Below are 115,343 nucleotides of genomic sequence, written 5' to 3'. Positions count from 1 at the left end.
TTCTATGCCATCCATTACCTGAGCAAAAAAGTTGTTGATTCGCTCGGGTATAATCACAGCAATGGTTTTGCTTTTATTTTCTCTTAAACTCCGGGCAAAAGGATTAGCATGGTAATTCATTTTTTCAGCCATGCTGATGACTTTCTTCTTAGTCGCTTCACTGATTTCGTAGCTGTCGTTCAAGGCGCGGGAAACTGTGGAAGGTGCAAGCTTCAACTCTGCGGCCAGTTCTTTTAGACTAATTCCTGAGGCCATTTTCAATATTGGTTAGAATGGGTAAATAAGATTTATGGTAATTCTAAATCGCTTCCAATTTACGATTTTTCCGCTTAAATAAGTTCGAAAACGTTTCCGCATAAACTTCTGTCAAAAACATAATATTCAGGGTATTTTTAATTTTCTAATTAATCCAAACTAACCCTAATCTATATGGCCTATTCAAATCCGCGAGCAGGTTTTCTGACGGACGATTTCCTCCTTCAATCAAAATATGCAAAGATTCTTTACCACGAATTTGCGAAGGAGCAACCCATCATAGATTATCACAATCACCTATCTCCAGCTCAAATCAGCAGCAACCATAAGTTTGAAAATCTTTCCCAAATCTGGTTGGCCGGCGATCATTATAAATGGAGAGCTATGCGGACCTTGGGAATAGACGAACACTACATCACTGGTGGAGCATCCGATGAGGAAAAATTCACCCAATGGGCTAAGGCTGTGCCTTTTACGCTACGAAACCCACTCTATCACTGGAGCCAGCTGGAGCTGAAGCGTTACTTTGGGATAGATGAATTGCTTTGCGAAGCCAATGCGGCAGAGATTTACCAAACGTGCAATGCCCAGCTAAGTCAAGAATCTTTTTCCACGCAGGGCCTTTTGGCACAAATGAAAGTCACCACCGTGTGTACTACAGATGACCCCATTGACAGCCTGGAGCACCACATGGATTTCCATAAAAAAAGCAATGCTAACCTGGAAATGTATCCTGCATTTCGCCCGGACAAGTCCTTCGCTGTAGAGAACCCTCCAGCGTATGTGACCTATCTGGGCAAACTAGGTGAAGCCAGCGGGATTACCATCCGAGATTTTGATACCCTGATTTCAGCTTTAAAAAACCGGGTGGATTACTTTCATCAGCGGGGCTGTAGAGTAGCAGATCACGGATTGGAGCAACTGTATTTCTTCAGCACGGATCCCTATGCTATGGATCAGCTCATCAAAGACCTGATAGCAGGAAAGACCCTGACCACAGAAATGGTGGAGTACTTCAAATTCAAAGTACTTACCGAGCTGTCCAAGATGTACCATTCCAAAGGCTGGGTGCAGCAGTATCACCTGGGAGCGCTACGCAATACTAACCACCGAATGCTGAGTACCTTAGGCCCAGACACTGGGTTTGATTCTATAGGGGATTTTGACCAGGCTATGGCACTTTCCAAGTTCTTAAACCATCTGGACTCCACGGATCAATTGACCAAAACCATACTTTACAACCTCAATCCTCGTGACAATGAAGTCATGGCTACCATGGTTGGCAACTTCAATGACGGAAGCACCAAAGGAAAAATTCAGTTTGGCTCAGGATGGTGGTACCTCGATCAAAAAGATGGAATGGAAAAACAAATCAATACCCTATCCAATATGGGAATGATCAGCTGCTTTATAGGGATGCTGACAGATTCCAGAAGCTTCCTATCCTTTCCACGCCATGAATATTTCAGAAGAATTCTGTGTAATCTTTTTGGTAAGGACGTGGAAAATGGTGAGCTTCCATGGGATGAAAAATGGCTTGGAGACATCATCTCCGGTATTTGCTACGGCAATGCGAATGAATATTTTGACTTTAGTCCGAAAAACTACAATTATTAAATATGAGTAATACTATCTTCTCTTTAGAAGGAAAAAAAATAGCGTTTTCAGGCGCGACAGGTGTGCTTGGAACATCTATGAGCAAGTATCTGGCAGAACAAGGAGCTGAGGTGATCATCTTAGGCAGGACTTCTGCCAAGGTAGAAACTCTGGTCGCAGAAATCACCCAAAACCAAGGCAAGGCCTTTGGGTACATCTGTGATGTCACCGATGAGCAAAGCGTAGTAAATGCTGCCAAAGAAATAGAAAAGGAACATGGGTACCTGGATATACTCATCAATGCCGCAGGTGGCAATATGCCCGGAGCTGTGATACGTCCAGACCAGGAATTGAGCGACTTGGATCTTGACTCATTGAGAAAAGTGATAGACCTCAATTACCTGGGCACTGCTATTCCAAGCAAAATTCTTTTCCCTCTAATGCTCAAAAAAGGCAAAGGCAATATCCTGAACATCAGCTCAATGGCCGCTTCCAGACCTATGACCAGAGTTTTAGGCTATGCATCAGCTAAAGCCGCAATAGACAACTTTACCAAATTTCTCTCGGTAGAGCTCTGCACCAAACATGGCCCAGAATTCCGTGTCAATGCCATTGCTCCGGGATTCTTCCTTACCGAGCAAAACCGTGCTTTGCTCACGGAAGAGGACGGCAGCCTTACTGGCAGGGGAAATCAGATCATTACACATACTCCAATGAACAGATTCGGAAAACCAGAAGATCTACTGGGGGCCCTGCACTGGCTCTGTGCCGATGCTTCTGCTTTTGTGACCGGCACTATAGTTCCGGTAGATGGAGGCTTCAGTGCCTATTCAGGAGTGTAACATCACCCTCCTATCAATTAACTAATACATCCACATAAATTAAGTTTTATGAGCTATAAAATGGAGCAAACCATGCGCTGGTATGGCCCAAATGACCCCGTAAGTTTAAGGGATATTTTACAGTCCGGTGCCACCGGAATCGTCACTGCCCTGCACCACATCCCCAATGGAGAAGTATGGTCTAGAGAAGAGATTAAGAAAAGAAAAGACACCATAGAAGCAGCAGGCTTGACCTGGTCTGTGGTGGAATCTGTGCCTGTGCATGAGGTGATCAAAACCCGCTCGGGCAATTACCAGGAAGTCATAGAGAATTATAAAGAAACCATCAGAAATCTAGCCGAAGAGGGGATTTACACGGTTTGTTATAACTTCATGCCTATCTTGGATTGGACTCGGACGGACCTGTTCAGAGAGCTTCCCAATGGCGTAAAAGCCTTGCATTATGAAAAGAAAGCTGTCCAGGCTTTTGATTTATTCATCTTGAAAAGAGCCGAAGCAGAGCAGGAATATTCCGCAGAAGAAAAAGCAGAAATCCAGGCATATTACGAAGCCTTGAGTCCGGAAAAACACCAGCTGATCATTGATAACATTCTCAAAGGACTACCTGGGTCAGAAATTGGCTATACAATGGAGGAATTTAAGTCCATGCTGAAAACTTATGATGGAATAGACCATGCCAAACTTGCAGATCACCTCAGACTGTTTTTAGATGAAATAGTACCGGTAGCTGAGGAAAACGGCGTGTTCATGGGAATTCATCCAGATGATCCACCATTTTCACTATTTGGACTTCCTAGAATCATGAGTACCGCTGCGGATGCCAGAAGAATCCTTACAGATCAGCCTAGCCCCAATAACGGTTTGACGTTCTGCACAGGTTCTCTGGGAGTACGCGCAGACAATGACCTACCGGCGATGGTTCGTGAGTTTGGTGACCATATCCATTTTATCCATTTGCGAAGCACCAAAAGAGACAGTGAAGGTAATTTCTTTGAAGACAATCACCTGGAAGGAAATGTACCCATGGTGCAGGTAATCGAGGAAATCATTAATCTTCAGGAAAAGCGTGGAAAAAGCCTCCCTATGCGTCCTGACCATGGGCATCAAATGCTGGATGATCTGGGCAAAAAAACCAACCCAGGATATTCTGCCATCGGCAGATTAAAAGGTCTTGCAGAAATCAGAGGTGTGGAAGAAGCTTTGCTTTACATGCGGTCAAAATGACGGAAAAGGAGAAAATGCTTGCGGGAAAATTGTACCAGGCGGGAGATCCCGAACTGGCACAGGAAAGGCTGAAAGCTAGAAAACTCCTCAAATCATTTAACCATTCCGATCCGGAAGAACTTGAACTAAGGTCAGCGCTTTTAACAGAGCTGATTGGCAAAAAGGGTAAGAACTTCTGGATCGAACCTCCTTTTCAGTGTGATTACGGATACAATATAGAAGTAGGTGATGATGTATTCATCAACTTTAACTGCGTAATCTTAGATATCTGCAAGGTCAAGCTGGGCGATCGGGTATTCATCGCACCAAATGTCCAATTTTATGCCGCTACTCACCCACTGGATGCTAAAACCAGAGGTGAGATGTGGGAATATGGAAAGCCTATCACCATAGGCAATGACGTCTGGATAGGAGGAGGAGCTATACTTTGCCCGGGGATTACAATCGGGGATCGCTCAGTGGTGGGTGCAGGGGCAGTGGTGACCAAAAGCTTCCCGTCAGATGTTTTGGTAGCCGGCAATCCTGCAAAGATTATCAAGCACCTCAGCTGAACTCTTCGAGGGATAATCTTATTCCAAGGATAGTTGCACCCTTTGGTTTTTCACTCTCTTGCTAGCTCAAACCCTCGAAGGGTTTGCCTAAAAGCGATTTCCTTAGGATTTAAAATAAGCGCTATGTTTTGAGAAAGTATTGCTTATTTTTGGCCATAAGTGTTAATAATACCTTTGTAAGATTTTGATGAAAAGAATTTTAGTAAGTGGTGGCGGCGGTTTTCTCGGTAGCCACCTATGCGATCGCCTTCTTAAAGAAGGAAATGAAGTACTTTGTGTAGACAATTTTTTCACAGGAAATAGACGAAACATCCACCACCTGCTGGACGATAAGAATTTCGAATTGCTGCGTCATGATGTCACCCATCCCTTGTACGTAGAGGTAGATGAGATTTATAATTTGGCCTGCCCTGCCTCCCCTATTCATTATCAATTTGACCCGGTGCAGACCACCAAAACCTCGGTCATCGGAGCGATGAATATGCTAGGCTTGGCGAAGCGGCTAAAGATCAAGATCCTGCAGGCCAGTACCTCTGAGATCTATGGGGATCCGGAAGTCCACCCCCAGCCAGAATCCTACAAGGGAAGCGTCAATACCCTAGGGCCTAGAGCCTGTTACGACGAGGGAAAGAGATGTGCTGAGACCCTTTTCTTTGACTATCACAGGCAGCATAAAGTCCCTATCAAAGTGATGCGGATTTTCAACACCTATGGCCCCAGGATGCATCCCAATGATGGACGAGTGGTGAGTAATTTCATTGTGCAGGCTTTGAAAGGCAAGGATATCACCATGTACGGAGATGGCAAGCAAACACGCTCCTTCTGCTATGTAGACGATAATATAGAGGGAATGTACAGACTGATGAATTCCAGAGATGGATTTACAGGTCCAGTTAATATTGGTAACCCAGGAGAATTCACCATGCTGGAACTAGCGCAGGAGATTATTGAATTGACCAACAGTAAGAGTAAAATCACCTTTTTGCCGCTTCCTCAGGATGATCCTATGCAGCGTAAGCCGGTCATTGACCTGGCGAAAAAAGAGCTGGACTGGGAGCCAAAAGTGAACTTGAAGGAAGGATTGACCAAAACCATCGCATATTTTGAATCTGTGATTTGAAAAAACAAGAGCCATTTCATAATGGCTCTTGTTTTTTATAACCAGCCTTCTTGATCGCTTCTCTTTCAAAATCCGGGTCAAAGTCCGGGTTTATCTCAGCTGGAATTGGTGCTGAAGTTGCTTTTTGCCAAGCGTTTAACTTTTGGAGTAATTCCTGAGCTTTTTCCGGATACTTTGCTGCAAGGTTCTGAGACTCTGATGGATCATCGTTCAAGTGGTACAATTCAATCCCCCCATCCTCAAAATACTCATGTAGTTTCCAATCTCCAGACCTGATCACTGACCCAGGTCTGGTACGAAACAACAGATCTCTGGCTTGATCTTCTAGTGGCTGATATGCCTCTAGATAGATCGGAAAGTGCCAGAACAGATCCTTCTGCTGCCAGTTTTCACCAGATAGCAAAGGCGAGAAATCATTGCCATCTAAGTCCAGCTTACGCTCGGAGCGAATGAGTGTATGTAGTGTAGGAAATAAATCCAGCTGGCTCACCGGGGCCTCCGAAGTTTTACTTTCTATTGACCCTGTCCATCTTATCAGCAGGGGAACCCGAATTCCTCCCTCATAATAGCTACCCTTTCCCGCACGAAGCGGATCCTGACGACTGGTGGCGCGTACCCCACCATTGTCCGATGTGAAAATAACGATGGTTTCCTCGTCCAGATTTAAGGCAGAAACCTCATGCAGCAACCTCCCCACATTCTCATCCATAGATTCAATCATAGCTGCATAGACCGGGTGATGATGTCTTGGATTTCCGGCTATCCTCTCATATTTAGCCACCAGCTCAGGTTTGCCGATTAAGGGACTGTGAACCGTGTAAAATGGCAGGTATAGAAAAAATGGAGATTGACTATTCTGTTTTAGAAATGAGATGGCTTCATCCGTCAAACGATCCGTCAGGTATTCACCTTTCTGATCGGACTCTATAGGAACCACATAAGGGCTAAAATACCCGTCTTTGCCCGGATTTCCTCGGTGGTTCCCTCCCACATTAACATCAAAACCATATTCCTTGGGATCCTCAGAAACATGCCATTTCCCAAAAATCCCTGTGCGATACCCATGATCCTTGAAAAACTCCCCTAAGGTGTAAATCTCCTCAGGAAGTGATTTAGCGTTTGGAGCAGCATTTAGTCTTCTGCTGCGTTTATCGCCTCTATTGGCAGGATCTACAGTATAAATCCCATGCGTCATTGGATACTTCCCCGTGAGCAGGCTTGCCCGACTGGGTGCACAATTAGATGCTGCTGCATAAGCCTGCATGAAAATAACCGACTGCTGGCTCAGTTTGTCAAGATTGGGGGTCTGATAGTAGCTGGACCCCATAAAACCCAAATCTGCCCAGCCCAAGTCATCTACATTGATTAAGATGACATTGGGTGCTGTGGATTGGTTTTGCTGCGCAAAGGAATTTACAGCGCAAAACCAAAAGCTCAGGAAAATCGAAATTTTGAAAAGGAAATTGGATCTTGTCATTGTTTTCACTTTAGTCACGCGTCACTTTACTTCCCCACCAATCTGCATTTGGTTTCCAGTCCAGGCGAAGCATTTGTAGTCTTGCTTGCTCCAAAGATGGCATTTTCACTGTTCTGGCCTTGTCCAAAACCTGCTGATGCAATTCCTCATCATATTGGGGATCCGGTACAGGTTTATTGGCATTGGTGCTTTCCAGCCAGGAAATCAGTTGTGAAAACAACTTTTGGGAAACCTCAGGATTTAGAGCTGAGCGATCATGCTGCTCAGAAGGGTCTTCAAGTAAATTATAAAGCTCTACCTTTCCATCTTCCCAGTAATAAATCAGTTTCCAATCCCCATCCCGGATGGTAGAACTAGGATCTCCTCCTTGATTGCCGTAATGCGGATAATGCCAAAATAAAGGTCGGGATTCGAAGTGCTGACCATTCATGGCCGGCACCAAACTTTTCCCCTCAACTCCAGATAAATCCACATCATGTACTCCGGCCAAATCTAAAATAGTAGGCAAAAAATCTACTCCACTCGCCGGAACATCCAGGTAGACCAAATCCTTTTGACCTGGCACTTTGATGAAATAAGGGACCCGGATTCCTCCTTCCCATTGATAGCCTTTACCTCCACGCAGCGGCAAGTTAGACGTGGAATAAGCGTCTCCAGAAGCCACTCCCCCATGATCTGAAGTGAATACCACAATAGTATTGTCTTCCAACCCTTGGTTTTTCAGAGTCTCCATGACTTTCCCTACCGCATCGTCCATAGCTTCTACCAAGCCGGCATAAACCGGATTGTCCTGAACTGTACGAATCGGAAGTCTCCTTTCCATCTCATAGCCCTGATCTGCCAGGCCCGCATCTGATGCCTTTTTTCTATACTTTGCCCACTTCGCTTCCGTAGTTTGGATGGGGCCATGCACAGCATAAAAGGAAAGCATCGCAAAAAACGGCTTTTGATGTTCCTTTTCTATAAACTTCGACGTTTCATTTGCCAACCTCATACTCAGATTTTCCCCATCTGGGCCCTGTTCCATTTTCGGATTGTCATAGGGCGCAAAGTAGCCGCCAATAGGACTTCCCTTCTCATAACCGCCTATATTAATATCAAAACCATGGTCTTCGGGATAGGAACCTTCTCCACCTATATGCCATTTTCCGGCAAAAAAAGTCTCATACCCAGCCTCAGAAAGAGCCTCCGGCAAAGTGAGCAAGGAAGACTCCAGCACATGATTGTAAGCTGGAGGCAAAAGTCTGGTATGCCTGCCATAATCTCTCCACTTTTCAGCTTCAGGAGCACCTATCCAATCGGTCACCTTGTGAATGGCAGGAGTCACCCCTGTCATGATGCTTGCCCTAGCTGGACTGCAAACGGGGGAAGCACTGTAGCCTTGGGTAAATTGATAAGAAGAGGAAGCCAATTCATCAATATGGGGAGTTTCATAGAAATCACTACCCGTGACTCCTAAATCATGATACCCCAAATCATCCACTAGGATAAATACTACATTAGGATAATCGGTAGTTTGTCCGAAAAGACTGCTGGCGCAAAGCAGCAGCACGGTAAAAAACAAGAAATTCTTCAGCATAGCGTGAGGTTTTGTTACTTTGAAAAAGTAAGATGTGCAAGATCCGTGGAAATCAAAAAAGTATTGTGATGGCAGGAAGAGGAATTTATATGAAATCAAGCATGATCCGAAGCGACACACAAAGGGATGATTATCTCCCAGGGGAGATTCCATCCCGTTTCCTTCGTCACGGGACAGGTTATGGCCTTAAAAAAAAATTATAATTATACGAAAGACAATTTTACATACCCTGGACGGTCACGAGACCACTTCGGTCTTCGATCTTCCGACCAGAAAAGCAAAGGGTCTAGGGTGACTGGCATCATTGCGGATAGTTATAAATTAGGCCACATTTCGACTTTGCTCAGCTGGGACAAGCGATACTTTTGCGACAGCCGCTATCAAGATGCCAGCTATTCATTTAATTTTTTCCAAATGTGCTTCCTTGATCTTTCTTCTCAGGATTTTGCCCACGTTGGACTTTGGAAGTTCATCTGTGAAGTGTACCTCCTTAGGACATTTGTAATTAGTTAACTCTTGATGGCAATGGGTAATGATCTCCTCCTCGTTGATGGTTTGGTCTTTAGCCACCACATAAGCCACCACTCGCTCAGTGGATCTTGGGTCAGGCACGCCTATCACCCCTACCTCCAACACTCCTGGAAATGAGGCAATCACATCTTCCACTTCATTCGGATAAACATTAAAGCCGGACACCAAAATCATCTCTTTCTTACGGTCTACGATTTTGAAAAATCCATCTTCATCCATAATTCCAATGTCTCCGGATTTGAACCAATCACCTAGCATCACCTCCTCTGTCTCTTTGGGTCTCTTCCAATAGCCCTTCATCACCTGGGGACCTTTGATGCAAATTTCTCCTCGTTCTCCGACTGGCAGCCGGTTGCCCTCCTCATCGATCACCATAAAATCTGTATTAGGCAGGGGAATCCCAATGGTGCCATTTCTTTCCGTCCCGTCTATGGGATTGCAGGAGGCTACGGGAGAGGTTTCGGTAAGTCCATAGCCTTCGGCTAGTGGGGTACCTGTTACGGCTTTCCACTTCTCAGCAGTTGATTTCTGAACGGCCATCCCGCCTCCAACTGATATTTTTAACCCACTAAAATCCAGATTTTTAAAGGACTCTTGATTAAGCAACCCATTAAATAGCGTATTGACTCCAGTGAATACTGAAAATTTATGTTTAGATAGATCTTTGCAAAAAGCAGGCATATCCCTGGGGTTGGTGATCAGAAGATTGTGAGCTCCGATTTTCAACATGGCCAGGCAATTTACCGTCAGGGCAAAAATATGGTATAGCGGTAGCGCTGTCACCACAATTTCCTCTTTCTCCTTCAGCTTAGGCTTCATCCAGGCTGATATCTGCTGCATGTTTGCCACTATGTTTGCATGGGTCAATTCTGCTCCTTTGGAAACCCCAGTGGTGCCTCCGGTGTATTGGAGGAAAGCTGTATCCCATAGCGTGATCTCCGGAGCTATAAACTTGGAGTTGGCCCCCTTCGCCAAAGCTGTCTTGAGGGGCACGGCACTAGGTATGGAAAAGGCAGGAACCATCTTTTTGATGTACTTCACCACAAAATTTACGATAGGGCCTTTCAACCCTCCCAGAAGATCCCCCAATCCTGTAACAATGACATGTTTGGCAGGAATAGCTGCAAGTATCTTTTCCAGCTTATCAGCAAAGTTTTCGACAATGACGATTACCTCTGCACCAGAGTCTTGAAACTGATGCTTCATCTCTGACGAAGTATAGAGTGGATTGGTATTGACCACTATCATTCCAGCCCGTAGTGCACCAAACATGACCACGGGGTATTGGAGTGTATTAGGCATTTGAATGGCAATACGCGTTCCTTGCTTGAGCTTGAGGCTATTTATCAGGTATGAAGCAAAACTTTTACTCAATTCATCCAACTTATTAAACGAAAGCGTTTTACCCATACATTCATAGGCAATACTATCTCCGTATTTCTGGACACTTTCTTCAAAAAGTTCTGTGACACTTTTATAGGCTTCAAAGTCCACTTCATGCGGAACAGATCCTGGATACGCCTTTAGCCAAGGGAACTCCTTCATAGCTGATTATTTTGGGGGGATGATTTGTTTACTTGAATTACCATAAAATCTAGGTTTTCGTCAAAGACTTTCCAAGCTATTTCAAAATTTTTCGGGCTATCAGCTCTTTCATGATTTCATTTGTTCCGGCATAAATCCGCTGAACCCTAGCATCAGCATAGGCTCTGGCCACCCCAAATTCCCACATGTATCCGTAGCCGCCGTGAAGCTGCACGCATTCATCGGCCACTTTGCACTGCAGCTCGGTCATGTTGTACTTAGCCGCTGAGGCCATTGCAGAGTCTAACTGGCCTTCATTGTGAAGGTGTACCAGCTGATCACAGTATATCCTACCCTGCTCCAGGGCGGCGCACATCTCAGCAAGTTTAAACCTGGTATTTTGAAATTCAGAAATCGTCTTATTAAATGCTTTTCTTTCCTTCACATATTGAACTGTAGATTGGAGCATGTACTCTCCCAAAGCCACTGCCGCCAGTGAAACGACCAATCGCTCCTGAGCCAGTTCTGTCATCAGGTACTTGAAGCCTTCCCCTTCTTTGCCAAGCAGGTTTTCCTTCGGGACCTCCACATCTTCAAAAAACAATTCACAGGTATCCTGAGCATGCAAACCTACTTTTGCGAAGGGTTTCCCCTTAGTAAATCCTGGCATATCCTTATCCACAATCATCAAGCTTATGCCCTTTGCCCCTAAGGTGGGATCAGTTTTCACGGCTACAACTACTACATCACAGAGGTAACCATTGGTGATAAAGGTCTTAGAACCATTGACCAGGTAATGGTCGCCACGATCTACCGCTGATGCTCGTATCCCCTGCAAATCACTTCCAGCCCCAGGCTCAGTCATGGCTACAGCACCTATAAATTCACCGCTGACCATCTTAGGAATGTACTTTTCCAAAGCCGAATCCGTCCCATAGTGCAAGATATAGGGCATCACTATATCACTATGCAAAGGATAGCCGATAGCAGGCCCCGAGCAGCCACTCAAGCCTAGTTCCTCTATAAAAATCGCATTGAATCGAAAATCTTGAATGTTCATGCCTCCAAATTTCTCAGGAGCTTGAATTCCTAAAAATCCATTCGCTCCCAGTTTCTGCCAGCTTTCACGGGAAACCATCTTGTTGTTCTCCCATTCGGCATTATTCGGAGTAATCTCTTTGGCGATAAAATCTCTAACGCTATCCCGATAAAGATCATGTTCTGAACTAAAAATAGTTCGGGGAAGTCCGTACATAACAAAGTAATTAAGGGTTTAATTCTGATGTAACTTACGAAAAACAGCTCAAAATGGGTTTTGGAATCTAAGAAGGATATTTATCTTTTCTGATATAGTAGCGGATAATCGTCCACCGACAACATTCCACTGCCCACAGCACGTAATAATAAACTTGAACCCATATTTTCTTTTAGGAGAAAAAGCAACGCTGCCTGTGGTAAAAAGATGTGCTTAGAAAAAGCAGGTCAACGTGTAATATCAGGAAATTAAGAACTCACAAATTGCGTATAACATACTTTAGCTGGTGAAATTCCCAGACAGACGCTATAGTCCCCGCTTTAAACTTTACCTTTAAGAATGATTGATATCACCGAAACAACAGATTTAAAAACACTTCAGCACTTAGCAATTTGGCAAGAGGGTGAAAGGCTCATTTCCGCTGAGCCTGCCGGAGAAGGAAATATGAACCTGGTGTTGCGAGTCTCAACTTCACAACGCTCAATAATCCTCAAGCAGTCAAAGGATTACGTACGTAAGTTTCCTCAAATCCCTGCTCCCATCGAGCGGATTAAGGTGGAGCACAGGTTTTATGAAATCTTGCAGCATCACCCCTGGCTCCAGCACTATTCACCCAAAGTGCTGGGTTATCTCCCGGAACAGCACATTCTAATCACCCAGGATTTAGGCAAGGGATCAGATTTTAGCAGAATGTATAACCCTGATTTCCGATTTAATGAAGATGATTTTGATGCCCTGAGTCACTATTTAAATCACTTGCATTCCATTCAAGGAATTGATTTTCCTGCTAATTCAAGCATGAAAACCCTGAATCATGAGCATCTTTTTCGCTTTCCCTTTGACCCTGAGAACGGAATGGACTTAGATAGCATTCAAGAAGGTCTGCAAGAGCTGAGCCTCAGTTATAAGGCTGATGCGGATTTGAAATCTAAGCTTGAGCAACTTGGAGCTCGGTATCTTTCTAAAGGAGATACGCTTTTGCATGGTGATTTTTATCCCGGATCTTGGCTAAGCACGTCAAATGGACTCAAAATCATCGATCCTGAATTTGGTTTTTTAGGTGATAAAGAATTTGATCTGGGAATTTTGCTAGCCCACTTTGACTTGGCTGCTGCAGATCCCCAATGGAAAAAGCGTTTTTTGGATGCTTATGCCCATGAGTTTGACCGGGATTTGCTGAAAGCCTACCAAGGCATGGAAATCATGAGGAGGCTGATCGGAATTGCTCAGCTACCTGTAAGTTTAGATTTAAAAGAAAAAGAGGCACTTTTGAAAAAGGCGAGAAATTTAATCCTATCCTAATGCGCAATTCCCTGTTGATTCTAATGAGTATGCTCTTGCTGTCTGCATGTAATACCCGCAACGATGAGAGGAGCTATGCATTTACGGAGAAAAAACTGCCCAAAATCAATCTCACTGAAAAGCAGCTGCAGGACAAGATCCTGGGCATGCTGGTAGGCTCTGCCATTGGAGATGCCATGGGTGCACCTACGGAAATGTGGTCCAGAGATGACATCAACTTGCAATATGGCTTTGTCACCACCTTGGATGACATGGTTCGAGAGGTCTCTCCGGAGGGCATTTGGGTACCGAATCTACCAGCTGGAGGTACCACTGATGACACCAGGTGGAAGATTTTGACAGGTGAGTATCTTTTATCCCAAAACCCAGAAGGCCTGAACGCCCGGGATTTTGCCGCCCATATTTCTTACCGATATAGAACCTATATTGAGGAATTCCAATCCATAGAATCCACGGATCCCGAGCCCTTTGAGGAAGTAAGTTTGAAAATGGGATGGCTTCAGGAATGGGCAAAAGTCAGTGAGCCTTTTATCCAGGATAATTTGACAGGATATGCGGATTCTTTGGGGAAATTTTATGGTGGAGAAATGGTCTGTGCAGGGCTGCTTTACGCTCCTTCTATAGGTGCTTTTTTCCCAGGAAATCCTGAGAAAGCTTATCGGGAAAACTATAAATTAACCATCTATGATCTGGGCTATGCCAAAGACATTTCTTCCCTAGCCGCAGCGATGACTGCAGCCGGTATGGGTTCAGAGGCCAACAAGGATAGTTTGCTCGCTTCCCTCAAAATCGACCCTGCACAGTACTTCCAAAGCCGATTGGTGGGTAGAACGGCACACGGCATACTGACACAGGCGCTAAGAATCGGTGCGGAATCTGCTGAACTGGACAGCTTGGGAAACCGATTGAATCCGGAAAGTGCAGCGTTACAGCATGCATTTTCACAGCTGGATCAGCGTCTGCAGGATATGCCCTTTCATGCAGGTGAAATTTGGCTTCAAACCCTCAGCGCTATGATTTATTCTGATTTTGATTTTATGGGAACCTTAACCTTTCTGGTGAATTATGGCCGGGACAATGACACCACAGCAGCAGTAGCCGGTGGGATTTTGGGAGCTTATTACGGATTTAGCAAACTCCCGGAAGTAGAAAGAGCAAGCATTTTGAAAGTCAATAAGGAACTACTGGGGATTGATCTAGAACTGATGGCAAATCAACTGACTGCCCACATGATTGCCACTCAATAAGGTAGAATCGTACATCAAGTTAATGCAGCAATTGAATCTAAACCCAGGTTTTGCATTGGGTTTCGTCATGAGGGCAGTAATTGTAATTTAATCCAGCTGATTGGAGATTGAGCCATCCAGTAGGTATGGGATGGTGAAGCTGCCTGACCAATAGGCAAGGTCGAAAACAGCAAGTTAGTACCTGATTTTGAAGCAATTGCTAGCCGTAAAAGAATTGCTAAAGCATAATGTATGTCAAAGTGCTGTCCATAAAAAAACCCTGAATCTCTCAATTCAGGGTAGTGATGTAAATAGTTGGTCTAGGATTCAAAAATGAATAACTCTGTTTCTACCTTTTACATCAGTGACATCGAAGTACACCTCTTCCGGGCGCACACCGTTTAGCACAAAGTTTTTCTTAAATCCCTCTGGCTGATCTATATATTCTTCATGAACAATATGATCTGAACCCACCGCACGGATTTTGACATCTACTCCGGCTTGTTCCAGTCCCAAAACCGTCAGCCCTATGGTGAAGCTATTCATCTTTTTGCCATAAGCTACCAAAGGAAGTACCTCGGCTTTTGGTTCTACTTTCTCTACTGTCTCCACGGTATACATGACTTCTTCATCATTAGTGGAGATCTTCACGGTGTATTCCCCACAGGGCAAGGAATTCAGGTCATAAGGAACATTCATGTCCTCTTTTGCTTTAACGGTACGTTGATGGAGTTTATTTCCCTCCATGTCATAAATGGCAATCTTGGCTTTGCCTACTCCTTCTTTAAGGTGAACATGAACCTTCTTATAAACGGTATGAGCGCTTGAAAGTGCCATTAAATCCTCAGCTTTGTCTGCTGCAAAAGAACTGGTCGCTAAAAGTCCAGCTAGTGCGAATGTGAATAAGGTTTTCATAATAGTGTTGGTTTAGTGAAGTGTCTTGCCAACACTGTTGCATTCACCGTACCAACCCAGCCCAAAGAGCAATAGAGGCACATTTTTGACCTAGGTCAAATTTGCAAATATTAACAATTCAACCAAATAATCTATCGAAATAGGCCTTCCGCCCATTATAAAAGTGTGTAAAAAGTGTACGATTCCTTAGAATTCTGTCATGAAGCCGAACAGTTTAGGCGTGAATGTCCGCTTTCGCATGTTACAGCTTATTGTGAGTATTAATAAAATTTAATTTTGAAAAAAAATTAAATAGCTGATTTCAAGCGATTTGATAATGAAAAAACCTGTACGCTAGTGTACAGGCCTTGTTCGAATTGACACATATTTTTGATCTAAATCAATTACTTTTTCAGCGCTTGGCTCAGGCTTTTTACCCGATCTTTCACATTCAACCCTTCTATATCCAGGTTGATGGAGGTAGCCTTTAGAAAATCATTGACGGCGCCCTGGTGGTCTGTAGACTTACCTTCAGCCAGGGTCACATAACGCATAGTGGACCATAGCAAGGTTTTCAATTGAGTCTCGGTGTCATCGGTCATGAAATATTCCAGTATGACAGTGTTATGATTGTTCCAAATAATGCGGCTCTTGATCCGAACCCACTCTCCCACCATGGCAGGCTTTACGTAGGAAATATTGTGATTGTAAATCACCCATGCTGCCTGATACTTTTTGATGAAATCCATCATCTCTACTCCATATAATTTGGGAACCTGATCCTCCCTAGCATTGAAAAAGTAATCAAAATACTTGGCATTATTCAGGTGCCGGAGCGGGTCACAATCCTGAAAGCGGATCAACACCCTGCTTTCGGTTTCCTTAGGATAGGTTTTTTCTGAATCGAATTCAAACATCAGTTTTCTATTTCTTTGCTTGTGATAACTTTCACTCCCGCTTGCTTCATTTCCTCCAAAGCCGCCTCTCCATCTCCAGCTGAGAGATTTACGGCCCGACTGGCATCCCGGACCAAATAGGTTTCAAACCCCAAACTTACCGCATCCATCGCAGTAAATTTCACACAATAATCCAACGCCAGTCCTGTTACAAATATCCGCTGGATCTCATGACTTTTCAAGAAAAAACTCAAGCCGGTATCTTCCATTCTGGCATTGTCAAAAAAACCTGAATAAGAATCTACCTCGGGATTTTTCCCCTTCTGAACCGTTTCCTTCCATTTCTTGGTATTTAGGTCGGCGTGAAACTCTGCCCCAAAGGAGCCCTGCACGCAGTGGACCGGCCAGAGCATCTGCTCCAATCCATTTAAGGTGGTCGGCTCTCCAGGCTTTTTGCCCGGATGATTAGCTGCAAAACTCCCGTGATTTTCCGGATGAAAATCCTGTGTGGCTACTATAAAATCGAATTTTTGCTGCAAACTATTAATCACAGGAATGATCTCGTCCCCATTTGCCACTGCTAATGCACCGCCCGGTAGAAAGTCATTCTGTACATCTACAATTAGTAAAGCACTATTTTTCTGGTTGATCTTCATCTTCTGTTTGTTTTGCCTGTAACACCAGGTTCATTCTCAAATTGTGCAGATTCTCCTCTAAGCCTACTGGATAAATATGGGGATTGACCAGGCGCTTATGTGCTTTATCAAAAGCCCCTAGCTGTACTTGAACCCGCTCCCGGATGGCTTCTATGGAGGGTGGAGCATACTGCAATTCACCCCTTCGGAAAATCTCCTTCAGCAGCGTTTCCTCCTGATAAAAGTAAGGCATGAGACGTTTTCGTCTGGTAGGATCATTGGGGTCTATAATTAAGGCCGCTTTGGGGTTGATTTCCTGATCTTCCAGGTAAATCATATCAGCCACAGCTTTGCCTTTAGAATAGTAGCGCTTCACATTGTGAATCCCCGGAATATTGATTTTCATGCTCTGCTGGGAAATTTTGACCTTGGGAACAAAGGTGCCATCTTCTATCCGGATCGCAGAAAGCTTATAAACCCCTCCAAGCGCGGGTTGGTCAAATGCCGTCACCAGTTTCGTACCTACCCCCCAGACGTTGATGGAGGCTTCCTGCCCCTTCAAAGAAGAGATGATATGCTCATCCAGGTCGTTTGAAGCGACGATTTTCGCATCGGGAAAACCTGCCTCATCCAGCATTTCCCTGGCGACATTGCTGAAATAAGCCAAATCACCAGAATCTATCCGTATGCCAAGCATTTCTTTTCCTTTGCTGCGCAAAGCTTTCCCTACTTTAATGGCATTTTTGATCCCATTTACGGTATCGTAAGTATCTACTAAAAAGACCGATTGATCCGGAAAAGCTTCTGCATAAGCCTCAAAAGCTTCCAGCTCCGTCTCAAAGGACATGATCCAACTGTGGGCATGGGTACCTGAAACCGGAATCCCAAAAAGCTTCCCCGCCATGACATTACTGGTAGAGGAACAACCTCCAATATAAGCAGCACGGGAAGCAGCCAGCCCCCCATCTATGCCCTGGGCCCTTCTCAAGCCAAACTCCAAAACCGGTTCACCCAAAGCTGCCAAATTAATCCTCGCCGCTTTGGTGGCTATGAGGCTTTGAAAGTTGATGATATTCAACAGCGGGGTTTCCAACAATTGGCACTGGATCAAAGGCCCCTTCACACGGACCAAAGGGGTATTCGGGAAAACTACCGTACCCTCTTCTACAGCATCTATATCACAGGAAAATCTCATCTCGCTGAGGTAATCCAAAAAGCCTTTGGCAAAAACAGGCTGCCCGTCCTTGCCTTTCATGGCGGCCAGGTAATCAATGTCCTCTTTATTGAATTTAAAGTTTTTGCAGTAGTCTATCACATAGTCCAATCCTGCAGCCACTGTAAAACCACCCTGAAAAGGATGCTTTCGGAAAAACAGATTGAAGACAGCCTCCTGCTCAGCCTTTCCGGATTTCCAGTAGGCATAGGCCATGGTCAGCTGGTAAAAGTCAGTCAGAAGTGCGAGAGAACCCTGGTAAAGGTCTTTGGTGATTTTCATACAAAAGAATTTAACTTGATCAAAAATAACCTGCTTTGGCTTCCAGAACAATCATTTAAGCAACTTGCTTTACACGCATATTCAGTAAAATCCCCAGAAGCACCAGTCCCATTCCTATATAGGCCATAGCATTGAAAGTCTCCCCAAAGAAGAAAAAACCAAATAGCAGGGCATACACGATTCCTATGTAAGTAAGGCTGGAAACCTTGGACACATTTGCATTCTGGTAAGCAATGGTCAGGAAGTACTGGGCGGTTTGGGTACAGATTCCTATAAACAGCAAGATCAACCAATCCCAACCCACCGGATTTACCCAGCCAAAGGCAGCTACCACTGCGGCGAAGGGAAGTGTCACCAGAGGAAAGTAGAAAATGATGACCAGCGGGTGCTCCGTATTCTTGAGTTTTCGGATGACGTTATAAGCCAATCCCGAGAAAATCGCTGAGGTAATTCCCACCATCGCCCAGAAGAAATCAACTCTGGCATCAAAGCCCTGAATCACGATCACGCCTGCAAAGGAAATGGCGAAAAAGAGAAACTGGACAGGTTTGACTCTCTCACGTACTATGAAAATCCCAAAAATAGTCGTGAAGATCGGCGATAAGTATTGAATGGTAACGGCACTGGCCAAGGGGATATTTTGAAGGGTATAAAAGAATGAAATCAAGCCAATAGAACCTACCACTCCACGGATAACCAGCCACTTCTTATTGTTGCCAAAGACATTTACCTTTTGTTTTCTCAGGATCAAATAACTGAAAATCAAGGAAAAGAGAGATCTAAAAACGATGATTTCTATGGCAGGGATATGGGGAATGTATTTGACAGACACATTCATCAAGGCAAAAAATACTCCTGCCAAAAGCATGGCGTGGACACTGGTGATTTTCAAAACGGCAAGGGTTAAGTAATCAATCTGAAAGTAAATAATCCCGTCAAAAGTTCAATTTGACTATAATTAGGCCTTGGCGAAAAAGGCTAAACTATCGGAGATCCGTCTGCAGCCAATACAGGTATAATGCGACTGAGCGAACGTAAATCCTACTTTTGGCTTTCATTGTCAGGGCAGAAATGAACCTTTCTCCTTCCAGAAAGTTTATGAAAGCTATGGCATTGAAAATAGGAAGTACTGCACCGAAGTTTGTATTACCCAGCACAGGGGGGAAAACACTGAATTCTGAGCTTGACCTAAAAGGAAAAGCATTTGTCCTTTACATTTATCCAAAAGACTTTACCAAAGTCTGCACCGCAGAGGCTTGTGAGTTTAGAGATCAATTTGAGGCTTTCCGTGATTTGGACATCCCGGTTTTCGGCATCAGTAAGGATGATATACCTACACATGAAAAGTTCAAGAAGGAGAACAAGCTTCCTTTTGATTTACTTTCTGACCAGGGCGGGAAAGTCTGTAAAGCTTATGATGCGCTGATTCCACTGATCAAAATGCCCAAGCGAATCACCTATCTGATCGATAAGGATCACAAAATTGCCGCGGTGTTCTCTGATATGTTTGAATCAAAGGGACATATACAATCCATGCTAAAGAATCTGGAGAAGTAAGGATTTCTCGTGGCGGCGTGATGGCGCAACGTATTTAAAGCTCCCGCTAAGGCGCAAAGGCGCGGTTTTTTTTCTCGCGGCGACGCTACGGCGCAGCGTTTGATAAATTTTATTCGTCACCCTGATAATGGAGCAACAGTGAATGCCAAAACTAGTTCAAGCCCGCCTGGCGTCGGGCAAGTCTGAAGACTTGGACTTTTGACATGGTGTTTTATAGACTTCAATTAAAAACTTCTTACAAAACAGCAGTCTGAAGACTGCATTTAGCAAGGCACAAGCCTGCCTGGCGTCAGACAGGTCTGAAGACTTACGCCAAATTTTGACTTGTATCAAAAACTCTAATGTCTTAAGTCTAGCTTCTAAAATCTCAAAGAATTAACCCATCCTGCATCACCACTTTCCGATCTGCCATGTTGGCGAGCTCTTCGTTATGAGTAACTATGACAAAGGCTTGTCCAAGCTCCTTTCTCAATGTGAAAAATAATTCATGAAGTCCTTTGGCATTTTGCGTATCCAGGTTGCCGCTGGGTTCATCTGCAAAAACAACCGCCGGACTGTTGATCAAGGATCGGGCAACCGCCACTCGCTGCTGCTCTCCTCCTGAAAGTGTAGCGGGCTTATGTTCCAATCTTCCTGAAATCCCTAAAATCTCTGCCAGTTCGCCTGCTTGTTGCTTTAGCTTGGTTTCAGGCAAATCACCTATCATTCCTGGGATCATGATATTCTCCAGGGCAGTAAACTCTGGAAGCAGGTTATGAAATTGAAAAATAAAACCAATGCTGCTGTTTCTGAATTTTGCCAGCTCCTCACCTTTTAACCTTCTAAGATCCACACCATCCATTTCCAAAGTACCCTGATCTGGCAGGTCCAAAGTGCCCAAAATATGCAAAAGGGTACTTTTCCCAGCCCCGGAACTACCGACTATGGAAACAATTTCAGAAGTTGAAATTTCCAGGTTTACACCTTTCAAAACTTTGAGGCTTCCATAAGATTTGTGGATACCGTTGGCTTTCAGCATGCTATCATTTTTTAGGAGTTCAAAAATAGTGGAAATAGCTCGCGAACCCGTATTTCCATTGTCAAACAAGGGGATTTTTTTCTTAAAAAGGAAAAACTCAGGTTTGATTTATCGGGTCCTAGCCCTTAACTTCGGGCAAAAATTTCCAAAGGATGAAATCGAGCATGACTGAAAAGTCAAAGGGGTATTAAAACCAAGAATGCGAGATTTCTCCCGATAGCTATCGGGATGACATTTGAGCTAAAAAATCATACACATATGAATATTCACGAATATCAGGCTAAAGAAGTATTAAAAGGTTACGGAGTTCGTATTCAGGAAGGCATAGTAGCCGAAAGCCCTGAAGCAGCTCATGAAGCAGCCGTTAAATTGAACGAGCAAACCGGTACTAGCTGGTATGTGATCAAGGCTCAGATCCACGCAGGTGGACGAGGAAAAGGAAAAGTTCAGGAAACTGACTCCAATGGAGTGGTACTTGCCAAGAAATTGGAAGATGTATCTGAAAAGGCTAAAAACATCCTGGGCGGCACTTTGGTAACACACCAAACCGGTCCGGAAGGAAAGAAAGTTAATAAGGTGTTGATCGCTGAGGATGTTTACTACCCTGGTGATTCAGAGCCAAAAGAATATTACCTGTCTATACTATTGGATAGAGCGGCTGGTTGCAATGTAATCATGGCTTCTACCGAAGGAGGAATGGACATTGAGGAAGTCGCTGAAAAGACTCCTGAGAAAATCATCAAAGAATGGATCGACCCGAAAGTTGGGCTTCAAGGATTTCAGGCTAGAAAAGTAGCCTTCAAATTAGGTCTTACTGGCAATGCATTTAAGGAAATGGTGAAATTCATCACAGCACTTTACAATGCATATGAAGGCACTGACTCTTCACAGTTTGAGATCAACCCAGTGTTGAAAACTTCAGATGACAAGATTTTGGCAGTGGATGCTAAGGTGAATATTGATGACAATGCGCTTTACCGTCACAAAGACCTAGGAGCGCTTAGAGATATTGCTGAGGAGGATCCATTGGAAGTGGAAGCTGGCAAGTCTGGTCTAAACTATGTGAAGCTGGACGGAAACGTAGGCTGCATGGTAAACGGAGCAGGTCTGGCAATGGCCACTATGGATATGATCAAGCTAGTAGGTGGTGAGCCTGCAAACTTCCTAGATGTAGGAGGAGGAGCTAATGCAACCACAGTAGAAGCAGGTTTCAGAATCATCCTTCAAGATCCAAATGTGAAAGCTATTCTGATCAACGTATTCGGTGGTATCGTAAGATGCGACAGAATCGCTAGCGGCGTAGTGGAAGCATACAAGTCTATCGGTGATATCCGAGTTCCGATAATCGTCAGACTTCAGGGAACTAACGCTGAAGAAGGTGCTAAAATCATTGACGAATCAGGATTGAAAGTATTTTCTGCAATCACCTTGAAAGAAGCAGCCGACAAAGTACAGTCTGTACTAGAAGGCTAAAATCATAAAGTTCTGGAGCACCCGCTCCAGAGCACTCTGCACTCGTAGTTCAACTGGATAGAATATCGGATTTCGGCTCCGAGGGTTGAGGGTTCGAATCCTTCCGAGTGCACTTCAAGCCCCAGATAATTGTCTGGGGCTTTGTTTTTATCGACTTGAATTTTCAAATTCTTGGACATCCGGCTTGTTAGCAGTAACCAATAACGGGACAGGCTGAAGTATCCTTCATTCTACTATTTTACTTATGCTGCAATGCTTTGGCCTCTTAACTGAAAAAGGAAAAAGGGGGAAGTATCTTTGAACATGCTGGGGACAGTTGACTGTAGTCTCCTCTAGGCGAACCAGTGTGGACGAATATCCGTGACTTTCTGGCGAGATTCTTTGCTTACCGCCGCCATTGTGGATAACCGGACAATTTTATTATCTGCACAGCGTATATTGATAGCTAGAAAATGTCAATATTTCTGACTCCCAATACTTTTTCTGTCATTTTTTCACAAAAATTCTGACAGCACTCCTCTGCAATTCCGCTTGGCACGTCACTTGTTTTTTTGTCTATTGAAGAATCGCGATTCATTCGGTTTTTTTGGTGAGGATATCCCAAGTAGGTACTGGAGAATCTTCTCACCAAATCTGTTTAGTTGTTTAACCATTAAATTGACAAAGCAATGAACACACTGATGAAACGAAATGGCAACACAGTCATTCCTAACCTCTTTGAAGAATTCCCTGGTAAAGGTTTTTTTGATTTCTTGGAGGACATGAGCATAGGAAGAGCATCAAATAACCTCAGCATGCCAAGGGTAAACATCATGGAAACCGGTACAGACTACAAAGTTGAAATGGCTGTTCCGGGAATGAAAAAAGAAGATTTCAAAGTAGAAATCGACAATGGTTCTTTGATCATCCAAGCAGAGAAAAATTCTGAGCAGGAGCGTAATTCAAATGGAAACTGTATTCGTAGGGAATTCAGTTATTCAGCCTTCCGACGCTCCTTTGACCTCCCCAACACCGTAGAAAGTGAAAAAATCGAGGCAACTTATGTGGATGGTATTCTCAAGCTAATCATCCCTAAACGGGAAGAGGCAAGGCAGAAACCCGTTCGCACGATCGAGATTTCTTAACCTTCATCGGCCAGCCTGAGTCTGGGCTGGCCACTTACTTTTCCCCACCTTATTGTTAAGATTTTCAATCAAACAAATAAACAATATGGATATCCGCTTTCTTACCGGTAGCGAGAGAAATTATGGGGTAAGATATCTTTCTACGTGCTGTAGGCAGTGGACTGTTCTCGGTGGACGATTATCAGCTACTATCTAGCCACCTTCTTTAACTACTGGCATCATTGCGGATAATCCGAATAATCAACTGACAGATCCAAAGGGGATACTTGTATGGCCAAGGATCAAAGGCCGTGATGTAAAACCTAAAATTATTTTAACCATGGGAAAAACTAAGTATATAGATTATTACAAAACCATATTGGAAAAGGTCAGCTTTGATAAGCATCTCTTGATGAAAGAGTATAGTAAAGCACTTCAAGTACTTCAAGACCATGAAAAAAGGGAACTCAACAATTGGCTAGTTAGTCAAGGCATCATTCAAAAACCAATATTATTCACCTCTGGTTTGAAAAATAAGACTACAGCCAAGCCTTCATCAATGATCTCAATTTCCAAAACTTCCAAAACCAGCTCAGCAAGAGCGTGAGAGGCTTGATGTAACATAAATTCAAACTCCTTAAAGCTCCTAGCATCACAATCGGGAGCTTTAGGAATATAGTACCCTATAAAAATTTCAGCTCTTACCACCAAAAAAGTGGATCTCTCCCCTAGCGTGAATAAATTTAGCTGAAAAAGCAAAAACCTCTTTCCTACTATTTAAACTAGTCCACCCTCATCCCCTAAGCTGACACCCAAACCTCCAGATCTAACTGCTTGGCTTTGATCATGCTTTTCAGGTTGTTCACCAAAAACAAGGGATTAGCATCTTCTTGTGAAGCGGAGTTTTGAATACCAATCGCCCGTATACTTCTGTGCGCATGGTTGCAGATCAGATTGGTAATCCATTCGAAATCCCCAGGCTGTACCCCTCCTAAGCTGACCTGTTTGCCAAAATACTTACTCAGCGTGGCTGTGAACACAATTCTGTCCGAGAAAATATTGTCTTTATCAGTAGTAATCCCTTGCCTGTCTTGGCTACTTCTCCACAGCTCTACCCATCCAAATGAGTCGCCAAAACTATGTATGTGATGCTCTACAATTTCAGCTAAAGATTTACCAGATGGTTTCAGTGAAAATGAATTCACATAGCAAGGCTGTAATAGAAAATTGTCCCCTAAAACCCTGAACAATTGGTCGTATTCCAAGTCTATGGATTCATCCTGTAAATCTGCGCAGTTAATGCCAATCCGCAGACTTTCCAATCCTTCAGATTTATATTGATTTACACGTTTCTTCAGAGAATGTAGGTCAGTATGGGGAAACCAATGAAGGGATCCAGTTTGCAAATTGGAATCTTGGATAATCTCAGGGGGGAGGGCAGTTAGTGTACTCATATCAGTCAGCTTATTGTTAGAAATATTTTGTTTTCCCCACCCACAGTTCAAAAAGCAATCCATCAAACTAAACATGCCTCAAAACGCATTCTAAAGTAGATATCATTAAATAGCAGGAATTTATTGAGGTATTTTCTTTCTCAAAATGTGGCTAGAATCCACCGTTTTTTTGGGGAGTCTCAAAACCCCAAGAAAAACCTTAACTCAAGACCCTAACCCGGCATTAGCATGTACTTTCAAAAACATTTTGCCCAAAAGGTGGATTTGATTTCCCCCATTTGTCCCTTTCGCCCTATTAAAACCTAGCTCAAAATCCAATTTGAGGCATTTTTAGGGAATGGCACCTGTATTGAAATCAAAACAGAAAATAAGTTTCAACTAAATTCTCGATTAAACATGAGCTCTTTATTATACCTTATCGCGGTAATTTTACTAATCGGCTGGGCTGTAGGCGTATTTGTGTACAGTGTGACAGGACTGATCCACATACTATTGGTTTTGGCCTTGGTCGCCGTAATCTTCAGGTTGATAGGTGGAAGGTGAGCCACATCATAAAGCACCAACTGCCATCAGCTTAAGAAGTGAAATCAAAATTCACTGTAAGATGGGTGGATGGGAAGTTAGAATAGCTTCCTGTCTCCCAATTTCTTGAAAAACTCATCCCTATAGTTCCTGCTGATCGGGTACAAATCCTTCCCAATCAACACCTCATTGGATTGGACTTCATCGATATGCCGCAGATTGATAATGAAGGAGCGATGAATTCGCACAAATTCTCCAGGCAAAGCTTTGGCTATGCTCGTCAGTGACACAAGTGACATCACTTTCCGTGTCGGAGTGATTATCTTGATGTATTCCCGCTGGGCTTCTATGGCCTGCACTTCTGCAAAGAGGAATTTCACGATTCTTGTATCCGTTTTGATAAAGAAGTAATCGGGTTTCTCTCCTGTTTCCTCAGCCACCACTTGCACTGAAAGGTATTCTACCGCCTTGTCAATGGCTTTCTTAAACCGCTCAAAAGAAACCGGCTTCATAAAATAGTCAACTACAGAATGCCTTTTTCATTCAATTAGTGGGAAAAACAAGTTTTGTTCGATGGGGACTTTTTCATTCGTAGATCAAACCTGCTATCTCGGTGAGAGAAGCATGCTGTCTATTGATTTCATCCAAACTGTAGGATTATTTTTCGTCAATTAGTAGTCATAAAGTGGGCTTCTAGGCATTTGAACACACTGCTTAAAAATGTTAAGAGATTCGAAAAATCTATGATTCAGACAGCAACTAAAATACGACTAAAGATTAAAACTGAAGACCCTACAAATACTGCAGCAAACAGGATAAGTGCTGATTTTCTGCAATTATTGGAAAGTCAATTTCCCATTACTGATCTACGGAATACACTTAATCTAAGGTCTGCCTCAGATTTTGCACAGGAACTAAGCATTCATGTAAACCATCTCAACCGAACCGTAAAAGCAATAAACAGCAAATCAACTTCTGTAATCATTCGCGAGCGCATTCTTGCCGAATCCAAACGTCTATTGGAACACAGCGATTGGAATGTGTCAGAAATCGCCTATGCATTGGGATTCACAGAAGTCACTCATTTCAATAACTTTTTCAAAAAAGCTTTGAACATGAACCCATCACAATACAAAAAATCAATCGGCAAAAAATAACAAATAGATAGATTGGGTAACAAGAAAGTCCAGGTCCAAGTGGGCTTGGCTTTTCTTGATTTAAACACTAAATCTTAGCTCAATCGATTGACTTTAATTTGAATTTCGTAAGTAACACTCCTTATAAATAATTAATTTAGAGATAAATACAAATCCAATGGCACAATATAATCTTAAAATCAACGGTAAATCCCTGAGTGTAGATGTGGACCCAAGCACTCCCATGCTATGGGTATTGAGAGATCATCTCGATATGGTCGGAACCAAATTCGGTTGCGGTATAGCTCAATGCGGCGCTTGTACTATACACATGGATGGCAATGCTGTTCGCTCCTGCCAACTTCCGGTATCGGCAGCATCAGATGCTGAAATAACCACTATTGAAGGAATTTCAGAAAATGGAGATCACCCCGTTCAAAAAGCATGGTTAGAACATGATGTGCCTCAATGCGGCTATTGCCAAGCTGGTCAAATCATGTCAGCCGTAGCTTTACTCAAGAATAACCCAAGCCCAAGCGATGCCGATATTGATAATGCGATGAATGGTAACATCTGTCGATGTGGAACTTACACCAGAATCAAAGCTGCCATCAAAACCGCTGCTAAATCAGCCTAAACCTAGAGATCATGACATTAATAGATAAAAAATTAAATAGAAGATCATTTCTAAAGGTTTCTACACTTGCAGGTGGAGGAATGATGCTTAGCTTCAGCTGGTTGGCGGGTTGTAAGCCTACACCAGAGCAAGTATTAACCATGCCAGATGAATGGTTTGAAATCAATAGCTATATCAAGATCGGTGAAAATGGAGCCGTCACCTTATTCAATCCGAACCCAGAATTCGGGTCCAATGTAAAAACCTCCCTTCCAATGCTCCTCGCCGAAGAGTTGGATATAGACTGGAAAAATGTTTTCGTAGAACAGGCAGATTTTTACCCGGAAAGATTTGATCGTCAATTTACCGGAGGAAGTCAGGGGATCAGGCAGGGCTGGATGCCCTTGAGAACTGCCGGTGCCACAGCAAGACAATTAATCATCAATGCTGCAGCGCAAAGCTGGAACGTACCGGCATCTGAAATCACGACCAATACCGGAAATGTAGAACATAAAGGCTCTGGTAAAAAAGCAGGATACGGTGAAATGGCTTCTTTAGCCGGAACCTTAGAAGCACCAGATCCTGAGACTGTTAAATTGAAGGAAATATCTGATTTTAAAATCATAGGAAAGTCCAAAAAGAATGTGGATGGTACTAAAATAGTTACCGGAAAACCCATGTTTGGAATAGACCATAAAGTGGAGGGGATGAAGTATGCAGCCATTGTCCATCCTCCGGCTTTTGGAATGCAGCTTAAATCATTTGATAAAAGTTCGGTCACTTCTATGCCAGGGATTCAAGATGCTTTTGAAGTCAAAATATTTAAGGATGATTATGGCAGAAACTTCTTTGACACGACTACTTTCCCGGTAATTATTGCCATAGTGGGTAATTCTACCTGGGCGGTTTTACAGGCTAAGAAAAATCTGAAAGCTGAATGGGAAAAAGCACCGGAAAGCACCTTCCCTATGGCTGGAAGAGGTGGACAGAACATAGCTATCAAAGTACCTGGTGGTTTGGAAAACTCCAGTTCTCACAAAGCTAAAATGGCGGAATACATCGCCAAGCCAGGTAATGTCTTAAGAAAAGATGGAGATCCAGAGGGTGCATTTAAAAAGGCTACAAAAGTTATGGAGAGAACCTATACAGCTCCTTTTTTGGCACATAATACCATGGAACCTATGAACTGCTTTGCTGATGTTACAGCTGACAAAGCGGTAATTTATGGTCCTACCCAAGCACCTGAATTAATTAAACAAACTATTGCAGCGAGTTTAGGAATGCCTCAGGAAAAAATTCAAATCAATCTAGCAAGAATGGGTGGAGGCTTTGGCAGACGAGCTTACAGTCATCATATGACAGAAGCAGCTTTGATTTCGCAGAAAATTCAAGCTCCTGTGAAAATGGTTTATACCCGTGAAGATGATATGAGTGCAGGAGTTTATAGACCTACCTACTCTGCCACTTATAGAGCTGCTTTGGATGAAGAAAATAATCTTCTGGCACTACACGTAAAAGCTGGCGGTATTCCAGAATCTCCTATCCACGCCAATAGATTCCCAGCAGGAGCTTTAGACAACTATCTGGCTGAGGGATGGCAAATTGAATCCAATATTACCATAGGCGCATTTAGAGCTCCCCGGTCCAACTTTATTGCTGGTGCCGAACAAAGTTTCTTGGATGAACTGGCAGAGGAAATGGGTAAAGATCCTATCGAATTCCGATTGGAATTGCTTAAAAGAGCTGAAACCAATCCTGTAGGAGAAAATAATGATTATGACCCTAAGCGATATGCAGGAGTATTGGAGTTGGTCAGAGAGAAATCCAACTGGTCCAATGTGCCCTCAGGCATTTCAAGAGGAGTTTCTGCTTACTTCTGCCACAATTCCTACGTGGCCGAAGTGATAGATGTGAGCATCAAGGAAAATCAACCGGTCGTTGAAAATGTTTATGCCGCTGTGGATTGTGGTATCGTAGTAAACCCTGATGCTGCAGCTAATATGGGGGAAGGAGCTATTGTAGATGGAATAGGAAATGCTTTTTACGGTGAAATGGCTTTTGAAAATGGGGCTCCTACCAAGAAAAACTTTGATACGTATCGAATGATTCGACATAAAGAAGCACCGAAAAAAATCGAAGTACATTTCGTAGACAGCAAAGAAGATCCTACTGGACTAGGCGAACCACTCTTCCCTCCTGTTTTCGCGGCATTGGGTAACTCACTTTACAAAGCAACAGGGAAACGTCTCTATGAGCAACCCTTCCAGCCTCAACTTCTCGAAATGGAAAATCTGAAGATGTAATATTAATTTAAACTTACACTAGAGCCAGTTACAGAAATGTAGCTGGCTTTTTCATTTACTAGATGAGGTAAACATCCGCTCAAAATATTCTAGCTTAGGGTAATCAAAGAATGTGGAGTTAAATTCCTCCTGTCAAAATCCTATAACCTCAAATAGTAACAAAACTCCGTATTCCAATTCTTGGTTATCTTATACCAAATTGAATTTTTAAACCATTCTATCAATGGAGAAACCTATCAAAAAAGAATATTCCAATGGTGACATAACCATTATCTGGGAACCGCATAAGTGTATCCATTCCAAGAACTGTGTCAACGGTCTTCCGAAGGTTTTTGATTTCAATAGAAGACCTTGGATTGTTGCAGAGGGAACCCATTCAGAAGATATTGCCAAGCAAATAGACAAATGTCCTAGTGGGGCTTTAGGTTACTATTTTCAAGGAAAAGAAACAGATGAACCTACCAAAGCTGCTAATCCTCAACAGGTGGAAATTAGTCCAAATGGGCCATTACTGATTTTCGGAAAGGTAAAAATCAAAACGACAGAAGGAGAAGTAGAAAAAGACTCCAAAGTCACGGCATTTTGTCGATGTGGAAGCAGTCAAAACAAGCCATATTGTGATGGAACGCATCAAAAAATTGACTTTCAAGGGTAAAGTATTCTATTAAATATGAGAAAAATTCTTATCCTTTTTGCTCACCCGAAATTTGAACATTCAGAAGCTAATCAGGCCATGATCGATTCGATCAGTAATTTGGAAAATGTAGAAATCCGGGACTTGTACGAGCTATACCCAGACTTCAATATTTCTATTCAAGAAGAACAAGAAGCCCTTTTTCAAGCCGATGTAGTCATATGGCATCACCCCATTTATTGGTACTCCTGCCCTCCTTTGTTAAAACAATGGATCGATCTGGTTTTGGAATTTGGCTGGGCATACGGTCCGGGAGGAGTGTATTTAAAAGGAAAATATCTATTGAATGCAATAACCTCTGGAGGGTCAGAATTAGCCTACTCTAAAGAAGGAAGGAATCAACATTCCATAACAGATTTTCTACTGCCTTTTGAGCAAACGGGAAAACTTTGCCTTATGGAATACCTGGCTCCTTTTCATTTATCCGGCACATTTAAAATTTCCGATCCAGAATTACAAGAAAAGGCAAAAAGTTATCGAGAGTTTATCCTGCAACTTCGAGATTCAGAGACAATCGATAGGCCATTAAGACCAAGCCCCTCAAAGATATGAATGGATTTTTAGCAAACGCCGTCATTTATATTCTAGCTGCGATCATATGCGTCCCTTTGGCAAAAAGATTGGGAATGGGATCAGTTCTGGGCTATTTACTGGCTGGAATCCTTATTGGTCCTTATTTGCTTGGATTTATTACCAATGAAGGTCAAGGACAAGACATCATGCATGCTACGGAATTTGGAGTTGTAATGATGCTGTTTCTGATCGGCCTGGAATTAGAACCAAAAAACCTTTGGAAAATCAGGGATTTAATCATTCGGATTGGGCTTTCTCAGGTCTTAGTTTCTGCAGCATTGGTTTTTGTTATCGGACTTTTGATTCCCATTCCATGGCAAATTTCATTGGCCATCGCCCTCTCCATGGCTCTTTCATCAACTGCCATTGTGCTCCAATCTCTCAAAGAACGAAACGAAATGAACTCTCCCATTGGGAAAATGTCATTTGGGGTTTTGCTGATGCAGGATATCGCTGTGATTCCTATTTTGGCGATCTTACCCTTATTAGTCATAGCTGTTCCTGAATTAGCTGTTGAGCATACAGACGGCATGCATGGGCTTATAGATAGTCTTCCTGGTTGGGCTCAAACTTTATCAATTTTTGGAGCTATAGGAATCGTGGTTCTTTTGGGAAGGTATGGTTTTGGCCCTCTTTTAAACTTTGTAGCCAAAACCAGATTAAGAGAATTATTCACAGCCTCTGCATTATTGATCGTTGTTGGCATTTCCTACCTAATGGAAATAGTGGGATTGAGCCCAGCTCTTGGTGCTTTTTTAGCAGGTGTGATCTTGGCAAACTCTCCTTATAGACATGCGCTTGAATCCGATTTGGAACCATTCAAAGGGCTATTGCTTGGGCTCTTCTTTATGGCTGTGGGCTCTACCATTAACTTCTCCCTTATTTTCAATGATGCGAGTACCGTGTTTACCTTGACATTGGGTATTATCCTTTTAAAAACACTGGTTTTATTGGTTTTGGGAAAAGTCAAAAAACTCCAGTTCTCCTCAAATTTGAAGTTTGCAATAGGTCTTTCTCAGGTAGGCGAATTCTCTTTTGTAACCTATGCATTTGCGCAACAGCTTGGGATTTTCGACCAGTCTCTTACGGACACTTTGATGGCGGTGACTGCCCTCAGCATGACCATCAGCCCTATTTTAATGTTGGTTTTTGACAAGTTCATTATACCCATGTTGTCCAAGAATACGGACATCGGGGAGGATAAGATGGATAGCTTCCAGGAAAAGAACAAAGTGATTCTCATTGGTTTTGGGCATTTCGGATCTACCTTGGGCAGGTTTCTCCGAGCAAGTGGTGTGGAAGCCACTATCTTGGATTCAGACCCTGAGAGAATAGAATATTTAAGAAAAATGGGTTTCAAAGTCTATTTTGGAGATGGCACCCGAGCGGAATTATTGCAATCAGCGGGAGCCGAAGAAGCGAATATTCTGATTTCAGCCTTAGACAACACCGAATACAGCATAAAACTAGTGGAGCTTTGCAAACAGGAATTCCCTCATTTGGAGGTGATGATCCGTGCTAAAAATAGATATGATGCATTTGAGTTGATGGAAAAAGGAGTTACCAATATTTATAGGGAACATCTAGATACCTCCATCAAAATGGGAGAAGATGTTCTTAAAAAACTAGGATTTAGAGCTCATACTGTACACCGAATGGCAAAGCAATTTCACGATTATGATGAAGAGGCATTAAAAGTTCTGGTCAAATTCAAAAACAATCAAAATGAATATATCACAAAGAGTAAACAGCAGATTGAAATGCAGGAAAGTCTTCTCTCAGGTGAATTGATGCGGAAATTTTCTGTTAATGACCATGCTTGGGACAGCGATGGGATCAAAGAAGCAGAAATCACCGGTCAAGATAAAACTAAGCAATAAGTCCTTTTTAATACATCCCCTTGCTATTCAAAATTTCCTCCTATAATTGATCTAGGTCATCATTTTTAAATGTCTATACAATAAATACACAGACACTGAACTTTTCGGATCGAATAAGGCTTTAGCATCATGTGAATGTCGGAAATTCATTATCACAGCTAAACCAATAAAATTTTAAATTATCATGGCTTTATTAAAAGACTTAGAGTGGAGATACGCCACTAAAAAATACGATCCTAGCAAAAAGGTATCTCAAGAGGATGTAGACAAAATTGTGGAGGCTGCAAGATTGGCCCCAACTTCCTCAGGAATGCAACAGTTTAGAGTTTTCGTAGTGAGTAGCCCTGAGTTAAAAGAGAAACTCGTTCCGATTGCCAATGGACAGCAAATAGTAGCAGAGGCATCACATGTGTTAATTTTCGCTGCCTGGGATCAATACACAGAAGAAAGAATTGACTCTATTTTTAAACTGACTACTCAGGAAAGAGGCTTGCCAAGCGGCAAATTCAATGATTATACAAATAGGCTGAAAGCGGTTTACCTGAAACAAACCCCTGAGGAGAACTTTGTTCATACAGCTAGACAAGCCTATATAGGATTTGGCTTATCAATAGCTCAAGCTGCAGAACTAAAAATCGATGCTACTCCTATGGAAGGGTTTAACAATCAACAGCTGGACGAACTACTTGACTTACGTTCAATTGGTTTGAAATCTGTGCTTATGCTGCCTATAGGCTATAGAGATGAGGAAAATGACTGGCTTTTACCTATGAAAAAAGTGAGAAATCCGAAAGAGGAATTTGCAGTGGAATTGTGAAAACTTAGGTTGAATACCATTAGAAAGTCCGCCTTAGCTGCGGACTTTCTACATTTATAGTCAATTCTTTTTAATCCTACTGAATTAAGTTCAAACTTCAAGGGTTAGAAAGCAGTCTCAGTTAATTTCCTTAATCCCAATGAGCTTCCATTAAGCTTTTATCAGTTGTTTATACACCTACTTAGAATGAGATCTAAGATAGTATTTCACAAAAAAGAGTGGAATCTGTAGCGAAATCTAAAGGCACTACGTCTCGGAAGAGATTAAACTTAAACCAACAAATAAAATATGATTAGTGTAAAAGACTTTGCATTCAAAAAGCTTAGAACCTTTGCAACGTTAGCTTTACTCGGTGGAACCCTCGGATTGACTAGCTGTCTAGATGATAACGACATCGCTCAGGTACCTGATTCAGGGTACATTTCCATATACAATGGAGCGCCTGACAGTCCCGGATTGATCATTTCCACAGATGTAAGAGACGTAAATAATTTCCCGCTGATGTATTCTCAAACCTTGAGCTATAACAGCTATTTCCCTGGTGAAAGACCCTTTTTCTTTTCTGAGCAATATTCTGTGACTACGCTTTTCGAAAAAGAATTTACTGTGAAGGTCGATTCGGTATACTCCATGTACATCATTCAGGATGGTGAAGAATTGGATGCATTCTTGGTAGATGATGACTGGGCTGAACCAAACGAATCAGAGGCACAAATCCGATTTTTGAACTTATCTCCAGATGCAGGAAATGTCACCGTGGTATTCAATGAAAGCGAAACACCACTTTTCTCCTCCACTGGCTTTAAAGGAAACACAAGCTTCGAAAATGTGGATCAGGATCTTTACGACATTGAAGTCCTATCTGAGTCAGGAGAAGTGCTGGTATCTGCCAACGATGTCAGTTTACTTGGAAACAGGGTATTTACGCTGATTCTTAAAGGCTATGCAGAAACCACCGATGCGGACAAAAAGCTTGATTTGCAATTACTGACCAACTATATCAATTATTGATAACTAACCTCAATACCACAATGGAAAATCCCGGTCTGCTTAGATCGGGATTTTTTTTGCTATACAGCAAAAGCAGAGTTTTAACCTCATATCACCTCAATCGTTACTAGTATATTTTCGGATGCATCCTTAAGCCAGGCAATCAACAGCCCTCCAATTGCCCTGCAAATCCTCTTTTCATCAGGCTCTATTTCACTTGTATACTACTCAAAACTGATCTCTTTGGTCTTCAGCTCTTCTACTGACTTTCAATATTTCCTACCAGGAAAATTAAGAACTGTAAAACTTGCGGGAACATGATCTTCCTTGGGGTATATCATTACTTCCCTTCCCCCTGAGATATCTAGCGTAAGAATTTCCCTTTAGCCTTCCGCTAAGTCCAGTACCAACACATCCTGATAGGGTGCTTTCGCTTCAGCAATATCAGCTAATGAAAGGCCACTAAAAGCCTAGGGGTTGCGAAACATTTGCCAGAGGGGACCCCCTTTGAAGTTAGAATCTTGAGATGTTCCCTGTAAATTGGAAAAAGCCTTGATTCCGGCCTCCTCATTCAGAACCAGCCTCTACCTTCTCTATAGCACAGGCTAGCGTTCTCCCTAAAATTTGAAAAGGTTTGCTGCTTGGAAATTTCACCTCACTTTCTATCCATAAAAAAACCTGCTTCCGGAGAAGCAGGTCACTACTAGTATAGATTGGAACAAGAGGAAAAAATCACTTTTCTCCTCCACCGAAATTCAGCTTGAAACTGGCACCAAACAGGCCATAAGTATCTCCATATCCAGAGATTTGTTTGACTTGATAGTTATAGAATGGCATAATCACATAGCTTGCTCCCTTGGTTTCCAGCACCCTCAGATTCACGCCGAGATTTACCGTCGCAAAAGGATAAAATCTACCGTCTTTTGATTCCAGGGCCCTACTTTCTTGCACCACCTTGTTTTGAATAGAAAACGACGAACTTCCCAGCGCATCTGCATTAAAGGAAGGCACAGGTGCATTTGCCGTATATTCCAAATCCGCTTTTTGGTTTAAAGCGAAGAAATTTGAAAACCCAGCCTGAAGCGATATGGAATTGTTTCTCGTGATTGGGTACTGCACGAAAACAGGCATTTCAATCTGCATCTGTCGCACTTCGGTTTTATCAGTTTGGGGATAACTATTTCCATACGCCTGTATAGAGCTTTGGACTTCATTCACTTGATTCAGGTAGTTGAGACCTAGACCAGACCCCACTACCAGTTTACCCGGCAAATCTATGTCCACCAGCATTCCCAAGCCTATGGTAGAAGCCGAAGTAACACTGTTATTGGCCTGTGCGCCACCAAAGCCCGGAGAAACTCCCATGCCCAAATTGACCATGGTTTTATCTTTTTCTATTTCAGGAAAATCAGCTTTTTCCTCCTTGGGCTCAGAGAGGGCTATTTTTGCTATATTTTTCTCTTCACTTTTAGCTGGTGCCAAAGCTAGAGACTGCGAAGGCTTTTCTACCTGCTTTTCCGGCTCAGCACTATTGATTGCTGCTGTAAGATTACCTTCTGCAATTACCTCTTGCTTAAGCGGATTTTCGGGCTTAACTGGCAGCTGAGGTTCAGTTGGATTGCTTGCAAGTTGCCTTTCAGTTAAAACAGCAGCTGGCACTTCTGGTACCGGCTTACTTTCCGTTTTTTTAGAAGCTTGATTTTCGGATTTTTGCGCAGCTAATAGTTCTGAATCAGCTGTATTTTCAGGTTCGCTAGGTTTAAAACTCTCTGGAGATTTTACCTTAGCTTCTTGCTCTGGCTCAATACTACCATCAGCTGGCACAGGAGGGTTTTGTTCAGTGTGACCCTGATCCGCTATTATTTCTTGCGATGCACCTGTTTGGTTTAAATCATCCGAATCCAGCACGTTTCCTACCGCCAGCAGCAATGCCAGTCCAGCAGCAATCCCGCTTACCCAATAAACGATGGCTTTGCGTTGCTTTAGCTTTCTCTTTTTCTGAAAACTTTCCCAAGCGCCAAGTTCATAAGGAACTTCCGCCTCTTCCAACTTCTTTTTCAGGGAAGCAGCGATGAGTTGATCTAGCTTATCTTCCTTCATATTCATTCAAATGTTTTGACACCAACTGCCTCAAATGGGTTTTGGCCCTGGTGAGATAGACTCGGGATGAGCTTTCGGAAAGGCCAAGTTTATCGGCAATCTCCTTATGACTGTATCCTTCGATCTCATAGAGGTTAAAGACCATTTTGTGGTCATCCTGCAGTTGGTTGATCAGGTTTACTATATCTTGAAATGCAAGATCATTCAGCGCATGCACTTCATGTCCTACCTCTCTTTCCTCAGAGATATCTGTTTGGTTTTGATATTTTCTCTGCTTTCTGAAATAATCAATGGCTGTGTTTACGGTGATTCTTCGTAGCCATGATTTGACAGATTGGAAATCTTCCACTTTATGTACCGAGCCGAAGAATTTCATAAATGAATCATTTACAATCTCATCTGCCAGGCTTCTATCTTTTGAATAGGACAGACTGATCCCCATGACATAGCCATAATATTTTTTATAGAATACTTCTTCATATTTGGCTGATTTCCGTTTGCAACCGGCAATCAACTCCTCGTCTGTCCAGTTCAATTCAAACCTTTTATTCTGTGGGTTTTGATTTATTGTAGGGCTTCAGAACGTCCACTTTTCGCTCATCAGAATCTTTTGAGTTCTCGGGTATTTTCTTTTGAAGCGGAAAAGCAAGCAAAGCAGCGTCCCCCTTCATTCTTAGTCTTTTCTCGTTCAACAAGGTAACATCCATTTGCTCTGATAATTCAACCATCGCAAAATTAGACCCTTGGTTGGGATTTACAGAACTAAACCCACAATTCTCTTCACCGGCTTGATGGGAATAGCTGGCAAACAGAAAAAGCAGATAGATCCGAAAAAGCACCTTCATTCTGACAATTTTATACCCAGACGCATCAGTTCCCCTATCCGCTACAAGGCATTGATATTTTTTCTGAAAGCCTTAATATTTACTGCAGTTGAGTACAGGAGAAAATGCTGATTTAGACCTTTCGCTAAATACCTCTTCCATCCCTGCTTGTGAAAAATTTAACTCATCAAGGAGCATCCAGAAATCAACAAAACTGACTTTAGTCAGGAACCCTCCTGCTTTTCACCAGTCTTTGTCGCTTAGGCAATCCATAGGTTTGCACCTGCCTATTGGATCAATATTCACTCAAAAGCTTTGTTTATGTCTTTATCATATTCCCCACACACCTTTCATATTCCAGTCATGGGATTGGGCTATACAGTAGATACTCCATTGAAAGTGGCCAAATTCGGGATTTCGAGCGTGGTATCCATCATGGACGACCATTTGCTGGAAGATATGCGGAGGATTTATTCCAGAAAATTCGTAAAAGCATTCACCCCGATTCCAGAAACGGAAGAAGACTTTCGTGCCAAAAGAATAACTGCATATTTGGACTTAATGGCTGAGTTAGTAGAGGAGCAGTTTTCCAAACTAGTTCATTCAGAATGGGAAAACAATAGGGAGTTCCGGCAATATTTGGATTTACTGCCCGTAAACTCGGCGCTTTCTACTTTGTACCAAAAATACCTGAAGGCCTCAGGTCAAGACCGTGACCTGCTAAAGCATGAACTCCAAACCCTAATGCAGCCGGGAGCTATCGACGTCAACATCATGACCAAGGTAGACAAGCTCAATTATGACAAAAATGGCAAAGAACTTCCCAGAACCTATTCAGATGCCCTAGCAGCACTCAGGGGCTTTGCAAAAAGTAAGGCAAGAGGTTCAGTAGTCTTCTCGGCAGGCATGAACCCGGCATTATTCAGTTACATAGAGCAGTTCCCGGCTTTTTTCCCTGATGCAAACGGACATACCCAGAAAGGAATTATTCTCAAAGTGAGTGATTACCGATCGGCTATGATACAGGGGAAATTTCTGGCCAAAAAAGGAATTTGGGTTTCTGAATTCAGGATAGAATCTGGCTTGAATTGCGGTGGACATGCCTTTGCTACAGATGGACTACTGGTCGGCCCTATCCTGGAAGAGTTTAAAAATCGAAGACAGGAACTTTACCAAACACTTTATGAAACCTGCCAAAAATCACTGGAGGAGAAAGGGTTATACACAGTTATTCATTGCAACAAATTAAAGGTTACCTATCAGGGAGGTTTGGGAAATGCCGCTGAAGACAGCTTTATCCGTGAATATTATGAATTGGATGGTACAGGCTGGGGAAGCCCATTTCTCTTGGTTCCCGAAGCCACTGCAGTTGATGAAGAAACCTTGGGCAGACTTTTCAAAGCCAGGAAATCTGACTTTCACCTGAGCAAGGCCTCACCACTTGGTGTCCCTTTTAACAACCTGCGCAACTCATCTGCTGAGGAACAGCGAAAGTCAAGAATCGCAAAAGACCGCCCTGGAAGTCCCTGTTACAAGAAGTTCCTTTCCAATAATACGGAGTTTACCGATAAGCCTATCTGCACCGCATCCCGGCAATATCAAAACCTCAAAGTGAAGCAATATGAATTTGGTGAGATCGCCAAAGAGGAACTGGAAGATGTGCTAGCCAAGGATTGCCTATGCGAAGGACTAAGCGCCCCCGGCATACTGGCTATGGGTGAAGTACCTCGAAGGAACCTTAATGCTGTCACAATCTGCCCCGGCCCTAACCTTGCCTACTTCAAGGGGACTTTTTCATTGAAACAGATGGTAGATCATATCTATGGTAAGCTACCGCTGAAACTAGACCTGGAAAGGCCACATGTATTTGTGAAGGAACTTCAGCTGTATGCCCAGCATCTCAGGACAGAGTTTGACGCAAAAATCACAGAGAAAGTCGCTAAAAAAGAAGCTTACCTGGAAAAATTCAGGGCAAACCTCCAGCAAGGTATTTCTTATTATCAAGAGCTGATGCACCAGGTCTCTTTTGATTCTGAAGATGTGCTGAATAAAATGCAAAGTCAGTTTAATAGCCTGAGAAAAGAAATAGAGCACTTTAGCCTGGAAAAAGAGACAGTTTTGGCACCGGAGTTAAGCTAATAAACTCCTTGTGCTGAAGGATTTCTTCCTAGGTTGACCGCTGAGTGGGTCTACCGAATTGCAGTAGACTGTCAAAAAAAAGCTGTCTCAAAAGCACAAGTTATCGCATGGAGCAAAGTCAAAATGTATCCTGATTTACAGGAAATGGTCTTCGACTCTACGCTGGCAGACAACTAGAAACCTTCTGAGACAGCCTATTTAAAAGATAAGTAGTTTTACCTTCTATTGTTCAACTATCTTTCTAAGCTCTTCTTTCATTTCAGCTAGAATCTCTGGGTTATCTGCTGAAAGCTCCTTGGTCTCTTTTGGATCCGATTGGATATTGAAGAGTTGATCCTGCTCGGCAAAACCGGTTCTTATGATTGGTCCCCAAGGCACCATTTCAGGTCCTTCATTTCCAGGGATGAACTTGTACCCATCACTTCGGAGATAAGCCAAATTACTAAATAAGGCTTCTTGCACCAGTGCATAGCGTCCGGTCTCTGACTCTCCTATCAAGGTCTCATAGTGATTTTCACTGTCAATTGCCTGACTGGAATCATAGGAAACCTGATTAGCTGCCGCAAAGGAAGCCAGCAAATCCACCTGGCTAAACATTACATCGGAGCTTGTATTTGCCTGGACTTTTGCCGGCCATTTAACAATAAAAGGCACGCGAGTTCCTGCCTCTAAAGCAGAATATTTTCCTCCACTCAGACCTCCATTTTGAGCATGATCTCCTGTCAATTCCCTTGCTTGATCCACATATCCATCATCTAGCACGGGGCCATTATCACTGGAAAAGATGACCAGGGTATTTTCTTCCAGACCTTGCTCCTTTAGCAGCTTCATCAATTCACCTACCTGCCAGTCCAGCTGTACGATCACATCTCCCCTAGGACCAAAGTCCGTAGCGCCTTGAAATTGCTCATGGGCAATCCTAGGCACGTGAATATCGTGGGTGGAAAAATACATAAAGAAGGGTTTCTCAGACTCCGCCTGGATAAAACCAGAAGCTTTGTCTACAAAAGTCTGGGCAAAATCCTCATCTCTCCATAGCGCTGCTTCTCCACCTGCCATGTAGCCGATTCTACTCACTCCATTGACAATAGTATGATTATGCCCATGAGACCACATCATCTTCAATAGCTCCGGATGATCCTTCCCTGTAGGCCGATCACCTACTTTTTCCCGGTAATTCACTTCTATGGGGTCATTTGGATCCAAGCCTACCACATGATGGTCTTCCACAAATACCGTGGGAACCCGATCTCCTGTAGCAGGAATAATAAAGGAGTAATCAAAGCCGATCTCCAACGGGCCGGGATTCAATTCCCCGTTCCAATCTGGCCCATTGTCTCCTCCTAGTCCCAAGTGCCACTTGCCTATTACTGCCGTTCGGTAGCCCGCACGCTGCATCACAGCCGGCAAAGTCTCTACCCCGGGACGAATCAAAGCCGAAGCATCTCCGGGAGCCACTCCCCTGCCTTTGGCTCTCCAGGCATACTCGCCGGTCAACAAAGAATAGCGAGATGGTGTACAGGTAGCCGCTGTGGCATAGGCATTGGTAAATAACAGTCCATCTGCTGCTAGCTGGTCAATATTTGGAGTAGGGATTTTTCCTCCATAAGCTGAGACATCGCCATAGCCCACATCATCGGTATAAATTACCAGCACATTGGGCTGAGTATTTTCAGCTGTTTCAGCAGATTTCTCCGCACAGGAAAAAAGCCCGCAGGCTAATAAAAGAGATAAAATTTTGCTCGGTTTAATCATCATAAGTCTGTATAAACAAAAGAGATAAGGCCAGAATAACTCTGGCCTTATCCTCAGATCAATCATTCAATAAATTAATATCCAGGGTTTTGCGTCAAATTAGGATTATCTGCGATCAAGCTCAAAGATATTGGTAAATAATATCTTTCGGGGCCAAATGTACGCTCTTCACCTTCTGCATTTTTCAAAGTAATGGCATACTTGTCTGCATCCAAATCATAATTGAACACCAAACCTTTGGTACGAACCTTATCCAAATACTGAGGCGCAATTCTCCATCTGATCAAGTCCCAAAATCTATGTCCTTCAAAAGCAAGTTCTACTTGTCTTTCCTGACGGATATTTTCCTCTGTGGCTTCAGTAAGAAGCGGCATCCCTGCGCGGTCTCTCAACTGGTTCAGTGCATCCAAAGCCTCAGCTGTATTTCCAAGATAGTACGCTGCCTCAGCAAAATTCAACAAGGTTTCAGCATATCTGAACACGTAGTAGTCCTGGCCAGATCTACCAGCAATAGGCTCTTGATTAGACTCATCCAGTCTTTTGCGAAGCAATAAAGCAGTATTTCTAGCATTTCTAGGATGACAGGCAGCTGGCCATGCTTCTCCATTTCTATCCAAAGTACCTGAGGAAACTGTAACACGCTCCCCAGCATCATTAGTATAGGTGGTACTACTGTGGAAATATGCCAAATCACCCTGCCAAACAGACTCCGGGTAAAATACAGAAGCTCTGAATCTAGGATCTCTCATTCCAAAGAAATCATCGATATCCCATAGGTTTTCGGAAGTAAGATCATCACGGGAAATATCTGTTCCTTTTCTGCCATCTACGAAATCAAACTGCTCTACGAAATCGTATAAAACGGGGTAGTTCGAATTCCACGTTGACAAAAACCCTGCAGGGGTGGCCAAATTGTCCAGGCCATGTCCTCTGATAATAGGCTCAAACACCTCCGCAAAAATCACCTCTTCATTCCCCTCATCCAAAAACAGCTGAGAGAAATTAGTCATTTTGTCGTCATGCTTGTTATAAAGCGCAAACATGCCGCTCTCTATAATCTCCTTACTTGCATCGTACGACTTCTGGTAGAAAGCCTGTACACTAGAAGGAGAGATACCTACAACACCCTCAGCTTGAACTTCTCCAAAATTTCCTATACTGGCTGCATAAAGAGAAGCCCGGGATAGTAAGGACAAAGCAGCGTATTTATCCGCTCTTCCGCTAGCTCCAGACTTGGCATCTGGCATGGTCACTATAATATCCTCCAGCTCCGCCATCACAAACTCATAAATCTCTTGTTCGGAAGTCCTAGCAGGGAACAACTCTTCATCTGGGTCATCCACTTCCTGTACATTCGTAATCAAAGGCACTCCACCAAATCTTTTAGCCATTTCAAAATAGATAAAGGCTCTCAAAAATCTAGCTTCATTGCTCTTCTGAAGGATGTATTCCTCGCTTAGAGATTCACTATTGACAATATTCTCAAGCAGATAATTGAGATCTCGTATGGCTCCATATTTCCAGTAATTCAATGGCCCTGGTCCTGCTGCAGCTGTGTATGATCTTCTGTAGGTGCTATTTGGTGTCTGCCAGTTGGCAAAATTAATATGCTCCGCACCGGCGGCCGGGATCATCCCCATATTCAGGGTACCTTCTCCTCCGGTATCAATAAACTCCATTCTGTTGTATACACTTGCCAGATATGCCTCTGTGAGACTCTCATCTTCAAAGACCACATCTTCTGAGATAAAATCAGGAGTCTTGGTTAATTGACTTTCACATGATGCAAAAACGGCCAACAAAAGCACCACTATTACTATTCTTGATTTCATGATATTCATGTTTTTTCGTTTATACATTATTAAAATCCAAGTTGAACACCAAAGGACATGGTACGGAGTAATGGCAAGCCAAACCCTCCGTTACTAGAGGCCTCTTCTGGGTCAATGGCATCTTTGTAAATCCCTAGTTTGTTAAATGAAACTAGGTTATCACCTGATAGGTAAACATTAGCATTGCTTAGTCCTACCTTGTCCAGCACCACACTTGGCAATGAATATGACAAGGTTGCGGTCTTCAGTCGGATATAAGTACCATCGTACATCCAGAAATCAGAGTTGATATTGTTCCAAGGTCTGGTACCGTTTCTTTCGAAAGCAGGTAATTGTGCATTTGGATTAGATCCTACTCCTGGGTTACTCGGATCTTGGGTCCAAGTATATTGCTCATGGATTTTCAAAGGAACTTGCTCGTTATTGAATGCCGCTCTGTTCAGACCCGTCATGTTTACACTGAAGTTTGTTCCTCCCTGCCAAAGCATGGCTAGACTAAAACCTTTGTATGATATTCTTGGAGAAATATTATAAGTAATATCAGGGTTATCTCCATAGCCGATCTGGTATCGGTCAGCTCTATTGATCATACCGTCCCCATTGATGTCCACATAACGGATATCGCCTGGTTTTGGAGAGCCATTAATATCTTCTATGGTGTACTGCTCCAGGTATTGATCTACTTCTGCTTGGGTGTTGAACAAGCCGTCTGTTTTATACCCAAAAGAAATGTTTACCCATCTGCCGCTTCTTTGGTCAAACTGTACCTGAATAGGATCCGATGTATCAATGTCTTCCTCGTAGTTTTCATATTTCTGTCTGGCATAAGCCACACCCACATTGATGTCATATCTGAAATCTCCCACAGCACCTTGATTACCTATAGAAAGTTCAAAACCTCTATTACTTCTGGAATCCAGGTTTACCTGAGGTAGTGAAGCTCCAAATGTGGATGGCAGTGACTCTAGGGGAGTTCTCAATAATCCATCTCTATACCTGTAAAACACATCAAGTGTAGAATACAAAGTACCGTTAAACATGGTCAGGTCAACACCGGCATTGTAAAGCGTAGTCTCTTCCCAAGTAATGTCAGGATTCACTAATCCAGTATTATTTATCATAGCGGTGGGGTTTCCATCTAAATAATAAACAGCAGAGCCGGATTGCTCGAATCCAGATAGATAATTGAAAGAGGTGTTACCCACATTGCTATCTACACCCGTCTGGCTATAGGAAAGTCTCAGCTTCAGCTGATCAATAGTGCTGGAGTTTGCTAAGAAATCTTCTTGGGCAATATTCCATCCGGCAGATACAGAAGGGAAATAGCCCCAAGCATTGGAACCAAACTTAGAACTGGCATCTGCACGTAGTGTTGCTTCAAACAAATACTTGCCTGCATAAGCATAATTGAATCTACCCGCAAAACTCACCCGGGTATATTCTATATCTCGACCTGTACCAGAAGTTCTTGTCAATTCATTGGTACCGCCTACCTGCGGAACTTCTGTAGACAATAGATCTACCCGAGTGACTGTCAATGAACGATAGGTATTGTTCTCATTTTCACCGAATAACAAAGCACTGAATTCGTGATCATTGACTTCCTTATTATAAGTGGCATAAAATCTCGAAAGCACTCTGCTGTTCGGGTCATTTGCTCCTCCAAAATAGTTGGATCTACTGAATGAATTTCCCTGAATTGAGCCTTCTAGCGTATACCCATCAAAATCAGAGGTTACTGCATCTGCATCATAAGTATATACTTCATAAGGGGTATTCAATGTAGCATTTTGCAGGTTTCTGGCTCTCACATTGATTTTTCCACCTACTGCCAGTCCTTTTACAAATGGCAAATCATACCTTAACTCAGCCGCGCCTGTCAATGTATGCTTGTCAGTTCTGTCGTAGCCCACAAATCTTTGATGAATTCTAGCTACAGGAGATCTAGCCGAGAAGCCAGAATAAGGAGCTCTGTTTTCATCCGGAAGATTCGGGTTAAAAATCGGCTGAGAAGTACGTAGGTCATTCCAAATTACTGAAGGTGCTTCAGCGGAATAATCTTGATTCTCTTTGATGTATTGCCCATTGATGGTCAAGGTTACATTCTTAAACAAGTCAATGTCCAGGTTATTTGTCAAGGTCAGTTTATTATAATCATAATCGCCTTTGAAAATCCCTGACTGACCTAGGTAACCTACAGAAGAATAATAGCGGATCTTTTCACTACCACCTCTGATACTTAAGTTATGACTCATCAGGGGTGAACCTGAATTTTTCACTACTGCATCTACCCAATTGTAACTTGGCAATTCTCCAGATTGATACAGATTCAAGTTTTCTTCAGTAAACAAGGTACCATAACTGATATCTGCATCTGGATTTGCCGGATCATATTGTCCGTTAAATACCGCATCTCTTCCAAGTTTGATAAATCCAGCTGCATCCACTTGCTCTGCAAAGGTCAATCTTTTCTGGGTAGCGACATATCCATGATAGTTCACGGACATGGATCCTGAAGCACCACGTTTGGTAGTCACCAATATCACTCCATTACCCGCTCTGGCACCATAGATGGCTGCTGAAGCATCTTTAAGTACCGTAATAGTTTCAATATCATTCGGGTCAATTCTATCTAGATTCGATTCTATTCCATCTACAATCACCAATGGATTACCGAAGCCACGAATACTCAAGGAAGCATTATCCTGACCCGGTAAACCTGGATTTTGGTTGGAAATCAAACCTGGAACCTGACCGATCAAAAGACCCTTTACGTTGGTCACTGGTGTTTGAACCAAACGATCAGCTTTCAAGTCCGTAACCGAACCGGTAAGGTTACTCTTCTTCTGAGTACCATATCCTACGACTACAATTTCATCCAAATCACCATAATCATCTTGCATAAATACATCAATGGAGCTTCTGCCGCCCACATCTATGGTCTGAGTGGTGTATCCTATAAATGAAAAAACCAGAGAAGATCCTTCATCCACAGTCAGACTGTACTTTCCGTCCAGATCAGTGACGGTACCGTTGGTGGTTCCTTTTTCTATGACGGTAACTCCAGGGATGGGAAATTCTGTTTCGTCCTTTACCACACCGCTGACTTCAATCTCAGCTGCTTGGGTAGTTTCGGCCAGAGCTTCCTGAACCTGATTCTTACCTACATAGATGCTGCTGTTCACCTGCTTAAACCTCAGTCCGGTTTCTTTAGCAAATTTCACCAAGACATCTTCAACAGTTTTCATTCTTCCTTCTAGCGGTATGCTAGGCAAAGCTGAAACAATATCCTCTGGATATACAAACATATACTCCGTCTTTGACTCGATAAAGTCAAACAGTTCTGAGGCATTCCAAGACTTAACTTCAATCTTAATTTGAGCCTTGTCAATAGGGGTAATTTGTGCGTTGCTTTCTCTGGCCATCAGAGTGGTTAAGCACAAAAATTGGATCAAGACGCCGTATAGGAGGTTTTTCGACAGCGCCTTAATCAGATAAAGTAAATTAATCTTCATAGTGCATTTGGGTTAAGGTGGTGGTTTTTCCACAGGAATTAAGCTTATTCATCCTGCTGCTAATAATATTTCGCATGGGCGGTTTATTTTAGGGTTACTTGATTTTCATTAATAGAATAGTTGAAGTCCAGAGAGAAACTCAGACCTTCCAGAATATTTTCGAGGCTCTCATTATTAAACTCACCGGAAACCCTGCGATTGGTCTGAACGCTTCGATGCACAGTGATTTCCACGCCATACCAATCCTGGAGATTACCGAGAATGTCCTGAAGTCGCTTTCTTTTAAATCGAATTCGTCCTTCTTTCCAGGCTGTGGTTTCCACAGGGTCAAATGCTGCCACTTCGAATTCCTTCCCTTCCGAATCATAGGAAGCCATGGTCCCCGGGTCTAAAAATTTCGCAAGCTGATCGTCCAAGGTTTGGCCCTTATCAAGCAGCTGCACTTTCACCTTTCCTTCGGTGAGGGCTACCTGATGCTTTCCTTTTCTGAAACTCACATTAAAAGCTGTACCCAGTGCAGTGGTCTGCAGCTCGCCGGAGTGTACGATGAACGGGACGTCTTTATTAGATGCCACTTCAAAAAAAGCCTCTCCTTCCAGTGAAATCTTCCGAAGTTCTTTTCCATATTCTGAATCAAAAGTCAATGATGAATTCGAATTCAAAATGACGTAAGACTGATCTGGCAGTCGAATTCTGAGTTTTTCACCTGACTGTGTATTCCTGGTATAAATCTTCAGGTCTTCCTTGATTTCAGTGTCTGGCTGATCACTCCACCTAAACAAAGAAAAAATCAATGAGCAGAATAACACCACTAATGCAGCTACCTTCATAATCATCGAATTCCAGCCTATCCAAGCGGTTTTCTTGGGTGGTTCCAGCTTCGAATGTATGCTGGTATGGATCCTTTCCAGGGCAGCAGTATCATTGCTTTCGGGAGCTGATTCCCAGCTTTCTTCCAGCAACTGATCCAGTTTTGCCCTGGATCCGGGCATGTCCAGCCATTCTACTACTTGCGCAGCCTCTTCAGGAGTACTTACGCCATTTAAAAATCTAATTAGTATTTCTTTATCCACTTGGAGATTCTTTGACTCTAATACACCCAAGGGCTGCAGACTACTTAAAGAATCAAGAAAAAAAATTCAAAAATTCACCATAAAAAATGTAAACGCATGATTTACTGAAAGTTACACTTATGAAAAAATAAAATAGCTAAGGCAATACTACACCAAGGGTGATTGGGTTGAATATCAACTAGGAAGAGTAATAGCTAGGCTTCATGCGCTATGCAAGCAGCATCAAGGTGATTAGGATGGCAAGGGGTGACTTCTCAAACAAGGTGCTTTTGATGTATTTTTTCGCCAGGTAAATATGATGATCCACTGTCCGGACTGATATATCCAGCATTTGAGCGATTTCATGATGGGAATATCCTTCTAACTTACTCAGGGTAAAAACATTGCGTTGAGTAGCCGGCAATTGGTTCAAAAGTTCAAAAGCGACCTGTTTTCTAGACTCATAATAATTATCCTGCCCCAGCGTGGATTCATCAATGATGGCGTCTAGCTCAAAATCCTCTAAAGGGACATTATTCTTTTGATCTCTGAGTTTGTTATAGATTCTGTTCTTTACAGATGTAAATAAAAAACTACTGAAGTTCAAGTCAGGTTTCAGTTTTGACCTCCTCTCCCAGACTTTCAGAAATACTTCCTGAACTACATCCTCTGCCTCAGCTTTTACCTGAAAAAAGGTACTCGAAAAACCCAGAAGCTTAGGCGCATACCTGCTATATAATTCATCAAAAGCCCTGAAATCATCGGACTGCAGCAAAGCCACCAGCTCTTGATCGGACAATACGGTATGTGATTTAATATTAGGCAATTTAGATCAACTATTCATAAAGCTGTGATAAGCAACTTACATTGATTGGGATAAGTATGTGGATCATATATAGAATAAACTATAAGTCACCTTCAAAGCATCCAATCACTTTATGCCTTTAAACATATACCTTTTTATTTTAAAAATTCAACTTTCGGTACAAAACTTATCAAAAAAAATAGGGTAAGCAAGGGGGTGATTTGAATTAATTTTACATTAGTACAGTTTTTCAAAATAATATTTGGACGCATGGCCTAATTATGAAGAATTCTATAATTTGAGCAGACTTGTATAATACCAATACATCTTGTGATATTTTGAGTGCCCGCTCATTTATAGTTTAGTTTTGAATAGGTGAAGCAGGACTTTATGAATGGCTTTAATCCTCATCCAATCTCAAGCTATAGAGCACAATCCCGTCATCCTCAGTTTCCGTCAGGGAAGCATCCTTGGACAGAATCCACGATGGAGAAGGAAAAGTTGGCTTTTTGATTTTGCTAGGAATCTGATTTTTGATTAGTCCAGGAAAAAAAGCAGAACCCGGCAAGTACTGCTAGAGGTATTCTTATTTTTAAAGGCATTCCTTAAGTTTTTATTTCTTGGTCAATTTCAATTTATAAAGCACTATCCCATCATCTTCGGTTTCGGACAATCCTGCAATTTTGGAGACAACCAATTCTCCATCAGCATTGACCACCATAGGGAAATTACTGGCTATAGGAATGGGCACATTACTGGCCAACTGATTAAAGTTCTTGTCGAAAACCGCTGCAAAGTTTGGGTTCATCCGCCTTCTGGACAATCCCCCATCAGTGGGAGAACCTAAAGCTGTTTTTTGTGCTTCAGTAAGTCCTCTGTTGTAGATGGCCAGATAGTACTCCTCGGTCACGAGGATATTCGTAAGGTTACCGGGTACTTTCTTTTGGTTCTCTGCAAAAAACTGCTCGGCCTGATCTAAGGGTACGGAAGTAGTGGGTACCCAATCCGGGATATCCACGGAAACGGTTTGCTCGTATTCAAACTTATCCCCTACCTTATTATACACATAGATCGTAGGCTCAAACCACATGCTCAGCAGCAATTTATCTCCATCCATGGAATAAACCGGAATGGGAAAGCCATTTACTTCATCCTCCAATAGCGGAGAGGACTCAGGTAGCCTTAAGGCTCCCAGCGTGTCGCCGCTCGCTTTATCCTGCGCCTCTATAATCGGCAAATGAAGCAAAGCCTGATAGAATTCCCCTTCCTGCAGATTGACATCTAGTGACTCCGGCCAGGGTTTTGGATAGTAGATTTTATCTCCGGATTCAAACATTCCGAGCTTAGGGTACATCATAAAAACCTGATGAGGATATGGGATGTTCACCTCTCCTACCTTGGTTGAATCCTGAAATCTATAATATCCTTTTGGCGGATTGAAGACCGTGACATCTCCATTGAAATACCCCAACCCTAGCGCTTGCCCAACTGCATTTATACCATCTTCACTGAAACTGTTATGATTGAGGATTTTGCCCTGTTCATCCACTTCTAAGTATTCGTAGTAAGAATTCGTGGCCAACAGATATTTTTCAGCCTTTGGGTCATAATCCAAGAGCATCATCTCACCGAGGTAATCCACCTGAAGTGAATCAGTGATTTCAAAACTAAAACTTTTCTTTTCTGAAGAATCGACCGATGATTGCTTTCCGCAGGAAAATAAAGCGACGGTCAAAGTGAAAGTAAACAAATAAGATAGGTTATGCTTCATAGTAAAAATTTGAGATCAAGGAGATGATGCTGAGATTACTAGCTAAAAAACTAAATCCTTGATCAAGCTACAAATCCTTAAGTATTTTTAACTAATTACTTTTTCGAAGGATCTCATTTACCTGCTCGCGCAAAGCTGGAACCACTGCATCTTCAAACCACGGATTTCGCCTTTGCCACATACGATTGCGGGGGGATGGGTGTACCAAAGGAAAAAATTGCGGTAGGTATTCTTCAAAGGACTCCACAGTTTTTGTCAAAGTGTTCTTTCTAGAAGACCCCAAATAATACTTTTGGGCATATTGCCCGATCAGAAGCGTCAACCGAATGTCTGGCATTTCTGAGCAAAGTTTTTCATGCCAGATCGGCGCACATTCAGGCCGAGGGGGTAGATCTCCTCCCTTGCCCCTACCAGGGTAGCAAAACCCCATGGGCATAATGCCAAATAGCTCCGAATTGTAAAAAGTCTCCTGATCCACATCCATCCAGCGTCTCAATTCGTTCCCGCTTGGGTCATTCCATGGAATCCCAGTTTGATGTACTTTGGTACCAGGAGCTTGGCCAATGATCAGGATTTTACTTTTTGGATGTACAGAAAATACAGGTCTAGGCCCTAAAGGAAGATGGGTTTCACAATATCTACAGGTTCTAGCTTCAGAGATAATACGCTCATAATCACTCATATGGGTATCTTAGGATAAATAGGATTGATTTCTTTGCAAAAACCAAGTATTTTATTGTGAATCAAAGTTATTTATTGGAATTAATAGTAAATTAATAGGCTATATGACTGAATTCCATATATTTAGTTTAAACAATAGTCTGTTAATATTAGTTAAATCCAAGCTTTACGGCTAGTACGTATATAGGACCAAATTTCACTACTTAGACTTTATCAACCATGAAAAACCCTTACCTTCTTTTCGCACTCATCCTGTTTATCTGCGCGGGATGCTTCTCTTCCAAGGACTACGTGACAGAATATGATTACAACTACCAAGCTTCATTTAAGCGATACAAAACATTTGCTTTTGTAGCCCCCACCGAAATCGACACCTCTCTGATCACGCCTGTACTCAGTGCGACTATTGGAGCGAGATTGGGTTCGCAGGGATTCCGGGAAAATGAAGAAAAACCAGACCTGCTGGTGAGCTATAAGATCTTCATGGATTCCATTAAATACAGAGGCTATGTACAGCCAGAATTCAACTACTACCTACAGCGGGTAAGCAATGTGGAAGTAAAAGAAGATGGAGAACTGGACAAAGAACAGGAAAAAGACGAAACCTACAATCATGTCAAATACAGCGAAAATGAAGGAATGCTGGTCATCTACGTGATTGATAGCAAAAGAGGAAACACCATATGGCAGGGATATACTGCCGCAAATTTTAATTCTGAAGACCCGAATTTCCAATCAGACATCACCAGAGCAGCATACCGGGTAATGAATGAATTCAAAGTTTTGAACAATCAAATGGAATGATTCATGAGTATAGGAATAGTCAATATGTGTATGCTTTCCACAGTTTTTCACCCAAGCCCCAATCTTCAGTTGGGGCTTTTCATTTGTAAAAAAAGCAGCACTATCGTGCATATAAGCTGATTCTGAACAATTCTCCCCCTATATTCCCCCCAGTGCCTGTCTTGGCAATTGCTTTGAAATAGTTGATGCAAATACAAAGAAATCAACTATGAAAAAATCACTTATTGTTACAGGTATTTTGAGCGCCACTGTAATGGTCTCTTGTGTTTCGAAAAAGAAATACACTGAATTGGAAAGCAATCTTTTTAAAACCCAAACTGAACTCGCTACCACTGAGCAAGAAAAAGCTGAGCTGGAGGAGCAAATGCGAATCATTGAAAACAGAGTGGCTGAATATAATGCCAGAATTAATTCCCTACGGGACACCAATGACGCATTGACCATTCAAAATGATGGCATGCTCAGCTTAGAAGGAGCTACCCTGATGTCCAATAATTCTAAGGAAAAAATGAAAGCGACCTTGGCCAATGTGGATCCTGAAAAACTTGCGCAAGCGGAAACGCTGGAAGACTCTGTAAATTTGGCGGTGGAATACAACCTTAAGAAAAACATCACTGAGAATTCAGTAGATGGAGAAGAGGACGATGTCAACATAGCTATTGACCAGACGGTGGTCATGATCTCTGTGTCGGATAAGTTGCTATTCAATACGGGCAGCTATAGAATCAACACCAAGGCCGACCCTCTACTCCAAAAACTAGCGGAAGTGATCAATGCAGAGCCAAGTCTCCAGGTAATGATAGAAGGGCATACTGACCCTAGGACTATTTCTACTGGAGTAGTTCAGGACAACTGGGATTTATCTGTGAAGCGAGCTACAAGCATCGTGAGGAAGCTTCAGGAGGACTTCAATGTAGCTCCAGAGAAAATGATCGCAGCTGGTAGGGCCAGTTATATGCCACTGGTAGAAAATGATTCTCCAGAAAACATGGCCATTAATAGAAGAACTCGAATCGTACTGATACCTGATTTGGACATGTTCTTTGCAATGCTTTAAGACGACAATACAGATTAACTATAACCACCAATCCAAAAAGCAGACCTTTCGGTCTGCTTTTTTTGTATAAATCAAATAACCTAATCCACGATCTCCAAAGTACCCAATGCATACTGCATCAACACATCTTGGAAAAACAAGGTGTAGATAGCCTGGGCTTGATCAGCCTGAGCTGCTACCAATTGCTGGTTGGCAGTAGCCAGATCCACAAAATTTGAAATCCCGAGTCGAAAACGCTCCGAAACAGCATTCTTCGCCTCTAAGGCTGCCAATACCTGCACATCGGTATTTTTATGCTTTTTCAATGCCGCCAGGTAATTTTGATGCGCTAGTTTCACATCTTGATAGATTTGCCTATCTACAGATTCCTTTTGCAGAACCTGATTCTTATAAGCCACCTTACTCCTTGTGACTTCTAGCTTATTCTGGAAATTATTGAAGATGGGAATAGAAAGATTAAGCCCAATGGTGTTTTGCGGATAAACCTTCAGTAACTGATCCTGTAGATTTCTATCATCCAGCGAGGTAAAGAAGGTGTTATAATTATAAAAAGCACCGATTCTAGGGTAATACATAGCCTTGATTGCCTTCATATCCTTTTGGAAGGAATCCACTAAAAGCTCCTGCTGCACCCTATCTACGCGATTGCGCTGGGCCAAATCATACAATTCCGGCATTCCCATATCTGAAAACCTCAGGCTTTCACTTCTAGGATCTACCGCTTGTAACAGGGGCATGACCCCCGGTTCGAGCTGAAGGTATTCCGATAGTCTCCAGAGATCATTCTGAAGCTGAAGTTCTGCATCTACCGCTACTGATTCTAATCTAGCCACTTCAGATTGCTGATTGTACTGATCCGAAATGGTGCGTAAGCCTGCCTCTGCAAACCCTTCTATTTGCCGCAATTGCTCCTTTTGGTTCTCCAGATTTTCCTGTGATATCCTCAGCAGCTCCTGATCCAAAAGCACTTGAAGATAGCGTTGAGCCACATCAAATACAATTTGCTGATTAGCCCTTTCAAGTCCTTTTTCCCCGGCTTCTAAAGCCAATTTAGCAGACTGGGTATCCAAAATCCTCCTACCCGAGTTGAAGAGTGGCATATTCATATTCAAGCCCGCATTGACCACTTCGTTTTTCACGTTGGTCACTACTATTTCCCCTTCTATTTGCTGAAACTGCTGCCCGGACTGCTGAGAAAATGAGGAATTAATGTTCGCATTTGGGAAATGTGACAGAAAAGCCGATTTCTTGGCTACTTCCAAAACTTCCAGATTATTGGACTGCAACTGATAATCCACATTGGCTTCCAAAGCCAAATCCACCGCTTGGCGAAAATCCAACCTAAGGGTATCCTGAGCCTGAACTTCTATTGTAAAAAAAGCCGCAATTATACAGCTGAATCCTAAATTTTTAACCATGTTTGATTGCTTCATCTTTCTCAATTTTACCATCCAGCATATCTATCAGCCTGGTGCCAAAGTCTGCGTTTTCCCGAGCATGTGTAGCCTGAATGATGGTAGTTCCTTCTCTGTGCAATTCCTGAAAAATTTCCATGATTTCCTGAGCCTGTCCAGAATGCAAATTGCCCGTAGGCTCGTCTGCTAACAGTAGGCTAGGCTTTCCTGCAATTGCCCTAGCAATGCCTACCAATTGCTGCTGACCTCCAGAAAGCTGAGCAGGAAACAAATCCTTTTTGGCCACCATATTAAATCGATCCAATAGATTCGCGATGATGCTTTTACGCTCACTAGAACCCACCTTTCTGTACAAAAGCGGGGTTTCAATATTTTCATAAACTGTCAGTTCGTCGATCAGGTGGTACGCCTGAAAAATATAGCCAAACTCACTCTTATGAAGCGCGGATCGCTCACGTTCTTTCATTTTACGGATAGATCGCTCCCCAAAAAAGTAATCCCCCTCGTAATCCTCATCCAGCATTCCTAAGATATTGAGCAGAGTGGATTTACCGGCGCCACTGGGTCCCATTAATGTGACAAACTCCCCCTGCTTGATGGTCAGGTTAATGCCTTTGAGTATAAATACCCGCTGAAAACGGGACTCTATGAATTTATCAACTTCTTTAAGTTCTATCATTAATTTATTGGTAGATTATAAGATTGTTTGTTTGGTAGGCTAGCTTCAAAAGCTACCTGACTTCTGAGGACACCTCATTCTTTTCCACTTTTATGCCATAAAAAAATGCCCCTGAATTAACTCCAGAGGCATTTTTTCCTAGTATCAGCTTATGCTTTCTCGAACATTTTTGTTCGCCAGCGGACGAAAACCCTATACAAGATTCTATTCTCAATGGTCCAAGATCTAAGTCAAGGTAGAACCAACCCAGGTTATCAAAACTCAAATTGAAATGATGAGAATGGAATGGTCGCTACTCCGCTAGACCTGAAAACTCTCTTCCTTCCAAAATCCCGGCTTTTGATACTTTGCTCTTGGCTCCTTAATCTTGGCTTGAGGATCTTATCTCCAAAGTCTAAAACTCCCTATACTCACCGTCCAGGTACTGATTAGCTTTTCTCTCTTTAAACTTCGCCTTCTTACTATTCCAGTGCAGGGTTTCATTCGGGAATCTACCTGCAATCACACCAAGAAGAATAGTTTCAGTCAATCGGGAAGCATAAGAGAAAGGTGCAGTAGTTTCGCCCTTACCCAGACAAGCATCTACAAACTGGTGATAGTGCTTCTTACTTTCTGACTCGTAGTCTTTTACCGGTTTTCCTAAGTTAAACTTCTCGATGTCCATCTCTTGGTATTTACCATCTACGATCAGTCTAGGTAGCTGCTGGAAATGTGGTAACAACAAATTTCCTTTTTCCCCATAGAACATGGCTCCCTGATCTGGCAAGGCCTCATTATCAGGCAATAGTAAATCCGGATGCTCAGAAGGAGCTCCTGCCCCGTCATACCACACCCACTTCAATTTCTCTGCTGTATACTGAGTACCAGGGAATTCGTAGGTGACAATATTATGCTCCGGAAATCCAAAACCTGTAGGAAGTCGACATTCATTTAGGATAGTCTCTGGCACATCCAGCTGCAAAGCATTATACGGAGTATCAAAAATATGAACCCCCATATCACCAAGCGTACCGCATCCATAATCCATCACCTTTCTCCAGTTGCCAGGATGGTAATATCCTTTCTTAAATGGACGCTCAGGTGCAGTTCCTTGCCATAAGTTCCAATCCAAATTCGCTGGTACTGGATCCGACCCTTCGGGACCTGGTCCGTCATAGCCCCAGTTTTTTGGAGACCAGGCACGTACCGTATGGACCTTGCCAATGATGCCAGACTGGATCAGAAGAGTAGCCAACTTGTAATCATAAAAAGAGTGTACTTGAATCCCCATCTGAGTCACCAGGTTTTTCTCAGCCGCAAGTTTATTCATAGCTCTAGCTTCGGACACATGATGTGTCAGGGGTTTTTGGCAGTAAACTGGCTTGTTCATTTCCATGGCCATCATAGATGCAGGTGCATGGGTATGGTCTGGCGTGGAAACAATCACTGCGTCGATTTGACCTCCCATTTCTTTCAATAGCACCCGGTAGTCTGCATAGGTTTTTGCAGTAGGATGAAGTGCCTTGGCTTTAGCCATCATGTCAGAATCCACATCACAAAGTGCTACCACATCTACCTGTTCATGGGATGAAATAGCATCCAAATCTGCCATCCCCATCATTCCAAGTCCTATATGCGCTGTTCTCAATCGCTCACCTGCATGTAGCTTAGCGAGAAGAGATGGTGCCAAAGCAGCCCCCAGAAATCCCAGGCCACTTTTCTTGACAAAGTCCCTACGCTCCATATTTTTGATATTCTTACTCATTTTATCGTGAATTTATTACTGGTTTATTGATAATTCTTTGATACTGATGTTTCTGAATCGGACCACATCTCCATGCCCTAAAAAACCAATGTGCCCTTTGCTTTTGGTCAAGCCGGGATGCTCTTTTTGGTCTAAAGTTCCATTTTTACTTGCTTCCAAATAGTCTCCATCCAAGATGGTTTCCCCATTTAGCACAATCTTGATGTGGGGATGCTTGACCATGACTTCCTGGGTGTTCCATTCTCCAACCGGTTTTAGAAAACCTCGTTTGGCCGGAATCACACCGTAAACAGACCCGTGGTATTGATATTCCTGTAGCTGGGCAAATTTCTCCGCGGTGTTATCCAAAATCTGAAGTTCCTTGCCTACATAAGCTGCATCACCTTCCAAAGGGGCATGAATGCCCAATCCATTGTTAGCACCTGGTGTAAGTTGAAACTCAAAACGGAAAATAAAGTCCGCATATTCCTTTTCCGTGAAGAGATTACCTCCCCCGCTGCCTTTTGGGTCAATGACAATCATGCCATTTTCCGCGCGGTAAGAGGTTTTGTTTCCTACCCAGCCGTCTAGATTCTCTCCATTAAAGAGAGAGACGAATCCCTCTTCCACCTTATGTTTCTGAGCACCACAGGAACTGAGTATAGCTGCACAGGCTAGAATTGCTAAGAGCAAAACAGAATTTGATTTGGACATGGAAGGGTTTTAAAATGATTTGTACCGGGCTATCCCTAGTATTAAACTGCAATTTAGGGTTTCATCTCAATTTTGGGAGAAAAAACTTAATTAAAAATTTTATTTACTTGTCCGGTAATTTATTGATTTTTTTGGGAAAGATGATTTAATCAATGAGCTGGGCAAAATGTAAGCTGCAATTTCCACCTTAGGTGAAACATAGCCTCCTCAGGCAGTATGAATTGATTATTTCCAAATAAAACATTCTGATTATCTGCAATGATGCCAGCAGTTAAAGAATGGGACTGGATAGTAGCGGATAATCGTCCACCGACAACAGTCCACTGCCCACAGCACGTAGCATGAAACCTTAACCCATAATTGCTCTCGCTACTGGTAAGAAAGCGGATAATCATATAAAAAATTAAACACACAGGCCAATAATTTCCTAAATATTAGATTTTTCAAATCAAATTTTGGATACTCTGATATTCAACTTATTTTCCCTAGCTGATTGATACTCTTGGCAAATGTCCATGCAGAAGACTTTTAAAATAGACCCTACTTTACGCATCACCCTAATCTATTTGCTTATTGGAGTTTGCTGGATTTTTTTCAGCGATCAGCTGGTCTTATACATATTTGGTGATGACCTGGCTCAAATGTCCAATTTCCAGCTGGGGAAGGGTATTTTCTATGTATTGGTTACAGGACTTTTGCTTTACAGCCTGATCAAAAGACTCCATGATTCTCTGAAAAAAAATCAGCAGGAAATAAGTTTACTTTTTACTAATCCTGATTTGGGTATTGTCAAGCTGAACGAAGGAGGATATTTCACCTATGCAAGTGCAAACATCCTTAAAATCACAGGTTATAAGAGAGAAGAAATTTTAGGGGATCATATTCTGAACTTCACTACCGAAGAGAGAATAGAACAAGATACAGCCGACCTGGAACATCTTCAAAGTATTTCAGCAAATGAGGGATTCATTTTCACCAAACACCTTCGTGGCAAGGATGGAAAGGAAATCGTAATCAAGACTTATGGCATAGTCACCAGTAGTTCTAAATCAAAGGAAAAAACCTACGTGGCTGCATTTCAGAACATCACTGCACAGTATGAGTACCTGCAGGCATTGAAAGCCCAAAACATACAACTACAGGAACTGGCAGCTGACCAATCTCACCTGGTTCGGGCGCCACTGGCGAGGATTATGGGGCTGATCGATTTGTTACAAAACTTTGACATAGACCGGAACGAAAGGTCAGAAATGCTTGCTCATCTGAAAACTTCCAGCGAAGAGCTGGACCAGGCCATCAAGAACATTTCCAAAAAAATGAATCAAGACCTCAGCTCAAATTCCTAAGGGTTTTGGCATGACAAAAATCCCATTTTATAGTTAGCGGAAGAATTTTTCTATATTTACCAGCTCAATAAAGGGGTGCCCCAAAAAATCGGGCTGAGATCATACCCATCGGCATAGCTTGCCGAGCACCTGATCCGGGTAATGCCGGCGTAGGGATTAGCTTACTTGTTCTCCCTTTTTTGAATAATAATTTAACTGTTATTCAAATGGATTTTGTAAATGGATTGCATCTGCTCACGGAGCAGATCAAAGCCACCAGTTTACTAGAATGGTGTGCTGTGGCCTTTGGCGTGACCGAAGTTTTATTAGCCAGAAAAAACAATGTGCTCCTTTATCCTGCCGGGATTATCGGAATACTTTGCTCAGGGTTTCTGCTGGTAGATGCCAAGCTCTATGCGGAGACTTTGCTCCATGCATATTACCTGATCATGAGTATCTATGGCTGGGCCATGTGGAAAAACAGGTCAGCCGATGGAGCTCCCCGGATCACGCGAAGCTCGCAGAATGAACAGCTTATCACTTGGTCAATCGCTCTTTTAGGATGGGGGGTTCTGTACCTGATGCTAGAAAACTTCACTGATTCGGATGTACCGGTAGTAGATGCCTTTGTATCCTCCACAGCATGGGCAGGTATGTGGTTGCTCGCCAAGCGCAAGGTGGAAAACTGGATTTGGTTAAACGTCTCCAACCTGGTGGCCATACCGCTATTATTTCACAAACAACTTATCTTAATCTCTTTACTAACTATTTTCTTATTCGTTGTCGCCATATTTGGATACCTGGACTGGAATAAGCAACTGAAGAAAGACTATGCAAGAAAAAGTGCGATTTGACGATCAGGAGGCAAGAAAAGCCGGAAATCTAGGCCGTCTACCGGAGGATTGGCTACAAGAGGTGTTTCGCCAAAAGTGGTTTAAACTCTTTGTGCCAAAAGAACTGGGAGGCTTGCAATACGACTTGCCCCAGGCTCTGAAGTTAGAAGAAAAACTGGCATCTATGGACGGGAGCCTGGGCTGGACCGTTACGCTTTGCGCTGGAGCAGGGTGGTTTGTGGGCTTTGTAGAAGAGCAAGCGCGAGCGGATATTTTCCGGGATCCTAAATTATGCCTGGCGGGGAGTGGATTTGTAGGCGGCAAAGCCAACCTAGTAGGCTACACTTATGAACTCACCGGAAGGTGGACTTATGCCTCAGGCGCACTTCATGCCAGTCACTTGACTGCAAACTGTGAAATTCTAGAAAATGGACAGCCACTCTTAGATGAGGATCAAAAACCAATTGTCAAAGCTTTTATTCTGGACAAGCAGGATGTGAAAATACTGGATGGCTGGAACTATATGGGGATGATTGCCACAGGAAGCCATGCTTTTGAAGTGAAGGGACTTAAGGTGTCCAGTACAAGGTGTTTCGAGATCATACCTTCAGCGGCTAAGCTTCCCCATCCTATCTATCAATATCCCTTTTTACAGTTTGCGGAGACCACACTTGCTGCCAATATCCTGGGCATAGCTACTCATTTGCAAAGCCTGATTATCCAAAGCTTTTGGAAAAGACATGAGTACCGGAAATATGACGATAAGCACCTCTCCCATTTCAAGGAAAAATATCTAGCAGAAATCCGGAAAATGGAAAAAGCCAAGACTGAATTTTACCGTGCGGTGGAGAAATCCTGGCAAGAACTCCAGAGAGAGGGTAGCATTTCGGAGAAAAAGCTAAAAAATGTCAGTAAGAAAAGCAGAAAACTAACCCAGCGATGCAGATTGTCAAATGCGAAACTATACCCTTTTGCAGGCTTGGAAGCAGCTAAAACCCATAGTGAACTCAACCGGGTCTGGCGAGATTTCAATACAGTGAGCCAGCACGCGCTGTTGATCTTTCCTTTTTAGCCTAGCAAAAGAAGATTCGAAATTAAGGGATGGAAAAGATTTAGAGCCGGAGTTTAATAGCGCTTGATCATCAGAGGGCAACAAACTCCGGCTCTATTATTAATAATATCGTACTTCGCAGTCTGGATTTGACTCTTTAAATCTATCCACCGTCCTGCTGTTTAATCTAGTATTGAAACAGGAAAGTTTCCTGAGATTGGGAAGTCCTTCTATGTGACGCAATGTGCGGAGATTTGTACTGGCCACATCGAGTTCGATGAGTTCCATCAGACCTTCCAGGCCGCTCAAAGTCTTAAGGTTTGTTCCGGAGACGTTCAGAACTTTCAATTGATACAACTCAGCAAGCGGATCCATATCCTCAATACCGGAATTGCTGATGTCCAGCTGCTCCAAATTTTTCAACGCTGCCAATGGCTCAAAACTATTTACAGGCACCTGAGAAATTTTCAGGTTTTGCAAAAGTTTTAATTCTGAAATAGGACTAATATCCTGAAGTGGGGCATCAAAAATCACTAAAGATCTCAAGTTCACAAAAGCCTGAAGCGCCTTCATCTGCGTAACCGATACCCGCTCAAAACTAAGGCTGGACCGCTCGGTAAGCTGATGCAGTTGTTTCGAATCGGGATCTGCGGGTAAATCATATTGTCTTTGGAAAATCTGCTTCCATTCCTCACCTATTTCCTCCCACCATGCATTTAATTCATCACTTCGGTATACGATGATCAATTCCGGCTTTTGAAGCAGCACATGCGGGACCTCATCGGCCATAATCGCTGAATTGTCCACATTCAAATACTGTAGTCGAGGTAGGTCCATAGCAGTGAAAATACTCTCTACCGGACTACCTGCCAAGTCTAACTCAATTAGATTCTCATTGGAATTCAAAGGCGCAATATCTGAGATTTGCGTATTTTTCCCAATGATGACATCCAAGGTTTTGACTTCCGAAAGTGAAATCAGATCGCTTACTGGATTATCCGAAAAATCGATTTTTTTAAGCTTCACAAACCGGGTCACAGGATTGAGGCTTTCAATGCCCGCATCGCTAAGGTCAAGCTCTTCAAGACCAATGGTACTGGTCAGGGTTTCTACTGATGGTCTTTCCCCCACAATGTCCGGATTGGCCTCCTTTAGACTAGCTTTCCAAGCCTCAGAAAGCCCGGCCCACCAGCTTTCCAAATCTTTGACATGGTGAATCAGGAGAACCTTAGGGTTATTGCGAATAAAATTATCAGCAGATTGAACTGATAGTTTGGTCTCATCCGTAAGTACTTTGATCAGTGAAGGTTTATTGTTCAAAGCTGCTATATCCGCGATGGGCGTAGCCGTAAGGTCTACCACTTCGAGGTTCTCCAGAGGTTCGATTGGGCTTAAATCCTGAATGTTGGTATTGGATAAGTTCAGCACCTTCAGGGATTCAAGTTCCTGCAGTGAACTGAAATTGATCAGGTAATTTCTACTGATATCCAGTTGTTCCAGATTTTTCAATGCTTTGATATTCTCAGCATTGTTGAAGCCACTCTGCGAAAGATACAGATTTTTCAAACTATCAAACTCATTGAGTACCGCGAAGCTCATAATCGGAGTTTCTTCTGCTCTCAGCGATCTCAAGGCCTTTAGATTCACCAACTCTCCTATATCCTGAATTTGGGTTTTGGAAATATCAAGGTGCTTGAGGCGGTCTGAATACTTGATAAACTGTATATCGCTGGTCGGCGTATTGGATACATCTAGATACTCTAGAAAAGTCACATTGGATATGGGACCCAACTCAGTGATCTGGGTATTGCTAAGATCCACGTATTTAAGGTCACGCATTGCCTCTAAAGGCGAAAGATCCAAAAGTGAATCGGAACCAGATATATCCAAGGAATCTACTGAAACAAATCGGTACAGCTCATCCACAGTTACCGAGTCAGTGAGGGAGTCAGCGAGCGTAATCCCAAATCTACCCATGAAATACTCCTGCCAGTTTGGGTCCAAAACACTCCACCACTCCTTCAACTCTTCATCACGACTCAGCTTAGTGGTGTAAATACTGACGATTTTCAGTTCCTGGGTTTTATTATCCAAATTAACCTCTACGAATCTGGGTTTGGTATTGTTTATCTTTTCGCCATCTCTGCCCGTAGCTTCTATGGTGCGGTCTAGAGAAGCCAAAAAGTACACTTCTCCATTGTCTTTTTGGGCTGGTTTTACTTCCCGCACTTTGAATTTAAAGTCCACTTCTTCGTAGAAAAACTCAATATCCTTGAGGTAAGCTGTCACATCTTTATTGGTGACCACTTTTCTATCTAGGAGGAGATCATCCTCCACCTGAACCTGTCCGTCACGGAAAATTTTCAGGTAGCTTTCACGAATCACCACATCCTTGTCCCGAGGAGGTGTCTCCGCAGAACCTACCGTATTCAGCAAGTACTCCAGAAACCTCACCTGATCTTCAACCTTGGCCGAATAATCAGAGATCTCATCCTTTGTGTAGCCTTTGATTGTCTGCGCAAACCCAGACTGCCCTATGAGCAAAAAGAGTAAACCGAGATATAAAGTCTTATTCTTGATCATAAATATACTTCTGGATAGTTTCTTTATCCCCTGGATTTAATTTAACCAAATTAGCAATTAACCAGCCAGTATTGAATCCCGGACGATTAAATTGATTGACCTCAAAATACCAGCCTTCAATCTGGAAAAAGTGAAATTTGACATCTGACACTGTTTCAAACCTGAGGTTATTTTGTTTCATTTCGTATAAGAACAGCGTCAAATAGTCTGGTTTAAAGCTAGTTTCGGTGAAGGATTCTGGCTTTTGCGAATCTTGGAATGCGCGTCTCAAATTCATAAAGCCCAGCTCATGGCTTAGTGGGTGAAGGAAATCTTTTTCACCGCCCACAGGTTTATTGAACAGATTTTTAAATGGGGGAAATGACACCTCATCTATGACCCATTCATACCCCAGACCTTCCGGCTGGAGCTTCAGTATGAGTGTGGCAGTTTCTCTTTTTCCCTTGAAAACAAACTCAGCCTGAACCTCTGCCAGCCATCCTTCGCGGTGGAAATTCAGGAATTGGGGAAAATGCTCGGAAAGCACCGTGTCTATAAATGTTTTTTTCAGATCTGGGGAAACAGAACTGGTCTGATTATCAAAAAGTATATCAATAAAGCCCCTTCTAAGCGAACGGCTATGGTAGGAAGAATCACCTGGGTAGTAGCGGATATTACCGTCTGTGGGAGACTCTTCTCCATTAAATCTTCTGAAGAATTGGTTTAGTTGTTTGGTAGAGGCAGCGAACCTGCCATCATCTTGTATTGTCCCGGGGCTGCCGATGCCTTGCCCCGAGACAATAGAGATGCTTGCGATGGAAATCGCAATGAAGAGGAATACTATTCTCATGCGGAGGTTTCTGTCACTCTCACGTCACCTAGCATGACGTCCCAAAATTCGATAGTTCTACCGGCAATCTGGGTTTGTTTTTTCTCAACGTAAATCGTGATATCTTTTTTGGTGGTATCCTTATAGTTCATTCCGGTCTCAATGGAAGTACCTTCAAAACGCTGGAAGATGGTAATCACACCTACAAACCTTCCATCAGGCTGTCTTTCCAGGTCAGAGATATACTGGATATCATACCAAGTGATGTTCACACGGTCATAGTTAAGGGCCATCAGGCGCTCGAAATATCTTCTTACTTTGTAGTAAGCGATTTCATTTGAGTTGATGCTTGAAACTCCCATTTCAGCTCCAGGCGCGAAAAGCTCTTCAGCACGGTCCATCACCCGGTTTGCTTCAGAAAACTGAGTTTCTTTACTGCCGATGATGCTGATGTACTTAGAAAGGTCTTTCACTTTTTCCAAAGCAAGAGAGTCGATTGCCTGCTTTCTAGCTGGGCTGATAGTTTCTGACTGAGCAAAAACGCTTACTGAAGTAGCAAGGAATAAGCCCAGGAAAAGGATCATTTTATTTTTCATTTTGTATCTGTTTTTTTCTATTGGGCGATTATTTTCTTCTAAGCTCAAGCTCAGACACTTTGCCATTAGCATCCATACGGATATCTGAGATATAGTTTAGGTTCTTCTTGGTATCCTTCAGGTATTCCAGATATTTTTTGATGGTAGTAGGCTCATCATAATCTTTGATTCCATTTTCTTCATGGATCACAATCAATACTGGGGTTTCCTGATTGGAAAACATACTCAAGGTCTCTTGAATGGTCTGGTTAGCCATGGATGCATTTCCAGAAGCTGCCACAGAGTTGAAGTAATTTTCCAGTTTTTCAGCTGCCACTTCTTCTGCAGAAGGTGCTGCCGGAGCTGGAGGCGGAGTCTCTTCCACTTGCTCCACCGGAGCTGGGGTAGGTTCCTGTACAGCTTTCTTTTTACTCTTACAAGCACCCATTGCCAGCATGGCAACAGCAGCGATCAGCAAAGAGCGATTTACCGAAATAGAGAACAGTTTTTGCTTCATTTGGGGATTAGATTAATAATTATGAGGTTTTTTTTAATTTAAACAGGGTTAGCCCCCACTACTTAATTTGGCTACAAAGTAAATAAAAACAGCTGATTAACCGGCAAATGCTATTCCAAATCAGAAATGCTTTTTGTTAATAATTTCATATTTGGTCTAAACGGTGACAGAGTCCCGAGAATGGTTGGGTGATTTCTCTGGTCGACGGCCCTGTTTCCATGTTCAGTATCAATTTGTGATCCAATATTCACAAAAATGAAAAAATCTTTTGAAGGTGAATTTAGTATTAATCATCTCGTTCTAAATGTTTGCCACCGAAGGCAATTGCTTGAACCATTTTAGTGCGCCATTTTATCCTTGATCCCGTTCCAAACTATGGATCATAGGATGAAAACCAGAAAAAATACCCTGTACAGGGTATTTTTTCTTCGATAAATCTTCAGAAATTTGCAGCAGTGTTAAGTTTTAACAAGGCGAAAGCCAACTAAAAAAGGCCCAGGGTATCTCCGGGCCTTTTTTCTTAATCTGGTATATTTCACCGAATGAATAACTAAAACTCTACATCATGCATACCATTAAAAGGTTAGTAATACAAAATTAAAATCAGGTTCAGTGTTCTAAACTTGATAAAGTATTTCAATCCGTAACACAGTGCTGCACTAAATCCAACTTAATTCCTCTTTTACCAAGCTTCTGGCCTGCAGAAACTACGTATTGAAAGAAAAAATTGGCACCAACTCTAAAAAAGAAGTCGTTCGTTCCTATTCCTTCCTAATGGCCACATCCATTAAATAAAAATCATCATGACTGTCCACATGATGGAAGCCTGTAATATTTGGTTTAAATGAAGGATAAGCTGATACGATTTTCGTTTCATTATATTCCTCAAGACTTAGTTCTAATATTTGATTGACATTAACTCCGAAACCATATTTTCCTTTAACATTTCTTTGACTTGGTCTAAAATATTCATCATTTTTTTGATAAATTTTCCCTCCATTTCTAGCAATTCTAGCATCAATAATCACTGGATTCAGTAAATGTGGCGTTAATTTCTCCAGTCTCAAGGAGTCTATTTGATAAATATACAGGTCTGAATTCAAATCGTGCCAGAAGCCCTTACTAAAGAAAATCCAAGCTTTCCCCTCAGTATCTCGCATAAAGTTAACGTCGGCAATTTGTTCACCTTCAAAGGCAGTAGAATAAAGCTCCCACTTATAAGGAAAGTCAACTGCCTTATAAACTTCTAACCTCTTTTTAGCGCACGTTTCAGGAATCATGAATATTTCACCTTCATCTTCAAAAACGTTCGGATATGACATATGTGAACCGTCATCAATTACATCTTTGATCCCAGAAACCCTTGCGTTTTCCAATATCCCTACGCTAATACAAGCTGATTGCCTTTCAAATCTGAACCTTTCAAAGAACAAGTATTTGACGCCATCCTTAACAAGCAAAAAAGGATCAGCCCAAAACTCCCCTTCTGGAACAGGAATTTCTTTAGCTCTAAATAGAGGAGCATATATGAACTCACCTTTTCCAAAATATAATTTCCAAAAATTATCTCCCTTTTTGGATAAGAACCTGTGATAAACTAATAAGAAAAATTCTTTGTAAAAATTAGTTAAATAAGCCAATGTGGCAGCTAATCCCGGGCTTCTGTATAGTGGGTAACTATAAGTAAGTGATTTTGACAAATCAAATCTACCATAACTAATTTTCCTGATATTCTTTAAAACAAGCTGTATGGATGAGAATTGGATGAATTGCTGGTTTTTTATAAAAGACCAATTAATGTTATAAAACGCCTTTTCAATAATCAAACCCCCATCTAACTCCGGAGTCAACTTCTGAAGAGTAACCCCTACTACTTCATGTTTCTCTATAATTTCCCAAAAACCTGCTGGTCCTCCCCTATTCACAAAATTATCACCGTGATGAAGACTCCAGACTCCATATTTGGGGATATTCAATATTCCCCCTTTGATAATGTTGAATTCGTGACGAAGTATTACATCAAGATCTAAACCTTTTAGTTTTTCACTTTCCTTTCTATCAAAATAATCCACAAAGCCCTTTCTATCAGGGAGCATACGAACTATAGAAGTTGACAAAAACAGTTGCTTTACTTTATCAGAATTAGTACCGACCGGTTTAAAGATTTTTTTTTCTATTATTTTTTGCCATTTCCACAAAAAATTCCCGGGCCAAAGACTTTTTAGTCCCTTCTTTGGTTCTTGTTCCACTTCAATAGTGCGCCCATCAAGAATTAGGACAGCTATTTCCAAAAAATCAAGATCTAATAATTGATCAAACAATTCAATTTCCCAAGGGTCTAAGTTCTCCAAGGGCTTGGTGAGTAAACCAATTTTCACCTTATATGGGTATTTCATGGATATATTAAAAGCGGATTAATATGAATCATCACTTAGCTTAATTCATATTGATTGGCCAATTTTTGAACTCTTCCGGCTCTACAGTTGGCTTGGATTTGGGAGCGCTCCAGTCATTCAGACGTGGAAGTCCTTTCATAATCTTTAATTTAAGGAAGTGAGGAGTTACCAATTCCAAAACCACTCCAGACCCCAGTACCAAAAGACATACTATTGGAACTACCAGGGCATCTGAAAAATTGCGCATTAGGACAACTCCTAGAAGAATAGAAATTTGTGAAAGTGTAAGAATTGTAACCACTTTTGGCATGTTCATTCCAAATCTCATCAGTAAATGGTGAAGGTGATTTTTATCTGCTTTCATAGGATGTTTGCCACTCGAAACTCTCTTTGCAAAAACACGTCCCATATCAAATGCTGGTATTAACACTAAAGCAAGTGCAAAACTAAAACTTGGGGAGATTCTAAATTCATTTTGAATGGCTAGACTTGAATTTATATTCATAAATGCCACTACTAAAATTGCAAGAGCAAACCCAACGGGCAGAGACCCTGTATCACCCATGAAAATCTTGGCTGGGTGCCAATTGAAAGTTAAAAAAGCAATTATAGCCCCTAAAAGAGCAAAACAAAATATCGAATACCCAATAAATCCAACTGCATCAAACCAAAAACCGAGAATCAATAAAGGAATAAAAGCAATGGTGCCTGCCAAGCCATCTATCCCATCAATCAGGTTATACGCATTAGTAATCGCAAAGAGAATAAACAGAGTGACCAAAAAACTAGCAAATTCAGGAAGTTCATTTAATCCTAGAAATCCATGAAAATTAGTAACTCGAATATCCGCATAGTAATAAATTAAAAGGAGAGCCCCTAACTGCATAAATAGCTTATTTAACGCACTTAGAGGAGAAAGATCATCTCGAACCCCTATAAAAAACATAATAGAAATTGCTAAAACCACAAATCTCATGGTTCCAGGAGACATGTACCATCCCCAAATACCAAATGAAACTAGACTAGCAAAAATAATCGCAATCCCTCCCATCGATGGCGTAACCTTTCGATGAATTTTCCGCCCACCTGGAATGTCACCAATGTTTGCTTTCTTGAGTACTATTATGAGGATTGGCAAAATCAACACTCCCAATCCGAAGGCTGAGACTAAGGCTAAAAATTGATTCATTTAATTTTAGAAAGTAATTTTTTTTTGCAAATAAAACTAAGCGGTTATGGGTTGAACAGGCATTGCAAAATAACGTCAATTTAAGGAAGAAAGCAACAATATGAAGACCGATTCACCAATAATTCCTAATTAATACAGGGTTTCCAAAACATATGCCATTTCTGGATGAATGCTTAATTCCCCATCTAAGTCAACCACTGTCTCTCTAAAAGAGTTATAATGCTGGCTTTGTAATATGCATTTACGAATTTAACTCGGAAGATGGATCGACAATCGTAGAAAAAATATCACAGATTAGGGTCTTAAATCCTCAAATAAACCTGATACAGAAAGCCACGATGCCAATCGTATATTTTATTGATTGAATGATTTTTTAAGAAATATATTTTTCAAGCTCCATTTCAGCCAAATAAGAGATCATAAAACACTGTAAATCATATATATAACCGATCGAAAATTTGTTCATAAGTTTCTAAAATTTTGCTCGGATTTACATCTGTCCACAACCGATTATCGGATCTAGGAAAATCAATGGCTGGAAACTCATTTATTATTTCGGTTAGCCCTATCTCTATTTCCTCTTGATTACTATTGTCGTAGACATAGAATCCTTTCTCGCCCATCAAATAATCTTTAGTCACTCCATTTCTAGGGGAAAGGGCTATAATTGGTTTGCCAAGGGAAGCATAATCTGAAAGCTTGCTTAACATAAGAATCCCTTCCTCGTACTGAGCTTCCAAAATCATCAAATAATCAAACTCCATTAATCGTAAGATCATTTCGGTATATCTTAGTGGATTATGGATGATTATAGCCTTTTCTAGCCCCATTGCCTCAATTTTAGACAGTAGTTTCTGTTGGACTATACCAAAAACATGAAACTCAAAAGATAACCCTTTTTCCCAAATAGATTTAAATGATACAAGTAATAAGTCAAGGTTAATATTATCCAACATGTTACCAGCATGGGCAATTTTAACTATTCCCTGCTGATTGTGATTCAGTTCAAAATCAGGATAAAAGCCAATGTGAGGAACAATTTCTGTAGGCGATGAAATTCCTGAAAGATTAGTTTTAAGATAATGGTCACGGAGTCTTTTAGACGGAAAGGTGTTTAGTGATGCGGATTTAAAAGCTTTTCTAGAAATATATTTGAGGAGTAATGATCTACACTTTGAAACTTTATTTCCAAATGGACGAATATCATCTGTAGGATCATTCCAATTGCAAATTACTGGCACTTTCCAGAGAGCTCCTAACCTCAATCCTAGCATATGAGGAAATAAAGAGGGCATTCTGGTCATGATTACATCAAAGGGTTTATCCTGATGTAACTTGTTTGCAAGGATTTCAGCCTCCAACCCCCATCGTATACCCTCTACCGGCAGCTTATACCTGAGCAAACCTTTAATCGTTTTTAAATGAAATTCCCATTTAGACTTGTTGCTAGAATTTGGGTAATAAACCTGATCACGAAAGGGCTCCCACTCTCCTGACCAGGAATTGGCATAAACTATCGTCGCAGGTCTGGAAACCACATGTACGTCATGTCCCTTGTTCATCAGTGATTTCACTAGTTTAGCATTTACTAAGGCTTCAGAAAATTCGTATGGTGGAAATGCAGTCGTAATAAAAAGAATTCTTATTGATCTCATTGATGTAGTCCTATTATTCGCAAGGCTTTACGCAGGGGTCTAATTAAGAAAATTGGAATCGAAGGGAATTCTTCAAGGATCTTTACCTCTAGCTTAGAAGACCTTAAAGGATCATCTGATTTTGTACCTTGTTCTATAATATTTAAATAAGTAGCCATCATTGCCTCCATAGAAAATTTATCCTTTATGGTTCGAATTGCATTCTCACTAATGCTAAACATCTTAGTTGAGTTTGAATAGTTTGAAAGGATATTTTTTGCGAACTCAGATACATCTCCGGGTTCAGCCATAAAACCGTTTTCCCCATGGGTAATAATTACATCAGTCTGCCCTTTAAGCCTATAGGCAAACGGAACCACTCCGTTTATCATTGCCTCCTTAAGAACTAGGGCGCCACTTTCGAATTTTGAAGGGAAAATCAAATATTTATACTCTGATAAAACCTGATTAACCCTATCAGGGCTTAATTGGCCTTTTAGATGAATTATCTTTTGAAGATTTAACTCACTCACTTTAGCCCTAAATTCTTCTTCTAATTCTCCAGAGCCGTAGATGTCCACATGTAGGTTAGGATTGTACCTGCTAATTATCTTAAAAATTTCGGGTATATCCATGATACCTTTTTCAAAATCATTTAACCTTCCTAAATACACAAATTTATTCCGTCTATTGAGAAAGGATGGGGGATCGTTGACGCTTTCTAGTGAGTTACTGACGACGCAAATCATTTTTTCATCTACATCATACTCCTTTTGCAATCGTTCGGCAAGAATAGAATTGACACAAAGAATATTTTGAATTTGTGTGAGGTTGAAAGATGCATTGTAAAGCATGGATTCTAGGTTGCCATGGACTATTGGAAAAACTCGAGTCGAAGGCGGCAAAAATCCTAAAATGCTATGTACGTATTGAACATCATTTAAAAATAAAATAGGGAAAGCTTCTAATTCCGTTAAAATTCTAAATGCGTGAGCTTTTTTACTCTGCCAAAAATATGGCAGAACCTTTTTCACCCTTAGGCCCATGGACTGAAATTTTCTACTCCATTCACCTATTTTCATCACTTCAAAAACAGTAGGTTCATACCCAGCTCTTTCTAGACCTTGGTACAAGTTTAAAATCACCCTTTCAACACCCCCAATATTCAGTGCATATGTGACTATCCCAACTTTCATATTGTCTGAGCTTGTAAAGATGATTTTCTATAATAGGACCTGTAAACCGAAAATAGAATAACTAAATAGAGCACAAATGCAATCAATCTGGCAATCACTAATCCCATAGATGAATAGGAAAGCAATAAGAAAGTGAAAGCTATAAATGTAACACTCCATGCAGCAAACACCGATAAGCTGGTCCAAAGTCTACCACTTGCTACCAAAACGTTATTTAATACGATGCATAGCGACTGTGGTATGAGGGTAAAGACTGACACAAATATTAATATCCCTACTCCTGTGTATTCTACACCGTAAATTTTGGCAATAGATTCGCCAAACACCAAGAAAATTAAGCTTATCGGAATAAAAATGGCCAGAATTGCAAGTGAAGCATTTTTAACAATACGGTTTACTTTATAAAACTGTTTCTTAGTCCAGAGATCTGCGAAAATCGGCAAAAAACTACTGACCAAGATGTAGGTAATGAAAATGAGCACATTGAACCATTGGTTAGCTACATTGAAATCGGCTAGGTCATCATACCCACCTGCCTTGTTGGTAGCAAGGAGAGACATAGTATACCAATTGGTGGGAAAAATAAGCATCCCAGATAAAAGAGACGGAAGACTGTAGTTGAATAATACTCTGTACTCCTTCAAAGCACCCCTAAAGAGAATTTTTAAGTGTGAGCGTTTAAGAAGCTTTCTAATAAGATAAAATGTTGCTAGGTAGGTAATAAATGGCTCTATGGTCATTCCTAACACTGCGCCAAAAAAACCGAACCAATAGGTTAATGCTATTTTTAAAATCGTGAGCATAATTCCCAGGAAAATTCCAAGAAAAGAATTTTCCTTAAATGCTTCTAATCCATTAATGACACCATATTGAGCACCATTCAATGAACCAAAAAGCATTCCGGTAGCCATCAACCGAAGGCTGCCTTCCAAATGTGGAGCTTCTAAAGAGTTATGCGCTATTAGTCCTGCAGTTAGCTGTACTATCAAGAAAATAAACATTCCCAAAGTAGCTGAAAACAAAAAAGACAAGCCAATTATTCTACCTGCTTTTGGTCTGTTTAAATCCCGAAATTCAGCGATATGTTTAGTGGCAGTTTGAGAGATACTGAAAGTAGTGAACATACCAAACATGGCAATAGTACTATTCAACATCCCGAATTCGCCATATGCTTCTTTACCAATCAGCCTAATAATAACCACAGTTCCAATAAATGAAACTCCTTTGCTAAAAAAATTTAGGATAGCATTCCAAAAAGAGCCCCTAAGAATTCTTTTGAAAATTTCGGAAGAAAAAGCTCTTTGGAGCAACGCATGAAATTTTGGATAAGCTCTAAACTTATCGATCCATTGATAATTCATTTATGGTTTATAGGAGCAGATGAAATTTCTATTAGTATTGATTAGCTGGTGTACAGCTTAAATTCTTAACAGACCAATCCAAAGATTAGTCATTATCGTAATTTTATCTTTAAACAATAGATTAAGTTTGAGAGGAGCTTGACTAATCCTACATGAAGAGTTAGGATGGAGCTGAAAATTTGGAAGATATTAAGTAAAGTAAAAATTTAGGACTGGAAATAAATGTCCTTTTCCAAAGTCTCCTTGGTTCATGAAGTAACCTAGGTAACCATTCTAGTCCTAGATCAATCCAAAATTTACTAGGTCTTTTGATGTTGCCAGAGTAAAAATCAAAGACAGCTCCGATTGAACATATAATATTGACATCTAGTATATCTTTATTTTGGTAAACCCACTTTTCCTGTTTGGGAGCTGTCATACCCACAAATAAAACTTTCGGCTTTACTTCATTAATTATTTGGTGGATGCGTGAGTTATCCTGATCATCCAATACCGGCTTAAAAGGAGGACTGTAACTGTAGAATTGTATAAAAGGATATTCTTTTATTAACCTCTTCCTTATCTTTTCTAAAGTGGAATCTGTTGAGCCCAGATAAAAGACTTTAGCCCTAGTTTGATTGAGCAGGTCTAGGTAATGTAAATGCAAATCATAACCTGCTACTTTAGGGATTTTTATCCCATACAAAAGTCTGCTTGCAAGCACAATTCCCACACCGTCAGGTATAAGAATATCCGAAGTAATTAACGCCTCTTTAAATTCAGGATCCTCTTCTGCAATACAGTATGAGTGTGGATTTATGGTGTTTATTACACATTTTTTTCCTTCAATCCATGAGGTTGGTAATTGGGTCTGTAATATGTAATCTTTAAACCTTATTTCCATTACCTAAACTTGATAGTTTGTTTTTATAATTCTATTAATACTATTCAAAAAATTTTCTTCAAACTTTTCCAAAGTAAAATTTTGAGTAAAGTCCTTCCTTGCTGATTGGCTTAGAAAAAGTCTTAATTCTTCATTTTCTGCTAATTCCTTAATAGCTATTGCCAATTTTCCTGGAGCGTTTGAGTCTACAATCAATCCATTTATTCGATTATTAATAATCGATCGAATCCCCCCTTCATCGGTAGTGATCACCGGGAGTCCGAATGCCATTGCCTCTAGTATTACTAAGGGAAAACACTCTTTACGGTAGTAAGTTGGAAATACGAAAACATCAGAAGCCTGGATTATCTCATGCTTTTCTTTACCGTACTTTTTTCCTAAATATGTTATTTCTTTATCTAAATTAAGCTCCGATACTTCATTAAGAAGTTCTTGTTTAGATACATCTCCCTCTCCACCTATTATTGTGCAATGAATTGGTATGGATTCATTTTTAATTAGTGCTATTGCATGTAATAGGTCAAAAATACCTTTTTCACGAATTAGGTTGGACAAAAACAGAATTTTGAGCGGTTCAGTTTTTCCTAATCTTTTGAATTTAAGATTAGGCTCAGGATCAGGAATGCCATTAGGACAGATATAAAGCCTTTCCTTGCTGACATACTTACTAACATCTGAAAATAGCTCTTTTGCCAAAAGGATAACATCCGTCTTATGAAAAAACCTTCTATACAACCAATCATCCAATGCATTACTCTGAAAATTCACAACCCCTTTATTATGGCAATGAATAATGAAGCGATTGGAGAAAAGTTTACATAACATAGCTAATGGCCAGTCCTTATAAAACCCCATACCTCCAGCAGTGGGGGTCATATATGTAAAATGAGGTCTGAGCCTAATAAGCTGAATAAAAACCTTAAATAATAGTCCTATTATTCGAAAATACTTTCTTAGGCCAGCCCCCCCTATTTCCTCTACAGAAGTAGAAGTATTCAGATTGATATAAGAGATCTGATACGATTCATTGATCACCTTACTATCCTGGATATATTTACCCATCACTGAGGCTCCATGAATTGGAGGGGGGACAGCTAATAAAAATAAAACTTTAGGCATTAAATCAAATTTGTTCTAAGACCAAAAGGAATGTATTTCCTCAGCTTGTTTAAATAAAACATAGGAATAAACTATAATTTTATAATTTTTCACTTTAGAGTTTCGCTATTCTTCAAAAATCAGACACATTGAAACAAACGATTTATTCTATGTATGTTTAAACTGGAGAAACGAAAACCGGAAGCCATTAAATGTCAAAAAGCTATGTGCTAAGATTTTTGTTTTGCTTTAGCTTAAAATCATTCACAATTTGCTCGTAGTAAGAAATAAACTGTGGAACTATTTCTTTATCTGAGAAACGTTTTATCACCTGCTGTTTTGCATTAGTGGAAATTCTTTTCTTTTCGTGAAGTGGAAGATCAAGAACTTTCTCAATTTTTATTGCCAGATCCTCTGGAGCTTTAGGTTTAATCAAAAAGCCTGTCTCTCCATCATCTATTAACTCACTCATACCTCCTTCTTGGCTACCTATAACCAACGCACCTGAAAACATAGCCTCCAAAGTCACCAAACCCAGGGCTTCCCAGTGAGAAGGAAATACAGCCACACAATGTGTTTCATAGATTGTTACCAACTCTTTTTTGGTAACATGACCGAGAAACTGGCACCAAGATTCTTCTTTTAACTCGGACTGTAAATGATTTCCATAATTCCCAAGTTTGCCTGCAATTGTAAGTGTAAGTCTTGAGCCTTTACTTCTGAGTATTTTGCAAGCATTCACCAATTCACCTACCCCTTTTTCATAGGATACTGTACCTACATATAGTATTTTAGGCTCATTTAAGGATTCTGCATTTCTGTCAAACTTCCACTTTTTGAGGTTGATAGGATTATATAACACTTCTATCTTCTTTGCTGGAATATTAAAATATTTTGATGTCCATTCTTTCAAGCTATAGGAACAGGAAGTAAGGTAATCAGCATTTGACAGCACTCTTTTTTCAAAGTATCCTGTAAAGAAGTTTGGGATAAGTTTGGGTTGGAATTTAAAGACACCTCCATTGCTCCGATCTAGCAAACTAGATGTTTGTAACCTATAAACGACTGGGAAGTCAAAGTTCTTAAAAAAAACAGATTCAGCTCCGAATTCAGAAACCTCTAACACATCCACATCTTTTAGTTTCAATACTTCCCGTAATACTCGTAAACGATAGGAAAAGAAGCGAAAGAAAATCCTGAACTTCTTCAATTGAGTGAACCCTGGCTCTACCTGAGGGATAATAAAATCTCCTCCTTCCAAATTTATTTTAGTAAAATTATCTTCTACTTCAATAGATTGGGTTCTCGTATCGTCAGAGGCAGTGATTAGAGTCACACGATGTCCATGATCTAAAATCATAGAAATGAGATCATGTAGGTAGGTCGCTATACCCCCTCCCCTCTTTGAATCATGATATTCCCTTGATACAAAAACTATGTGCATGCTTATTCTTGATATTTCGATTGACTACTATTCGTAAGTATACCTTGGGTGATTCTAAGAGCTACTTTTGAAGGAGAATACTCTGCCTCCATAGCCCTAGATTCATTCCCCATTTTTTCTAGATCTTGGGCGTGAAAATAATCAAGCATATTTAGAATTGAATGTTTTTTCAAAACATCAAACACTTTCCCATTTACTCCATCTTTGACCAACTCTGGGTAGCAGCCATTATAAATTGTTGTAGCTACTGGTAGGCCACAGGCCATGGCTTCAGGTACTACCAAGCTCCAGTTATCCTCTAGGGTAGGCATTACAAAAACATCAGCAGCAGCATAAAAATTGTGGATAATATCATAATCCACTGGTCCTACGATCTTAATGGATTCTACCAACGAATAATTATTTTCAACCTGAATTTTCAATTCTCCATCCCCAATCAAAGTTAAAGTGTCTTCTGGATGTATTTTGGAATGACTAACCCAAGCTTCGCAAAGCTCTAAAATTCCCTTTCTGTGGATAAACTGTCCAACAAACAAAAAATTAAGACCAGCCTTTTCTAGCTTAGTTGCGTGGGAGTCAAGTTTTTGAATTCTACTTGCCAAATTTGAACTATCCGCAGACATACACCCTTCTATTATGGGCTTATCACCAGTCTTAATGTCTTCTTTTAGATATTTTGTAGTTAGACTACCATTAGCCAAATACCCATTAACAAAATAGCTGATAAGGCTTCTATATTTTTTTCTCCAAAAAGGGCAATTTCTTTCAGTATGATGAGTCCTCTCATAGGCAAGCCAAAAAGGGATTTTATTTTTTCTGGCATAAAAAGCTACTAAAGGAGTCCATTGAAAAAATCCTTCTCCGATAATAATGTCAGGTCGTATATCCCTAATAGCCTTTAATAGGCCTTGCTGGAATGGTATTTGTACTCCCTGATTAGAAAACTCGCCCTGTCTCCCAAGATTTAGATACCGCTCCCCCTCCATCCCGTGTGAATTCCCCCCTAAAGCACTTTCTACTTTCCTAATCACCCTTTCTGGTATTCGGTTTTTCGAAAATAGAACATGAAAATCCCCGCTCAAACATTCATTTAATTCATGATATAAAGGAACTCTGTAATCCAAAAAAGATGGGTTGACCCAAAGAATTTTCATTTAACCTGGTTGATATATTTTAGAAATTAGCTTTTTGGAAATCGGCACTGGCAAAATAGACACCCCTAGTAAGACAGTTAATTTGAACCTTTCTCCTGAATAGGCATAAGATTGAATAAACTTTTTCCTGGCATGTTTATTCTTACCAACCTCTAGAAGTAAAATGCCTTTACTCTTCAACCACCTACCTAAATAAAGACTATACCCTACTTTACCAGCACGCTGTGCAAATGGCAATAAGTCCAGCATTTCCCTTCCTACGGGATCATTATCAGTCTCACGAATACTGGAAGCTCTTTCATTTGCTATATGAAAGATGTATTTACCAAGAGGTCGAGTAGAATAAGCCAGCTGATGCCTCAACATGAGTCTTGTCCAAGTGATTAAATCTTCACCCGATTTAATTCCAACTGGAAATCCTCCTACATCTAACAAAGCCTGCTTTTTAATCGCTATCGCTGAAGAATTAATTGGTGGATGAGAAGATGCGGCTACTTCAAAATAGTTTTCTACTACCCCTTGCTTCTCTTTAAATCGAACATGGTTTAATACAGCCAATTCAGTCTTGCCAGATGGGTAGAAGAACTTATAGGAAGTAGCCAACACTTCTTGTTCAGGAAAAAGACTGTGTAAATGGCGAATTTCTTTCAAAAACTCCTTGTCCCATTGATCATCAGCATCTAAAAATGTAACCCAATCAAAAGCAGCTTCTTGTACACCTCTATTTCTCGCAGCTGAAACTCCTTGGTTAGGTTGGCTGACCAGCTTGATCAGCGGATGATTCACCTTCAATACTAGTTCGCGCGAAGCGTCTTCACTTCCATCATCTACTACAATAATTTCATCAGGACATTCGATTTGATCAAAAACCGACTCAAGCGTCTTCAATATAGTATCCTCCTTATTAAATAAAGGAATAATCAAGGAAATCATCATAGTTATAAATAGGAAAGTCCTCTTTTGCTAGCCGAATATGTAATACCTACCATTGCGAAAAAATAATTAGGAAAGAAAATGGTGTATTTCAGAATATTATCAGAATACATAAAAAACAGAAAGCCTACGAACAGAGTCAAAGTGGAACCTATAAGTACTTTGAAAATAGAAATCGTATCTTTAAAGTACAGTTTCAAAAGTTGTACAAACGTTGAGACAAAGCCACCAAGCAGGCAAATTAATCCTACCCAACCATAATTATATCGCACAGACAAATAATCGTTATGCGCTTCAGCCGAAGACTCACCCGCCAGTTCACTTAACACCGCATTATCCGACCGAGGACCGTTACCGAAAATTGGATTTGCGGCCAACCCAGGCTCGAGTCCTCGTTGCCACGCGGTACGTCCGTTGGTATTAAACCCACTATTGCTTTCGTAGTAATTAATACTAATATCAGAAAGTTCTCCCTCTCCATCATAGAAGGTTTTTTTCTGAAATGATTCCGAGCTAAAAACTATAGCAAATAGAATTAATCCCAATAATGCATATGGAATTTTAGAAGAAACACTTTGATTAGAAAAATGTATTACAAACGACGAAACAAATACCAAAATAGCCATCCTGGTGACAGATAGAAAGGGCATCAGAAAGAGGATCAAAAATATTACTAAAAATTTCTTTTCGCCAAAAACATAATAGTATCCAAGTGATATTGTCGCCATTACATACAAAAGCATAGGCGTAGAGGCCATATGTGGAGAATAACCTGTAAGTGCTTTATAAACTACAAACACGGCGAAGACTACTATAATCAACCGTGAAAACTGCTGAAATGCCCAAAAGAATTTAGGCCATGAATATGTAAACGAGGAGGCTACCAACCCCACCATGATTGGTAAAATATATTGGATGGTCAGCTGCAAACCTATAAATGAAAAATCTACTGATAGGGCTATTATGAGGCAGATTATCCAGAAAATCCAATTAACCAACGGGAAAAGTGGTCTGTCCTGCATGGTGAACAACAAATATATCGTAACCAATAGGCAAATAATCCAAGCAATTCCGGTCCAGTTAAAACCAAAAAAAAGACTTGGGAGTACTGGAATAATAGAATTAAGGTAAGGAAGGAAAGAGCAAAAGAAGATCGTATTAAACAAAAGTTTAAAGTTCTTATCCGGAATCTCCGTGCGAATACTGAAAAAGGCAACTAACTGTCTCACCCTAAAAAAAGAATTATTTGTTCGCAAAATGAGACACTAGTCTGATATTTAATTTGATAAATCACCATAAAAGATATTATAATTACATCAAACGATAAAGCCCTGCAATACTATTCTGATAATGTTCAAAATCAAAACGGGACTTTATGGAATTTCTACCTTCTTCTGCTAGAGAAACTCTAAGGCGAGGATTGCAAAGGAGCAATTTTATTTGATCAGCTAAAGTAGCTGTATCCCCAATGGGGAACAATAAACCGGTCTTTCCATGAGTTATTACTTCTGCTAAACCAAAGGCGTCAGATGCGATTACTGGCTTTTTCATATACATTGCCTCAGCAGCATATAGCCCGAATGCTTCAAAACGGGACGGAACTACCACTATATCGAGATGAGCAGTTTCCGAGATCACATCTGCTGGTAATAATTTCCCGCAAAATACTACACTTTCGTCTAAACCTAATGAAGTTACTAGTTTTCTAAGCCGACCTTCATCCCGCCCTTCACCATAGATAAGCAATTTTAAAGAGGATTTCTCATCTTTTTTCACAATACTGAAAGCATTGATCAGAATATCAACTCCTTTAACATAATCCAATCTACAAACAGTCCCAATCCGGTATGATTTCTCATCTCCATACAATGTACTGAGGTCTTTTAAGCGGCTATCTATATATTTGGTATCTAGTGTGTTGTATATAGTACAGTGCTTAGGTAGCTTTTTATAAGCTATATTATTATTAAAAACATGGCTACTGCCAAACCAAGATTTTTCCGTACTTTTTGAAACGGAAAGAAAAACATCACAGACTACGGACGCAGTCTTTAGAATCAATCCAGCAAACTTTCCGTGAGATTCTGTTTTGGGCTGATGAACGGTGGCCAAAATTTTTCCAACCCCTGCAAATTTGGCTGCTACTATTGGCAGTGCTCCTGGTGCCACATATTGAACATGAAATATATCAAAGGAAAATTTCTTAAGTTCGGAAGCTAGTTTATGAATGAAGGATATTGCCCCAATGGCTCTATCCCACTCTAAGAGAACAATCTTAGCCCCAATTTTTCTAAATTCATCAACTATATAAGCATCATGCTCAAAATAACAAATAACAGTAACCTGATATTCCTCCAGCACTAAGGCCTTTACCAAATTAAGAGTTTGGATTTCCGTTCCTCCCACTAATAAACATGGAATACCTATACCTACGATTTTGACTTTACTGGACAAGAGATGTTAATAAATCTGATAAAATAACTGCTTGGTTTTTCCTAGTATAGAATTCAGGTTGGGTATCAAGATGACTCGGCCAAACACCTGATTTCCATTTATTTATTGAGTCCATTAAATACTTTTTCATTGCTTGGACAGAATCAATACAAACTCCAAAATTTTCAGATCGAATCATGGAATCCAATTCTGAACCATCACCAGGCACACAGAGAATTGGCTTTTGTACACCCGCGTATTCAAAAAACTTTGTTGTCAATACCCCTTCCCTCCCTTGATTAGTGATGAGTAATAAAGCTTGACTATCGTTAATGATTTTTGGAACTTCTGAGGTCTCTACTCTTGGCAGAAAATGGAGAAATTCCTTATTCTCGGATGTGATATAGTCTGAAAGTTTTTTTGGATTAACACCATAAAAATTAATCTGGAGCTCATTTTCACTTAATAATCCTTCTCTTTTCAATTCATTGAGAGCTTCAAAAAATATGGCCGGATTATGATACCATTTACTTAAAATCCTCCCTAAATAGGATATGGTAAACCTTGAAGCAGATCTCTGCGATTGAAGAGGAATGAAAATTTCATCATCATATCCATTATAAATCACTTCCGCCCTTTTACCTAGCTTATTCTCCAAGGTTTTTCGATGAAATTGAGAAACCGTAATATTTAGATCAGAACTACGATTGGTTATATTTCTTCTCCATAACATTCGCCAGATATGAAGCTTTTCTTGAGCCGTACGAGGTTCCGATTTTTCCTGCTCATAAATATCCCTGAAGTCTACCACAAATTTGCTGGAAGATTTTTGGGCTAACTTCTGCCCCAGAGTTACACCCCATTGATCGGGCACAGAAGCTAAGATAATGTCAAAATTATGTGACTTCACCAAATTCCTTCCAATAGGAATAGCGAGATCTAGAAATCCTGGTGGGGAAGAATACTCTGGAAAAAAGAAATCCCTGATTCTATATCGCCAATTTCTTGTTTTAATGTATTCAGACTCCGATGGATTGTTTATTCTGATTATTCTTTTCTCTAAAGCGAAAGGTAAATGGACTTTCATTCCACTGTTCATCACCTGATCATCAGTAGGAATCACCCGAGTGATGACCCAAACCTCCCAACCAATCAATGTCAGATACTTCGCAAACATGGTAGTACGAACACCACCAACAAATGATTGCGGGGCAAAAGACGGTGAGATTATTAAAATCTTTCTCAAAACAAGATCAAAATATTCAATAATATAGGTTTGATCCTATTTCTTTTTACCCAGAAGCCGACCTAAAGGACCTGTTTTCTCTTCCTGATAATAACCGTAATCTTTACCGTAGCCATAACCATAACCATAGCCGTAGCCATAACCATATCTATGGTCTACTTGGAAATCATTAAGAATAGTATAAATTTTCTTGAGCTCCTCTTTTTCTCTTAAGCTCTCTACGACTTTGACATTAGATTTATCCGAATATTTATGCCTGAAAACAAAGATGTTTATATCCGAATATTTAAACAATTCCTTGGTTTCAGAAACTAAGCCTACCGGAGGACAATCCATGATAACTATGTCGTAGGATTGCTTTATTTCCTCCATCATCTTCGAAAATGAATCTTGGAGTATTAATTCTGCAGGATTTGGTGGCACAGAACCAGAAAGAAGAATATCTAGATTTTCATAGCCACTATTTTTAACGGCTTCTCTCCAATCCATCTTATTACTTAGTATGGTACTTATTCCTACTTTGTTTTCAAGTCCAAAATCCTGCGCAATTTTAGGTTTTCTAAGATCTAAGCCTAAGAGAATCACTTTTTTACCAGAAAGTGCATAGACAGAAGCCATGTTGATAGCACAGAAAGTTTTTCCTTCTCCAGAAATAGAGGAAGTAAATAAAATCACAACGTTACTTTTTTCTGGTACGAGGTAGGACATATCAGAACGCAGCGATCTAAACGATTCCGTAACCCCTGATTTAGGGTTTTCAAGTACCACCCGAGAATGATCTAAACTCGATTTACCAATAATTCCTAGGAAAGGAATATCATGATGTTTTTCGAGAAAACGAGGATCGTCAACTTTATTGTTAAAATAAGTTCTGATAGTAATAAATAAGAACGGAATTCCAAGTCCGACAAAGAATCCAATGATTAAATTAATAGATTTCTTTGGGAAAACGGGGCTTAAACTAGACCTAGCAGTGTTCAGAATAGAATTCTTTGGGAAATTTGAAGCTTTTGTAATTTGAGCCTCATATAACTTCTCCTGAAGATAAACATAGATGGATTCATTAATCTCAAATTGTCTCTGTATTCCCAGTAACCTCCGCTCTGTTTCTGGCAACTGATTGATTTCACCATCTATAGTGTTAATTCTATCTGAAAGTTGATTAATGGTTGCATTAATATTAGATATGGCAGAATTGACATTCTCTGACAGGACTTTCCTTGTATTCTCAATTTTACGGTTGATTTCTAGCACCGCAGGATTTTCATCTTTAAAGTTTGCAGTAAGCCTGGTTTTTTCAGACTGCAGTTCAATTAAGTTTCCTACCAAAGTAGTTAACAAATTGTTATCCATTTCTGCTATGGATGGAGCCATTAATGCATCAAAATCTTCTCTGTCCAAATATTGCTTAAGTTGATTGTAATACCTTAGGGATATTTCAGCCTTTGCTCGTTCATTCTCCAGCTCTAATAGATTGTCATATACACGCGACCCTTCCTCACTTAGATTGAAAATTTTGTTATCTGTTCTATATTGCTGTAGTCTATTCTCAAAAAATGTAAGGGAATCTGTAATGCCGCTTAGTTGATTTTGAATAAACAATATGGTAGCATCTGATGCTCTATTCTTTTCTGCTAATTCTCTGTCCAGATAGGCATCCATCAAATTATTCAGATAATTTTCACCTTTCTTCCTGATAGTTGTGCGTAGCGAGAGAGACAATATTGACGATTTTTCATCCACAAGCTGGACATTCAGTTCATCCGCCATTTGTAAAGCAAGAGAAGGAGTGTCGGAAATTGAAAAAAATATTTCTTCTCCGGGAAGTGCCCCTGCATTTTTGATCGTAAATTTGTTAAAGTCACTCACAATCAATGAATCAAAATGATATTGGCCATCAAAAACATTCTGGTCGGACAGGTTACTATTGTAAAAAGGATCGTTTGGATTATAAACAGAAAGTTCTTCTTCTGCTACCTGTAACTGAAACCTTGAGTCATCTATAATTTTTAGTTTAAACATCCCTCCTACGACCTGAGGGTGTTTCCAATCTACCTCTACCAGCACTGGAGTATTTCCGTAAATTTGGGTTTTTTGGAAAGTTCCTTCTCTAAAATAAGAAATATTAAAATTTAAATCCTTAAGTGCTTCTTCAGCAAGAAACAAGGACTTTAAAATCCACACCTCATTTTGGGTGTTCATTTTACTATTAACTAATCCTGCAGAGCTAAACAAGTCTGCGGTAATATCTGGTTTTTCCTCATTTAGTACAACCGTACCATTTACCACATATACGGGGAGAGTATATTTGTTGAAAAGAAAGGCTATTACAACACAAAATAAAACACTAAAAAGGAACCATTTCCAGTACTTAAAGTAACTGAGAATGATGGCTCTCAAGTCAAAATCTTCTCTCGATTTTGATACTGTGAATACAGGATAGTTAAATGGGGTATTATTCTGATTGGTCGACATTAGAATTACTTAGTAAGATTAAGCATTAAAGCGGCAAAAGTAAACAGAGATATTAACAGTGTAAGCGATTGTGCAGCATTTTCACCCGCACCTAATTCTCTGACTTTTAAAGGCTCAGCATATAATTGATCATTTGGACGAATAAAATAAAAATCACTGTTCAAAAGACTTCTGTCGTTTAGATCAACTTCAAATACTTCACTCCCGTCTGGATACTGACGTATCAGCAATAGTTTATCTCTTTTAGCTATGGTAGTCAAATCTCCCGCATTGGCGATTGCCTCGAAAATTGTCATTCTATCCTGAAGAACTACGTATTTTCCAGGATTTTTAAATTCGCCCAAAGCACTGTAGCGTATACCACCAAGCTTAACTCTAACATAGAAATCTGACTTGATGTAATTGCTTAATTGCTCTCTTATCTGTTCTTTAGCCTGATCTAGTGTCAAGTTTCCGACTTTTACCTTTCCCAGGAGAGGCAGCTCAATCATTCCTTCTTCGTCCACTGAATACCCTGTCATGTAATATACATCTCCTCCGCCTTGTCCTTGCTGCATACCAAAATTTTGATTGGTCTCCATTCTTGTTATGCTAAAACCATTTTGGATAATTTCATCATTGGTAACCACCTGTACATCTACAATATCATTGTATTGCAGTTCGTACTCTACCATGTGGTAAGGTATTCTATTTCCTGATTGTAGGCTTGGGTCATTATCTTCATTTTGTAGATAAAGGACTTTCCTATTTGGAATACAAGAAGAAATCAACGAAATGGAGAGTAAAAGAAAAAATAGTTTTGAAACAAAATTTCTCTTATTTGAGCTAGTAGTAATATTCATATCTTTTAAAGTGTGTCAAATACGGTGTGCAAAATTATCTAATTAAAACAAAAACGCCAGAAGTTTCTCCTTCAAAACCACCCCTACTCCTATATTTCCCCCTGTATACATAGTTACCATTGATTGCTGGCTTTCCGCGGAATGTACCATCCCAACCCTCATCCTCTAAAGTGTTTGACTCATAGATCAATTCGCCCCAGGTAGTAAAAACATAAACCTTTAAAAATACTATACCTCTAAATTTAGGGAAGAAGAAATTATTTTTTCCATCTGTTCGATCAGGAGTAAAAGCATTGGGAAACTTAATATCAAAATTATCAATTATTTCCAATTCCATTACTGCTGTGCTTTCACAACCAAGATCATCCCAAGTTCTAAGAATTACTATAAAAACTCCTAATTCCTCATAAATATGATTAGGGGAAGCCTCTGTTGAAGTATTTCCATCTCCAAAGTCCCACTCCCATCTCACAGGGTTTCCCTGGCTTAAGTCACTAAACATCACTTCATCACCAATTCCAACTTGAGAATTTGTGACAGTTTGGCCAGGTACTACTTCAATATTATACTCAAATGAGGCTACAAGTTCAACTTCTGCAATTCGCACTAAAATACGCTCTGTAGCAGTGAAGCAGTCAGAATTTTTTTCCTTCATTCTCACCTTATAAACCCCAGTCTGAGAAACAGTACTTATTTCATCTAGTTGCATTTTATTGTCATCACCATCAAGAACCTCATAGTCATAGGTGTTAGGATCGTATCCTTCAATATATAAGGACAAATCTACAGTTTGAGTAGGGTCACATATCAGGGAAGGGTTGCTGGTTCTTAAAGTAGGAATGGATTTGACTGTTACTATTGCCTCATCCAGATCTCTGCTACATGCTGCATTTAGATCTAATTCCGCATAGTATCTATATGGCGAGTTTACTAAATCTAATCCTGAAATAGTGAGAACACCATTTTGGGTGAGATTATAGGTGATATTTCCATCCGTACTACTACCTATTGGAATTCGATCCTGTCCTTCGCTGTCTTTAAACCAGGAGAAGGTGAGTCCGCCTCCTTGACCACCTTGTACACGAGGAGTAAGAACAGCATCTTCTCCTTCACAAATAGTCAGGTCATCTGCTATGACTTTCAGCGGTTCGTTGGTAATTGTTAAGCCATCGGCAGTAACCGAACATTGGTTTGCATCTGTCAGTGTTACTATGTATGATCCAAGCGGTAAGTTTTCCACATTAAAATCATTTCCATTCCAGACTATATCCGAGGAGGCAACAGCTCCAGCTGGTCCCTCAACTGTCAAGTTGTAAGGTCCGGTTCCGCCAGCTGCAGTTCCAAATAACCTTCCATTCGGGCTGAGACAGGTAGCTCCAATTGCAGTCAAGTCTTGGATTTCTAATGGAGCGGCAGGGCCAGCAACAGTAAAGGTTCCCACTTCCACGATACACCCACTTGGATTCTGTGCTTCCAAAGTATAGATTCCTGAAGCAAGGTTCTCAATAATCGAATTTGGATAGGATACAAAAGGTCCACCATTCAGGCTAAATTCCAAGTTCTGATTATCCGGGATTTCTAGTTCAAGACTTCCTCCATCTCCAAAACATAGCTCTGGAATTGGTGTCACCTGCACCTTAGGGTTACCAAATACCTGAATTGAAATTTCTTTTTGATCTCCAGCGCAAATCCCATCACCATCTACAGTAACCCAAAGTTTGAATGGTGCATTTGCTAAGGTAACTCCCTGCATGTTTATGTTACCTCTCGCATTTAGGTTGAATATGACTCCGTTTATAACTTGACCATCAGAAATAAGATTTGCGCTGCCAATTGATCCCATATACCAAGTGAACACCGCATCACCATTTGACGGATTGACTTGAGGAGTTATAGAAATAGGATTGCCATCACAACTGGAATAAACAGGATCTACAACTATTTCTGAAGGACCATTTTCAACTGAAACAGGTGTAGACATGGTATATAAGCAACCTTCTGCGTCTAAAATCGCAAAAGTATAGGTGCCTTGTCCCAGATTTTCAAAGGTGTATGATAGGTCAGATGTTGTCAGCGAAATAGGATTCCCAGTAGAAGGTGTAAGTGAAATTTCATAAGGTCCTGCCCCTCCTTCCCACTCAAAGCTCAATAAACCGTCCTGCAAACCACAGGCTGCATTTTTAGAATCTACTAAAGCCGCTTTTATTTCCAATGCAGGTTCTATGGATACCGGGAAAGATTGAGAACAAACTGCTCCCTGAACCTCTAAGGTGTAGTCTCCCGGAGCAAAAGTTGCAGCGGCTAATTCTGTTGCTGTATACGCGTTGCTTCCTATTTGGAAAATCATTCCAGGCTCTATATCACCTGTAACTATGATTTTACCATCAGCAGCTTGAAAGCAACTTTCTTTTTCTCCTTCTATTGTGAGAACAGGAAATTCAAATACTTCAAAAGTCACGGGAATCTCCACCCCAGTACATTCTACATATAAATAGTAGGTATATTCACCAGCAGGCAATCCGTCAATTTCCAGTGTGGAATTCACAAAGTTATTTGGGTCTTCTACAATGGTGTAGCTGATATCAGAGTTAGCCGGATCTGGTCCGTCTGTTATTAGTCCACTTTGATTAGGGTTTTTATACCAAGCAATTGTGGTGCGAGCTGAAGGTGCATTTGGGTCACCAGGTTTGTGAACAGCTTCGAGCTTTACTTGTTCGCCAAAGCATACCTGAGCTGGCGGAGTGATGGTATATTCTGGGTCAGGAGCAGTTCCTACTTCAAATTCAAAAACCTCAGAACATCCCTCAGAATCAGTTATTGTTAGGAAGTAATCTCCAGCAGAAAGATTATCGACCTTGTTGATCGTGCCAGTAACCTCCGTACCTGTTGGAGAATCTTTGGTCCATTTAAACGTGTAATTACCCCAACCACCAGAAATCAAAACATCGAGAATCTCACCATTATCTTCCCCACAGCTAGTCGCAAATGTGTTAAATCTATCTAATTGAATTGGGCCTGCAGGGGAATCAATGGTAAATGTTTCAGTAAATAAACAACTCGCATTTCCATTGGTATCGCGCATGCTGAGTGTGTAATTTCCGGTAGCAAGGTTTTCGAATACTGGCTCAGCCTGCCAATTAGTTCCGTCGACGCTAAACTCAAAGGTTCCACTTCCACCAGAATAATTCTCTACTGTAAGTGTTCCATTTGCATCTCCAAAGCAAATCACTGAAGTTGGAGTTAAAGTCGCCTCTAAAGGCGCCAATACTTCCACAGTAGATTCTGAATCAATAGTACATACACCACTACCTTCTAACTTAGCATAATAGGTGTATTGCCCAGCAGAAAGCCCAGTTACTGACAATGTGAAGTCTGGCAATATGGAATAGGTTAAAGCACCTTCCTGATCACCATTAAAAATTTCTTCAGTGAAACTTGAATCTTTAAACCATGTTATTGCAAAGAGAGTACCCGCTGGCGCCTGAATATCAGGTAATAGTTCTGCAGAAACCCCTGCACAAATCACATAATCAGATGGTGTAACATCTACTGCGATACCATCATTATTTTCCAGGGTAATAGATGGCAAGGTTCTCTCACAATCATTACTGTCCACAGATTTGATATTATAGGAGCCTGGAGCAAGTTGACTTATGGTATATATAGATCCGGATTGAACCATATTAAAATCTGCTATAGGCAGATTGTTTACACTAAGTACATAATCAGGAGTACCACCTTGAACTTCGAACGAAATCTCACCGTTTATAGCTCCACAAGTGGGATCCTTAATGGATATCAATGAAATTAAAAGTTCAGGTGTTGGTTCAATAGTTTTATTAATTTCTTGAAAACAACCCGTTAAATCATTGGTAATTCTAATCGTATAATCTCCCGCTGCCAATCCCTGAAATGAATTGGATGCAATATCAAACGAAGTAGGGCTTCCCACTATAGAATAGGAGTAATCAGAAGAACCTCCAGAAGCAAGAACTAAGCTTCCATTGGATTCACCAAAACATAATGGTGAAACAGGATCAAAGTCAGCTTCAGGGATAGGGTTAACCGTTAAAGTAACAGGAATAGGTTCTAGCTGACAGGCATTTAATATATCTGGCTTCAAGTAGAAGGTATAGGTTCCAGCATTAGCAATATTACTTACATCAAGCTGTCCTGTAGTATTGTTCACACTGAAAGTTAGCCCTAATGCAGCATCATCTCCAGTTAGAATTTCATCTGTTGCTCCTGCGTCTTTAAACCAGCGGAAAACTGGTGCGGCATCAGGCGTTCCGGGATTTTCGACTACTGGAATTATGCTAGCTGATTCATTCAAACATATTTCAGTTTCCTGCAAAGAATACTCGGGTAAAACCTGTGCTGTAAGGGAAAGACTTGACTGCACCGGACAATCATTTGCGTCAATTGCCTCGATTGTATAGGTTCCTTCAGGAAGGTTTTCAATTAAATAAGAATTTGAAGTTGATTCAGTTGGGTTAAATGTACTTAGAGCATACCCATTGATAGTAATGGTGTAGCCTCCAGCTGCAAGAGGAGTTCCACCCGAGACCTCAAAGGCCAATTGCCCATTGTCAATACCACAGGAAGGATCTACTTCTTGAGTCACATTTAAGATGAGTTGCTCCGGGTCTACCAGTTGCACCTCAATGGTATTTTCGCATTGACTGGCAGTAGCAGTATTTCTTACTCTGATCGTATAATCTCCCTCAGTAATTCCAGTATTAAATAAGGGACTGGACTGATACCCTGTCAAACCGTCGATCATGTACTCAAAATCTGAAGGGCTTCCGTTGGTTATATTTACTTCTATCAGGCCATCACTACCTCCAAAACATGAAGCTGACTGAGCTCTGACAATTTCTATAATCGGGAGTGGATTTACGGTAATTGTGGCTGGCAAAATCGGCAAATCACATACTACAGGGGTTGTAGAACTAGCAGGACTAATCGTAGGTTTAAAATAGACATCAAAAGTCTGCTGTATATCGGAATCAGGAAAGTCAGAGGCTGAAAGGGTGCCATTTACAGGGTCAACTGTAAAGGTGATTCCCCAAGGATTGGAATTAGCTCCACCTATCTCCTGAGTGGCTGAAGCGTCGGAATACCATTTAAACTGAGTATTAGGATCAGGGCTTCCAACTTCAAGTATATTTACAGTCAAAGAAGCAGTCTCATTAATACAAACAGTGGAACTGGTCACCTCATATATAGGTAAAACCTGAGGGGTCAGAATTTGGTCTGAACTAATTTCACAGCCCTGCGCATCTTTGACAGTCAGAGTGAGCGTATAAGGAGAAGGAGTTGATATCAAGTTATTCACTTCGAAAACATCTGCTCCAATTTGGTTTACCGCTGGAGGACTAGGTCCTGGATAGCCTGTAATAGAAACAAATTCATAGGTTCCATTTCCGCCCGCTACCTGCCAGGAGACATATCCATTGTCAAGTTCACAACTTGGATCTGTAACAGTAGTTACATTTAATTCTAGCGTGTTTTCGGGACCAAGAATTTCGAAATCATATAGTTGCTCACAATCAGGATTGTTTGACGTACCTGCAACAGTATATTTACCTTTGGACAATCCTTCGAAAAGTCCTGTTGATTGTAATGGCCTAATTTCATTTCCTGCTTCATCAAACAAGGTATACTGAGTTAGGACTTCGTTTCCTCTTCTAAACACAATCTCTATACTGCCATTGTTACCTAAGCACCAATCATCTTGCACTACAGGTAGATCAAAAGTTACTGCTGGGTAAACTGTGACAGTGGCTGCAATTTCTAAATCTCCTAAAATGGAACAAATATTCTGACTACCAGAACGATCCACATCCAATTCAACATAATAGTTATATGTGAAAGGATTGCCTGATTGAGAAAGCAGGCCATCGACAATTAAATGTCCTGAAGAATTAATTTCATATGTAAATCCATCCGCAGCTGGAGTTCCTGGGTTGGAAGTAATTGGTTGAGTTTTCGCAGCATCCTTATACCATAAGAATTTAGGGGTAATACCATTAAGGTAAATGGGGTCCACTTCAGGAACAATAGTGACCGTTTCACCTTCACAAACTAAAAAAGTATCATCCTCGACTGTAACAGGTGTTCCCAATTCATCCTCAATAAGGGGAATAATTAACTGGTCCTCGCAATAACCATCATCTCCATCTTCCAAAGGATTTCTGATTACAAGGATGTATTGCCCAACATTTACTCCTTCAAGTTCGAATGTAGCAGATTCACCATCCGCGACAACACTACCAATCACAATTCCCTCTCCTAAATTAGTTTCTACTCCTGAAGTATTAGTGTATAACCAAAAGTGTTCGAATCCAGGAATCAGGTTCCCCACTTCTGCTGTAATTTTACCGTCATTTTGACCATCACAAGTGGGTAATTCGATTACAGGTTCTGAAAGGAATTCCGGAATCGGGTTAATAACTACCACCAACTCCTTAGGCTTTGATGTCAGCCCATAACTATCTGTTACGGTATAATAAATCTTTGATCTGCCGGTAGCTCCAGGATTAGGAGTAAATATCACATCAACTCTATCTCGCAAATCATCAAAGTTACCATCATTTAAATCGGAAATGCTAGCCTCAAAAGTCCCCAAACTCGAAGATATTGGATCTAAATTACTATTACATGATTCACAAATAGGTGTAAGACCACATTGAGTGTGATCTATATCAGATGAAAAAGTATTCCAAGGAGCAGAGAGATTGTTAATATCCAGGCTTTCGTCATAAAGTTGTACACATTGAATAAAAGCCTTACTGGAGCTTTGTAAATCCACATCAATCACAATTTCTAGCTCTTCATCTACACATGTCCTGTAGAATTCGTCAGAACCTACAGGCCTCTGAGCCTCCTCAACTTTTGACACGTCTACTGCAAGATTTCGGATTTCATGGAAATTCATGTTTTCACCCGTGGCTGCAGAAAAGCCCAATTTTATATTCTCTGGAGCATCAAAATTATAATGGGTTGGACCAATAACTCTATAAACTACCCCACCTACTCGAATATCGACGGTTAAATCGTAGCCTACATCTGCACGTGGGGAAAGATTAACATACACTTTTCGATATTCTGGATCTGAGCATGTCAAGCCAGGAACTGGGCCAGTATCTATAGTAAATTGATCTGCAACTGGTCTAGGTGCAATATTAACTTCCTCATAATCAAAAACTTTATAGTCATCAACTTCTGGACCTCTAACTCCTACAGTGTGAGGATACCTCATATATCCAGGAATTTTGGGATTGGGTCCCAGACCATTTGGCTTATTCGGCGGAGTTGATTCCAAGCTAATGAAATTACCCCACTCATCTAAAGCTACGCCAATGTATGCCCCTGACAATCCCGGTTGAGTTACTGATCCTGAGATCCTAGGAGCATAACCTAATGAACCTCCAAACCCACCAATGTTAAAAGGTAACGAAGGTGGAAAATTCCCATATTCACCGTCAAACATAAAAAAAACAATGCCATCCGCTCCATCTCCTCCATAACTAAGGTATTCAAAAGAGACCTTAATACCATACTCAGGTGAAAACGGCAAGTCTAGATAAACATATCCATCTTGATATGCCGAATTTCCAGTTAGACGAATAGATTGTCCCGTCAGGGCTGCTGCCAGATTACCAGGACCAGCTCCGTTTCCAAAATGTGTAACATCTGGTCTTCTAATATCATTTATAGTTCCAATAAAAGGCTCACAATATGGGTATCCCTCTCTTGATATAGAAACTTGGCCCCTCACTACATCAGGCAAAAGCATAAAAATCACCATCAATATTCCTAAAAAAGAATAAATCTGATTCAAATTATGCGTATTGACTACTTGGATCATTGAATGCTCCTAATGAGGTCTCTATTCTCAAAGATAAACATATACTGTATATGGGAACACTTATTAAAAAGATAGATTAGAGCCGAGAATCTACTTGCCCCTTCTTCAAAACCCCTTTCACATCATAAACCACTTGTTGATCAGATTTTTCGATTTGAAAATTCAAGAATTCCTTATGCGCTACTGCCAAAATCACGGCAGAATAAGAAACCAATTCAAGTTTTTCACCGGAAATGATCTCCACCCCATACTCATGCATTACTTCCTCTGCATTTGCCCATGGATCATAGACGTCCACTTCCATATCGTAAGTTTTTAGCTCGCGGTAGATATCGATCACTCTGGTGTTCCTCACATCTGGACAGTCTTCCTTAAAAGTAAAGCCTAAAATCAACACTTTTGCATCAATCACTTTGAGATCTTTGCGCATCATTAGTTTGACTACCTCTGTAGCCACATGCTTGCCCATACTGTCATTAAGCCGGCGGCCTGCCAAAATGATTTCGGGATGATAGCCTAGCTCTTGCGCCTTCTGTGCCAGGTAAAATGGATCTACGCCTATGCAATGTCCTCCTACTAACCCCGGTTTGAATTTCAGAAAGTTCCACTTGGTGCCTGCCGCTTCCAACACCTCATTGGTATCAATATCCATCAAGTTAAAAATCTTCGAAAGCTCATTTACAAATGCAATATTGATATCCCGCTGGGAGTTTTCTATTACTTTGGCCGCTTCTGCTACTTTAATGGACGAAGCTTTATGTGTGCCAGCAGTGATTACCGTTTGGTAGAGCTTGTCTACAAAATCAGCAGCCTCTGGAGTAGAACCTGAAGTCACTTTCAGAATCTTAGCTACGGTGTGCTCTTTGTCCCCAGGGTTTATGCGCTCTGGCGAGTATCCAGCATAAAAGTCCTCATTGAACTTCAGCCCTGATCTCTGCTCCAATACAGGCACACACTCTTCCTCGGTCACTCCTGGGTAAACCGTAGATTCATAGATCACCACATCGCCTTTCTTCAGATACTTGGCGATGTTCTCAGATGCCTTCAACATGGGCGTCAGTACCGGACGATTATGCCTATCTGTTGGGGTGGGGACAGTGACTATGTAAACATTGCAATCTGCAAGATCCTGAGAATCATTTGTAGGATACAGCCCAGTTAAAGCTAAGCTAGAACTATCTTTGGCAAGAACTGCCTGCAACATTTCGTCCTCAACTTCAAGCGTTTTGTCCCTTCCTGCTTTCAGTTCTTCTACTCGATTCTGATCTATATCAAAACCGATCGTAGGATATTTTTTTGCAAATTCTACTGCGAGGGGCAAACCTACGTAGCCTAAGCCAATGACAGCAATTTTAATATTTTCTAACTCTTGATTCATTGAATGTTAATTGTTTGGAGGAAAATTCGCAGCAGCAGAGTTTCCTTATAATTCATCATTTACGAGATACAGCTTCGCCCTGTCAGTCCCAAAACTTAGCCCTAGAATGCTCAAAAAAGAACTACTTGCCTCATCAATCACAATGCTTGGAAGTAGGCTTAGCTCTGAAATAAAAAGATTAATTTGATCTAAATGAGTACCAAAATTACTCATTTCAAATAGAGGGCAAAACTAACAGAATTTGTAAGAAAAAAAATGAAGAATTAATTCTTAGAGCCGCCTATTCTATAGATCAAATCAACAGATCCATAAAATGCAAAGGGGTTATATCCCTGTGGAAAATCACTTGATCCACCATCTCCTTTTTCCCATTGATAATTAAAGCTTTTGATTAGCTGCGTTTTCCCGCTGATAATAAGGTTGTTCCACTGCTGATCCCATAAAAGACCTAAGCTGAAATCAATCCAAGGGCGTCTACTCTCTACTTGTCCAAAGGAACGGTAAAAGAAGTCTTGGTTATTTTCTAAGCGTTCCAGAAGTATCCCTCTTTTGTTTAATCCCTTGACCTTAGCTATTTCCAAAGTTTGCACATTCGATCCTACGCCACTACCTACGCCAAGAGTTTGTCCATAATTCACAAATCCTCTGGCCAGTCCATGGGTGTGCCAAGTCTGGTTTCCGATCAGGCCCGGATACCTTGCATATCGATTTACAGATTCTTGTTGATGGGTCAGCTCGCCCCTTACTTGTATGTATTCGTCTTTTTCTGACAGGCCAAAAACTTTCTGGAATCCAAATAAATAAGCTCTCGCATGCTCAGGATTCAAGATAAAATCCCTCCAATCGTAGGAGTGGTCTCTCCTACCAAATTCGCCGTAAATTTCAAATTGACCCTTTGGCACCAAATACCGAAATGAAACAGTGACTTGCTGATCCTGTCCATTACTGTCATAAATTACGGAATTGCCATTTTCAAAAAGTGTCTTTTTCTGGAAGACTTCAAAAATAGGGAAATACCCATCAAAATCCTTTACCCTATACTTGTTGTACTGCTGAAATGTACGGTTAAATCCTAAAAACAAATTTGGTAAAAAAGACGGATTATAGGTGATGTGCATTCCATTCAGGTATCGCCAGTCCCCGTCAAACTTCCTAAAATACATACTATTGTATTCCTCATTTTGACTGGGCGCTAAACCGCTATTTTCCAGGCGGCCCATAATAACCTGAGCCTCAAAATTACCCGCGAAAGTACGCAGTGGCTTTCTTGTAGTTAGATGTATATGCGGAAAGCCTTGTGCATTGTCGCTAAATATCAATGAATTAAATTGTCCTGGACCCCACCAAATATTCTGGGTAGAAATTCCCAACGCTATGGGACCCGCTACTAAATTGGCACTGGACTGCCCCCACCAAAATTTTGAAATGGCTTGATCGCTAAACCTTTCGGGATTATCTCCATTGTTCCAATAAAAAAATCTGGCATATTTCTGTCTGCTGGTAAAGTTCGTTCCAAACCCTTGGTAGGATTTGTTCTGCGCAAAAATATATTCAGGTTGGAACTGGACTTCAAGCAGGTGAAACCGTGCATAAAAACCGGTACTAAGGTAGGTCTGCAAACCTACATTGGGAACCATGAGTTTATTGCCCCATCCGTAGGGCATTTTGGTATTGATTTCCGTGGTAGCTATTAATGGCAGGAACCTGAACTGGACATTCTTTTTTTCTACTGGCTTCTCTCCCTTCCAATAATTTAATACAGTTTGAACGGATTCGTTGGAATCTTTTGGCGATAAAAAAAAAGGCCTTAGCTGGAATGAATAATCAGCAGAATATTCTCCCTGAAGCTGCTTTCTTCTCAAAAATTCCTCTAAAACCGGTGTGTCTGCATTTAGAATTTGGGCATCCCCTGTATAACAAAGGTTTAATAAGCATAGAATCAGTAGAATCCCTCGAATATGCTTGATCGAAAAGCTATCTCTCCCCACTCGTATTAATATAAATATTCCCCATCTCCTTTATAACCACTACTTTCTGCCTGGATCTTTACCCAAATAAACTCTCACTGACTCCATAGCTTCCACCCACCTCATGCGCTGCTTGATAAAGAAAAAATCAACTTTCTGAGAAAAACTAATTCCAGGAAGACTACTGATGAGCGCTATGTCGTCTTTTCTTATTCTGAACTTGCCTAATAGCTTTAACCACATAATAAAAGAATTGTTACTGGCTGGTAATCTTCCCCCGAAACGTAACGCTTTAGTTCTAAACGATTGCCAACTACCTCTAGCTGGATGCCCCACCTTGAGCTCTGGACAGTATAGGATTGGAAAACCTTCATTCACTCCACGATTGCAAAAGTCCGCATCGCCTCCGGTCATAAGGCTGGCGTTAAACCCTCCAATTTTTCTCAGTACTTCTCTATGTACCAGTAAGTTTGCAGTTACCCCAAAATTCTGAGTAGCTACATAGTTTTTATTGGGAAACGCAAATACCTTTTCAAATTCCACATACCGATTGGAAAACTCAGAAAACAGCTCAATTTTCCCAGCAAATAGCCCAGGCGGATTGCTTTGAGTTATTTTTTTCGCCTCCGCTATCCAGTCACGGTCAGGGATACAATCCGAATCTGTAAATAATAGCGCTTCACCTTTTGCCTTTTGAAGTCCCTTGTTCCTTGCAGCATAGGACCCTGGTTTCCCCTCTATATTTATAGCCAGCGGGAAGGAATAGGGCCTTGTCAATGTGGTCTGGTCTGTTGGATCATTATTAATTACAATCACCTCAAAACCAGTAGGATCAATTTGCTCCTCCAGTGCATCCAGGCAAATCTTCAAACGAGTCCAATCTCTATAGACAGGGATAATGACTGATATAAGAATGGCTGACAAGACTATTTCTTTGCTTTGTGCAGGTAAGTTTTAAGCACCCCAAAAACTGCGTAATGGGAGAAGTAATAACAAGACTGAAAAAAATTCAAATGCTCAAACTCTCGATAAACTCTCCATTGGTACTTAGCTGCCTTCAGTTTGTTTCCAGAAATGGAATCGCCCCTGAGCCTGTATTTTGCCAGAGGTTTTTGTATGGCATACGCATAAGGTATCTCTTTGAGGATTTTCAGCCAAAGAGCAAAATCCTGCCTTTTGGAAATTTCAGGCATATATACTTTGCCAAGCTGATCCGTGTCATACATGGCCGTAAGACAACCTATGGAACAAGTTTTCAGTAGCTCCTCATGCGTAACCTTTGCAGGCACTTCATGCTCACCTATGATCTCCGTCTCCCGAAACTTATGGTAACCTGTAAAGGTAAAGGCATAGTTATTATCCTGCATGAACTTCACTTGCTCTTCCAGTTTGGTGGGTTCCCATAAGTCATCACTATCCAAAAATGCAATATAACGCCCCTGTGCTTTTTCAATCCCCCTATTTCTACTGAGGGCAGCGCCAAGGTTATAGGAGTTTTCGTAGATATGAATTCTGGAATCCAATTGCTCATATTTATTCAAAATATGCATTCCCCGATCAGTAGAATAATCGTCGACTAGGATCAACTCCCAATCCGAAAAAGTCTGGTTCAGTACAGATTGAATGGTATCTTCTATATGCGAATAAGCATTATGTACCGGGGTGATTATTGAAACTAGCATTAAAATCAGGAGATTGAATTAAATCCTTTTAGAATTTCTTTAATAGCTTTAAACAGTGAGATGGATCTTTGAGGTTTCAACACTTGCTTTATCAAAAACGCAAAACCAAGGCCCAAATGTATAGAATCTCCATATAATCTTCGAATTAAAGCGCCCTTGCTTCGAAAATAATTTTCATCCAAAATCTTGCCTGAGCTTTCTAATGGATGGCACACGATATATTCGGGCACATAGTAAATGGACAGTCCTTTGTTTAAGGCATCATTTAGAAAAATCATTTCTTCTCCGCTTGGGTATGTGGCACCTAGACCGAAATTTTCATCAAACCGAATGCCTTCTTTTCGAAGCCTCTCTGGCCTCACTACCATCTCAACGGAAGAAACTTTGAAAATGCTACTCCGATTATGCTTAAATGTTTGGGTTAAATATCCTTTGTAAGGTTGTCCTTCTGGCGTTAATATCTTGAATGTGAGTATGTCAGCTTCAGGATATTGCTTAAATCCATTACTAATTTTTTCTTGAAAATTTTCACAAAATGTAACATCATCATCAGCTATCAAGGCAATTTCGGCATCTGCATGCTCTATCGCCCTGTTTCTACTTTTAGATAATCCACGCTCATTAAATGACAGAAAACGCACTTTGCCCCTGGTCTCCTTTGTATCACTGGAATTTTGTGATATAACCACTGCAGGTACGCCCAAATCCTGAAAAGGCCTTGGATCTGGATTCATGGTAGAAACTAAAACCTGAAAATCCATTTATAACTAGTAAAATAATAAGAAAGCCCTTTGGCGGCCAAGCCCAATATTAATAAAGTGGCCGGTAATCTATGTCTCACAGCTCCCAGCAAGTGAAACTCAAAAAAAGAAGACATGCCTACATAAAGTAGAATGTACATCAGCCACAAACCATGACCTTTGATATATTTCACTGATCCTAGGCAAATAGTCAAAATCACTAATAAATAAATTCCATCTGCAAAGTAAGCCAGCTTGGTCCAGAATGGAATGAAAATAATCACCGGAAATGGTGCCAGTAAGAACTGTAGAAACAAACCCGGAAAATCAACAATGAGGTCAAACCAATTTTCCCAAAATACTTCTGGGTAGCTCACACCAGATTCGAAGTAATTCATCCGCTGGATATTGCGAAAAAGCGCAAGACTCTTTGGGGAGATCGGAATATTCAGAATAGCGGTAGAAAGGAAATTTAAGCCTAAAAATAAAATGGGTACGCTGACAATTACTATTGTAATTAAAGTCTTTCGACTAAGGCTAAGCTTACTAATTAATAAAAGGACATAGACAATGAAAAAATAAAGTAATAGCTGTATCCTTAGAATTCCAGCTAGAATCACTCCCAAAATCAGGAAAATATTGACTCTATTTTTGCCTGTTAGACCGTAGAAAAACAGCCCTAATGCGAGAACGAAATAACTTTCGCGCAGTGGAGTAAATGAGTAAACAATCACTGATGGCATCAATAAGGCTAATATCAAATAAAACCTTTGGACCAGTTGATCCTTTATCTCATAGGTTCTGTTGAATGCCCCTGCTAGAAAAATAATCCCTATCTGAAAAAAGAATACGTTAAATAAAAAGTAATTGAAAATCGATTTCAGCGACAGCCAATAAATGGGGATCGCAAGAAATTTATATCCGATTTTTACGCCTATGGATTGATTGGAAGGCGTCACTCCTGTTTCCAATATCTTGGTAAACAAGTTAGTGTCAGGAAAATATGGAATCAATCTTACCTTAAAATCAACTAAGCCAATGAACAAATAAAAAAGCAACAAAGCCAGAAAGTACACATTGATAAACTTCCTGTCTTCCAATAGAACTGCCTTGGCAATGCTGACCAGGATTAGGTACAGTAAGATAAAGTAAAGAGGCAAAGAAAGTAAATCCCAAAATTCGATATTTTGATAATAAACTTTCAATGGTTTAACTTCTCCCTGTTTTGCTTACTAAACACTTTGTACACAGCAAAACTCAGGTATTTCCTCAATCGGCTAGGCTTTGTCAAAACTTTAGAATATACCCTCATCAATAGCTGCAATCCTCCTTCAGGCTTTGCTTTATGCGAACTACCGACGAACATCCGGTTAATTACTGCCAGATCCTTGTCGGTAAATACTTCTTCAAAGCGAAACATCAAATAAATCATTAAACCTGAAGTTTTTCGAAGATCACCTGCTGTCAGAAAGCCATCCAGCTTTTCCAAATATTGGATTCCTTGGTCAAGTATGAATCTTCTCTTCTCCAGATTCACTTGGGTATGATAAGCAGACTTGCGGTAATAGGAAGTAAATCCTGCAGAGTAATCAATACTAAATTGCACCCCAGTAACGGAAAGGGCTCGAACATGCAAATCCACATCTTGGAAGCGCATTAACCGCTCATCAAATCCACCTATTTGCTCATAAAACTCCCGCTTCCATAGCCCGCTGCTTCCATGCCAAGGTATCCAATACCCTAAAAACATGTCACGATATCGGGCTGCGTCCAAATTTAAATTTAAGCTGGAAACGAAAGGGGAAGATTGCGCAATGGAATGTTGGAAATGCGCAGTAGAAAAAATCTTCAAATCCTCTTCTTGGTAGGAATGGCACCGCACTTCTATGCAATTCTCCGACAACAAATCGTCTGCATCTAAAAATACCAAATGCGTACCGGTACTTTTAGACACCCCAAAGTTACGACACGAATTTGCACCTTTTGGAAGGTAGGCAGGTCTGGAGAGCACGGTAAACCTGGATTCTTCCTTAGCAAAGGAATGGGCCACAGCCAAGGATCCATCCGTAGATCCATCATCTACGAGTACACACTCCCAATTGGAGGCACTTTGATTTTTTACTGAAGTTAAAGTCTCAGCAACTAACGCTGCATTGTTGAAACATGGAATGATAATGGAGACCTTCAAATCTTAAGATTCAGATTCCCTGTGAATTAGATAATACTGTCTAATGTACAGTGCAAAAATCAATATCATCCCAACCACTGCCCCAAGCATAATCGTCAGGGCTAGCGTAACAAGTAACTTTGGAGAGCTAGGACTATTGGGAATAAAGGCAGGCTCTATAGGTGAAAAAATAGGTTTTTGGCTATTCAATTTGATTTTTGCCATTTCAAGCTCTTGTGCTATAGTCCTGTAAAGTTCAAACTTTAGGCTATAGTCAGCGTTCAAATTCTGCTCCCGGGCTTTCAGGCTTTCTAGATAAATCCCTTGATTTCGTTCTCTGAAAGTAGCCAAGGCCGTCTGAGCCTCTTTGAAGCCTTTTTCACTTTTAAGATATTGGGCCTCCAAATATTCGACCTGCATAGTCTGCTTTTCCTGAAGATACTTTGTAGTGTACTCGATGAGGTAGTTTTCCACTAGCTTTGAAAACTGATAAGCTAAGTCAGCCTCCGGCATTTCAGTGCTGATAGTTAGTAGTCTTCCCTCGGGTGATGCTTGGATTCGCGTAGAAATCTGACTCAAAACGTACATTTCCAAAGGCTGGTACATAAGTTTTTCATCGATTACTTTTTCATCCACGCTATCTACTATTTGAAGGGGGCTACTTAAAATGGAAGTGGGTCTTTTGAGGAATTTATAGATGCTGTTTTGTGGCTTTACCTCCACCATGTATTTGTAGAGACTTACCGAATCTTCATACAGTTCCGACTTTACCCTGGAGTACATAAGCTCACTCAAAAAGGGCTTGCTTTGTAAGATCATAGGGTAAAGTGCAGGATCAAGAACATTTTGCTCAGCAGAATTCCCCCCGACCGAAATTCCCGCCGCTAAAGCCAGAGAGCCAAGGCCGCTAGATTGAGCGCTATTTTGTGATTCTACGAGAAGTATGGAGTGAGTTTCATAAGAGTCCGGTGTAGTCACATAATAAGTCCACCCAAAAAGAATAAAAACCCCAATTGTAAGGAACAAGACCAGCCTTTTAGCTTTTAACAAACTAAAAATATTCACTAGTGTGAAATTATTTTGTCTGAGAATATTCTCTGTCTTTTTATCCATCGGTGTTCATCTAGGTCTTTACTTTTTACTAGAGGTCAAATACCCTGCAAATATTATGTTCTTTCGGCCTGTTTCCATTTGAAATCAAGCAGAAACATTTCTTTCATACCAATACATTCCACATACCAAGTAGCGAAAAACAGTTGGGATTTTTCTTTTACACTGAGGTTTTTATAGGTGAAAATTTTGACATGCGGTCTCACAAATCGAATTGTAAAATTAAGCTTTTGGAAAAAAGTATAATCCTTATAAAACCTAGTGTACATCCCCCCTATGGTTCTCTTTTTCTTTTTCACCATTTCAGAAAGATTTCTTCTGGCTGGATGTTTAATTATCACATTTTCTCCATAAATGATCTTAAAGCCTGATCCTGTAGCCCTTCTCGTCCATTCAAAGTCTCCACCCGAAAGGAGAGTTTCTGCGAAGTCTCCAATCGTATTAGGTACTATTCTTCTACAAAAGAGATTGGCGGTAATGCTTTGCTTATGCTGCTCCACATTTCTTTTTTGATTAAATGAAAAGCACTTTTCATAGAGATAAGTCAGTCTATCTCCGTCACTCGGCTGATAAAGCTCCACTTTTCCTCCAACTAAGTGAATATCTGAATTATTAAAATATTCTAATGCATTAGCAATCCAATTCGGTTCTGGCAAGCAATCTGAATCCGTAAATCCGATCAATTCCCCCTTAGCCAATTTCAAACCCAAGTTTCTAGCAGCATATGAGCCTTTCTTACTCTCATTTACTATTCGAGCATTATTAGGGATCTTAAATCTTTCTGGTACAGAAGTTTCAGGAGAGTTATTGATAATTAAAATTTCAAAAAAATCAGCACCGCAGGTCTGTACAGTTAAAGCCTCCATACAAGCAGATAAATCATCCCAGTCCCGAAAAGTAGGGATAATGATAGAAAGTTTCATTTATCCACAAGCACTGAAGTGACCTCATACCACATTTCCTTAGTCCTCTCTTTCTGGATTAGGGTATTACTTTGCAACTTAGCAATGATTTCTTCCCTCTTGGCAGGATCCAAAATCAAATTAATTTTGCTTTCCAAATAGTTTTCATCTACCGATACCTCGCAAAGCCCCTCTTGGTAATCATAATCCTTTAAAAGCTCTTGGTATTTATGACTCCAGCCAGTAGAAAGGCTAGGCACACACTGGGAAAGAGCACTTACCAATCCATGGAACCTTGAGGTCACTACTGCTTTAGAAGCACCAATAATTCCTTTTACCTTCAATGGATCGTCCTCTCTGATCACATCTATTCGATTCCCTAATTTGGAATTTACTAGATCTGATATTTGACCATCTTTTCTACTCTCATGAATCAAAAAGAAGGGAGATTCTCCACGGTTCTGTAGAATACTAACAACAGCTTCGAGATATGATGGATAAAGATGATTTTGGTCCTCCTTATCAGTTTCCAACATCTTTTGATTAGGAATAATGGCAATTCTATTCTGATAACTCCCATTATTCAACGAATGTCCCGGATGCAGTAAATTAGTAAAATCAGGAGCCAACCTTAAATTTATTGAATTGCTCGTAAGACCGTTAAGGTAGCTTAAAGATTTTTCATCCCTGGCAAAAATCAAATCAGCCTGATTTAATATAACCTGCATTTTCTCTACTAAGTCTTGGGATGTAAATGGTCCAAATGCTTGCGGCAATAATATAACTTTCTTTCCTTCTGCTTTCCAATTACGAATATGATTTGCAGAGCGCTCACCAGCCTTTTTAGCACCCCACTTATCTCCAAAAGCGAAGCCAGAGCCATCTAAAACTGCAGTAATCTCTTGATCAGCCACCATATTTTTACTCCGTAATAAAGGCTTAGGAAGAATATTAAGTATCGGTGAAAGATTGAATCCAAATTTTTTAAAGTTAGTTTTCATCAGGATACCATTTGAAGCTAATTTTTCCTTCGGTGTCCTAGATCCTGCCTCCATGGCAAACTCAACTTCTGGAATCCGTTGCTTAAGTTCTTCAATGATGGCATGAAGCATCAATTCTGCCCCTTTATTTACAAACTCAACTCCTCTTAATTCTATTATCATTTTAATTATACATCCTGATCTTATCCAAACTTCTTTTTTCAGAGAAAGCTACCATTCCTTCTGGGTCTGGGTACCCTACCCCTATACACATGATAGGTCTTTCATAGGCCTCTAAGTTTAAAAACTTACTCATTTCAACCTCCCTTTCTTCTATGTCAGGCCAGTTAATCGGACAGCTAGACAGCCCTAGTGTTTCCAATGCTAACATCAATGACATGTTTGCCAAAGAGGCGTCTATATAAATAAGATGCCTATCCCGCTCATCAAAATAGGCTTCCAGATTACCAACCACCACAATAAAGGTCATAATAGAATGAGCATATCCCTTAGTACCCATTGGAAGTGTAACCGCCTTTTCGAGCAAATGCTTATCGTCCAAAACCCGAAAAGAAAATGGTTGTCTATTACATGCACTAGGGGCTTGAATCGCCGCGAGAATAGCCTTATCTATCAAATCTCTAGGCACTTCCTTGTTTAAAAACCACCGTACAGACCTTCTCTGCCTATTTAATTTGTAAAATTCTTCATAGGTAATGGATGAAAAATCAGAAGCCTTTCTAAGATAAGGAGTAAAGGAAATATCATGAGTACTCTTGAATCCTGCAGAATGTTCACTTTCCAAAAATCTAGCTTTCTCCACATCTATTATGGGATGGGATTTGACCACTTCAAAGAATGAATTCAATACATCCCTACTCCATTTCAATTGGAGATCATCGGCATATTGAGGATTTCCGTTCTTTACTCCTATATAGCAGTCTACTGTTTCACGTATATACTCCGCTGCAAAAACATCCCGTCTAGGCTGCATGAGTAGGCCTTTTTCTAGACGATGCGTATTCCTTACCAGCATGAAGTAATTAGATTTGGTTACCCTAGCCTCATTCAAGTGTTTAACTTTTCCTGATAATACTGCTTGGAATTCCCTACGAAAGCCAGGGTGGAAGAATGCATAATAGACTCCAGAAAGAAAAGTTGAACGATAAAACCAATATGGCATTACCTCTTTGACCAATTTATCTTTTTTAGATTTTACTTTTCGAACGATTTTATAAATCATTTATAGGTAAGTGATTTTCGAAGTTTAATTTCAAAATATTGTTCTTTTAGTTCATTCCCCATCATTAGCCAAACTCCTCCGAAATACAATAAGGTCATTAAAAGACCTACAATCATATAATTAACATTCAACACATTGTAAAGTATAATACCTGAGGTAATACTGACGAAAAGGCAAGATAGCGTTACTTTAAGCGATGCAAACAAATCTAAAATATTTATATCGACCAGTTTTTTAAGGTAAATCTGTGCAATAAATACACTGGCAATTTTGTTGAATAAGACTGCATAAGCCCCTCCTACTATACCAAAGTAATAAATCCCCACGCTGATTGCTGGAAGAAAGACAAAAATGCTTTTAAGAAACTGAATCATAAATTCAAGCTTTGGCTTTCCCATACCTCTTATCAATACTGTATTGCTGTTGACCATCATATGAAAAATAACAGATAAGGATATAATCTGTAAAGGCAAAATGGTAGCCTCCCACTTTGTTCCAAAAAAATTAAGAACTATAGGACGTGCTAAGACAAACAATAATCCCATAATAGGATTGATTAAAAGACTATTGTATTTGACCACGTTTAAATAATATCTTTTCATCGAACCCTTATCATCTTGAGTCTTCCCATAAATAGGATACATCACCTTATTCATGATAGACATTAATTGGCTCCTAAAGGTATCTGTGAGCACAAAAGCCAATGTATAAGCTCCCAAAGCACTTGCACTTAATAATTTTCCAATGAGTAGATAATCGGCTTTGTTTATGAGATTATTGACCAGATTGGTACCAGTGGTATATATTCCAAAACCAAAAATATCTTTAAAAGCAGCTTTAGACCATTCAAAACTCGGAATCCAGCGAGTCGCTCTGAAATAAAGTGGAACAGCAATCAGAAAGGTAGCTAATGAATTAAAAACTAATGACCAAACTCCAGCTCCTGAGAATGCCAAAATCAAAGAAAGTATACCAGATGATATAGAAGCTGCATTCTCGATAAATGCTGCTCTTTTGAAATCCAAAGCTCTTAATAACTTAGCTTTATGAACAAGATTAATAGGACTTGACAATATCCCTAAAGAAAGAACAGGAATAATTTCAGTAAGAATGGGCTCATCATAAAATTTTGCTGCTAATGGGCTGATTACAAAAACCATCAATTGAAATATGATGAGAGACCATATCACCCCAGTCCAAAACGCTGTATTGAAGTGTGTAGCTTTAACTTCTTCTTCCTTTCGCTGGATTAATGCAGCCCCAAAACCAAGGTCATTAAATACCTCTATAAAGCTTGTAAATACTACTGCCATTCCCACCAAGCCAAACTCCTCTGGTAAAAGGATCCTAGCCAATACAAGCTTGATCATAAATCCAAAGGACTTATTAATCAGAACCTGCAAAGAGTTCCAAAAAACTCCTGAAAGAATATTCCTTTTTTGGCTTTTCATTTAGTGTGAAGAAGTATCACTTTTCAATAGCTTTTTTCAAACATCAATTGAACCCTACTCAATTACCCGTGCCGGAACACCAAAAATCCTAGAACTTCTTGCCACACGCTTAGTCACCACAGCCCCTGCTCCCACAATCACCTCATCACCTAACTCTATTCCCGGTAAAATCACTGCTCCCGCTCCTATTCTACATTTCTTGCCGATTTTTGCCCCGCCGAGTAGCATGGCACCGGGCCCAACCTCACTGAATTCACCGACCACAGCTTCATGATGAACATGAGCTCTTGTATTGATCAAAGCTCCTCTCCCGACAGTAGTAAGTGGCCCTATAAAACTAAATGGCATGGCATCAAAATTCTGATTCGTAGTCATGGAATTTTCTTTGGAAACGCAATTGATTCCAAAAGCGCTACCGCCAAGAGAGGTTAATAAATGAAACAATTTTTCGCGGAAAACCGGATTCCCAACCCCTAAAACAAAACGAGGGTCTTTTTTCAATTGGACTTTCAATTCATCCACTGACACAATTAAAAAATCATCTTCAAATAAGCTATTCGATTGCTCAGGATCTTCATCAAAGAAAACTAGCTCACCTGAAGGAAATCCTTGTGAAAGCAACACATGCTTCACTTCTTTCCCATGTCCTCCAGCACCGGCAATTACCATATAACTAGATTAGTCAAAACATAGTTATGCCCTTGAGAAATATTCTCAAGGGCAATGCTAATGTCAATTAGTACCGATGTTGAAAACTTCAAAACCTAAAGTCTTCAAGTACTTTTTATCATAGATATTTCTACCATCGAAGATCACTTTGTCCTTCAAAAGCTTCCCTACTACTTCCCAACTTGGAATTCTGAATTCAGACCATTCTGTCACCAAAAGTAGTGCATCTGCATCTACCAAAGCATCATAAGCATCTGTGCAATAAGTCACCTTATCGAAGATATAGTGCTCTTTTGCTTCCTCCATGGCCACAGGATCGTAGGCTTTGACTTTAGCGCCAGCTGCTCTCAATTCGTCGATAATAACTGCTGCCGGAGCCTCGCGCATATCGTCGGTGTTTGGTTTGAAGCTCAAACCCCACATCGCAAAGGTCATCCCGCTCAGGTCTTCACCAAAATGAGCCTTCACCTTATTGGCCAGCACATGCTTTTGGTCGTCGTTCACATCTTCTACAGCCTGAAGAACCCGAAGGTCATAGCCATATTGCTTGGCAGTCTTGATGATCGCTTTGACGTCCTTTGGAAAGCAAGATCCACCATAACCCACTCCCGGGTAAATGAATTTGTTCCCGATTCTTGGGTCTGACCCAATCCCTTTTCTCACCATGTTGGCATCAGCACCCACTTTTTCGCAAAGATTGGCAATGTCATTCATAAAGGAGATCTTGGTGGCCAGCATGGCGTTTGCCGCGTATTTGGTCATTTCCGCAGATGGAATATCCATGTAAATGATGCGCTCCCCACTAAGTTGGAACGGTTTGTACAGGCGCTTCATAATCTCTTCCGCACGCTCATCATCAATTCCGATCACGATTCTATCCGGTTTCAAAAAGTCCTCGACTGCTGCGCCTTCCTTCAGAAATTCAGGATTAGAAGCCACTGCAAAAGGAAGGTCAGAAGCTCTCTTATCCAATGCAGATTTAATGGCTCCTCTCACTTTTTCCCCAGTAGTGACAGGTACTGTACTTTTGGTAGCGACTACAATGTAGTCTGTCATCTTCTGACCGATTTCATCTGCTACTGCCAATACATATTTCAAGTCAGCGGACCCATCTTCACCCGGAGGTGTTCCTACGGCTATAAAAGCAACCGACGCACCCTGAATCGCTTCCCCTAGATCGGTGGAAAAATGTAGTCTTCCGCTCTTATAGTTACGAACCACGATTTCTTCCAATCCTGGCTCATAGATAGGCATTATGCCTTTCTTCAAGTTTTCTATCTTCTTTTGGTCGATGTCCACACAGGTGACTTCGATCCCTACATCCGCAAAGCATGCTCCAGAAACTAGGCCCACATAGCCTGTACCTACTACGGCAATTTTCATAAATTAGTGGCTTTTAAATTTAATTTATTAATCGTTCTACTAATATTCCAAGAGTAGCCAGACTGGATGCAAGTCCAATCCAAGCTGCTGCATTCATTCTGTTTTTAGTCGGTTTTAGAGGGACCACTATTTCTGCCCCTGGCTCTAGCGAAGGGTAAAAATTAAGCCCCAAGAAATTATGTGTCCTTTTCGCATCGCCATTGGCGTAAATCACATAGGTTTTGGATTTTCTGGCTCCCTCGGTAAATCCTCCAGCCTTAGAAATGTAATTTCTTAGACTATTATCTTTGTCAAATCTGGTGGTTGTCGGGAGCAAAACCTCTCCCACCACTCTTACAGTTTGTAATTCCTTTGGGATCTGGATAATATCTCCCTCCTGTAAAAAAAGATCTTCTTCTGACCCTGGATTTTGCATAATTTTTTCCAGGTCGATACCCACTAAATCCTGTTCTTTTATCCGAACTTGATTTATCGCAGAATCCAATAACAAGGTGTCTTGCTCACTTTCCAATCCACGAAAAAGCAGCTCTTTTTCCTTAGCTCTTTCCTTTAGGATTCGCTCCTTTTCGTGCTGCGCTAATTTCTGATCAATCCTACTGTACAGCAGTTCCTCTGCTTCATTGATAGTTCTGTTGTTTTCGGGGCTGAGGTTATCTTTAATTTCCTGAAGGGTTTTTTCCCGCCATTCTTCCTCAGTTAACCCTTTGTAATAGACTGTTCGTCTCACCAAACTAGCACCTTTGGGATAAGCAAACTGTGTAAGGCCACCTGCCCGATTGATAACATCAGAAATCCGTTCATTGGCTCCAGAAATGGCAAAATCCCCAGGATAGGTCACCTCCCCTCTTATTGAAACCAACTGTTCCTTTTCATAGCCAGGACTCCTTCTGATAAAAACATGATCAAACGGCTGCAAACGCTGATTTTTTTCCTCTTCCGTAAGCTGAAGCGAAGGATCTATAGAAATGGTGGAAATCTCTGCAATTTTACCAGAAGATGAATCCCTTACTCTTCGAGCAATCTCAATAGAAGAATTGGAAGCTGATTCTAATAACCCGCCAGAGCGAATGATTAAATCTCCTATGGTCATCTCCCTCGCAAAAGGATAGGTACCGGGATAATTCACCTCTCCGGAGATTTTCACATAATATTCCTCTTGAATATCATATCGGCTAGGCACAAAAAGTAGATCTTCATTTTTTAAGACTACATCCTCCACAGTACCGTTCAATATACCCTGGAGATCTAAGGGCTCGGCAGCCAAAGTCAAATCATCACTTGTCCTATAAAGTGTTGCTCTGGTGAGAAAAGCCTCAGGTCTTACACCCTGTGCCTTTTCCAACAGTGATTTAACGGTAAACTCACCTTCTTCAAGAGAGTATTCACCCGGTCTATGGACAGAACCGGTAACCTGTACCCGATTGGAAAACCGCTCCAGCGCTTCTCCAATTAATATTTCATCCCCATCTTTTAAAGAAAAACTACCAAACTCTGAAGCGGGTACATCTACCACCTTGCGCTGGTTATTTTCAATCCTACGCACAGTCACCCTGTCTCTATACGCCTGACTGGTAAATCCTCCAGTGTACACATACAGATCTTCAAGAGACTCATCCCCTTTGACTTCAAAGAGTCCTTCTCTTCTCACAGGACCACTAATTTCTACACGCTTCTCTACCGGTGGTACTATGACCACGTCATTGTCTTGCAGGGTGATGTTTGAGTCTTGAATTCCTCTGGAAAGGAACTCGTAAATATCCACTGTAGACACCAGCTTACTGTCTCTATAAACCTGGATTTTCCGGAAAGCACCGTTTTCATTTGGCCCGCCAGCTGCATACAATCCATTAAAAACTGTAGCAAAAGAGGGCAAGGTGTAGGTGCCTGGCTTGGTCAATTCACCCACCATGGACACTTTGATTGATCTAATATTCCCCAATCGCAATTGGACAAAGGTATTGGGGTTACTGCCTGATAATCCTGAATAGATGCGGGATAATGCGGTTTTCACCCGGACTGTAGCCGCTTCAATGGTAGATCCTCCTACTTGCAAAGGTCCTACATTAGGCACAAATACCCTTCCCTCTGGAGAGACTTCCAAATCATATGACTGCTGAGATGCTCCGTATACATCCACCAAAAGCTGGTCTCCAGCACCTATCACATAGGATTGCGGGGTAGGAATGTTTAAGCTAGGACTAAAATCCAACTGCCGATTATGAAAAAGCTTGTAACCGAATATCTTTTTCTGCTTGGGAGTCAGGTCATAATAGGGATCTGACCTCCTTAGCGAATCAAACATATCGGGTTGCAGCTGCCCATTGATTGACCTACCCTCTCCTGCCCCCTGAAGCGTTCCTTGAGGTGAAGCGCTCATCTGCAGGTCGCTGATTCTCTTCGAAAGCTTACTGGCTTCCAAAGCTGGCATTCCCCTCTCCCTAGCGAGAGCTTCCAGCTGAGAGGTGGTCAGGCCATTGGCTTCGGCTCTTCTGACCAACTGCTCGATCTGTGCATCTGAGAGGTCATCTACTTTGAGGTTTTGGATATCCGAAAGACTTTGGCTGTAAGCCAAAGAAGTCAGCACAAAAAACACAGCTACTAAGAAAATCCCTCTGAGGAAATTCAAGCGACCATAATATTTCAAATTACTACTATTAGCGTTCAAATCGTTTTCTCCTTATTGATTGAGATGCGCAATTTCTGATTTTTTATCTAATCTCACTAAATTTAATACAGCTTCGCCCTTTCAGTCACATCAGTGCCTAGCTTTAACTACAAAACCGCCATGAGTGCCTGCTTAAGCTCCCACTTCCTTATCAAACAGAACCAAACCTGTGGAAAGCATCCTTTCAGCTAGCAATGTCAGTACCACTTTTCGATCAATCATTTCCTCTATCTTATTCGATAGATTCAGAATATAGCTCTCATTGAGGTTATCTCCGGTAACCACGACGTCTATTTTACCCGAATCGATACCTTTGGAGAGATCACCAACTAGAATTACTTGACTCACTTCCCCCATACGATCCAGTATCTGCTCTAGCAACTTGTCTAAGCCTAGATACTTACGGATAATTTCTTGGATATTGAAAAAGAAAGGATGATTTACGTTTGCCCGATAAGCGATTTTGTTTTTCTCTGACTCTTTTACCAGGAATCCTGCTTGTGTAAGATTGTTCAACTCCTTACGAATCGCATTAGTGGATTCCCCAAACTCATCAGCCAATCCTCGCAAATGGCCTTGAGTCTTTGAGTTGACAAAAAACTTCACAAGTAACCTTAATCTGGTCTTTGAGGTAATCAAGGATTCAAGCATAAAAAGTCACCTAATAGTGAGTAACAAAGGTACTCATTCGGTTGATTTGGAAAAACTAATCCTATCCTTTTGGACCTACTTTTTTCATAAAAATAAAGCTGATTGGACTTTACCTTTAACCCCTATAAATATTATCAGGCTGCTTTTTGAGCAACTTACGAAATAAGCTTCCCGACCATGCACTGAACGCTCCAAGTATAAAACCTAAGATGCCCGTTGCTGCAAATAGGTACAGCTCCCCTGCTAATCCCATAATCCCGGCCATATGATTCGGTAGGTCAGAACCCGTGGTAATCCCAATGTAGTAACTATACCCTAACCAGGCCAACCCCATGCCTAATCCTCCAGCGAAAAACGCCCCAGCGCCCTTTTGCCCTACCAAAACTGCTGCTACGAACACCACTACCATCACCCCCCAATAGGGGATAAATGGATTGCTCAAAAGAACGATTAGTGCAGTCAGAAAAACGAATAGAATAAACCTCATTTGCCGCTTGATAATTTAGTTTGGAACAACACTCCTTCTGATACTTCTTTATCCCTTATTTTAAAATCTAAGTACTCCCCATTGGCCCATTTGCCTATGAAGTTATTATAATACTTACTGCCTGGATTTCCAGATTGTCCACCTGGATATATGCCGAAAGCATTGATGTCCTCACCAAGCTCTACTACCATTCTCCAACTAGCCCCATGACGGCTACTGGTGGCATTGAGCATGCCTGCTCCCCCTCCAGTGTACACATTAGCTTGGGAAAAGGAGGTGAATTGGGGAACCAAGTGCTGGATCGTAGTTTTCTTATAGTTTGCCCAGGCCAAATCCCCCTCTTTTTCCTCCCATTGTTTCATTTCACGAATAAGTTCTTGGAAACCGTTTTTGACATGATCAGATGCATCTTCTCTTTCTGAGGTGTTTTTCAAATCAAAAACATCCCCTTCTGCTTCATTTTTCAAAAACCAGACAGTCTGATAATAGGATGGTTTTACCACTGCCCCTTTGATCTCATTAAATTCCTTCCAGATGAGATCATAGGTCTTTCGCCACCACACATAAAATAGCGTTGGGCCCTTTTGGTTAGGGTCCGCATAGAAATCCCAGTCTTTCAGAATCTCTACGTATTTTTTGGCGGCCTCATCTCCACTGAAGTCCTCGCCCAACATGTCTAGCATAAGTGGTAAAGCCTCAGCGGCATGAAGGTAATAGTCATCAAACTGTAAGCTTTGCATATCCTCCGCCGTGATCGCTGTCATTTCGCTCAGCCGCTGATTCAATCTGCGGTTTCGGTAAAACTCATAGCTGTTGTCAAACACATAATAGGGATACGTGGAATCCGTAGGGTGCTGATTGGCAGAGGCCACGAAACCTCGATCAGGATTGAGGGTGCTGGCATTATGCGCGTTAGGAATATAGCCTTGCCATTCCATACTCGGGTCAGCTCCATCCATAAAAAACTTACCTTGACCTTTCCACTTCAACGGAAATTTCCCTTGTACTCTCATGGCTATATCGCCATCTTTAGCTGCGAACACAAAGTTCTGGGCAGGAGCAGTAAAGTGGTTCAAGGCGTTGTTATAGTCTTCATGATTCTTGGCCTTATTTAGCTGCAGAAAGGTCTTTTGTTCATTGGAGCCTTCATGTACATTCCATTTCAAAGCAAAATTCAGGTCTTGGCGATTAGCATTGAAACTTCTATCATACACCACTGGACCGTAATGGGTATAAACCACAGTATCCAAAAATGCTTCCTCTCCTTTGACTTTGATTTCTTCTACTCTGAACTCTGTAGGCCTCCATCTATCTCCGTATTTGTAAGCAAGCCTAGCTTCGTCTTGAAAGGTGATTTTATACCAATCCCTGGTATCCCGCGTGGCATTTGTCACACCCCAGGCAATAAACTCATTGAAACCAGAAATAACTCCCAAAGCTCCAGGTAAGGTAGCGCCTTTGACTGTATGAGCTGGGGTGCTCAGCTGCATGGCATACCATAGGGAGGGCAGGTTTAAACTCAAGTGAGGGTCATTAGCCAAAATGGGATTACCGCTCTTGGTTTTTGAGCCCGATACTGCCCAATTATTCGATCCCGTCCCTTCAGTAGGCTGAGGTAGAGGCGGTAATACCAATGCATCATCAGGGTAATCTATACTGTCGGGAGTTACTACCGATTCGGGATTAAAGCCCCATTTATGGCCTTTTTCTATAATGGGATCCACTCCTATGGGATACTCTGGAAAAAGCTTGTTAAGCATCTCATCTCCTAGTGCCTTGCGAAGGTTAGAATACTCCAAATCCCGGTCTCCTACGAGCATGTCTGTCATGTATTTCAACAAGAGAATGGATTTGGAGGCAGTCCATTTTTCAGGTCTGTAATTTAAAATCTTATACTCTACGGGTAAATTTGCCAGAGATAGCTCGGCGATGTATTGATTGACTCCATCTGCATAGGCCTCCAATAGAGCAAGACTCCCAGGATCTTCCGCAGATAAGTATTCCATGGTTTTATCCACTCCGAAAGCAAGCCCTTTTCTTCTGGTCATTCGATCTAGGTCAATAGCCATGGGACCAACGATCTCTGCAATCCTGCCGGCAGCAGCCATAGTTTGAAATTCCATTTGCCAAAGCCTATGTTTAGCGGTGACGTACCCCTGTGCACGGTACAGGTCTGCTTCATTTTCCGCAAAAATATGAGGGATTAGATTTTCATCATAGACTACACTCACATCAGCCTGTAAGTTATCCAAGTTGATTTCGGCTTCTGCAAGCTGGTCTTCAGAATAGGAATTTTGCCAAAATCCATGAAACGGATCCAGCAAGGGAGCAAGTGGCGGAATGGCTCCAAAAGGACTGATCACAGCTACGGCCAAAGTCAAAGTAAGTCCGAAAACTATGATGAAACCTAAATATTTCATGAAAGAAACTGGGTTGTTTGGACGAATTTAGGCTAATCCATCAATTTTTGTCCTAGACTGGGCAAACTTTTGACATCAATCAAAAAAACCTTCGATCTGAGACCGAAGGTTAATATTCAAAATTGATTGAAATGATTTTGTAAACTAGAAATTTACTGGATAGTAATAGGAAGTACCAGCTTCTCCCAGCGAATC

At 41.0% G+C, this 115,343-nt stretch carries 92 protein-coding genes and 1 tRNA gene (2 of these 93 only partly in view); 27 read left to right on the top strand and 66 right to left on the bottom strand.

What is annotated here, in order from left to right; genetic code table 11:
* On the bottom strand, positions 1-255 hold the 5' portion of the coding sequence (locus PBT90_RS06870) for a LacI family DNA-binding transcriptional regulator (protein WP_264809644.1). It extends 768 nt beyond the left edge of the window; 255 of the gene's 1,023 nt are visible here — the first part of the coding sequence; its start codon is at positions 253-255; its stop codon lies beyond the left edge, outside the window.
* Positions 256-429: 174 nt separating this feature from the next.
* Between PBT90_RS06870 and uxaC the strand changes: the two genes are divergently transcribed.
* From uxaC to PBT90_RS06845, 5 genes are all read left to right on the top strand, one after another.
* On the top strand, positions 430-1,872 hold the full coding sequence (uxaC, locus tag PBT90_RS06865; protein ID WP_264809643.1) for a glucuronate isomerase: 1,443 nt from the start codon (positions 430-432) through the stop codon (positions 1,870-1,872).
* A 2-nt stretch (positions 1,873-1,874) separates the two neighbouring features.
* Positions 1,875-2,693 (top strand): SDR family oxidoreductase, encoded by an 819-nt coding sequence (locus PBT90_RS06860; RefSeq protein ID WP_264809641.1) that lies wholly within the window; start codon positions 1,875-1,877, stop codon positions 2,691-2,693.
* A 48-nt stretch (positions 2,694-2,741) separates the two neighbouring features.
* Positions 2,742-3,917, top strand: coding sequence for a mannonate dehydratase (gene uxuA, locus PBT90_RS06855; RefSeq protein ID WP_264809640.1), 1,176 nt, complete (start codon positions 2,742-2,744; stop codon positions 3,915-3,917).
* On the top strand, positions 3,914-4,468 hold the full coding sequence (locus tag PBT90_RS06850; RefSeq protein WP_264809639.1) for a sugar O-acetyltransferase: 555 nt from the start codon (positions 3,914-3,916) through the stop codon (positions 4,466-4,468). Before uxuA ends, PBT90_RS06850 begins: the two co-directional genes overlap by 4 nt.
* A 187-nt stretch (positions 4,469-4,655) precedes the next feature.
* On the top strand, positions 4,656-5,588 hold the full coding sequence (locus PBT90_RS06845; protein ID WP_264809638.1) for a UDP-glucuronic acid decarboxylase family protein: 933 nt from the start codon (positions 4,656-4,658) through the stop codon (positions 5,586-5,588).
* A gap of 16 nt (positions 5,589-5,604) precedes the next feature.
* Here PBT90_RS06845 and PBT90_RS06840 read toward each other — a convergent pair whose 3' ends face one another.
* The 4 genes from PBT90_RS06840 to PBT90_RS06825 form a co-directional block, all read right to left on the bottom strand.
* Positions 5,605-7,065 (bottom strand): sulfatase, encoded by a 1,461-nt coding sequence (locus PBT90_RS06840; protein ID WP_264809637.1) that lies wholly within the window; start codon positions 7,063-7,065, stop codon positions 5,605-5,607.
* A gap of 10 nt (positions 7,066-7,075) precedes the next feature.
* Positions 7,076-8,644, bottom strand: a complete 1,569-nt coding sequence (locus tag PBT90_RS06835) for a sulfatase (RefSeq protein WP_264809636.1) — start codon at positions 8,642-8,644, stop codon at positions 7,076-7,078.
* Between the two features lie 396 nt (positions 8,645-9,040).
* Complete coding sequence (locus tag PBT90_RS06830) at positions 9,041-10,720, bottom strand: AMP-binding protein (RefSeq protein ID WP_264809635.1); 1,680 nt, start codon at positions 10,718-10,720, stop codon at positions 9,041-9,043.
* 76 nt (positions 10,721-10,796) lie between these two features.
* On the bottom strand, positions 10,797-11,954 hold the full coding sequence (locus tag PBT90_RS06825) for an acyl-CoA dehydrogenase family protein (RefSeq protein WP_264809634.1): 1,158 nt from the start codon (positions 11,952-11,954) through the stop codon (positions 10,797-10,799).
* Between the two features lie 339 nt (positions 11,955-12,293).
* Between PBT90_RS06825 and PBT90_RS06820 the strand changes: the two genes are divergently transcribed.
* Together PBT90_RS06820 and PBT90_RS06815 are read left to right on the top strand one after the other, a co-directional pair.
* Positions 12,294-13,256: a phosphotransferase gene (locus tag PBT90_RS06820; protein WP_264809633.1), complete on the top strand. Its 963-nt coding sequence runs from the start codon at positions 12,294-12,296 to the stop codon at positions 13,254-13,256.
* A complete protein-coding gene (locus tag PBT90_RS06815) occupies positions 13,256-14,503 on the top strand; it encodes an ADP-ribosylglycohydrolase family protein (protein WP_264809632.1) in 1,248 nt (415 codons plus the stop codon). Before PBT90_RS06820 ends, PBT90_RS06815 begins: the two co-directional genes overlap by 1 nt.
* A 306-nt stretch (positions 14,504-14,809) precedes the next feature.
* Here the strand turns inward: PBT90_RS06815 and PBT90_RS06810 are convergent, their stop codons facing one another.
* The 5 genes from PBT90_RS06810 to PBT90_RS06790 form a co-directional block, all read right to left on the bottom strand.
* The gene (locus PBT90_RS06810; RefSeq protein WP_264809631.1) at positions 14,810-15,397 is read right to left on the bottom strand and encodes a DUF3244 domain-containing protein; all 588 of its coding nucleotides are present in this window, start codon (positions 15,395-15,397) and stop codon (positions 14,810-14,812) included.
* Positions 15,398-15,780: 383 nt separating this feature from the next.
* Complete coding sequence (locus tag PBT90_RS06805; protein ID WP_264809630.1) at positions 15,781-16,293, bottom strand: acyl-CoA thioesterase; 513 nt, start codon at positions 16,291-16,293, stop codon at positions 15,781-15,783.
* Positions 16,293-16,928 carry a bifunctional nicotinamidase/pyrazinamidase gene (gene pncA, locus PBT90_RS06800; RefSeq protein WP_264809629.1) on the bottom strand — a complete coding sequence of 212 codons (636 nt, stop codon included), beginning with the start codon at positions 16,926-16,928 and terminating at the stop codon, positions 16,293-16,295. Before pncA ends, PBT90_RS06805 begins: the two co-directional genes overlap by 1 nt.
* Entirely contained in the window at positions 16,906-18,402 is a 1,497-nt protein-coding gene (locus tag PBT90_RS06795) for a nicotinate phosphoribosyltransferase (RefSeq protein ID WP_264809627.1), read from the bottom strand. The genes pncA and PBT90_RS06795 overlap by 23 nt, the downstream gene beginning before the upstream one ends.
* Before the next feature lie 55 nt (positions 18,403-18,457).
* Entirely contained in the window at positions 18,458-19,270 is an 813-nt protein-coding gene (locus PBT90_RS06790) for a DMT family transporter (RefSeq protein WP_264811424.1), read from the bottom strand.
* Between the two features lie 179 nt (positions 19,271-19,449).
* Here PBT90_RS06790 and PBT90_RS06785 point away from each other — a divergent pair, with 179 nt between their 5' ends.
* Positions 19,450-19,959 (top strand): peroxiredoxin, encoded by a 510-nt coding sequence (locus PBT90_RS06785; protein WP_320055348.1) that lies wholly within the window; start codon positions 19,450-19,452, stop codon positions 19,957-19,959.
* Between the two features lie 367 nt (positions 19,960-20,326).
* Here PBT90_RS06785 and PBT90_RS06780 read toward each other — a convergent pair whose 3' ends face one another.
* Positions 20,327-20,977, bottom strand: a complete 651-nt coding sequence (locus PBT90_RS06780) for an ABC transporter ATP-binding protein (RefSeq protein WP_264809626.1) — start codon at positions 20,975-20,977, stop codon at positions 20,327-20,329.
* A gap of 258 nt (positions 20,978-21,235) precedes the next feature.
* Between PBT90_RS06780 and sucC the strand changes: the two genes are divergently transcribed.
* From sucC to PBT90_RS06760, 4 genes are all read left to right on the top strand, one after another.
* Positions 21,236-22,450 (top strand): ADP-forming succinate--CoA ligase subunit beta, encoded by a 1,215-nt coding sequence (sucC, locus tag PBT90_RS06775; protein ID WP_264809625.1) that lies wholly within the window; start codon positions 21,236-21,238, stop codon positions 22,448-22,450.
* 38 nt (positions 22,451-22,488) lie between these two features.
* Positions 22,489-22,562: transfer RNA gene (locus PBT90_RS06770), tRNA-Arg, on the top strand.
* A 556-nt stretch (positions 22,563-23,118) separates the two neighbouring features.
* Positions 23,119-23,574: an Hsp20/alpha crystallin family protein gene (locus tag PBT90_RS06765; protein WP_264809624.1), complete on the top strand. Its 456-nt coding sequence runs from the start codon at positions 23,119-23,121 to the stop codon at positions 23,572-23,574.
* Positions 23,575-23,893: 319 nt separating this feature from the next.
* The gene (locus PBT90_RS06760) at positions 23,894-24,160 is read left to right on the top strand and encodes a hypothetical protein (protein WP_264809622.1); all 267 of its coding nucleotides are present in this window, start codon (positions 23,894-23,896) and stop codon (positions 24,158-24,160) included.
* 193 nt (positions 24,161-24,353) lie between these two features.
* Here the strand turns inward: PBT90_RS06760 and PBT90_RS06755 are convergent, their stop codons facing one another.
* Entirely contained in the window at positions 24,354-25,007 is a 654-nt protein-coding gene (locus PBT90_RS06755; protein WP_264809621.1) for a hypothetical protein, read from the bottom strand.
* Between the two features lie 396 nt (positions 25,008-25,403).
* Here PBT90_RS06755 and PBT90_RS06750 point away from each other — a divergent pair, with 396 nt between their 5' ends.
* Positions 25,404-25,550 carry a lmo0937 family membrane protein gene (locus PBT90_RS06750; RefSeq protein ID WP_264809620.1) on the top strand — a complete coding sequence of 49 codons (147 nt, stop codon included), beginning with the start codon at positions 25,404-25,406 and terminating at the stop codon, positions 25,548-25,550.
* Between the two features lie 77 nt (positions 25,551-25,627).
* Here the strand turns inward: PBT90_RS06750 and PBT90_RS06745 are convergent, their stop codons facing one another.
* A complete protein-coding gene (locus PBT90_RS06745) occupies positions 25,628-26,041 on the bottom strand; it encodes a LytR/AlgR family response regulator transcription factor (protein ID WP_264809619.1) in 414 nt (137 codons plus the stop codon).
* Between the two features lie 231 nt (positions 26,042-26,272).
* On the opposite strand from PBT90_RS06745, the gene PBT90_RS06740 reads away from it, so the two are divergent.
* The 8 genes from PBT90_RS06740 (at position 26,273) to PBT90_RS06705 (ending at position 34,559) form a co-directional block, all read left to right on the top strand.
* Positions 26,273-26,686, top strand: coding sequence for a helix-turn-helix domain-containing protein (locus tag PBT90_RS06740; protein ID WP_264809618.1), 414 nt, complete (start codon positions 26,273-26,275; stop codon positions 26,684-26,686).
* Positions 26,687-26,843: 157 nt separating this feature from the next.
* A complete protein-coding gene (locus PBT90_RS06735; RefSeq protein WP_270132308.1) occupies positions 26,844-27,302 on the top strand; it encodes a (2Fe-2S)-binding protein in 459 nt (152 codons plus the stop codon).
* An 11-nt stretch (positions 27,303-27,313) separates the two neighbouring features.
* The gene (locus PBT90_RS06730) at positions 27,314-29,584 is read left to right on the top strand and encodes a xanthine dehydrogenase family protein molybdopterin-binding subunit (protein WP_270132305.1); all 2,271 of its coding nucleotides are present in this window, start codon (positions 27,314-27,316) and stop codon (positions 29,582-29,584) included.
* Between the two features lie 223 nt (positions 29,585-29,807).
* Complete coding sequence (locus tag PBT90_RS06725; protein ID WP_264809615.1) at positions 29,808-30,239, top strand: (4Fe-4S)-binding protein; 432 nt, start codon at positions 29,808-29,810, stop codon at positions 30,237-30,239.
* Between the two features lie 15 nt (positions 30,240-30,254).
* A complete protein-coding gene (kefF, locus tag PBT90_RS06720; protein WP_270132301.1) occupies positions 30,255-30,830 on the top strand; it encodes a glutathione-regulated potassium-efflux system oxidoreductase KefF in 576 nt (191 codons plus the stop codon).
* On the top strand, positions 30,827-32,731 hold the full coding sequence (locus PBT90_RS06715; protein ID WP_270132298.1) for a monovalent cation:proton antiporter-2 (CPA2) family protein: 1,905 nt from the start codon (positions 30,827-30,829) through the stop codon (positions 32,729-32,731). Before kefF ends, PBT90_RS06715 begins: the two co-directional genes overlap by 4 nt.
* 184 nt (positions 32,732-32,915) lie before the next feature.
* The gene (locus PBT90_RS06710) at positions 32,916-33,548 is read left to right on the top strand and encodes an NAD(P)H-dependent oxidoreductase (RefSeq protein ID WP_270132296.1); all 633 of its coding nucleotides are present in this window, start codon (positions 32,916-32,918) and stop codon (positions 33,546-33,548) included.
* Positions 33,549-33,836: 288 nt separating this feature from the next.
* Positions 33,837-34,559 (top strand): DUF4397 domain-containing protein, encoded by a 723-nt coding sequence (locus PBT90_RS06705; protein WP_270132292.1) that lies wholly within the window; start codon positions 33,837-33,839, stop codon positions 34,557-34,559.
* A gap of 711 nt (positions 34,560-35,270) precedes the next feature.
* Here the strand turns inward: PBT90_RS06705 and PBT90_RS06700 are convergent.
* Genes PBT90_RS06700 through PBT90_RS06690 form a run of 3 tightly spaced genes read right to left on the bottom strand, consistent with a single transcriptional unit; the run spans position 35,271 to position 37,483 of the window.
* On the bottom strand, positions 35,271-36,644 hold the full coding sequence (locus tag PBT90_RS06700) for a hypothetical protein (RefSeq protein WP_270132290.1): 1,374 nt from the start codon (positions 36,642-36,644) through the stop codon (positions 35,271-35,273).
* Positions 36,625-37,173, bottom strand: a complete 549-nt coding sequence (locus PBT90_RS06695; protein WP_264809609.1) for an RNA polymerase sigma factor — start codon at positions 37,171-37,173, stop codon at positions 36,625-36,627. The genes PBT90_RS06700 and PBT90_RS06695 overlap by 20 nt, the downstream gene beginning before the upstream one ends.
* Before the next feature lie 10 nt (positions 37,174-37,183).
* Positions 37,184-37,483 carry a hypothetical protein gene (locus PBT90_RS06690; RefSeq protein WP_270132287.1) on the bottom strand — a complete coding sequence of 100 codons (300 nt, stop codon included), beginning with the start codon at positions 37,481-37,483 and terminating at the stop codon, positions 37,184-37,186.
* 300 nt (positions 37,484-37,783) lie between these two features.
* Between PBT90_RS06690 and PBT90_RS06685 the strand changes: the two genes are divergently transcribed.
* Complete coding sequence (locus PBT90_RS06685; RefSeq protein ID WP_270132285.1) at positions 37,784-39,601, top strand: hypothetical protein; 1,818 nt, start codon at positions 37,784-37,786, stop codon at positions 39,599-39,601.
* Positions 39,602-39,823: 222 nt separating this feature from the next.
* Here PBT90_RS06685 and PBT90_RS06680 read toward each other — a convergent pair whose 3' ends face one another.
* The 7 genes from PBT90_RS06680 to PBT90_RS06650 all read right to left on the bottom strand — a co-directional run bounded on the left by PBT90_RS06680 (position 39,824) and on the right by PBT90_RS06650 (position 51,013).
* Positions 39,824-41,359 (bottom strand): arylsulfatase, encoded by a 1,536-nt coding sequence (locus PBT90_RS06680; protein WP_396127662.1) that lies wholly within the window; start codon positions 41,357-41,359, stop codon positions 39,824-39,826.
* Positions 41,360-41,430: 71 nt separating this feature from the next.
* Positions 41,431-43,188: a RagB/SusD family nutrient uptake outer membrane protein gene (locus tag PBT90_RS06675; RefSeq protein ID WP_270132282.1), complete on the bottom strand. Its 1,758-nt coding sequence runs from the start codon at positions 43,186-43,188 to the stop codon at positions 41,431-41,433.
* Between the two features lie 29 nt (positions 43,189-43,217).
* Positions 43,218-46,613 (bottom strand): SusC/RagA family TonB-linked outer membrane protein, encoded by a 3,396-nt coding sequence (locus PBT90_RS06670; protein ID WP_270132279.1) that lies wholly within the window; start codon positions 46,611-46,613, stop codon positions 43,218-43,220.
* Between the two features lie 173 nt (positions 46,614-46,786).
* A complete protein-coding gene (locus PBT90_RS06665; RefSeq protein WP_264809604.1) occupies positions 46,787-47,776 on the bottom strand; it encodes a FecR family protein in 990 nt (329 codons plus the stop codon).
* 208 nt (positions 47,777-47,984) lie between these two features.
* A complete protein-coding gene (locus PBT90_RS06660) occupies positions 47,985-48,581 on the bottom strand; it encodes an RNA polymerase sigma factor (RefSeq protein WP_264809603.1) in 597 nt (198 codons plus the stop codon).
* A 592-nt stretch (positions 48,582-49,173) separates the two neighbouring features.
* Entirely contained in the window at positions 49,174-50,331 is a 1,158-nt protein-coding gene (locus PBT90_RS06655) for a hypothetical protein (RefSeq protein WP_264809602.1), read from the bottom strand.
* A 91-nt stretch (positions 50,332-50,422) separates the two neighbouring features.
* Complete coding sequence (locus PBT90_RS06650; RefSeq protein WP_264809601.1) at positions 50,423-51,013, bottom strand: uracil-DNA glycosylase family protein; 591 nt, start codon at positions 51,011-51,013, stop codon at positions 50,423-50,425.
* A 218-nt stretch (positions 51,014-51,231) separates the two neighbouring features.
* On the opposite strand from PBT90_RS06650, the gene PBT90_RS06645 reads away from it, so the two are divergent.
* Positions 51,232-51,816, top strand: coding sequence for a DUF4136 domain-containing protein (locus tag PBT90_RS06645; RefSeq protein ID WP_264809600.1), 585 nt, complete (start codon positions 51,232-51,234; stop codon positions 51,814-51,816).
* A gap of 208 nt (positions 51,817-52,024) precedes the next feature.
* Positions 52,025-52,873: an OmpA/MotB family protein gene (locus PBT90_RS06640; protein WP_264809599.1), complete on the top strand. Its 849-nt coding sequence runs from the start codon at positions 52,025-52,027 to the stop codon at positions 52,871-52,873.
* Between the two features lie 80 nt (positions 52,874-52,953).
* On the opposite strand, the gene PBT90_RS06635 is transcribed toward PBT90_RS06640, so the two are convergent.
* From PBT90_RS06635 to PBT90_RS06620, 4 genes are all read right to left on the bottom strand, one after another.
* Positions 52,954-54,306, bottom strand: a complete 1,353-nt coding sequence (locus PBT90_RS06635; protein ID WP_270132272.1) for a TolC family protein — start codon at positions 54,304-54,306, stop codon at positions 52,954-52,956.
* A complete protein-coding gene (locus tag PBT90_RS06630) occupies positions 54,284-54,967 on the bottom strand; it encodes an ABC transporter ATP-binding protein (RefSeq protein ID WP_264809597.1) in 684 nt (227 codons plus the stop codon). The genes PBT90_RS06635 and PBT90_RS06630 overlap by 23 nt, the downstream gene beginning before the upstream one ends.
* Before the next feature lie 394 nt (positions 54,968-55,361).
* Positions 55,362-56,711 (bottom strand): Gfo/Idh/MocA family protein, encoded by a 1,350-nt coding sequence (locus PBT90_RS06625; RefSeq protein ID WP_264809596.1) that lies wholly within the window; start codon positions 56,709-56,711, stop codon positions 55,362-55,364.
* 15 nt (positions 56,712-56,726) lie between these two features.
* On the bottom strand, positions 56,727-57,404 hold the full coding sequence (locus PBT90_RS06620) for a 3-keto-disaccharide hydrolase (RefSeq protein ID WP_264809595.1): 678 nt from the start codon (positions 57,402-57,404) through the stop codon (positions 56,727-56,729).
* 515 nt (positions 57,405-57,919) lie between these two features.
* Between PBT90_RS06620 and PBT90_RS06615 the strand changes: the two genes are divergently transcribed.
* The 3 genes from PBT90_RS06615 to PBT90_RS06605 all read left to right on the top strand — a co-directional run bounded on the left by PBT90_RS06615 (position 57,920) and on the right by PBT90_RS06605 (position 60,634).
* A complete protein-coding gene (locus tag PBT90_RS06615; RefSeq protein WP_264809594.1) occupies positions 57,920-58,750 on the top strand; it encodes a PAS domain S-box protein in 831 nt (276 codons plus the stop codon).
* A gap of 206 nt (positions 58,751-58,956) precedes the next feature.
* Positions 58,957-59,583: a nicotinamide riboside transporter PnuC gene (pnuC, locus tag PBT90_RS06610; RefSeq protein ID WP_264809593.1), complete on the top strand. Its 627-nt coding sequence runs from the start codon at positions 58,957-58,959 to the stop codon at positions 59,581-59,583.
* The gene (locus tag PBT90_RS06605) at positions 59,561-60,634 is read left to right on the top strand and encodes an acyl-CoA dehydrogenase family protein (RefSeq protein ID WP_264809592.1); all 1,074 of its coding nucleotides are present in this window, start codon (positions 59,561-59,563) and stop codon (positions 60,632-60,634) included. Before pnuC ends, PBT90_RS06605 begins: the two co-directional genes overlap by 23 nt.
* Before the next feature lie 99 nt (positions 60,635-60,733).
* Here PBT90_RS06605 and PBT90_RS06600 read toward each other — a convergent pair whose 3' ends face one another.
* The 39 genes from PBT90_RS06600 to PBT90_RS06410 form a co-directional block, all read right to left on the bottom strand.
* Positions 60,734-63,196 (bottom strand): leucine-rich repeat domain-containing protein, encoded by a 2,463-nt coding sequence (locus tag PBT90_RS06600; RefSeq protein ID WP_264809591.1) that lies wholly within the window; start codon positions 63,194-63,196, stop codon positions 60,734-60,736.
* On the bottom strand, positions 63,183-64,025 hold the full coding sequence (locus tag PBT90_RS06595) for a hypothetical protein (RefSeq protein ID WP_270132267.1): 843 nt from the start codon (positions 64,023-64,025) through the stop codon (positions 63,183-63,185). The genes PBT90_RS06600 and PBT90_RS06595 overlap by 14 nt, the downstream gene beginning before the upstream one ends.
* Positions 64,022-64,600, bottom strand: a complete 579-nt coding sequence (locus PBT90_RS06590) for a hypothetical protein (protein WP_264809589.1) — start codon at positions 64,598-64,600, stop codon at positions 64,022-64,024. The genes PBT90_RS06595 and PBT90_RS06590 overlap by 4 nt, the downstream gene beginning before the upstream one ends.
* 28 nt (positions 64,601-64,628) lie before the next feature.
* Positions 64,629-65,096 (bottom strand): nucleoid-structuring protein H-NS, encoded by a 468-nt coding sequence (locus PBT90_RS06585; RefSeq protein ID WP_264809588.1) that lies wholly within the window; start codon positions 65,094-65,096, stop codon positions 64,629-64,631.
* Positions 65,097-65,857: 761 nt separating this feature from the next.
* Positions 65,858-67,492, bottom strand: a complete 1,635-nt coding sequence (locus PBT90_RS06580) for a glucosamine inositolphosphorylceramide transferase family protein (protein WP_270132264.1) — start codon at positions 67,490-67,492, stop codon at positions 65,858-65,860.
* Between the two features lie 40 nt (positions 67,493-67,532).
* Positions 67,533-68,681: an MraY family glycosyltransferase gene (locus PBT90_RS06575; RefSeq protein ID WP_270132261.1), complete on the bottom strand. Its 1,149-nt coding sequence runs from the start codon at positions 68,679-68,681 to the stop codon at positions 67,533-67,535.
* A gap of 434 nt (positions 68,682-69,115) precedes the next feature.
* Complete coding sequence (locus tag PBT90_RS06570; protein ID WP_270132259.1) at positions 69,116-70,336, bottom strand: glycosyltransferase family protein; 1,221 nt, start codon at positions 70,334-70,336, stop codon at positions 69,116-69,118.
* On the bottom strand, positions 70,333-71,511 hold the full coding sequence (locus tag PBT90_RS06565) for a glycosyltransferase family 4 protein (RefSeq protein ID WP_270132255.1): 1,179 nt from the start codon (positions 71,509-71,511) through the stop codon (positions 70,333-70,335). Before PBT90_RS06565 ends, PBT90_RS06570 begins: the two co-directional genes overlap by 4 nt.
* Positions 71,508-72,872 (bottom strand): oligosaccharide flippase family protein, encoded by a 1,365-nt coding sequence (locus tag PBT90_RS06560; protein WP_270132252.1) that lies wholly within the window; start codon positions 72,870-72,872, stop codon positions 71,508-71,510. Before PBT90_RS06560 ends, PBT90_RS06565 begins: the two co-directional genes overlap by 4 nt.
* 160 nt (positions 72,873-73,032) lie before the next feature.
* Entirely contained in the window at positions 73,033-73,755 is a 723-nt protein-coding gene (locus PBT90_RS06555) for a WecB/TagA/CpsF family glycosyltransferase (RefSeq protein ID WP_264809580.1), read from the bottom strand.
* A 3-nt stretch (positions 73,756-73,758) separates the two neighbouring features.
* Positions 73,759-74,874 carry a glycosyltransferase family 4 protein gene (locus tag PBT90_RS06550; protein ID WP_264809579.1) on the bottom strand — a complete coding sequence of 372 codons (1,116 nt, stop codon included), beginning with the start codon at positions 74,872-74,874 and terminating at the stop codon, positions 73,759-73,761.
* A 202-nt stretch (positions 74,875-75,076) separates the two neighbouring features.
* Positions 75,077-76,297: a glycosyltransferase family 4 protein gene (locus PBT90_RS06545; protein WP_270132247.1), complete on the bottom strand. Its 1,221-nt coding sequence runs from the start codon at positions 76,295-76,297 to the stop codon at positions 75,077-75,079.
* A 2-nt stretch (positions 76,298-76,299) separates the two neighbouring features.
* Positions 76,300-77,451, bottom strand: coding sequence for a glycosyltransferase family 4 protein (locus PBT90_RS06540; RefSeq protein WP_264809577.1), 1,152 nt, complete (start codon positions 77,449-77,451; stop codon positions 76,300-76,302).
* Positions 77,452-78,387 carry a glycosyltransferase family 2 protein gene (locus PBT90_RS06535; protein WP_264809576.1) on the bottom strand — a complete coding sequence of 312 codons (936 nt, stop codon included), beginning with the start codon at positions 78,385-78,387 and terminating at the stop codon, positions 77,452-77,454.
* A gap of 2 nt (positions 78,388-78,389) precedes the next feature.
* Complete coding sequence (locus PBT90_RS06530) at positions 78,390-79,406, bottom strand: O-antigen ligase family protein (protein WP_264809575.1); 1,017 nt, start codon at positions 79,404-79,406, stop codon at positions 78,390-78,392.
* Positions 79,407-79,695: 289 nt separating this feature from the next.
* A complete protein-coding gene (locus PBT90_RS06525) occupies positions 79,696-80,838 on the bottom strand; it encodes a glycosyltransferase family 4 protein (RefSeq protein WP_264809574.1) in 1,143 nt (380 codons plus the stop codon).
* A complete protein-coding gene (locus PBT90_RS06520; RefSeq protein WP_264809573.1) occupies positions 80,828-82,063 on the bottom strand; it encodes a glycosyltransferase in 1,236 nt (411 codons plus the stop codon). The genes PBT90_RS06525 and PBT90_RS06520 overlap by 11 nt, the downstream gene beginning before the upstream one ends.
* Positions 82,064-82,099: 36 nt before the next feature.
* A complete protein-coding gene (locus tag PBT90_RS06515) occupies positions 82,100-84,538 on the bottom strand; it encodes a GumC family protein (protein WP_264809572.1) in 2,439 nt (812 codons plus the stop codon).
* Between the two features lie 5 nt (positions 84,539-84,543).
* Positions 84,544-85,380: a polysaccharide biosynthesis/export family protein gene (locus PBT90_RS06510; RefSeq protein WP_264809571.1), complete on the bottom strand. Its 837-nt coding sequence runs from the start codon at positions 85,378-85,380 to the stop codon at positions 84,544-84,546.
* A 34-nt stretch (positions 85,381-85,414) separates the two neighbouring features.
* Positions 85,415-93,253 (bottom strand): PKD domain-containing protein, encoded by a 7,839-nt coding sequence (locus tag PBT90_RS06505; protein WP_270132240.1) that lies wholly within the window; start codon positions 93,251-93,253, stop codon positions 85,415-85,417.
* A gap of 76 nt (positions 93,254-93,329) precedes the next feature.
* A complete protein-coding gene (locus tag PBT90_RS06500) occupies positions 93,330-94,631 on the bottom strand; it encodes a nucleotide sugar dehydrogenase (protein WP_270132237.1) in 1,302 nt (433 codons plus the stop codon).
* A gap of 263 nt (positions 94,632-94,894) precedes the next feature.
* Positions 94,895-96,619 (bottom strand): capsule assembly Wzi family protein, encoded by a 1,725-nt coding sequence (locus PBT90_RS06495; RefSeq protein ID WP_270132235.1) that lies wholly within the window; start codon positions 96,617-96,619, stop codon positions 94,895-94,897.
* Positions 96,620-96,658: 39 nt separating this feature from the next.
* Positions 96,659-97,522, bottom strand: coding sequence for a glycosyltransferase family 2 protein (locus PBT90_RS06490; protein ID WP_264809567.1), 864 nt, complete (start codon positions 97,520-97,522; stop codon positions 96,659-96,661).
* 2 nt (positions 97,523-97,524) lie between these two features.
* Positions 97,525-98,280, bottom strand: a complete 756-nt coding sequence (locus PBT90_RS06485; RefSeq protein ID WP_264809566.1) for a glycosyltransferase family 2 protein — start codon at positions 98,278-98,280, stop codon at positions 97,525-97,527.
* A 5-nt stretch (positions 98,281-98,285) separates the two neighbouring features.
* Positions 98,286-99,041, bottom strand: a complete 756-nt coding sequence (locus tag PBT90_RS06480; RefSeq protein ID WP_264809565.1) for a glycosyltransferase family 2 protein — start codon at positions 99,039-99,041, stop codon at positions 98,286-98,288.
* A complete protein-coding gene (locus PBT90_RS06475; RefSeq protein WP_270132230.1) occupies positions 99,023-100,225 on the bottom strand; it encodes a hypothetical protein in 1,203 nt (400 codons plus the stop codon). The genes PBT90_RS06480 and PBT90_RS06475 overlap by 19 nt, the downstream gene beginning before the upstream one ends.
* Complete coding sequence (locus PBT90_RS06470) at positions 100,222-101,208, bottom strand: glycosyltransferase family 2 protein (protein ID WP_270132227.1); 987 nt, start codon at positions 101,206-101,208, stop codon at positions 100,222-100,224. The genes PBT90_RS06475 and PBT90_RS06470 overlap by 4 nt, the downstream gene beginning before the upstream one ends.
* Positions 101,209-101,211: 3 nt before the next feature.
* A complete protein-coding gene (locus PBT90_RS06465; protein ID WP_270132224.1) occupies positions 101,212-102,300 on the bottom strand; it encodes a Wzz/FepE/Etk N-terminal domain-containing protein in 1,089 nt (362 codons plus the stop codon).
* A 53-nt stretch (positions 102,301-102,353) separates the two neighbouring features.
* Positions 102,354-103,220, bottom strand: a complete 867-nt coding sequence (locus tag PBT90_RS06460) for a glycosyltransferase (protein WP_270132220.1) — start codon at positions 103,218-103,220, stop codon at positions 102,354-102,356.
* Positions 103,217-104,362, bottom strand: a complete 1,146-nt coding sequence (locus PBT90_RS06455; protein WP_270132218.1) for a polysaccharide pyruvyl transferase family protein — start codon at positions 104,360-104,362, stop codon at positions 103,217-103,219. The genes PBT90_RS06460 and PBT90_RS06455 overlap by 4 nt, the downstream gene beginning before the upstream one ends.
* A 1-nt stretch (position 104,363) precedes the next feature.
* Positions 104,364-105,215 (bottom strand): nitroreductase family protein, encoded by an 852-nt coding sequence (locus PBT90_RS06450; RefSeq protein WP_264809558.1) that lies wholly within the window; start codon positions 105,213-105,215, stop codon positions 104,364-104,366.
* Between the two features lie 203 nt (positions 105,216-105,418).
* Entirely contained in the window at positions 105,419-106,873 is a 1,455-nt protein-coding gene (locus PBT90_RS06445; protein ID WP_264809557.1) for a lipopolysaccharide biosynthesis protein, read from the bottom strand.
* A 54-nt stretch (positions 106,874-106,927) separates the two neighbouring features.
* Positions 106,928-107,542, bottom strand: coding sequence for an acetyltransferase (locus tag PBT90_RS06440; RefSeq protein ID WP_264809556.1), 615 nt, complete (start codon positions 107,540-107,542; stop codon positions 106,928-106,930).
* A 63-nt stretch (positions 107,543-107,605) separates the two neighbouring features.
* Complete coding sequence (locus PBT90_RS06435) at positions 107,606-108,925, bottom strand: UDP-glucose dehydrogenase family protein (protein ID WP_270132213.1); 1,320 nt, start codon at positions 108,923-108,925, stop codon at positions 107,606-107,608.
* 19 nt (positions 108,926-108,944) lie between these two features.
* Positions 108,945-111,551 (bottom strand): SLBB domain-containing protein, encoded by a 2,607-nt coding sequence (locus PBT90_RS06430; RefSeq protein WP_264809554.1) that lies wholly within the window; start codon positions 111,549-111,551, stop codon positions 108,945-108,947.
* 171 nt (positions 111,552-111,722) lie between these two features.
* On the bottom strand, positions 111,723-112,196 hold the full coding sequence (locus PBT90_RS06425) for an ArsR family transcriptional regulator (protein WP_333482159.1): 474 nt from the start codon (positions 112,194-112,196) through the stop codon (positions 111,723-111,725).
* Positions 112,197-112,356: 160 nt separating this feature from the next.
* Positions 112,357-112,728: a hypothetical protein gene (locus tag PBT90_RS06420; protein WP_270132209.1), complete on the bottom strand. Its 372-nt coding sequence runs from the start codon at positions 112,726-112,728 to the stop codon at positions 112,357-112,359.
* Positions 112,725-115,148 (bottom strand): penicillin acylase family protein, encoded by a 2,424-nt coding sequence (locus PBT90_RS06415; protein WP_270132207.1) that lies wholly within the window; start codon positions 115,146-115,148, stop codon positions 112,725-112,727. The genes PBT90_RS06420 and PBT90_RS06415 overlap by 4 nt, the downstream gene beginning before the upstream one ends.
* Before the next feature lie 152 nt (positions 115,149-115,300).
* Positions 115,301-115,343, bottom strand: the final stretch of a protein-coding gene (locus PBT90_RS06410; protein ID WP_270132205.1) for a DUF2911 domain-containing protein. It continues 530 nt past the right edge of the window; the window shows 43 of its 573 coding nt (coding positions 531-573); its start codon lies beyond the right edge, outside the window; its stop codon occupies positions 115,301-115,303.

It is taken from the genome of Algoriphagus sp. TR-M9 (genome assembly GCF_027594545.1).
Taxonomy (GTDB): domain Bacteria; phylum Bacteroidota; class Bacteroidia; order Cytophagales; family Cyclobacteriaceae; genus Algoriphagus; species Algoriphagus halophytocola.
The sequence above is the reverse complement of the archived record's forward strand: the minus strand, read 5'-3'. Positions and strand labels throughout refer to the sequence as shown.

Excerpts from the sequence above, each read along its gene's own strand:
- uxaC (WP_264809643.1), top strand. The coding sequence starts at position 430 with ATGGCCTATTCAAATCCGCGAGCAGGTTTTCTGACGGACGATTTCCTC.
- PBT90_RS06860 (WP_264809641.1), top strand. The coding sequence starts at position 1,875 with ATGAGTAATACTATCTTCTCTTTAGAAGGAAAAAAAATAGCGTTTTCA.
- uxuA (WP_264809640.1), top strand. The coding sequence starts at position 2,742 with ATGAGCTATAAAATGGAGCAAACCATGCGCTGGTATGGCCCAAATGAC.
- PBT90_RS06850 (WP_264809639.1), top strand. The coding sequence starts at position 3,914 with ATGACGGAAAAGGAGAAAATGCTTGCGGGAAAATTGTACCAGGCGGGA.
- PBT90_RS06845 (WP_264809638.1), top strand. The coding sequence starts at position 4,656 with ATGAAAAGAATTTTAGTAAGTGGTGGCGGCGGTTTTCTCGGTAGCCAC.
- PBT90_RS06840 (WP_264809637.1), bottom strand. The coding sequence starts at position 7,065 with ATGACAAGATCCAATTTCCTTTTCAAAATTTCGATTTTCCTGAGCTTT.
- PBT90_RS06835 (WP_264809636.1), bottom strand. The coding sequence starts at position 8,644 with ATGCTGAAGAATTTCTTGTTTTTTACCGTGCTGCTGCTTTGCGCCAGC.
- PBT90_RS06830 (WP_264809635.1), bottom strand. The coding sequence starts at position 10,720 with ATGAAGGAGTTCCCTTGGCTAAAGGCGTATCCAGGATCTGTTCCGCAT.
- PBT90_RS06825 (WP_264809634.1), bottom strand. The coding sequence starts at position 11,954 with ATGTACGGACTTCCCCGAACTATTTTTAGTTCAGAACATGATCTTTAT.
- PBT90_RS06820 (WP_264809633.1), top strand. The coding sequence starts at position 12,294 with ATGATTGATATCACCGAAACAACAGATTTAAAAACACTTCAGCACTTA.
- PBT90_RS06815 (WP_264809632.1), top strand. The coding sequence starts at position 13,256 with ATGCGCAATTCCCTGTTGATTCTAATGAGTATGCTCTTGCTGTCTGCA.
- PBT90_RS06810 (WP_264809631.1), bottom strand. The coding sequence starts at position 15,397 with ATGAAAACCTTATTCACATTCGCACTAGCTGGACTTTTAGCGACCAGT.
- PBT90_RS06805 (WP_264809630.1), bottom strand. The coding sequence starts at position 16,293 with ATGTTTGAATTCGATTCAGAAAAAACCTATCCTAAGGAAACCGAAAGC.
- pncA (WP_264809629.1), bottom strand. The coding sequence starts at position 16,928 with ATGAAGATCAACCAGAAAAATAGTGCTTTACTAATTGTAGATGTACAG.
- PBT90_RS06795 (WP_264809627.1), bottom strand. The coding sequence starts at position 18,402 with ATGAAAATCACCAAAGACCTTTACCAGGGTTCTCTCGCACTTCTGACT.
- PBT90_RS06790 (WP_264811424.1), bottom strand. The coding sequence starts at position 19,270 with ATGCTTTTGGCAGGAGTATTTTTTGCCTTGATGAATGTGTCTGTCAAA.
- PBT90_RS06780 (WP_264809626.1), bottom strand. The coding sequence starts at position 20,977 with ATGCTGAAAGCCAACGGTATCCACAAATCTTATGGAAGCCTCAAAGTT.
- sucC (WP_264809625.1), top strand. The coding sequence starts at position 21,236 with ATGAATATTCACGAATATCAGGCTAAAGAAGTATTAAAAGGTTACGGA.
- PBT90_RS06765 (WP_264809624.1), top strand. The coding sequence starts at position 23,119 with ATGAACACACTGATGAAACGAAATGGCAACACAGTCATTCCTAACCTC.
- PBT90_RS06760 (WP_264809622.1), top strand. The coding sequence starts at position 23,894 with ATGGGAAAAACTAAGTATATAGATTATTACAAAACCATATTGGAAAAG.
- PBT90_RS06755 (WP_264809621.1), bottom strand. The coding sequence starts at position 25,007 with ATGAGTACACTAACTGCCCTCCCCCCTGAGATTATCCAAGATTCCAAT.
- PBT90_RS06750 (WP_264809620.1), top strand. The coding sequence starts at position 25,404 with ATGAGCTCTTTATTATACCTTATCGCGGTAATTTTACTAATCGGCTGG.
- PBT90_RS06745 (WP_264809619.1), bottom strand. The coding sequence starts at position 26,041 with ATGAAGCCGGTTTCTTTTGAGCGGTTTAAGAAAGCCATTGACAAGGCG.
- PBT90_RS06740 (WP_264809618.1), top strand. The coding sequence starts at position 26,273 with ATGATTCAGACAGCAACTAAAATACGACTAAAGATTAAAACTGAAGAC.
- PBT90_RS06735 (WP_270132308.1), top strand. The coding sequence starts at position 26,844 with ATGGCACAATATAATCTTAAAATCAACGGTAAATCCCTGAGTGTAGAT.
- PBT90_RS06730 (WP_270132305.1), top strand. The coding sequence starts at position 27,314 with ATGACATTAATAGATAAAAAATTAAATAGAAGATCATTTCTAAAGGTT.
- PBT90_RS06725 (WP_264809615.1), top strand. The coding sequence starts at position 29,808 with ATGGAGAAACCTATCAAAAAAGAATATTCCAATGGTGACATAACCATT.
- kefF (WP_270132301.1), top strand. The coding sequence starts at position 30,255 with ATGAGAAAAATTCTTATCCTTTTTGCTCACCCGAAATTTGAACATTCA.
- PBT90_RS06715 (WP_270132298.1), top strand. The coding sequence starts at position 30,827 with ATGAATGGATTTTTAGCAAACGCCGTCATTTATATTCTAGCTGCGATC.
- PBT90_RS06710 (WP_270132296.1), top strand. The coding sequence starts at position 32,916 with ATGGCTTTATTAAAAGACTTAGAGTGGAGATACGCCACTAAAAAATAC.
- PBT90_RS06705 (WP_270132292.1), top strand. The coding sequence starts at position 33,837 with ATGATTAGTGTAAAAGACTTTGCATTCAAAAAGCTTAGAACCTTTGCA.
- PBT90_RS06700 (WP_270132290.1), bottom strand. The coding sequence starts at position 36,644 with ATGAATATGAAGGAAGATAAGCTAGATCAACTCATCGCTGCTTCCCTG.
- PBT90_RS06690 (WP_270132287.1), bottom strand. The coding sequence starts at position 37,483 with ATGAAGGTGCTTTTTCGGATCTATCTGCTTTTTCTGTTTGCCAGCTAT.
- PBT90_RS06685 (WP_270132285.1), top strand. The coding sequence starts at position 37,784 with ATGTCTTTATCATATTCCCCACACACCTTTCATATTCCAGTCATGGGA.
- PBT90_RS06680 (WP_396127662.1), bottom strand. The coding sequence starts at position 41,359 with ATGATGATTAAACCGAGCAAAATTTTATCTCTTTTATTAGCCTGCGGG.
- PBT90_RS06675 (WP_270132282.1), bottom strand. The coding sequence starts at position 43,188 with ATGAAATCAAGAATAGTAATAGTGGTGCTTTTGTTGGCCGTTTTTGCA.
- PBT90_RS06670 (WP_270132279.1), bottom strand. The coding sequence starts at position 46,613 with ATGGCCAGAGAAAGCAACGCACAAATTACCCCTATTGACAAGGCTCAA.
- PBT90_RS06655 (WP_264809602.1), bottom strand. The coding sequence starts at position 50,331 with ATGAAGCATAACCTATCTTATTTGTTTACTTTCACTTTGACCGTCGCT.
- PBT90_RS06650 (WP_264809601.1), bottom strand. The coding sequence starts at position 51,013 with ATGAGTGATTATGAGCGTATTATCTCTGAAGCTAGAACCTGTAGATAT.
- PBT90_RS06645 (WP_264809600.1), top strand. The coding sequence starts at position 51,232 with ATGAAAAACCCTTACCTTCTTTTCGCACTCATCCTGTTTATCTGCGCG.
- PBT90_RS06640 (WP_264809599.1), top strand. The coding sequence starts at position 52,025 with ATGAAAAAATCACTTATTGTTACAGGTATTTTGAGCGCCACTGTAATG.
- PBT90_RS06635 (WP_270132272.1), bottom strand. The coding sequence starts at position 54,306 with ATGAAGCAATCAAACATGGTTAAAAATTTAGGATTCAGCTGTATAATT.
- PBT90_RS06630 (WP_264809597.1), bottom strand. The coding sequence starts at position 54,967 with ATGATAGAACTTAAAGAAGTTGATAAATTCATAGAGTCCCGTTTTCAG.
- PBT90_RS06625 (WP_264809596.1), bottom strand. The coding sequence starts at position 56,711 with ATGAGTAAGAATATCAAAAATATGGAGCGTAGGGACTTTGTCAAGAAA.
- PBT90_RS06620 (WP_264809595.1), bottom strand. The coding sequence starts at position 57,404 with ATGTCCAAATCAAATTCTGTTTTGCTCTTAGCAATTCTAGCCTGTGCA.
- PBT90_RS06615 (WP_264809594.1), top strand. The coding sequence starts at position 57,920 with ATGCAGAAGACTTTTAAAATAGACCCTACTTTACGCATCACCCTAATC.
- pnuC (WP_264809593.1), top strand. The coding sequence starts at position 58,957 with ATGGATTTTGTAAATGGATTGCATCTGCTCACGGAGCAGATCAAAGCC.
- PBT90_RS06605 (WP_264809592.1), top strand. The coding sequence starts at position 59,561 with ATGCAAGAAAAAGTGCGATTTGACGATCAGGAGGCAAGAAAAGCCGGA.
- PBT90_RS06600 (WP_264809591.1), bottom strand. The coding sequence starts at position 63,196 with ATGATCAAGAATAAGACTTTATATCTCGGTTTACTCTTTTTGCTCATA.
- PBT90_RS06595 (WP_270132267.1), bottom strand. The coding sequence starts at position 64,025 with ATGAGAATAGTATTCCTCTTCATTGCGATTTCCATCGCAAGCATCTCT.
- PBT90_RS06590 (WP_264809589.1), bottom strand. The coding sequence starts at position 64,600 with ATGAAAAATAAAATGATCCTTTTCCTGGGCTTATTCCTTGCTACTTCA.
- PBT90_RS06585 (WP_264809588.1), bottom strand. The coding sequence starts at position 65,096 with ATGAAGCAAAAACTGTTCTCTATTTCGGTAAATCGCTCTTTGCTGATC.
- PBT90_RS06580 (WP_270132264.1), bottom strand. The coding sequence starts at position 67,492 with ATGAAATACCCATATAAGGTGAAAATTGGTTTACTCACCAAGCCCTTG.
- PBT90_RS06575 (WP_270132261.1), bottom strand. The coding sequence starts at position 68,681 with ATGAATCAATTTTTAGCCTTAGTCTCAGCCTTCGGATTGGGAGTGTTG.
- PBT90_RS06570 (WP_270132259.1), bottom strand. The coding sequence starts at position 70,336 with ATGAGATCAATAAGAATTCTTTTTATTACGACTGCATTTCCACCATAC.
- PBT90_RS06565 (WP_270132255.1), bottom strand. The coding sequence starts at position 71,511 with ATGAAAGTTGGGATAGTCACATATGCACTGAATATTGGGGGTGTTGAA.
- PBT90_RS06560 (WP_270132252.1), bottom strand. The coding sequence starts at position 72,872 with ATGAATTATCAATGGATCGATAAGTTTAGAGCTTATCCAAAATTTCAT.
- PBT90_RS06555 (WP_264809580.1), bottom strand. The coding sequence starts at position 73,755 with ATGGAAATAAGGTTTAAAGATTACATATTACAGACCCAATTACCAACC.
- PBT90_RS06550 (WP_264809579.1), bottom strand. The coding sequence starts at position 74,874 with ATGCCTAAAGTTTTATTTTTATTAGCTGTCCCCCCTCCAATTCATGGA.
- PBT90_RS06545 (WP_270132247.1), bottom strand. The coding sequence starts at position 76,297 with ATGCACATAGTTTTTGTATCAAGGGAATATCATGATTCAAAGAGGGGA.
- PBT90_RS06540 (WP_264809577.1), bottom strand. The coding sequence starts at position 77,451 with ATGAAAATTCTTTGGGTCAACCCATCTTTTTTGGATTACAGAGTTCCT.
- PBT90_RS06535 (WP_264809576.1), bottom strand. The coding sequence starts at position 78,387 with ATGATGATTTCCTTGATTATTCCTTTATTTAATAAGGAGGATACTATA.
- PBT90_RS06530 (WP_264809575.1), bottom strand. The coding sequence starts at position 79,406 with ATGCAGGACAGACCACTTTTCCCGTTGGTTAATTGGATTTTCTGGATA.
- PBT90_RS06515 (WP_264809572.1), bottom strand. The coding sequence starts at position 84,538 with ATGTCGACCAATCAGAATAATACCCCATTTAACTATCCTGTATTCACA.
- PBT90_RS06510 (WP_264809571.1), bottom strand. The coding sequence starts at position 85,380 with ATGAATATTACTACTAGCTCAAATAAGAGAAATTTTGTTTCAAAACTA.
- PBT90_RS06505 (WP_270132240.1), bottom strand. The coding sequence starts at position 93,253 with ATGATCCAAGTAGTCAATACGCATAATTTGAATCAGATTTATTCTTTT.
- PBT90_RS06500 (WP_270132237.1), bottom strand. The coding sequence starts at position 94,631 with ATGAATCAAGAGTTAGAAAATATTAAAATTGCTGTCATTGGCTTAGGC.
- PBT90_RS06485 (WP_264809566.1), bottom strand. The coding sequence starts at position 98,280 with ATGCTAGTTTCAATAATCACCCCGGTACATAATGCTTATTCGCATATA.
- PBT90_RS06480 (WP_264809565.1), bottom strand. The coding sequence starts at position 99,041 with ATGGATTTTCAGGTTTTAGTTTCTACCATGAATCCAGATCCAAGGCCT.
- PBT90_RS06465 (WP_270132224.1), bottom strand. The coding sequence starts at position 102,300 with ATGGATAAAAAGACAGAGAATATTCTCAGACAAAATAATTTCACACTA.
- PBT90_RS06460 (WP_270132220.1), bottom strand. The coding sequence starts at position 103,220 with ATGAAACTTTCTATCATTATCCCTACTTTTCGGGACTGGGATGATTTA.
- PBT90_RS06455 (WP_270132218.1), bottom strand. The coding sequence starts at position 104,362 with ATGATAATAGAATTAAGAGGAGTTGAGTTTGTAAATAAAGGGGCAGAA.
- PBT90_RS06450 (WP_264809558.1), bottom strand. The coding sequence starts at position 105,215 with ATGCTGGTAAGGAATACGCATCGTCTAGAAAAAGGCCTACTCATGCAG.
- PBT90_RS06445 (WP_264809557.1), bottom strand. The coding sequence starts at position 106,873 with ATGAAAAGCCAAAAAAGGAATATTCTTTCAGGAGTTTTTTGGAACTCT.
- PBT90_RS06440 (WP_264809556.1), bottom strand. The coding sequence starts at position 107,542 with ATGGTAATTGCCGGTGCTGGAGGACATGGGAAAGAAGTGAAGCATGTG.
- PBT90_RS06435 (WP_270132213.1), bottom strand. The coding sequence starts at position 108,925 with ATGAAAATTGCCGTAGTAGGTACAGGCTATGTGGGCCTAGTTTCTGGA.
- PBT90_RS06420 (WP_270132209.1), bottom strand. The coding sequence starts at position 112,728 with ATGAGGTTTATTCTATTCGTTTTTCTGACTGCACTAATCGTTCTTTTG.
- PBT90_RS06415 (WP_270132207.1), bottom strand. The coding sequence starts at position 115,148 with ATGAAATATTTAGGTTTCATCATAGTTTTCGGACTTACTTTGACTTTG.